Here is an 85,593-nt window from a genome sequence, read left to right as displayed (position 1 = left end):
TCGCGCGCGAGCTGCTGTACGGCATCGACGTGCCGGTGGTCTGGGACCCGCATCCCCGGGGCGAGCAGCCGATGCCCGGCTGCGCGCTGCTGACGCCGAGCGAGGCGGAGGCGCGGGCGCTGTGCCCGACCGGGTGGGCGGGGCCCGAGCAGGCGGCCCGGCAGCTCGTACGCAAGCTGCGGGCGCGGGCCGTGGCCGTGACGACGGGCGCGCACGGGGCCGCGCTCGCCGTGGAGGGCGGCCCGTTCGCGCACGTGCCGCCGCCGGTGCAGGCCGGCGGCCGGGACGCGTGCGGCGCGGGCGACCGCTTCGCCGGCGCCGCGGCGCTGGCGCTGCGCGACGGCCTCGACGTCAGGGACGCGGTGACCATCGGCGTGGGCGAGGCCTCGCGCTTCGTCGAGCGCGGCGGCGCCGCCAACGTCAAGGTCGCCGAGCAGCAGCTCGGCGACCGGCCGCGCACGGCGCTGGAGGTGGCCGAGTTCACCCGCGCCAACGGGGGGCGGCTCATCGCCACCGGCGGCTGCTTCGACCTGCTGCACGCGGGCCACGTGAGCCTGCTGCGGCGGGCCAGGGCGCTCGGCGACGCGCTCGTCGTCTGCGTCAACTCCGACGACTCGGTACGCCGCCTCAAGGGCCCGCAGCGGCCCGTCGTGGACGTGCGCGACCGGGTCGAGGTGCTGCGGGCGCTCAGCTGCGTGGACGCGGTGCTGGTGTTCGAGGAGAACACCCCGGACCGCGCGATCGCGCTGCTGCGCCCCGACGTGTGGGTCAAGGGCGGGGACTACGAGGGGGAGTTCCTGCCCGAGTCCGAGGTCCTCGGCAGGCTCGGCGCGGAGATCGTCGTGCTGAGCACGCTGCCGGGGCGTTCCACGACCAACCTGATCAGGGAGATCCAGTGAAGATTCTGATTACCGGGGGAGCCTCCGGACTCGGCCTGGCCACCGCCGAGGCCGTGGAGAAGGAGGGCTGGCGGGCGCTCGTCGTCGACGTACGCCCGCCGGACCAGCGCTTCGAGCACGTCACGGCCGACCTGGCCGACCGGGGCGAGGCCCGAGCGGGCGGTCCGCGAGCTGGCCGAGCGGGCCGGCGGCCTGGACGGCGTCGTCACCGCGGCCGGCATCGACGTCTGCGGCCGGATGGAGGACGTGCCCGCCGACGACTGGGAGCGGGTCGTCAAGGTCAACCTGCTGGGCACGGCGTCGGTCATCCGGGCGGCGCTGCCGTACCTGAAGCACACCCGCGGCAGGATCGTCACCTGCGCCTCCACGCTGGGGCTGCGGCCGCTGAGCGACGCCTCGGCGTACTCGGCCTCGAAGTTCGGCGTCGTCGGCCTCACCCGCGCGCTGGCCGTCGAGCTGCGCGGCGAGGTGGGGGTCACCCTGCTCGTCCCCGGCGGCATGCGGACGAGCTTCTTCGACGGCCGTCCCGAGCAGTACAAACCGGGCCCGGAGGCCGGGCTCAACGACCCCGCCCACGTCGCGCAGACCGTCGTGTTCGCGCTGCGGCAGCCGGCCGGATGCGAGGTGAGAGAGCTCGTGGTCTGCCCCTCGACGGAGACGTCATGGCCCTAGAGCTCCTGGCTCTGCGCGGGCTCGGCCTGGGCGACCTGCTCACGGCCGTGCCCGCGCTGCGGGCCCTGCGCCAGGCGTTCCCCGGCCACCGCGTCACGCTCGCCGCGCCGCGGGCGCTGGAGCCGCTGCTGCCGCTGATCGGCGCGGTGGACGGCCAGGTGCACGTCGCCGGGCCGGGGCCGGTGCCGGTGGACGAGCTGCCGTACGAGCGGCCCGACATCGCCGTCAACCTGCACGGCAAGGGGCCGCAGAGCATCGAGGCGCTGCGGGCCACGCGGCCGGGCCGGCTGATCAGCTACGGCACAGGACCGGTGTGGCGCGAGGGCGTGCACGAGGTGCGCCGCTGGTGCGAGCTGCTGGAGTGGCACGGCATCCCGGCCGACCCGGCCGACCTGACGCTCGGGATCTCCGACCGCAGCGGCCCGGCGATCGTCCATCCGGGCGCGTCGTTCCCGGCGCGGCGGTGGCCTCCCGAGCGCTTCGCGCAGGTCGCGGCGGCGCTGGAGGACGTGGTGGTCACCGGCGACGAGCAGGAGGTGCCGATCGCCCGCCGGGTCGCCGAGCTGGCCGGGCTGCCGCAGGAGCGGGTGCTGGCCGGGCGCACCGGGCTGGCCGACCTGATCGACCTGATCGGCCGGGCCCGGCTCGTCGTGTGCGGCGACACCGGCGTGGCGCACCTCGCGACCGCGTTCTGCGTGCCGTCGGTGGTGCTGTTCGGGCCGGTCTCGCCGGCGCTGTGGGGGCCGCCGCCCGGCTGGCGGCACGTGGCGCTGTGGGCCGGCGAGAACGGCGACCCGCACGGCGAACGGCCGCATCCCGGCCTGCTCAAGATCGAGGTTTCCGAAGTCGTCGAAGCTGCCCTGGAGGTGACGTCATGAGGGCTCTGGTCACGGGAGGCGCCGGGTTCCTCGGCTCGTACCTGTGCGAGCGGCTGCTGGAGGAGGGCGCGGAGGTCGTCTGCATGGACAGCTTCCTCACCGGTGGGCCGCGCAACGTCGAGCACCTCCTGGAGCGCCCGGGGTTCCGGCTGGTCGAGAGCGACCTGACCGGGTTCGTGCACGTGTCCGACCGGCTGGACCTGGTGCTGCACTTCGCCTCGGCCGCCTCGCCCGCCGACTACCTGCGCTATCCCATCGAGACGCTGCGGGTGGGCAGCGTCGGCACCCTGCACGCGCTCGGCCTGGCCAGGGAGAAGGGCGCCCGGTTCGTCCTCGCCTCCACCAGCGAGGTGTACGGCGATCCGCTGGAGCACCCGCAGAAGGAGACGTACTGGGGCAACGTGAACCCGGTGGGGCCGCGCAGCGTGTACGACGAGGCCAAGCGCTTCGCCGAGTCGCTGACCACGGCCTACCGGCACGCGCGCGGCACCGACACGGGGATCGTACGCATCTTCAACACCTACGGCCCGCGCATGCGGCCGTTCGACGGCCGGGCGATCCCGACGTTCATCCGGCAGTCGCTCATGGGCGAGCCGATCACGGTCACCGGCGACGGCTCGCAGACCCGTTCGATCTGCTACGTCGAGGACACCGTCTCCGGAATCATGGCGATGGCGCGCAGCGACTTCGCCGGCCCGGTCAACATCGGCAACCCGGACGAGGTGACCATGCTGGAGCTGGCCACCCTGGTCCGTGACCTCGCCGGGTCGTCCTCGGAGATCACCTTCATCGACCGGCCCGCCGACGACCCGAAGGTGCGCCGGCCCGACACCACGCTCGCCGCCGAGCGGCTGGGCTGGCGGGCGCGGGTGCCGGCCGAGGAGGGGCTGCGCCGCACGATCGAGTGGTTCCGCGCCGAACTCGGCGCGGAGGACCGGCTGGAGCGGGCCTTCTGACAGTCGCGAACGGGGTCACGGGCGGGGACCGTCCGGCGGGACCGTCGGCGGGACCCGCCAGGCAGAGCCGCCGGGCGGGGATCACCGTCGGACAGAGCAGCCGGACAGAGCAGCCGGACAGAGCAGCCGGACAGGGCCGTCAGGCGGGGGTTCGGAGTGTGACGCCGAGCAGGGCGTCGGTCAGGTCCGCGACCAGGGCCGGGGCGGTGGGGTCCGAGCCGCCGCCGGCCAGCGCGTCGGCCGCCCAGGCGTCGATGGCCGCCAGCGCGCCGGGAGTGTCGAGGTCGTCGGCCAGGCGCTCGCGCACCCGCGTCAGCAGGTCCTCGGCGGGCGGCCCCGACTCCCGCGCGACGGCCGCGCGCCACGTGGCCAGCCTGCGCTCGGCCTCGGCCGTCAGCTCCGGCACGTACTCCCAGTCGGCGCGGTAGTGGTGGGCCAGCAGCACCAGGCGGACCGCCATCGGGTCGTGCTCGGTGCGCAGCCGCCGGACGAAGACCAGGTTGCCCCGGGACTTCGACATCTTCTCGCCGTCGAGCGCGACCATGCCCGCGTGGGTGTAGAACTTGGCGAACGGCCACTCCCCCGTCAGCGCGTGGCCCTCGGAGGCGCCGCACTCGTGGTGCGGGAAGATCAGGTCGGAGCCGCCGCCCGCGACGTCGTAGCCGGCGCCCAGGTTGTCCAGCGCGATCGCGGTGCACTCGATGTGCCACCCAGGACGTCCCCTGCCCAGCCGGGAGTCCCAGGCCGGCTCGCCCGGCCGCTCGGCCCGCCACAGCAGCCAGTCGAGCGGGTGGCGCTTGCCGGGCCGGTCGGGGTCGCCGCCGCGCTCGGCGAACAGCGCCGTCATCTCGTCCTCGTCGTAGCCGGAGACCTGGCCGTACTTGGGGGCGTCGGCGACGCTGAAGTACACGTCGCCGTCGAGGTCGTAGGTGACGCCCTTGTCCGACAGCCGCGCGATCGACTCGGCCACCCGGTCGACGACCTCGGTGACGCCGACGTACTCGCGGGGCGGCAGGATGCGCAGGGCCTCCATGTCGCCGCGGAACAGCTCGATCTCCCGCTCGGCCAGCTCCCGCCAGTCGACACCGGTCTGGGCGGCCCGCTCCAGCAGCGGGTCGTCCACGTCGGTGGCGTTCTGGGTGTAGTGGACCTCGTGGCCGGCGTCCAGCCACATCCGGGCCACCAGGTCGAAGGCGTGGTAGGTGTTGGCGTGGCCGAGGTGGGTGGCGTCGTAGGGGGTGATGCCGCAGACGTACATCCTGGCGGTCGGGCCGGGGTCGGTCTGCCTGACCTGCTTGGCGGACGTGTCGTAGAGACGCAGCGGAATGCTCTCACCGGGGAGCTTGGGGACGTTCTGGGCAGACCACGATCTCATGCCTTTGAGCCTATCCGTCCGTTTCCTGTGTCAGGTCGGTGAAGTCGTACGTGACCTCGTCCGGTGACAGCGCGACCTCCATCACCGACAGCGAGGCGAAGATCCGCCCGTCGGGCAGCTCGTGCCGGACGATGAGCGCGCCGGGGTCGGCCGACGGCTCGGCCGCGGCCAGGTCGCGCCAGGTCTCCGCCGCCTCGAAGCGCGGCAGGTGCGCCAGCACGCGCGGGCTCGCCGGGTCGAGGCCCTCGTTGACCACCATGCTGGTGCCGTCCGGCAGGTCGGCCGTGGTCAGGCGCTCGCCGTCCCAGCTGAACAGCCGGACCCCGTCGAGTGTGGCCAGGACCAGGTGGAAGGGGTCGTAGCGGGACAGGTCGCCGCGCGGCCCCTCCCCTGTGTACGCCGCCCGCAGCGCCAGATCGCCCCGCGAGACCTTGGTCCGCTCGGCGGCGGCCCGGCCACGGCCGTTGAGCAGGGCGGCGGCGCGCCGGGCGGCCGGGTTGACCGCCAGCCAGGTGCCGCCGGCCTTGAGGTCGCGCCCGCCGACGACGCCCGGGTAGTCCGGCCAGTGCTCCCCCGGCCCCTCCCAGGGCCGGTCGGTGAACTCGTCCCGCACGCCCATGAGGGTCAGGGGGCGTCCCGTCCGTACGATCAGCGTGCACATGGGCAAAGGGTAGTAAATGCCGAAATGTGCGTCAGATCGGGGGCCAGGGGACGGCGGGCCAGCCCTCCGACGGGTAGGGATGCACCCCGGTGTCGAGCAGCCGCCGCACCCGCTGCCAGGTGGCCTCCACCTCGGCCAGCGTGAGCAGCTCGCGCAGCCGCCGGCCGAGGGTGCCCGACTCCAGGTCGCGCTCCAGCTTGGCCAGCACGGCGACGGCCTCGCGGGAGAGCGGCTTGCCGCGCCACTGCCACAGCACGGTGCGCAGTTTGTCCTCGACGGAGAAGCACACGCCGTGGTCGACGCCGTAGACGTGGCCCGTGGGCAGCGGCAGCAGGTGGCCGCCCTTGCGGTCGGCGTTGTTGACGATCGCGTCGAAGACCGCCATCCGGCGCACGACCGGGTTGCGGCTCTTGACCAGGCGCATGAGGTCGATCTCGCGCTCGGTGTCGATCCAGAGCTGGCACATGCCGGGACCGAACGGGCCCTCGCGGTAGACGGTGGGCGGCACGATGCGCCAGCCGGTGGCCCGGGAGACCTCGTAGGCGGCCACCTCGCGGGCGGCCAGCGTGCCGTCGGGGAAGTCCCACAGGGGGCGCTCGCCGCGTACGGGCTTGTAGACGCACGCCGCCGTGCGCTCGCCCAGCGTGACCGAGCAGTAGAGCGTCATGTTGGTGGCCTCGACCAGGCGGCCCGCCACCTCCAGCCGGCCGTCGCGCAGCAGGGCGAGGGCCTCTTCCTCGTTCATGCCCGGTGGACTGGACGGCTTGACGGCCGGTTCGCTCTCCGGAGCGGTCATGAAGCCGCCTCACCCCCGCGATATCCGTTGAGGCGTACGCAGATGTGTCCCTTGGCGTCGAGCGGCTGCCCGCACAGGGGGCACGGCGGCCGGCCCGCCGCGACGATCTGCAGGGCCCGTTTGGTGAACGCGCGCGCGGCTCCCGCGCTGATCCGCACGCGGAGCATCGCGGGATCGGAGCCGTCGACGTCGTCCTCGTCGACGACCTCCTGCGCCTCGATCACCACCTGCGACCGCTCGGCGTCCCACGCCAGCGCCATCGTGCCGACCCGGAAGTCCTCGGCCAGGGGCACGTCGAGCGGGGCGTCGTCGGTCAGCTCGGCCGGCGCCACGGCGGGCACGTGGGCGGTGCCCCCGCTGAGCCGCAGCACCTCGTCGAGGAGCTCGTCGAGCCGGCCGGCGAGCGCGGCGACCTGCAGTTTCTCCAGCGCCACCGTGGTCAGTCTGCCCTCGGCCCTGGCCTGCAGATAGAAGACCCGTGCGCCCGGCTGCCCCAGGGCGCCGGCGACGAACCTCTCTGGTGGGTCGTAGTCGAAGACCGGCATAGCCTGACCTTACGTGGTTCCGGGTCCGCCGCCGACGGCGGCATCGCTCCCGGTGTGATTTTCTCCCCCGTCTTTCTCCTCCGAATCCTCAGGAAGCCGCAATTCCCCCATATCGTTGAGCCTGAGAACAAAGGGACGCAGGGGGGCGTAGCGAATGACGGTGAGGGCCGCCGGGTCCGCCGTGATCCGCTGGAACTGGTCGAGATGGAGCCCCAGGGCGTCGGCGACGATCGACTTGATCACGTCGCCGTGGCTGCAGACGAGGTAGACGCCCTTCTCCCCCAGGCGCCGGTTCCACTCCCGCACGGCCGCGACGGCCCGGTGCTGCATGTCCACCATCGACTCCCCGCCGGGGAACGCCGCCGCGCTCGGGTGGGCCTGCACGACCTGCCACAGCGGCTCCTTGGCGAGCTCCTTCAGCGGCCGGCCGGTCCACTCGCCGTAGCCGCACTCGATGAAACGTTCGTCCGTCCGCACCGGCAGGTCGCGGCCCGCCGCCACCGCCGCGGCCGTCTCCTGGCAGCGTTCGAGCGGGCTGGAGACGATCGCGTCGAGCCGGACGCCGGCGATGCGCCCGGCCAGCGCCACGGCCTGCGCCCGCCCCGCCTCGCTCAGCCGCACGCCCGGGGTCCGGCCGGCCAGCACCGGGCCGGTGAGGTCCGTCAGCCCGTGGCGGGCCAGAAGCAGCGTGGTCACCGGGCAAGTGTCGCAGCCCTCGATCACAGTGTCGAAACCGGCATCCGGCCCGGCACCGGGACGGGCGGGCCCGGAGAGCGCGTCCGTGCCCCGTACGGCGTCTATCACGACGTCGCGGCCACCAGGGCGGTAACCTGGCGGGATCATGGAGCAGCGCTATGTCGGCCGCAGCGGCCTGTCGGTGTCCCGGCTGGGGCTCGGCACGATGACCTGGGGTCGTGACACCGACGCGGACGAGGCGGCCGCCCAGCTCCGCACGTTCCTGGACGCCGGGGGCACGCTCGTGGACACCGCCGACGTCTACACCGGCGGCGACGCCGAGCGGCTCCTCGGCAGGCTGCTGCGCGAGTCGGTGCCCCGCTCGGAGCTGGTGATCTCCACCAAGGCCGTGGTGACCCCCGCCGGCCGCCGCACGCGCGACGCCTCCCGCCGCCACCTCATCGCCGCGGTCGACGACTCGCTCAACCGCCTCGGGCTCGACTACGTCGACCTGTGGCAGCTGCACACCTACGACGACGAGGTGCCGCTGGAGGAGACGCTGGCCGCGCTCGACGCGATCGTCTCCTCCGGCCGCGCGGTCTACGCCGGCGTGTGCGACTACACCGGCTGGCAGCTCGCCGCCGCCGCGGTCACCCAGAAGTCGATCCCCGGCCGCATCCCGATCACCTCGGCGCAGGCCGAGTACAGCCTGCTGGCCCGCGAGCCGGAGCGCGAGCTGCTGCCCGCCGCTGCGCACCTCGGGGTCGGCGTGCTGGCCTGGTCGCCGCTCGGCAGGGGCGTGCTGACCGGCAAATACCGCACGGGCATCCCGGGCGACTCGCGCGCGGCGACGCCGCACTTCGCCGACTTCGTCCGCCCCTATCTCGACGAGCGCTCGCGCGCGGTGGTGGAGGCGGTGATGACCGCCGCCGACGGGCTCGGCGTCTCGCCGCTGGCCGTGGCGCTGTCGTGGGTGCGCGACCAGCCCGGCGTGGCCTCGGCCATCGTGGGGGCCCGTACGCACGCGCAGCTCAAGGGCGTGCTCCCGGCCGAGGAGGTCGTGCTGCCGATCGAGATCCGTGAGGCACTGGACGACGTCTCGTCACTCGACTGAGGGGAACAAGAAGCTCTCTCGCGTATCACTAGTGGATACCGAATCGCAACTTCCCCTGCCGAACGGGTGCGCCCGAGGGCGGCGTCCATCAAGATTTTCCCCGTAAGCAACGCAGGAGGGGACGGATGGGGAGCAGGACCGCGATCTCGGCCGGAGTTCTCGCGGTGGCACTGGTGGCCGTCCCCGGGGCGGGGCCCGCCGTGGCGGCGACGGCAGGCGCCCAGGACTGCACGCGGGACGGGGGGCTGCTGTCCGGGGTCACCAACACCCTGTGCGACGTGGTGGGCACCCTCACGGGCACCGTGGACACGCTCACGGGCGGCCTCACCGACCCGGTGACCAAGCCCGTGGAGAAGACCACCGACGAAGTGCTCGGCCGGGTGGGCGAGGCCGTCCCCACCGGGCGGGCGGACACCTCCGGCGAGACCGCCGCGCCCTCGCCGGACGCCACGCGCACCACCAAGTCCCACGGCCAGGAGGAGGACGACGAGTGCGACACGCCGGACGCGTGCGCCGGCGACCCGGTCCCGAGGGCCGGCACGACCTCCTCGGCGCCGCCGCGGCGCGGCCGTTCCGCCTCGCCCTCGGTGAAGAAGCCGGCCACCACGCCGACGGCCTCGGCCACCGCGTCGGCCGTGCCGGGCGTGACCGCGCCGCCTTCGGGGAGCGCCCGCCCCCGGCCCGCCGGTGACGACGGCCGTGAGGAGCGCGAGGAGAGCGCCCGCGCCGCCGATCCGGAGGAGCCACGGGTGGAGCTGCTGTGGCCCAACCCGTTCGCCCGTGAGCTGACCGTGCCGCTGCGGGACCAGCGGGTGGTCCGGCCCACTCCCCCGGCCTCCGACGTGCTCGGCACCGTGCTGACGATCGCGCTGCTCGGCTCGGCGGTGCTCGCCACGCGCATCGTGCAGCAGCGGCGGCAGCGCACCGAGCCGGTCGAGTCGATCCCGTTCGAGCCGGCCCGCGCGGGCGGCGGCCGCCAGCGCCTCGCCTGACGCGAAGCCCCGGCGGCCGTCCGAAAGGGAGAGGCGGCGGGCGCCTGAGAGCCGGCGGCGCCGGGGAGGCGGCGGCCGCCTGAAAGGTGGCGGCCGCCTCGAAAGTGGCGGGTGTCAGCCGCCGATGGCGTGGACGCCGCCGTCGACGTGCACGATCTCGCCCGTGGTCGCCGGGAACCAGTCGGACATCAGCGCCACGCAGGCGCGGGCGGCCGGCAGGGTGTCGGCGAGGTCCCAGCCGAGCGGGGCCCGGTCCGGCCAGCTGTCCTCGAACTCCTTGAAGCCCGGGATCGACTTGGCGGCCATCGTGCGCAGCGGACCGGCCGCCACGAGGTTGACCCGGATGCCGTGCTTGCCGAGGTCGCGGGCGAGGTAGCGGTTGCACGACTCCAGGCCGGCCTTGGCCACGCCCATCCAGTCGTAGACCGGCCACGCCTTGGAGGCGTCGAAGTCGAGGCCGACCACCGCGCCGCCCTCCTTCATGAGCGGCAGGCAGGCCACGGCCAGCGACTTGTACGAGTACGTCGAGATCTGCACCGCCGTGGAGACGTCCTCCCACGGCGTGTTGAGGAAGTTGCCGCCGAGCGCCGTCTGCGGGGCGAAGGCGATGGAGTGCACCACGCCGTCGAGCCCGTCGACGTGCTCGCCGACCCGGTCGGCCAGCGTGTCGAGGTGCTCGGTGTTCTGGACGTCGAGCTCCAGCACCGGCGGCGTGGTCGGCAGCCGCTTGGCGATGCGCTCGACCAGGCTGAGCCGCCCGAACCCGGTCAGCACGACCGTCGCGCCCTCCTCCTGGGCCAGCTTGGCGACCGAGAAGGCGATCGAGGCGTCGGTGAGCACGCCCGTCACGAGAATCCGCTTGCCGTCGAGAATGCCCACGTCAGTGCCCCATTCCAAGTCCGCCGTCGACCGGGATCACGGCTCCGGTGATGTAGGAGGCGTCGTCGCTGGCCAGGAAGCGGACGACGCGCGCGACCTCCTCGGGGGCGGCCTGCCTGCCGAGGGGGATGTTGGCCACAATCTTGTCCTGGTCGAGCCCCGAGGTCATGTCGGTCGCGACGAAGCCGGGCGAGACGACGTTGACCGTGATGTTGCGGGAGCCGTACTCGCGGGCCAGGGAGCGGGCGAAGCCGACGAGGCCGGCCTTGGAGGCGGCGTAGTTGGCCTGGCCCGCCTGGCCGGACAGGCCCACGACCGAGGAGATGAGCACGATGCGGCCGCGCTTGAGCTTCATCATGGGCCGGATGGCGCGCTTGGCGACGCGGTAGGCGCCGGTGAGGTTGGCGTCGATGACGTCGGTGAAGGTGTCCTCCTTCATCATCGCCAGCAGCGTGTCCTTGGTGATGCCCGCGTTGGAGACGAGGACCTCGACCGGGCCCTGCTCGGCCTCGACCTTGTCGAAGGCGGCCTCGACGTCGCCGGTGCTGGTGACGTCGCAGCGCACGCCGAACAGGCCCTCGGGAGGCTCCCCCGATCGATAGGTGACCGCGACGGCGTCGCCTTCCGCGGCGAGTTCACGGGCGATCGCGAGGCCGATGCCTCGGTTGCCCCCGGTGACGAGTACAGAGCGTGCCATGACACCAGACGCTATCCCCTACCGGCGGGTATCCGGTTGTCCGGGTGAGACAAGATCACAGGGTTAGGATCGTGGACATGCGCCAGATCGATGCCGACTTCCTGGAACTGCCGCTCAGGCAGCTCGCGGACGCCGCCCTGCAACGCGCTCGGGACCTCGGCGCCGAGCACGCCGACTTCCGGCTCGAACGCGTCCGCGCCGAGACGCTGAGCCTGTACGACGCCCGTCTGGAGGGCGCCACGGACGCCGACGACCTCGGCTACGCGGTGCGCGTCGTCAAGGGCGGCACGTGGGGGTTCGCCGCCGGGATCCACCTCACCCCCGAGGCCGCCGCGCGGGTCGCGGAGCAGGCGGTGCGGGTGGCCGAGGTGTCGGCGCCGATCAACAGGGAGCCGATCGAGCTGGCGCCCGAGCCGGTGCACGCCGAGGCGGTGTGGGTGTCGGCGTACGACGTGGACCCGTTCGAGGTGCCGTCCGCCGACAAGGTGGCCCTGCTGGCCGACTGGTCGGCGGGCCTGCTCAAGGGCGCCGACCACGTCTCGGCGCGGCTGCTGCAGGTCAAGGAGCAGAAGTTCTACGCCGACACGGCCGGCACGGTGACCACGCAGCAGCGGGTGCGGGTGCACCCCAGGCTCAACGCCATGAAGGCGGGCGAGAGCGGCTTCGACGACATGTCGACGATCGCGCCGCCCGTCGGGCGCGGCTACGAATACCTGACGGGCACCGGCTGGGACTGGCAGGGCGAGCTGGCCCGCCTGCCCGAGCTGCTGGCCGAGAAGCTCGCCGCGCCGTCGGTCGAGGCCGGCGACTACGACCTCGTGATCGACCCGTCCAACCTGTGGCTGACCATCCACGAGTCGATCGGCCACGCCACCGAGCTCGACCGGGCGCTCGGCTACGAGGCCGCCTACGCGGGCACCAGCTTCGCCACCTTCGACCAGCTCGGCGAGCTGGTCTACGGCTCGCCGCTGATGAACGTCACCGGCGACCGCACCGTCACCCACGGCCTGGCCACCGTCGGCTACGACGACGAGGGCGTGCGGGGGCAGAGCTTCGACATCGTCAAGGACGGCATCCTGGTGGGCTACCAGCTCGACCGGCGGATGGCGCTGATGAAGGGGTTCGGGCGCTCCAACGGGTGCGCCTTCGCCGACTCGCCGGGGCACATGCCGATCCAGCGCATGGCCAACGTCTCGCTCCAGGCCGCGCCTGACGGACCGGGCACCGACGAGCTGATCGCCGGGGTCGAACGGGGCATCTACATCGTCGGCGACAAGAGCTGGTCGATCGACATGCAGCGCTACAACTTCCAGTTCACCGGCCAGCGGGCCTACCGCATCTCGCACGGGAAGCTGGCCGGGCAGGTCAGGGACTTCGCCTACCAGGCGACGACGACGGACTTCTGGCAGTCGATGGAGGCGGTCGGCGGGCCGGGCACGTACGTGCTGGGCGGCGCGTTCAACTGCGGCAAGGGCCAGCCGGGGCAGGTGGCCCCGGTCAGCCACGGATGTCCGTCCGCGCTGTTCAGGGGCGTACGGATACTCAACACCGTGCAGGAGGGCGGGAAGTGACTCCCCAGGAGATGGTGGAAAGGGCCCTGGCGCTCTCCACGAACGACGGCTGCGTGGTGCTGGTGGACGAGGAGTCCACGGCCAACCTGCGCTTCGCCGGCAACACGCTGACCACCAACGGCGTGGCGCGCTCGTCCCGGCTGACGGTGATCTCGATCGCGGGCGACCGGGCCGGCGTGGTGTCGCGGGCGGCGGTGCGCGAGGAGCAGCTCGCCGACGTCGTGGCGGCGGCCGACGCGGCGGCCAGGGACGCCCAGCCGGCCGAGGACGCGCGCCCCCTCGTCGAGGCCGGTCCCGCCTCCGCCCACTGGGACGAGGACGTACGGCCCACCGACATCGGCGTGTTCGAGGCGTTCGCGCCCGCACTCGGCGAGGCGTTCGCGACGGCCGAGGCGGGCGGCAGGAGGCTCTACGGCTTCGCCGAGCACCGGCTGACCTCGACGTTCCTCGGCACGTCCACGGGCGTGCGGCTGCGGCACGACCAGCCGACCGGCCGCCTGGAGCTCAACGCCAAGTCGGGCGACCTCAAGCGGTCGGCCTGGACCGGCGTGTCCACGGAGGACTTCACCGACGTCGACGTCGACGCGCTCGGCGCGTCGCTGGCCCAGCGGCTGGAGTGGGCGAAGAACCGGGTGGACCTGCCTGCGGGGCGCTACGAGACGCTGCTGCCGCCGAGCGCCGTGGCCGACCTGATGATCTACCTGTTCTGGTCGGCGGGTGCGCGCGACGCGCTGGACGGGCGGTCGGTGTTCTCGAAGCCCGGCGGCGGGACCCGCGTGGGCGAGCAGCTCGGCGCGCTGCCGGTGACGCTGTCGAGCGATCCGGGTGCGGCGGGCATCGCGTGCGCGCCGTTCGTGATGGCGCACGCCTCCAGCAGGGAGAGCTCGGTCTTCGACAACGGGCTGCCGCTGGGGCCGACCGACTGGATCAGGGACGGGCGGCTGGAGGCGCTGCACCAGACCCGCTACTCGGCGGAGCTGAGCGGGCTGCCGGTGACGCCGGCCGTCGACAACCTGATCATGCGCGGACCGGCCGGCGGGGCGTCGCCGTCGCCGTCGCTGGAGGAGATGATCGCCGGCACCCGGCACGGGCTGCTGCTCACCTGCCTGTGGTACATCCGGGAGGTCGACCCCCAGACGCTGCTCGTCACCGGACTGACCCGCGACGGCGTCTACCTCGTCGAACATGGGGAGGTCGTGGGCGAGGTCAACAACTTCCGCTTCAACGAGAGCCCGGTCGACCTGCTCGGACGCGTCTCCGAGGTGGGGGCGGAGGGACGGACGCTCCCGCGCGAGTGGAACGACTACTTCCAGCGCACGATCATGCCGGCGGTCCGAGTGCCGGACTTCAACATGTCCACCGTGAGCCAGGCAAGCTGACCCCCTGCCCCCGGGCCGAGCCGGCCCTCGGGCCCGGTCCCGAGAGCCGGAAGGCGACCCGGGTGAAGGGTCGCGAAGGCGGGCCCGGGTCGTGCCGAACCACAGACCCGGGTGGCCACCAGCCTGAGGGCCGGGGAGACGGGCCCGGTCGGGCGCCCGCCTGAGGTGTCCAGGTGGGTCCGGTGACGCTGCCCCAGGCCAACGCCGAACGGCCGGGCGGGCCGGTCGGCCGGGTCCGGGCCTCCGGCGCGCCTCCTGCCCGCGCCTGCGCCAGGTCCGACCGGGTCAGCGCCTGCCTGTTGAACTCCCTGACGACCGGGCCTGCGGCGGGCGGCGGCCAGGGGCCTCGCCCAGGTACCGGGGCCGAGCGGCGGTGGGTTGGCGGCGCGGCCTGAGCGTCGGCAAGGGCAGCCGTCGCACTCCCCAGCGTGGGCCGTCGCACTCCCCAGCGTGGGCCGTCGCACTCCCCAGCGTGGGGCGTGGGCGGGGCTCAGAGGGCGCTCAGGCGTCTTCCAGGCGGAAGCCGACCTTCATGCCCACCTGGAAGTGGGCGACCTCCCCCGCGTCGATGTGGCCGCGGATCTCCGTCACCTCGAACCAGTCCAGGTGCCGCAGCGTCTCCGAGGCCCGCCTGATCCCGTTGCGGATGGCCTGGTCGACGCTCTCTCCCGAGGTCCCGACGATCTCGGTGACCCGGTACGTTCGGTCCGACATATCCCTCTCCTCCTTACCCGAAGGCCATGATCGCATGACCCCTTCCGCCGCCCGGGTGCGCCGTCCCGAGCTCGTACTCCGAGGACTACCGTGGAAGGTATGAAGCGGTGGCGCAAGAACGTGGACGTCCACCAGGTCACCGACGCCAAACCGTCGCTGACGTCGGACATCCACCGGCGGGAGATCAGATACCTCGTCCAGATGGGCATCCGCACGGTGTGCCTGATCCTCGCGGTGGTGGTGCCCGTGCCGTGGCCGTTCAGGCTGCTGTTCATCGCCGGCGCCGTGTTTTTGCCATACATAGCGGTAATCGGGGCCAATGAGAGGGGCGAGCCCGCCCCGCCTCCTACCTTTCAGGACCCTGAGGCTAACCAAAGCGAGATACCGCTGCATCGACGCGAGATCGGGTCGTGACTAAGTCTTGACGCATCCCATGGGTTGTAGGTGTACGCTTTAGCCAAGCGCTCCGGTCCCCCGTCGGAGTGCTGGTGCCGGCGTTCCGGGCCCCCGTCGGAACGCCGATGAAGCGACGCCGGGTGGTTTGCCCCCGTAACCACCCGGCGTCGCCCTTTTCCTGGTCAAACCTGCTTCAGCAGATGATCTAGAACGGCGGCGCCGGCCCGGTCGGATAGGGCTGCTTTCCCGAAATCGTTTTCACTCCCGCCCCTCCTGTTATTCACAGGAAATCTTCAGGCGGGAGTCAGCTTGACTTCAAGAGTTCGTTCGAGTGTCAGCCGTCTGTCAGCGTCCCGGAGGCCGCCGACGGCCAGTTCTTCGCCAAAGTGGTCAGTTTGGCGACGGCGTCCTCGGGCGCGGTGCCCGCGCCCTGAGCCAGGCCCAGCAGGTACGCCGTCAGCGGCGCGGCCGGGCGCGCCACGCCGTGGGCGACCTCCTTGGTGAGGTCGAGAATCTGGTCGCGGTCCACGGCGGCCGGGTCGATGCCCAGCTCCTTGCAGGCCAGGGCGGTCCATTCGTTGAGCACGTGCATGTGTGCCTCCTCCAGGTCGTTGATCGTGTCGCAGTCGAACCAGGGGCGTCCGGGCGGCGTCAGGCGCGCGCCGACCAGCGGGGCCAGCAGGCCGCGGAGCGAGCGGCCCGCGTAGGCGGCGAGCGCGCGCCGCAGCTCGGCGGCCGGCCAGACGCCCGCCAGCCATTGTTCTCGCCCGCCGTCGTCCACCATCACCGCGCCCGCGCCCGGCGGTGCGGCCTCCAGCAGCGCCGCGACGTGCGTCCGCGTGAGGAACGGCAGGTCCCCGGCGAGCAGCGCCACCCAGGGGGCTGTGACGTGTGCCAGGCCCGCGGCCAGGGCGGGGACGGGCCCGCCGCCCGGCGGGTCCTCACGCGCGAACCGGACGCCGGGAAGGGGGCGCTCGGGGCCGACCACGATCGTGCGGCGGGCGCCGGACGCGGCGGCGACGACGTTCTCGACGAGGGATCGGCCGCCGACGGTGATGCCCGGCTTGTCGCGCCCACCGAGCCGCCTGGCCTCGCCCCCGGCCAGCACCACGGCGTCGAAGCCCGCGGCCGGCCCCCGAAGTCCGGGACGGCCGCCCGACCACTCACGTCCAGGACCGCCAGCCGACCCCTTACGTTCAGGTCCGGTGGCCGACCCCTCACCTTCAGGTCCGTCCGCCGACCCCTCACGTTCAGGTCCGTCGGCCGACCGCTCCCATCCAGGATCGCCAGCCGGCCCCTTACATTCAGGTCCGCTGGCCAGCCCTTCACCTTCAGGTTCGTCGGCCGACCGCTTACGTTCGGGACCGCCGGGCGGGGCGCCCGTCTCCGCGCCGTCGTACGGGTCGGTGGGCACGGGGGTCAGCCGCCGATGGCGGACATCGGGCGGGAGGGCTGGAGGAAGGACGGGTCGTCGATGCCGTGGCCGGCCCGTTTGCGGGCGACCGCCGCCTGCCAGCGCGCCGCGAGCTCTTCGTCCGTGGCGCCGGCCCGCAGCGCGGTCTTGAGGTCGGACTCCTCGGTCGCGAACAGGCAGTTGCGGATCTGGCCGTCGGCGGTGAGCCGGACGCGGTCGCAGGCGCCGCAGAACGGGCGGGTGACCGAGCCGATGACGCCGACCCGCGCGGGCCCGCCGTCGACCAGGAAACGCTCGGCGGGCGCGCTGCCCCGCTCCTCCTGGTCGTCCGGCGTCAGGTCGAACGCCTCCGACAGCAGGCCGAGGATCTCGTCGGCGGTGACCATGGCCTCGCGGCTCCAGCCGTGCTGCGCGTCGAGCGGCATCTGCTCGATGAAGCGCAGTTCGTAGCCCTGCTCCAGCGACCAGCGCAGCAGCGGGACGGCCTCGTGCTCGTTGACGCCGCGCATGAGCACAGAGTTGATCTTGACTGGGCGCAGCCCCGCGCGGTCGGCGGCGGCGAGGCCGGCGATGACGTCGGCGTGCCGGTCGCGGTGGGCGAGGCGCTTGAACGTGGCCGCGTCCAGGGTGTCGAGTGAGACGTTGACGCGGTCGAGCCCGGCGTCGGCCAGCGTCCCGGCCAGGCGGGCGAGGCCGATGCCGTTGGTGGTCAGCGAGATCTGCGGGCGCGGCTCCAGTGCGGCGGTGCGGGCCACGATGTCGGCCAGCTCGCGCCGCAGCAGCGGCTCGCCGCCGGTGTAGCGGACCTCGGTGATGCCGAGGCGCTCGACGCCGACGCCCACCAGGCGGACGATCTCGTCGGCGGTGAGGAGCTGGGCGCTCGGCAGCCAGTCGAGGCCCTCGGGAGGCATGCAGTAGGTACAGCGCAGGTTGCACTTGTCCGTGAGGGACACCCGCAGATCCGTCGCCACCCGTCCGAACGAGTCTCGCAACACCGGGCGTCACCTCCAGTCCGTTCGCCAGAGAGCCAGCCTACGACGTGGTTCCGGCCGTACTCAAAACCACCTTGTCGCCGCATGTCCGGGAACGCCGGACGCCCGGCCGCCGAAGCGGCCGGGCGTCCGGCGGGCCGAGCCCCAGTGGTGCCCCAGTGGGTGTCTCAGTGGTGGCGGCGGCCGATCACCTTGACGTAGTCGGTGGCCTCCGACGGCTCCAGGTGCCTGGCGCCCTCGAAGACGGCGCGCCAGGTGCCCGACGTACGGGCCGGGACGCGGGTGTGGAAGTAGCCGTCGCGGCCGGTCCTGACCGAGTCGACGTACTCCCACTTGCCGGTGCCGTTCGGGCGGAAGAGGATCACGATCCGCTTCCAGGCCAGCCGGTGCCAGCGCTCCTGCTTCTTGCAGGCGTCGGAGTGGATGACCTGCACGAACCCGCTGATGTAGTCCTCCTCGCACTGCACGGACAGCTTGCCGTCGAGGCGGATCGGCTTCCCGCGCCAGGCGGGCTCGGGGTTGGCGTCGAGCGCCAGGCTCGTGTTGCCGCCGACGAAGTCCGTGTCCGGCTCGTCCGCGAACGCGGGCGTGGCCGCGGTGGCGAGCACCGAGGCGCCCAGGGCGGCGGCCGCCAGACCGGCTGCGATTCGTCGCATCTTCATGATTCCTTCCCCGTCACTTACGCGCCCCAAATAGGGCACGTCAACCATTGACTCGTAAAGGTCAAGGAAAGTTGCGGCAAAGGGTGTCACGATTCGGCTACAAGTCCCTTACCTCATGGTTCGTCGGGATCTGGAGGTGTAAGCGGCGTAGTGAGCGGTTCCGGGGAAGCGGACGCGCCAGTAGCCGTTCGGCCGGCCGTAGATCCTGGTCTCGAAGCCGCCTGCGGCGTCCGTGACGGTCTCGGCGACCTGCTGCCAGTCGGAGTGCCAGTCCTGGCGCCAGAGGATCTCCAGGCGCTGCTTGCCGAACGGGCCGTAGTCGGTCAGGCCGCGCGGGTCGACGCGCGTCAGCGAACCGCGTACGCGGACCGCGCCGCCGGCCCCGGCTCCGGCCTTTTCGACGCGGACGGGCGACAGGCGGGTGGCGCGGCGGAAGCGGAAGGTGGCGTACTCGGTCACGGTCCGGTCGTCCTTGCCGTGGGCGGTGGCGGCCACCGTCCAGGTGCCGGTCGGGTAGTAGCGGCTGAGCCTCTTGTCCGGGAGGAAGCGCCAGGTCTCCCAGCCGTCGGTCGAGCGCTGCGCGGCGGGCCTCGGCGCGACGGCGCGGGTGAGCGGGAGCAGGTGCAGGCCTCCTGCCTTGGGGGTCGCGTCGGCGTGCCCGGTCGCGGCCGCCAGGGGGGCCAGAGGGGCCAGAGGGGCCGGGTGCGGCGGCACCGCGGCAGCGGTCGGCTTGGCCTGCGCCAGCGGGATGGCCTGCGCCAGCGGGTCGACCGGCGCCGCCGCATGCGCCGTCCCCGGATGGCCCTGCACCGCCGGACGGGCCGGTGCCACCGGGCCAGCCGGTGCCGAGCCAGCCGGTGCCGCCGGGGCGGCCAGCGCTGCCCGGTCGGTCTGAGCCACCCGGTCCGTCTGCGCCGCTGGGCGGCCTGGGGCCAGAAGGCCAGCCGGTGCCGAGTCAGCCGGTGCCGCCGGGGCGGCCGGCACTGCCCGGTCGGTCTGAGCCACCCGGTCGGTCTGAGCCGCCCGGTCGGTCTGAGCCGCCCGGTCGGTCTGAGCCGCCCGGCCGGTCTGAGCCGCCCGGTCGGTCTGAGCCGCCCGGCCGGTCTGAGCCGCCCGGTCGGTCTGAGCCGCCTGGTCCGTCTGCGCCGTCCGGTCCCTTCGCGCCGCCCGGCCCGTCTGCGCCGCCGGGGCGTCGAGCTCGGGCAGGTCGTCGGGAGTGTTCAGCCCGGCCAGGTCGTCGGGAGTGTTCGCCCCGGAGGGTCGGGTGGGGTATCCGAGTTCGGGAGACAGCGACGGGGACTGCGCTTCCGTGGGTTCGGCCGGGGGCTCCAGGTCAGGCGATTCGGCCGGTGAGTCGGCGGGGGTGGGGGTTTCCGCCGGCTCGTCGGGGAGTGGCTTGGACGCCAGTACCGGGCCGGGCGGAGCGCCCGGCTCGACCTTGACGGTGACGCCGTTCTTGCCCGACGTCCCCTTGGCGATCACGTCGATCACCAGGCGGACGGAGCCGCGCGGCCCGACGACGGGCTCGGCGGGGCGCACGGTGATGGCGCGGATCATGGGCCCCTCCTCCGAGGAGGGCACGGGCGCGGAGACGGGCACCTTGGCGGGCACCCCGGCGGCGGCGGTGGACGCGGACGCGGGAGCCACGAGCGTCCCCGCCGCGAGCGAGGCGAGTAGCAGTCCTCTGGTCATGATCGAGACGGTAGGAACCGCCCGGTCATGGCCAAACCCTCGACACACGCCTCTGGTGGCAAAGCCCCGGAAAAACGGGATCAGCCGGAGTAGAGACCTTCGATGACGTCGGCGTACTTCGCGTGGATGATCCGCCTCTTGAGCTTGAGGCTCGGGGTGAGCTCCTCGGTCTCGGCGGTCCACTCGGTGCCGAGCAGCGCCCACTTCTTCACCTGCTGCACCCGGGCGAGCCTGGTGTTGGCGGCCTCGACGGCGCTCTCCACCTCCTTCAGCACGTCGGGGTGCGCGGCGAGCTCGGCGAGCGAGCCGTACGTGATGCCGCGCGCCTGCGCCCAGCCGGGCGCCACCTCGGCGTCGATGGTGAGGACGGCGACCGGGTAGGGCCGCAGGTCGCCGTAGGCGAGCGCCTGGCCGATGAGCGGGTGCTGCTTGAGGTGGTTCTCGATCTCGGCCGGGGAGATGTTCTCGCCGCCCGCGGTGATGATGAGCTCCTTCTTGCGGTCCACGACGCGGTAGAAGCCGTCGTCGTCCACGCTGCCGATGTCGCCGGTGTGCAGCCAGCCGTCGGCGTCGATGAGCTCGGCGGTGGCCTCGGGGCGGTTGAGGTAGCCGAGGGTGTTGAGCGGGCTGCGGGTGAGCAGCTCGCCGTCCTCGGCGATGCGCACCTCGACGCCGGGCTCGGCCCTGCCGACCGTGCCGAGGCGGTAGCAGGCGGGGCTGTTGCCGGTGAAGGCGCCGGTGGTCTCCGTCATGCCGTACACGTCGATGACCTTGAGCCCGAGGCCGGCGTAGAAGTTCTGCACCTCGGACGGGAGGGGGGCGGCGCCGGTGGCGGTCCACTGGGCGCGGTCGAAGCCGATCATGCCGCGGATGAGCCCGAGCAGGGCGGCGTCGGCCTTGTCGTACGCGGCCTGGATCTCGGGTGTGATCGTGTGGCCGTACTGGCCGGCCTCGACGTACGCGCGGCCGGCCGCCATGGCCTCGCGGACCGCGGCCTGCTGCTCCTCGGGCTGCCCGGCGAGCACGGCGAGGAGGCGGGCCATCATCTTCTCCCACACGCGCGGCACCCCGAAGAACATCATCGGCCGGACCTGCCCCAGCGTGGCGCCGAGGTTGGCGAGGTCGGTGCAGAAGTAGACGTGGGACGCCTTCACCAGCGGCAGGTAGAGGCTGAGGATGCGCTCGGCGATGTGGGCGTAGGTGAGGTAGGAGATCTGGGTGCCGAGGGTCGGCAGCGCGGTGAGCCGGTCGGTGGCGGCGACCTCGTAGAAGACGTTGGTGTGGGTGAGCGGGACGCCCTTGGGCATCCCGGTGGTGCCGGAGGTGTAGAGGACGGTGACCACGTCGCCGGCGGTGACGGCGCGCAGGCGCTCCTCGACGGCGCCGGGGTCGGCGGCGAGCCGGGCGCGGCCGAGCTCCAGGAAGTCCGCCCAGGCCATGAACCGCTCGTCGCCGGCGGGCGCCCCCTCCAGCATGATGATCCTGCGCAGGCCGCCGAGGCGGTCGAGCACCGGCTGCCAGCGGGCCAGCTCGGCGGGGCCGCCGAGGACGGCGAAGCGTGCGCCGACGTCGCCGGCGACGAACTCGATCTGCTCGGGCGCGAACGTGCTGTAGATCGTGCAGCCCACTCCCCCGGCGTGCACGGCGCCGAGGTCGGCGAGGACGTGCTCGCTGCGGTTGACCATCATGATCGCGACGGACTCGCCGCGCCCGAGGCCCAGGGCGGCGAAGCCGGCCGCGATCTCCAGGACGCGCCGCCTGGCCTCGGCGTAGGTGAGCGTGCGCCAGTCCTCGCCGGAGTCGGGTTCGCCGGGGTCGGAGTAGGCGGGGGCGTCGGGGTGCCGCTCGGCCAGCTCGGCGAGCTGCCTGCAGACGGTACGGCCGGCGATCTGCTGCTCGATCTCGGCCCGGACCTCGAGGACTTCGGCCATGGCGCGCCTCCAGTCAGTATTCACTTGCATGAATGGCTTGCATCGCACCACAGGGGCCGGACAGCGGCAAGACCTTGCCCGGAAAGAGCGGCATCTCTGACGTAGAGTGATGGATCGGATGCGATCTGTCATATTGGGCCGTCACATTGGGGGCAGGGCGATGCGGGGCAGCGGCAGGACGTTCTTCGGCCATCCGTGGGGCCTGGCGACGCTCTTCGGCACCGAGATGTGGGAACGCTTCAGCTGGTACGGCCTGCGCGCGATCCTCTACACCTTCATGGCCGCCTCGCCGGCCCACCAGGGGCTGGGCCTGCCGCCCGCGACGGCGCAGGCGGTCGTCGGCGTCTACGGCGCGCTCATCTACCTGGTGGCGCTGCCGGGCGGCTGGGTGGCCGACCGCATCCTGGGGGCGCGCAGGTCGGTGTTCTGGGGCGGGTTCGTCATCATGCTGGGGCACATCAGCATGGCGATCCCGGTGACGACGCCGTTCTTCGTCTGGCTCGGGCTGCTGCTGATCATCGCCGGCACGGGGCTGCTCAAGCCGAACATCTCGGTCATGGTGGGCCGGCTCTACTCCGAGGACGAGGACGGCCGCCGCGACGCCGGGTTCTCGCTGTTCTACCTCGGCATCAACCTGGGGGCGTTCTTCGCGCCGATCGTGGTCGGCTGGCTGGCCGCCGGCGACCGCTGGCACCTCGGCTTCAGCGCGGCGGCCGTCGGCATGGCGCTCGGCCTGGTCCAGTACGTGTGGGGCAGGCGGGCGCTGCGCGGCGTCGGCGAGCGGCCGGGCCTGCGGCTGACGCCCGCCGAGCGGCGCCGCTTCGGCCGGCTGGCGGGTCTCGGCGCGGCCGTGGTCGTGGCCGCGCTGGTGGCGTGGGCGGCGAGCGGCACGCTCACGATCGACCGGCTGACGATCGCGATCACCGTGGTCATCCTCATCGTGCCGATCGTCTACTTCTCGTACATCATGCTGGGCAGCCACGAGCTGTCCCAGGAGGAGCGGGACCGGATGAAGGCCTACATCTGGCTCTTCGTGGCCGCGGCCATCTTCTGGATGATCTACGACCTGGCGCCGAGCAAGCTGCTGGCCTTCGCCGCCGACCACACCGACCTGTCGCTGTTCGGGGTCCACATCCAGCCGGCCACGACGCAGTCGTTCAACCCGCTGCTCATCATGATCTTCGTGCCGGTGTTCGCGGCGCTCTGGGTCAGGCTGGGCACGCGGGTGAGCACGCCGCAGAAGTTCGGCTTCGCGCTGGTCATGGTGGGGCTGAGCTTCGTGGTCATGGCGGTGGCGGCGGCGCTGGCCGAGGCCGGGCGGGTGTCGGTGTGGTGGCTGGTGCTGGTGTACGCGATCCAGGTGTTCGGCGAGCTGTCGCTCAGCCCGGTCGGGCTGTCGGTGACGACGAAGCTGGCGCCGGAGGCGTTCAAGGCGCAGATGCTCGGCGTGTGGTTCATCGCGGTGTCGGTGGGCGACGCGGTGGGCGGGCAGACGGGGCGGCTCGGCGCGGTGCTGTCGGAGCCGGCGTACTACCTGGTGCTGGCGGTCATGGCGATCGTGGCGGGGGTGGCGCTGTTCATGTTCACGCGGCGGTTGCGGGTGCTGATGGCCGAGCACTACCACGCGGAGGCCCTTCCCTCCTCGATCCGGTAGAAATCCACCGTGTCAGAAATCCTGGATCTTGTCGGAATTTTCGTCTTTGCCCTGTCCGGCGCGCTGATGGGCGTGCGCAAGAAGCTGGACGGGGTGGGCATGCTGGTGCTGGCCTCGATGACCGCGCTCGGCGGCGGGGTGGTCCGCGACCTCATACTCAACGTGCGGCCGATCGCGTTCCAGAGCCTCGGCTACGTCCTGGTGCCGGTGGCCGCCACGGTGATCGTCTTCTTCTGGCACCCGCACGTGGCCCGGGTGATGCCCGCCATCCTGGTGCTGGACGCGGCCGGGCTCGGGCTGTTCTGCGCGGTCGGCACCGAGAAGGCCCTGGAGTACGGGCTCAACCCGCTGCACGCCGCCCTGCTGGGCGTGGTCACGGCGGTCGGCGGCGGCATGCTGCGGGACGTGCTGGCCGGGGAGATCCCGACGTTGCTCTACGACCGCCAGCTCTACGCCGTGCCGGCGATGCTCGGGTCGGGGGTGATGGCGGCGCTGTCGTCGTACGGGCTGCACGGCTGGCCCGCCACCCTCGCCGCGGCGCTGCTGGCCTTCGGGCTGCGCATCACGTCCATGCGGTTCAACTGGCGCTTCCCGATGGCCAGGGGCGTCGCCCAGTGAGCGCGCGGCTCACACCATCGCGCTGAGCGAGTCCGGGACGGGGGCGGGGCCGGCGGGGCCGTGCTCGCGGGCGGCGCGCAGGCGGACGACGGCCTCGGTCAGCACCTGGGGCGGCAGGGTGAACGGCAGCCGCAGGTAGCCCTCCAGCGTGCCCTCCAGGCCGAACCAGGGGCCGGGCGCGAGCCGGACGCCGTGCCCGGCGGCGGCCTCGGCGAGCGGGGTCGCGGCGTCGCCGTTCAGCCGGACCCAGAGCGTGCCGCCGCCGCGCGGCACGGTGAACGTCCACTCGGGCAGGTGCTCACGCAGCCCGTCCACCAGGGCGGCGCGCGAGGCGCGCAGGGCGCGGCGGCGTTCGGCGCGGGTCTCCTCCAGCCGGTCGAACAGCCGCGCGACGGCGAGCTGCTCCAGCACGGGGCCGGCGATGTCGACGACCGCGCGGTGCAGGGCGAGGCGGCGGGCCAGCGCCGCGGTGGCGCGGACCCAGCCGACGCGCAGCCCGCCCCACCACAGCTTGGACGCCGACCCGACGCTGATCACCCGGCTGTCGGTGTCGAAGGCGGCCATCGGCGAGGTGTGCGGCACCTCGTCGACGGCCAGCTCCTGCCAGGTCTCGTCGATGAGCAGCAGCGCGTCGTGGCGCCGGGCCATGGCGGTCACGGCGGCGCGGGTGGCGTCGTCCATGAGGGCGCCGGTCGGGTTCTGGAAGTCGGGCATGAGGTAGGCGAGGCGGGCCCCGGACTGCCGCATCGCGCCCGTGAGCAGGTCGGGCCGCCAGCCCTCGTGGGAGATCCCGACCGGGACGATGCGGGCGCCGCGCTGCCGGGCCGCGTCGATCGCGTGCGGGTAGGTCGGCGACTCCACCAGCACCGCGTCGCCCGGCCCGGCGAGCAGGCCGAGCACGAGGTGCAGGGCGTGCTGGGAGCCGGCGGTGACGAGGATCTGCTCGGGGCGGGTGGCCACGCCGCGGGCGGTGTAGCGGGCCGCGATGCGCTCCCGCAGCAGCGGCAGGCCCATGGGGTCGTAGCCGTTGCCCATGCCGTGGCGCGGCAGGTCCTCGACCGCCTCCAGCATCGCCTCGCGCAGCGCCCCAGGCGCGGGCGGGGCGGCGCTGTGGAGCTGGATGAGGCCGTCGCCGCCGGTGCTGAGCCAGGGGTTCTCGGCGGTGGAGGCCGGGTCGGGCAGCGCCGTCCAGCTTCCCGAGCCCTGGCGGCTCTCCAGGTAGCCGCGCTCGCGCAGCAGGTCGTAGGCGGCGGTGACCGTGGTGCGGCTGACCCGCAGCGCCTCGGCGAGGTGGCGTTCGGCGGGCATGCGGACGCGTACCGGGATCTGGCCGTCCATGATGCGGGCGCGCACGCCGTCGGCGAGCGCGCGGTAGTAGGGGCGGGCGCCGGGGTCGACGCCGGCGAGCCGGGCCACCTGGGCCGCCGAGAGATGCCGCATAAGGGCCACTTTCCGCGATTGGCCCTGTTTTGGCAAGCCGAACCCTGCCACTCTGGGTCCATTATGAGCGAGAGCATCACCCTTCCCCTGCCGCGTTCCCTCCCGGCCAGGCTGGCCCAGCTGCACGGCGGCCTCGCCCTGTACGGCGTCGGCATCGCCCTCCAGGTGGAGTCCGGGCTCGGCAACAGCCCGTGGGACGTCTTCCACCAGGGGGTGGCCATGCGCACCGGCGTGTCCATCGGCGCGGTCATCATCGCCGTCGGCGCGCTGGTGATGCTGCTGTGGATCCCGCTGCGCCAGCGCCCCGGATTCGGGACGATCGCGAACGTGGTGTTCCTCGGCCTGTTCGCCGACGCCGCGATCGCACTGCTGCCGACCCCGCACGCGCTCCCCCTCCAGGCCCTGTACCTGGCCGCCGGCGTCTGCGCGGTCGCCCTCGCCACCGTCCTCTACATCGGCGCCGGCATGGGGCCGGGACCGCGCGACGGCATCATGACCGGGCTGACCCGGCTCGGCCTGTCGGTACGGCTCGCCCGCTTCCTCATCGAGATCACCGCCCTGGGCGCGGGCTGGCTGCTCGGCGGCACGGCCGGCCTCGGCACCCTCGTGTTCGCGCTGGCCATCGGCCCGCTCACGCAGCTGTTCACCCGCTGGTTCCCGCTCTCGCCGACGCGGGACCACCCGCGCGGCGAGTAGCGTCGTAGCATGCGCCTCGAGGATTACGCCCTGATCGGAGACATGCAGTCGGCCGCGCTCGTGGGCAGGGACGGCTCCATCGACTGGCTGTGCCTGCCCAGGTTCGACTCCCCCGCGTGCTTCGCGTCCCTGCTCGGCAACGAGCGCAACGGGCACTGGTGGCTCGGCCCCACCGGCCGCAAGCACGCCGACCGGCGACGCTACCGCCCGGACACGCTCATCCTGGAGAGCGAGTGGGACACCCCCACGGGCACCGTACGGATCATCGACTTCATGCCGCCCCGTGACCGCAACCCCGACGTGGTGCGCATCGTCGAGGGCGTCAGCGGCACCGTGGAGATCTCCACCGTGCTGCGGGTGCGCTTCGACTACGGCCGGATCGTGCCGTGGGTGCGCCGCACGAACGGGCACCTCCAGGCGATCGGCGGGCCCGACTCGGTGTGGCTGCACGCGCCGGTGCCGCTGAAGGGCGGCGACTACGCGCACCGGGCCACGTTCACCGTCAAGGAGGGCGAGCGGCTGCCGTTCGTGTTCACCTGGCACCCCTCGCACGAGGAGATGCCGCCCGCGATCGACTGCGAGGAGCAGCTCGCCGAGACCGAGGCGTACTGGCGGGACTGGATGACGCGGTGCAGCTACCGCGGCCCCTACCGGGAGGCGGTCAACCGCTCGCTCATCACGCTGAAGGCGCTCACGTACGCGCCGACCGGCGGCATCGTCGCGGCCCCCACCACCTCGCTGCCCGAGGACCTCGGCGGCGTGCGCAACTGGGACTACCGCTTCTGCTGGCTGCGCGACGCCACGCTGACCCTCGACGCGCTCATCTCCAACGGCTACCTGGAGGAGGCGGCCGACTGGCGGTCCTGGCTGCTGCGGGCCATCGCCGGCCGGCCCCAGGACCTGCAGATCATGTACGGCGTCGCCGGCGAGCGCCGCCTGCCCGAGCTGCGCCTCGACTGGCTCGACGGCTACGAGGACTCCCGCCCGGTCAGGATCGGCAACGAGGCGGTCCGCCAGCTCCAGCTCGACGTGTACGGCGAGGTGATGAACTGCCTGTTCGTCTCGCGCACCCGCGGCCTGCCCCCCGACGACCGGGCCTGGACGATCCAGCGCCAGCTCCTCGGCTACGTGGAGGAGCACTGGGACGAGCCCGACGAGGGCCTGTGGGAGGTGCGCGGGCCGCGCCGGCACTTCGTCCACTCCAAGGTGATGTGCTGGGCGGCGCTCGACCGGGCCGTCAAGTACGTCGAGCGCTTCGGCCGCACCGGCCCCGTCGAGAAGTGGCGCACCCTGCGGGACGTCATCCACAAGGAGATCTGCGAGAAGGGCTACGACTGCGCGCGCAACACCTTCACCCAGTCGTACGGGTCGTCCGAGCTGGACGCGGCGCTGCTGATGATCCCCATGGTGGGCTTCCTGCCCGCCGACGACCCCCGCGTGGTGGGCACGGTCGCCGCCATCGAGAAGGAGCTCATGTCGGACGGCTTCGTCCTGCGCTACCCGATCGCCGAGGACAACGACGTGGACGGCCTGCCCGGCGGCGAGGGCGCCTTCCTCGCGTGCAGCTTCTGGCTGGTCGAGGTGATGGCGATGCAGGGGCGCAAGGAGGAGGCGACGGAGCTGTTCGAGCGGCTGCTGAAGCTGCGCAACGACGTCGGGCTGCTGGCCGAGGAGTACGACCCCCGCTACGGGCGGCTGGTCGGCAACTTCCCGCAGGCGTTCAGCCACGTGCCGCTGGTGCACGCCGCCCGCGCCCTGTCCTCTCTGGACGGCCCGGCGGGGGTCACGACAGGCTGAGCCGCGCTACTTCGGGCCGGTGAGGCGGCGCTCGCCCTCGGTCGTGAGGACGAAGACCTGCCAGTTGTAGTAGGCGTAGTAGGCGCGCGGGTCGCGCTTCATCTGGCGGGCGTGCAGGAGAATGGCGTTCACGTACGCCCGGGACGGGTTGTAGGCGTGCAGGGCCCGCCGGTAGTCGCGGGGCGCGCCGCTGGCACGGAGGTAGTTGGCCGCGCCCATGATCGCGTCGCCGGGGTCCTGGACGTCGCCGCCCATCCCGTACGCCCGCCAGGTCGCCGGCATGAACTGCATCGGGCCCTGCGCGCCCGCATGGCTGTCGGAGCGGACCCGGCCGAACTTCGTCTCGGCGAGCATCACCGCGGCCAGCACCTCCCACTCCACCCCGAAGCGGCGCTCGCCGCGCTTGAAGTGGGCGAGCAGCTCGGCGGCCGGGCGGGCCGGCTGGACCTTGAACACCGCGGCCGGCTTGATGGGGCGGGCCAGGGCGAGCAGCTCGCGGATGGCGCCGACGTTGTCCCTGGCCTGCGCCGCCAGGGCCGCGGGGAGGCGGGCGAAGGCGCGGTCGGCGAGGGAGCGGTGGCGGGCGGCGTGGCGGTAGAGGCGCTGGTGGTAGAGGGCCAGCAGCTCGACGTCACGCGGCGGGGCGCCCTTGGCGGGCTTCCAGCGGTCGATGGCGGCGTTCAGCGCGGCCGTCGTCTCGCTCAGGGCGGTGGCCAGCTTGGCGGGGGTGGCGGGAAGCGGCTCGCCGGGGGCGGGGAGCGCGCGGGCGGCTCCTGCGCCCTCCGTCGGCCGCGTCTCGGCCGGCCCGCCCGACGGCTCCCCGGACCTCGTCCCGGCCGTCGTTCCGTCCGGGCGGGCGGCCGGCGATTCCGCCGGGCCGGCCGATGAGGACGTGCCGGCCGGATCGGCCGGCGAGGTCGCGCCGCAGCCGCTGAGCCCGGTGACGAGAGCCGTCGCGGCCACCAGCGCGAGGCGGACCGGGCGGCGGCCACGGGCGGGGCCGGCACCCCTGTCGGCGTGCGGGGCGCTGTTCGGGGGTCGGAGGTCCTTCATGGTGGGCCAACCTACCCGGATCATGCCCCGGCAGCGGCGTGCCGGGGCCTCAGTCGGAGGAGGTGGTGGTGGAGCGCCACCGGACCGACGTGGCGGGCTCGCCCGTCAGGTGCTCGTAGGTGCCGCTGACGTCCAGCAGCCGATTCAGCGCGGGCGGCCGGTCGTCGAGGTGCAGCCGCGCCCCGGCCGCCGCCGCCCGCCGGTGGACGGTCAGCAGGGCCGACAGGCCGCTGGAGTCGCAGATGCGCAGCTCGCCGCAGTCGAGGTGCACGTCGGTGAGGCTCCCGCCGTCCAGCGCGGCGACGACGGTGGTCAGCAGCTCCTCGGCGGTGGTGTAGTCGAGGTCGCCGCCGACCGCGACGCGCAGCGCCCCCGGGCGGGGCGTGTCCAGGACGAGGGTCAGCGGGAGGGGTGCGAAGGCGGTCATGCGAGCTTTCCGGGGTGTTCGGGGGACGGGGACGCGGCGCGGACGGCGTCCCGTCCGAACGCGATCACGGCCACGGCCCGGGGGAAGTCCTCCAGCCGCCCGCCGAGCAGGTCGAGCGCGGGTAGCAGCGTACCGGCCGGGACGCCGCGCGCGACCAGCACCCCCGCCGTCCAGCCGAGGAAACGGCCGAACAGCTCGGGGTCGTCCACGTAGAGCGCGGCGGCCAGGAAGTCGACGATGTGCGCGATGTCCTCGGCGGTGTGCCGGCGCTGCTGCGGCGTGTACGCCGCCATCGCGGGGACGCGCTCCTCAAGGCCGCTCATGACGTCCCTGACCAGCCGCCGGGCCGACCGGCTGACCATGGTGTACTCCTGGTCGTCCAGGTGCGGCAGGTCGTCCACGGCCTGGCGGGGCGCGGGCGGGCGGGGCAGCGGGCCCGACGCCAGGCGGTCGGCGGCGGCCCCGCCGTCCGGGGCCCAGGCGTCGGCGCCGAGCAGGCGGGCGTAGCGGCCGTCCGGCCCGAAGGCCGCGCCGCCGGCCATCACGGGGGTGCCGGTCGCCTGGCAGGCGGTGATGGCCGCGTGCGCGGCGGGCAGCCGGACGGGGATGGAGCTGGACAGCGCGACCAGGTCGCAGGCCGTACGGTGCAGATGGGCGATGAGGTGCGGCGTCGGCACCTGGGCGCCGAGGTAGTCGACCCGCCAGCCGCGCAGCCGCAGCACCTCTGCCAGGATCCTGGCGGGCATGGCGTGCCACTCGCCGTCGATGCAGGCGACCGCGATCCGCCCGGCGGGCGGGCCGGAGGCGGCGGCGCGGGCCACGGGGTGGTGGGCGACGGCGGCCAGCACCCGCTCGTTGACGGCGGTCGCGGCGTGCTCCTGCGCCACGGTGAGCCGGTTGGCCTCCCATTCGCTGCCGACCCGGCCCTGTACGGGCGCGACGACCTCCAGCAGCAGGGTCTCCAGCGGGATGCCGGAGTCGAGCGCGGCGAGCGCGGCGTCGGCGGCGGCGTACTCGTCGCCCTCGACGGCGGCGTCCCAGAGTTTCTCCCGCCAGGCCGGCAGGCCGTAGGCGAGCTCGTCTGTGTGCGTCATGCGGTGAACCTTCCCCGGCCGTTGCCTCCCACCGCGCTGAGGTGCGCGCCGCGCGGCGCCGTGATGGCGATGACGGCCATGTCGTCGTGATCGCCACCTCTTACCCACTGGGAGGCCAGCATCTCCACCCGTTCGGCGATCGCCTCGGGCGGCATGCCGCCGCACTGCCGCAGCTCCTCCTTCAGCCGCTCGTCGCCGAACATCTCGTCGCCCAGCGGGCCGCCCATGGCCTCGCTGATGCCGTCGGTGTAGAACAGGCAGGTCTCGCCGGGTTCGAGCAGCACGGTGTCGGTGACGCTGGTGACGCGCTCCAGCATGCCGATGAGGGTGCCTCTGGTACGGGCCTCCTCGACGCGGCCGTCGGCGCGCACGATGAGCGGCGGCGCGTGCCCGGCGCTGGTGAGGCGCAGCCGTACGCGGTTGCCGACCCGCAGCAGCGAGGCCAGGACGAGCGTGACGAAGCGGGTGCGGTCGCCGCCGGTCAGCAGCACGCTGTTGAGCGATTCGAGCACCCGCTGGTGGTCGCCGGCCTGCGGCAGCAGCGCGTGCAGCGTGTGCCGGATCTTGCCGGTGAGCACGGCGGCCTCCAGGCCCTTGCCGGCCACGTCGCCGAGCACCACCAGCGACTCCCCGTCGGGCTCGGCGGGGGCGTGCAGGTCGTAGAAGTCGCCGCCGACGCGGGCGGCCTGCTCGGAGGGACGGTAGCGGGCGGCCACCTCGACGCCGTGCAGGCTGCGGACGCGGGGCGGCAGGAGCTCGCGCATGAGGGTCTCGGTGATGGCGGCCTGCTCGGCGTACAGCCGGGCGGCGGACATGGCGGCCCCCGCGCGGGCCGCGAACAGCCGGGCGAAGACCTCCTCGCCCTCCGAGAAGCCGGCCTGGCCGCCGCGGCGCAGCAGGACGAGCGCGCCCGCGGGGACGCCGTGCCCGGGGAGCGCGCTCACCACCATCGAGCCGACCTCGCCGATCCCGTCGCGGGCCAGCCAGCCGGGCGCGGCGGCGGGGTCGATCCAGCGGGAGGGCAGGGGTGGGTAGCCCTGCAGCGCCTCGGCGAGGCCCGGCACGGCCTCGGGGTCGACGGCCAGTTCCTCGCGGACGACGGTGCCGTCCGGGCCGCAGTAGGCGATCGGGTGCCGGCGACGGTACGGGGGCAGGATGACCATCGCGGCGTCGGCCAGGTGGCGGGCGGCCAGGCGGGCGGTCACCTCCATGCAGCGGTCGAGGTTGAGCGAGGACAGCAGCTCGCCGGAGGCGGTGTCGAGGAAGGCGGTCCGCTCGCGTTCGAGGCGCAGGGCACGGGTGGCGCGGTCGAGGTCGGTGACGTCGGCGAGCCACCAGGCGACGGCGTCGCCCTCGCGCACCGGTCGCGCCTCGAACGTGGCCGGCCCGATGGGGCCGCGTTCCCGCAGGTCGTCGAGGGGAGGGCCGGCGTGGGCACGGATGTGCACGTGGGCGTGGGACAGCCAGGCGGGCGCGGCGTCCGCCAGGAGCGCGCCGGGCACCGCCGCCGGCAGCAGCCGCAGGGCGGCGTCGTTGACCCGGGTGATCAGGCCCGCGGCGTCGGCCACCAGAACCGGGTGCGGGGAGCCACGCCACAGGGCGTCGGCTCCGTCCTGTCCAAGGCCGCTCATGAGACCTGTCACAACAACGAGCCCGCCGGGACGGGCTCTGCCTCCCTAGGTCGTAGACATTTGACCGATTTCATCCACTGTAGCCGAGCCTCGCCGTTGCGGCAGTCGCGCGCCGGGTGGCCAGGTCAGTACGGCAGGGACGGGCGCTCCACGACAGCGGCCAGGCGTTTGGCGAGTACGGCCAGGTCGGCGGCGGTGAAGCGGGCCAGGCGGCCGGTCAGCGCCAGCTCGTGCGTCCCGCCGCGCGGCGTCGCCGTGAGCGCGAGGTCGAAGCCGCCGTCGTCCACCTCGTGCTCCCACACGCGTACGTCGAGACCGGCCCAGCCGGCCGGCGGCGCGGGATCGCCCCGGTGCACGAAGGCCGCCTGGAAGGAGGGGTGCACGCCGGGCAGCCGATGCGCCCCGAGCCCGGCGACGAGCGCGTCGAACGGGATCTCGTTGGCGAGCGCCCCCGCCACGCTCTCGCGGACGCGGGCGAGCAGGGCGGGGAAGCCGGTCAGGCCGTCCAGCCCGACGCGCAGCGGCACCAGGTTGACGAACGAGCCGACGACCGGCTCCAGCTCGCGGCGGCCACGGCCGGAGGTGACGGCGCCTGTCACGAGGTCGTTCCGGCCGCTGATCTCGTGCAGCAGCACCAGGTACGCGGCCAGCAGCGCGGCGAAGGTCGTGACGGGCCCGCCCCCCGCCGGGCCGTCGCCCCCTCCGCCGCGCAGCCGCTCCACGACGGCCCGCCCGACCCGCACCCGCGCCGTGGCCGACATCGGGCCGGCGGTGGGCGGGAGCGCGGGCAGGCGCGGGAACAGGGGCTCGATGCCGGCCAGGCGTTCCCTCCAGTACGGCAGCCGCTTCGGCGCCCGCTCGGCCGCCCGGCGCACCGACCAGGCGGCGTAGTCGGCGTACTGGGGGGCGGGCGGCGGCGGCAGCTCCTCGCCCGCGTAGGCGGCGGCGAGGTCGGCCGCGACCAGCGCCACGCCGGCCCCGTCGCAGGCGATGTGCTGGCAGACCAGGAGGAGGCGGTGTTCGAGCGGCCCGACGCGGTACACGGTGAGCCGCAGCAGCGGCCCGCGCTCCAGGTCGAACCGCTCCCCCGCCGCCGCCAGGGCGAGGGCCAGCGCCTCGGGCTCGCGTTCGGGCTCCGGCAGGCAGGTGAGGTCCACGAGCTCCAGCGGCACCGGCTGGGCCGGGCGGATCACCTGGCGCGGGAGGCCGTCGGCGGCGACGTACCGGGTGCGGAGCGCCTCGTGCCTGGACACCAGCGCGGCGAGCGCGGCGGCGAGGCGCGGCAGGTCCAGCTCGCCGGTCAGGGCGAGGCCCAGGGTGACGTTCGGCGGCGCGGTCTCCGGGGCGGCGCGGGCGGCCAGCCAGCCGCGGCGCTGCTCGTGCGAGCACTCCATCGGCTCGCCGGTGCGCGGCAGGACGGGGACGGCCGCGGCGGCGGCCTTGCGGGCGAGCAGCCGGGCCATCAGCTCCCGCCGGTCGGCGGGCACCTGGCTCGGGCCCGTCACGTGGGGTCCGCGGCCAGGCCGGCCGGCGCTTCGAGCGCGGCGCGGAGCGCGTCGAGGAAGACGATCGCGTCGTGGCCGTTGACGTAGCGGTGGTCGTAGGCGAGACCGAGGTGCACGGTGTGCCGGACGGCGAACCCGGCCGGTCCCTCCGCGGGGACGAGCTCCTGCTGCGGGGCGGCGAGGGACAGGGCGCAGAGCTGGCCGGGGAAGACGATGGGGACGGCCAGCGTGACCGTGCTCTCGTTGTGCAGGGTGAGCGTGATGTTGCCGCCGGACAGGTCCTCCTCGCGCAGGCCGCCGCGCAGCGCCGCCATCCGGTACGCCATCAGCGTCTTCGAGATCTCGCGCAGCGTGCGGCCGGTGGCGTCGTGGACGACGGGCACGGACAGGCCCTTGCCGACGTCCATGGTCACGCCGACGTGCGCGGTGGCGGCGCGGCGTACCCGGCCGGGGCCGACCGGCGTGGCGAACAGCAGCTCGAACCGGCCCGCCAGTCCCGCCACGGCCTTGACCAGCAGCTCCGGCAGGCCGATCAGGGTGCGCAGGGCGGGGGTGAGCTCGCGGGCGAGCCGCAGGGCGTCCTCCACGTCGACCTTGACGACGGTGTAGGCGGCCGGGACCTCCCGGTGGGCGCGGGCCACCACGTCGGCGACCCGGCGCTGCGACACAGGCAAGATGATCTCCTCGGCATCGGGGTCGGAGGGGGCGGATTCGACGGCGGATTCGACGGGGGCGGGCTGGGTTCGGGCGGGCCGGGCGAGGGCGGTCACGTCGTCGCGGCGGATGATCTTCCTGCCGAGGGCGCGTACGGCGTCCTCGCCGATCCCGAGCTCGGCCATCAGCCGGCGGGCCGGCGCGGTGATCACCACCCCGTCCTCCGGCGGGTCCTCGCCCGCCGGCGCGCCCCCGGAAGCGGGCACGGCCGGGTCGGCGGGGTCCGCGAGGTCGGCGATGGTCTGGCCGGGCAGGCATTCGGCGCCCGCCGCCACCCGGTGCCGCAGCACGCCCCCACGCTCGGCGGCCAACTCCTCCACGGTCTTGGAGGTCTCGATGAGGGCCAGGACGTCGCCGGGCCGCACCGTGGCCCCGTCGCCGGCCACCCACTCCACCAGCAGGTAGCGAGCGTCATTGCTGTTGATCTTGGGGACGACGACCGCGTTCATGCCAGCGCCTCCAGGACGGCCAGGCGGATGGTGTCGGCGTGCACGAGCACCTCGTGCTCCAGGTGGGGCGCCGCGGGGATGACGCTGTCGGCCGCGCTGACGAGCGTGATCGGCCGCTCCAGCCGCTCCCAGAGGACGGGGTACAGCCGGGTCGCCACCTCCGCGCCCCACGTGGCCCCGGCCGCGCCGTCCTCGGCGACGCACACGTGCCGGCCACGCGGCAGCACGCCCCCGAGGTCGAACGGGTAGAGCCGGGCGGGCACCAGCAGCTCGCACAGCACGTCGTGCTCCAGCAGCAGCTCCCGCATCGCCTCCAGCGCCCGGTGCGCCATGCCGCCGGGGGCGATGATCGTGCAGTCGTGGCCGTCCACGCCCTCGACGGCCACGCGGGCGAGGCCGTCCACGAGCTCGTACCGGAACAGCTCGTCCACGACGCCGTCGCGGAACATGCGCCGCGTGTAGAGCACCTTGTCCTCGAACAGCAGGGCGGGCCGGCCGGCGGCGAAGGCGTCCTCCAGCAGGGCGCGGGCGTCGTGGAACGGGGTCAGCTCCAGCACCGAGAGCCCGGGGACGCCGAGGAAGTGCTTCTGCGGGCTCTGGCTGTGCGTCGGCCCGTAGCCGCGCCGGCCGCCCGACGGGCAGCGGACGACCAGCGGCATCGGGACCGGGCGGCCGTACATGGCGGTCGACTTGCTGGCGAAGTTCACGAGCTGGTCGAAGGCGAGCCCGGCGAAGTCGGCGAACATGATCTCGACGATGGCCTTGTCGCCGCCCAGCGCCAGCCCGGCGCCCGCGCCGACGATGGCGGCCTCGCTGATCGGGGTGGAGCGCACCCGCTCGCCGAACCGCGACGACAGCCCCTTCGTGATCTTGAACGCGCCCCCGTACGGGTCGGCGATGTCCTCGCCCAGCACGTGGACGGCGGGGTCGGCGGCCAGGACGTCGTGCAGCGCGCGGTTCAGGTGCTCCGACACCCGCTCCGCGCGGACGGGCTCCCTCATCGCACCGTCCACTGCGCCGGGGGCCGCGCCGAGACCTCGGCGACCAGGTCGTCCACGTGCCGCCGCCAGGTCGCGTCGGCCTCGGCGAAGCGGCGCGGGAAGGCGGCGGCGTAGCGTTCGTACCAGTCGCCGGCCCTGGCCCGCCGCAGCTCGTCGGCGGTGCGCGTGTCGTCGCCCTTGCTGTGCGGCCCGAGCCGCCGCGTCACGAACTCGACCACCAGCGGGAACGCGTCCTTCCTGACGGCGGCGACCGGCCCGGCCAGCGCGGCCCGCACGGCGGCCAGGTCGATCGAGTCGATCCGCAGGTACGGGATGCCGAACCCGGCCACCCGGCCCTCGATCGTGCCGGCCATGCCGCGCTCGGTGGGCGTGGACTGGGCGATGCCGTTGTTCTCCACGACGACCAGCAGCGGCGCGCCCCACAGCGCGGCCAGGTTGAGCGCCTCGTAGACCGAGCCCTCGCCCCACGTGCCGTCGCCGAGGTAGGCGCAGGCCAGCGCGCCGTGCCCGGCCCTGCGCAGCCGCAGCGCCATGCCGACCGCGACCGGCAGGCTCTCGCCCTGCACCCCGGTGGACATGAACGTGCGGTGGTAGATGTGCTGGCTGCCGCCCACCCCGTCGCAGAGCGCGCCCCTGCGGCCCATGATCTCGGCGAGCAGCGCGCCGGCCTCCTCGCCGTAGCGGGCCAGGAAGTGGCCGTGGCCGCGGTGGTGGCTGAAGGTGAAGTCGTCCTCGCGCAGGAGGGGGTTGAGCGCGACCGGGACGTGCTCCTGGCCGAGACAGGTGTGCGTGGTGCCGCTGAGCAGGCCCTCGCCGAACAGCCGGAGCAGGGCGTTCTCGAAGTGCCTGATGAGCAGCAGGCGGTCGAGGTCGCCGGGGGCGGGCGGGCTCGGGCGGCCGTGCTCGACGCCTTCGACGATCGTGCCGGTCATCGGGCTGCTCCCTTCGCGGCGGCGCGGGCGGCGGCGAGCCTCGCCAGCGCGGCCCGCCGGTGCGGGTCCTGCCGCTCTTTCCCGGCCGCCGGGCTCAGCGCGGTCAGGTACGTCTCCAGCGCGTCCGGGTCCAGGCCGCGGACGAACGCGCGGGCGGCGTCCGCGGAGCGTTCGGCCAGCGTGGCGTGGTGGGCGGGGTCGTCCATGAGCCGGCGCAGGGCGGCCAGCCACGGGGTCAGGTCCTGGGCGGGCACGACCGGGACGGGGCGGGCGTGGCCGGGGGCGGCCTCGTACCGCTCGATGGGGGCGACCGGCAGCAGGTACGGCACGCCGCGCTTGGCCTCCGCCAGGCCGCCCACGTCGGCGGCGAGGACGGGGACGCCGCGCAGCATTGCCTCGACGCAGGTGTAGCCGAAGGTCTCGTCCCAGAGGGAGGGCATGAGCAGGACGCGGGCGCCGGCCAGGATCGGGCCGAGGTCGTCGGCGGGCGGGGTGAGGCGGATGTTGGGGCGGCTGGCCAGGGCCGCGCGCTCGTCGGCGGTGGCGCCCCAGGTAGGGACGGCCTGGAAGGTGACGGCGGGGCAGGCGTCGGCGAGGCCGAGGAGGATCGGCAGGCCCTTGTAGGCGCAGGGGTTGATCATGGTGACGTACGGGGCGGTGGGGGCCGCCGCTGGCGGGGCGGCGTCACCGTATATATGCGGATAAATCACGGTGGAGTGCAGGCCGGCGTGCCGCAGGCAGTAGTCCCGCGCCGCGCGGCTGACCGAAACGACCCCGGCGGCGCGGCGGACCATCCGGGTGCCGGCCGCGCTCGGGTAGAACGCGCCGGGGCCGAAAGGGAGCTGCTGAAGGGTGTGGACCAGGTAGACGACCCGGCCGGGGGTGGCCCGCAGCGCCGCGCCCAGGACCACCAGGCCGGGGTCGTCGGACGGGACCAGCGTCCAGTCGGGCACGAGCCGCGCCGCCACCTCCGCGATCCGCCGGGGCAGCGCGGCCGGATCGGTCACGGCATGGACGACGACCCCGCGGTGCAGGTAGGTGACCTCGTCAGGGTCGTCGGACGTGACCAGCGTGGCACCCCGGCGGGTCAGCTCGTCGAGGGCGAGTGAAGCACCGGCACCGGACGACGCGTCGATGCCGGAGGACGCGCCGATGCCGGACGACGCGCCGGTGCCGGACGACGGGCCAGTGCCGGACGACGCGCCGGCCCCGGAGACCGGCGACGGGCCGCTGGCGGGAACCGGCGACGGGCCGGTGCCGGGAACCGGCGACGGGCCGGTGCCGGTAACCGGCGATGGGCCGGTGCCGGGAACCGGCGACGGGCCGGTGCCGGGAACCGGCGATGGGGCGGTGGCGAGGGCGCCGGAGAGGGGGGACACCACGTGCACCTCGTGGCCGCGGGCGGCGAGGCGCTCCATGAGGAGGCGGTTCGACTTGTTGGCCCCACCGTGGGACGGCAGGTGGATCAGGTTCTGCGCCAGCAGGATCCTCACGACGCCTCCTGCTCGGCCGCCCGCCGCCGCAGGCGCGCGGCCACCAGCCTGCGCCGCTCGGCGGGCAGCGCGGCCAGCCGTCTCGCCGTGTCCCCGCGCCCGGCCTCACCCCGCGGCTCCTGATCGGGAAGGGGGTCGCCGAGACGGGCCGGGGCGTGGAGGAGGCGTTCGAGGTGGGCGGCGGCCAGGGCGAGGCCGTCGGCGGCGTCGCGGGGTCCCGTTCTGGGCGGGTGGCGGCCGTCGCGGAGGGCCGCGTTCAGCGCCCCGGCCACCTCGCCGGCGTCCCAGCGTTCCTCGGGCAGCCACCGGGCGAGTCCCTGCTGCTCCAGCCGGGCCGCGTTGTCGGGCCGGTCGGCCCCGTGGGCGAGGATCACCTGCGGGGTTCCGGCCGCGAGCGCTCGGGTCAGCGTGCCGATCCCGCCGTGGTGGAGCACCGCCGCGACCTGGGGGACGACCTCGCGGAACGGCAGCCGCGCGAAGCGCCGCGCGTGGGGCGGCAGCGGCCGGGGGACCGTCTCGTCGTGCGGGGCGACGAGCAGCGCGGGCAGCCCGGCCCGCCGGCAGCCGGCCAGCGCGGCGTCGTGGAACCCGGGCCGCAGCATGCGCCCGGTACCCCCGGTGATCAGCACGGGCCGTACCGTCCCGCTCAGCAGCGCGGCCGCCTCGGCGGGCACGGGGTCCGCCGCGCCGTCGTCGGGCAGCGGGAAGCCGGTCAGCCGGGTCGCGGGACCGGTGGCCGGGCCGGCCTCGTCGAACCAGCGCGGCCAGAGCCCGAGCCGCAGGTCGGCGGAGGAGAACCAGGCCCGCCAGTCGCGTACGCGGGGCAGCCCGAGGTCGCCGCGCACCGCGTCGATGCCGGGCGCGAGTACGTGCTGGTGCAGGTGGCGGGCGACCTCGGCGGCCAGGGGCTGGATCGGCGCGACGGCGATCCACGCCGCCGGCGCGCCGGTCAGCTCGCGTACGGCGAGGACCGACAGCGCTGAGGTGTGCCGCCCGGCGAGGACGGTCCGCCCCGGGATCACCCGGGCCGCGAGCGCCCGGCATTCGGCCGCGAACTGCTCGAACAGCCGGTTGCGCCGGTAGAACGACAGCCAGTCGAGGGTGCCGAGGCCGTCGGGGAGGAGGGCGGTGTCGGCGGCGTAGCGGGCGTAGGCGTCGTGGGTGTCGATGGGGACGAAGTCGAGGCCCGCCGCCTCCACCCGGCTCCGGTAGGGGGCGTGGGTCAGCAGGGTCACGTCGTGCCCGCGCTCGCGCAGCACGCCGCCCAGCCGGACGAACGGCAGCACGTCGCCGTCGCTGCCGTGCGCCACCAGCAGGACGCGGGTGAGCGAGCCGCCGGGCGTCACGGCGAGGACTCGCCGAGCGGGGTGCCCTCGTCGAGCAGGGCCCGCACCTCGTCCTCGGACATGCCTTCCAGCTCGTCGAGCAGTTCGGCGAGCTGGTCCTCGGAGATCTCGCCGAGCAGCGTCTCGTCGATGAGCCGGGCGGCCGCCGCGACGGTGAAGTCACCGGCGAACAGCTCGTCCACGGGCAGTTCCACGCCGTACCTGTCCTGCACTTCCGCGAGGAAGCGCACGACCGTGAGCGACTGCGCGCCGAGCGCGAAGAAGTCGTCGGCGAGGGAGCGCGGAGGAGTGCTCAGGAGACCGGTCCAGATCCCCATGACGGCTTCCTCGGTCGGTGTCATTGCCGTACTCCGGAGGTTCAGAGGGCAGGGCTGTCCTGTTGGGAGCGCTCCCAATTCAGACCCCGGGAACGCCCCCACGACGAGCCTGGAATCACGACACATCATTGTCAAGGGAACAGTCTCTGTAATGTTTCCGAAACTGGCTTGTAAGGAACCGCAGCTAGAAGGGTTATCGTCCGGTTTCGTGAGTTATTTCCATCAAATTTTCAACTGTCGTTGACCACAACCGGAAAGCCTCCTTACGCTGACGAGGCCGTGGGAGCGTTCCCATGAATTCCGCCTGTCCCCCGCCTGTCCGACGAAGGATGGCGCATGCGCGAACTCCGCGAACCGAACGACACCATGACGGCGCTGATCGAGGCGCAGGACCCGGGCCGGCCGGCCGTGGTGGACGGCGCGGCCCGCTGGACCTACGGCGAGCTGGACGCCGCCGCCAACCGCCTGGCCCGCCGCCTGGCCGAGGCCGGCGTCGGGCGCGGGGACGTGGTCGCCCTGTACGCCGGCCGCTCGGCCCGCACCCTGGCCGCCATGCTCGCCGTGCTCAAGGCCGGAGCCGCCTACCTGCCTCTCGACCCGGACTATCCCGACGCGCGGGTGCGGTTCGTGCTGGAGGACTCCGGAGCGCGGACCGTCCTGGTGCCGGACGAACTGCGGGAACGCCTGCCCACGGGCAGCACGGCGTCCGCTTTATCCCTTGACGACGATTTATCCGCATATAGCGCGGTAAATGTAAAGGTGGCGGTTGATCCGATGGATCCTGCCTACCTGCTCTACACCTCCGGATCCACCGGCCGCCCCAAAGGCGTCGCCATTCCGCATCGCGCGCTGCTGAACTTCCTCGTCGCCATGCGCGATCTGCTCCGTTCCGGCGAGGACGACACCTGGCTGGCGCTCACGTCGCTGTCGTTCGACATCTCGGGGCTGGAGCTGTACCTGCCGCTCGTCACGGGCGGCCGGACCGTGATCGCCGAGCCCGCCGCCGCCCGCGACGGACACCGGCTGGCCGGGCTGATCCGCGCCGAGGGCGTCACGCACGTGCAGGCCACCCCCTCGGGCTGGCGGGTGCTGCTGGCCGCCGGGTACGCCGACCCGCACGTCACGGCCCTGGTCGGCGGCGAGGCGCTGACCGTGCCGCTGGCCCGCGAGCTGCGGGCGCGTACGGGACGGCTGTTCAACGTGTACGGCCCCACCGAGACGACGATCTGGTCCACCGCGTGGGAGGTCCCCGAGGAGCCCACGGACGTCTCCATCGGCGGCCCGATCGCGAACACCCAGGTCCACGTCCTGGACGAGCACGGCGACCCGGCGGAGACCGGCGAGCTGTACCTCGGCGGCCACGGCCTGGCACTCGGCTACCACCGCCGCCCGGCCCTGACCGCCGAGCGGTTCGTCCCCGACCCGTTCGGGCCTCCGGGGAGCCGGCTCTACCGGACCGGCGACCTCGTGCGCGTGGAGCCCGGCGGGCTGCGTTACCTTGGGCGTACCGACACCCAGGTCAAGCTGCGCGGGCACCGCATCGAGCTGGGCGAGGTGGAGTCGGCGCTGGAGGACCTGCCCGGCGTCAAGCAGGCCGTCGCCGCCGTCCACCGGGACGCCCTCGTCGCCTACCTCGTCGGCGACGCCCCCGCCGACGTACGGGAACGCCTCGCCGGACGGCTCCCCGCCGCCATGATCCCGTCGCTCGTCGTACCGATGGAGGCGCTGCCCCTCACCCCCAACGGGAAGGTGGACCGCAAGGCCCTGCCGGAGCCCGCCGCGCCGGAGGCGGGCGCGGGGGCCGCGCCGGGGACAGCGGCCGAGCGGGCGGTGGCGGAGGTCTTCGCCGAGGTCCTCGGCCTGCCCCCGGAGCTGGGGGTGGAGGACGACTTCTTCCTGCTGGGCGGGCACTCGTTGCTGGCGGCCAGGGCGGCGGCGCGGATCACCCGGCGGCTCGGCGTCGAGGCGCCGGTGGCGGCGCTGTTCGAGCATCCGACGGTGGCGGGGTTCGCGCGGGCGCTGGAGGAGCGGGCGGCCCCGTCGGTGCCGCTCCGGCCGCGCCCCGAGGGCACCGCGCCGCCGCTGTCGCCGAACCAGGAGCGGCAGTGGTTCATGTACCGGCTCGACCCCGACGACGCCTCCTACAACATCTATCTGGCGCGGCGGCTGCGCGGCCCCCTCGACGCCGGCCGCCTGACGGACGCGCTGACCTTCGTCGCGGCCAGGCACGAGCCGCTGCGCACCCGCTTCCCCGAGGTGGACGGCATGCCGGTCGCGGTGGTCGAGCCGCCGGGGCCGGTGCCGGTCGAGCGGCTGGACCTGTCGGCGCTGCCGGAGGACGAGCGGGAGGCCGAGGCCCTGCGGCTGGTGACCGAACGGGTGAACGCGCCCCTGGACCTGGCCGCCGCGCCGCCGATGCGGGCCACGCTGATCCGGCTCTCGGCGGCGGAGCACGTGCTGTGCGTGGTGATCAGCCACATGATCGGCGACGGCTGGTCGCAGAACGTGCTGCTGTCCGACCTGGCCGCCTGCTACGCCGGCCGCGAGCTGCCCGCCCTGGCGGTCGGCTACGGGGACGTCGTGCACTGGCGGCGCGAGCGGGAGGCGGCGGGCGCGGGCGAGGCCGCGCTGGCGTACTGGCGGGAGCGGCTGGCGGGCGCGCCGCCGCTGGAGCTGCCCGCCGACCGGCCCCGCTCCCCCGGCCTGGTCCGGCGGGGCGCCTTCCACCGGGCGCGGCTGCCGCGCGAGACGGTCGCGGCGCTGGAGGAGCTCGGCCGGCGTACGGGGACGACGCTGTTCATGGTGCTGCTCGCGGCGTACCAGGCGCTGCTGGGCCGGCACGCCGGGCAGGACGACCTGACGGTCGGCACGGCGGTCGCCGGGCGGGACCGGGTGGAGCTGGAGCCGCTGGTCGGCTTCCTGGCCGACACGCTGGCGCTGCGCGCCGACCTGTCGGGCGACCCGGCCTTCACCGAGTTGCTGGCGCGGACCAGGGAGTCGGTGCTCGGCGCGCTCACGCACAGGGACGTGCCGATGGAGCGGCTGGGGGTGGGCGACGGCCGGAAGCTGTTCGGGACCTTGATGATCCTGCACACGCAGGACGACGGCGCGCCGGTGCGGCTGGGCGAGGCCACGGCCGAGGTGTTCCACGCCGCGTACGCGCCGGCGCGCTTCGACCTGACGCTCGACGCCTGGCCCGCCGGGGGCGCGCTGGACCTGGTCTTCGGGTACGAGGCCGCGCTGTTCGACGCGGCGACCGTCGAGGGCCTGGCCCGCCGCTTCGCCGCGTTGCTGACCGCCGCCGTGGCCGACCCTGAGGCGCGCCTGTCGCGGCTGACCAGGGTGACGGGCGAGGAGCGGGAGCGGCTGGTACGCGGCCCGAACGACACCGCCATGCCGCTGCCCGCCGTGCCCGGCCTCCTGCCGCTGATCGAAGCGCAGGATTCGGGCCGGGTGGCCGTGGTGGACGGCGCGGCCCGCTGGACCTACGGCGAGCTGGACGCCGCCGCCAACCGCCTGGCCCGCCGCCTGGCCGAGGCCGGCGTCGGACGCGGGGACGTGGTCGCCCTGTACGCCGGCCGCTCGGCCCGCACCCTGGCCGCCATGCTCGCGGTGCTCAAGGCCGGAGCCGCCTATCTCCCTCTCGACCCGGACTATCCGGACGCGCGGGTGCGGTTCGTGCTGGAGGACTCCGGCGCGCGGGCGGTGCTCGTCCCTGACGAGCTGCGGGAACGCCTGCCCGCCGTCGACGCCGCCGTCGCACTGTCCCTCGATGCTGATTTATCCGCATACAGTGCGGCAAAGCCGGATGTGACCATCAAGCCGGACGATCCCGCCTACCTGCTCTACACCTCCGGATCCACCGGCCGCCCGAAGGGCGTCGTGGTGCCGCACCGGGCGCTGCTGAACCTCCTCGTCGCCATGCGCGACCTCCTGGGCTCCGGCGAGGACGACGCCTGGCTGGCGCTCACGTCGCTGTCGTTCGACATCTCGGGGCTGGAGCTGTACCTGCCGCTGGTCACCGGCGGCCGTACGGTGATCGCCGGACCGGAGGCGGCCCTGGACGGGGCGCTGCTGGCCGGGCTGGTCCGCGCCGAGGGCGTCACGCACGTGCAGGCCACGCCCTCCGGATGGCGGGTGCTGCTCGCCGGGGGCTTCACCGCCCCCGAGGTCACCGCGCTGGCGGGCGGGGAGGCGCTCAGCGAGCCCCTGGCCCGCGAGCTGCGGGCGCGTACGGGACGGCTGTTCAACGTGTACGGCCCCACCGAGACGACGATCTGGTCCACCGCGTGGGAGGTGCCGCCGGACGCCGGGCACGTCCTCATCGGCCGCCCGATCGGCAACACCCAGGTCTACGTGCTGGACGAGCACGGCGAGCCGGCGCACACCGGCGAGCTGCACCTCGGCGGGCACGGCCTGGCGCTCGGCTACCACCGCCGGCCCGGCCTCACCGCCGAACGGTTCGTCCCCGACCCGTTCGGTGCGGCGGGCGGGCGGCTCTACCGGACCGGCGACGTCGTACGGCTGCGCACCGACGGCGCCCTCCAGTACGTGGGCCGCACCGACAATCAGGTCAAGCTCCGCGGGCACCGCATCGAGCTGGGCGAGATCGAGTCGGCGCTGGAGGACCTGCCCGGCGTCCGGCAGGCCGTCGCCGCCGTCCACCAGGACACCCTCATCGCCTACGTCGCCGGCGACGCCCCCGCCGACGTGCGGGAACGCCTCGCCGAACGGCTCCCCGCCGCCATGATCCCCTCGCTCGTCGTCCCCATGGAGGCGCTGCCCCTCACCCCCAACGGCAAGATCGACCGCGCGGCGCTGCCCGTGCCGGGGACGCGGGCGGGCGAGGACGTCCCGCCGCGGCCCCGCGAGGCCGGGACGGCGCCGCCGCTGTCGCCCGCGCAGGAACGGCTCTGGTTCCTGCACTCGTATTTCGAGGGGGACACCTCCGGCCACCTGAGCCAGGCGCGCCGGCTGCGCGGCCCTCTGGACGAGGACGCGCTGGCCGCCGCCGTCGCGGCGCTGCCCGCCCGGCACGAGGCGCTGCGCACCCGCTACGAGTCCGACGCCGAGGGGCGACCGCGCGCCGTCGTCCTGGACGGGCACATCCTGCCGCTCACCCGCCACGACCTGACCGCGCGGCCGGGAACCGCCGAGGAGTTGGTGGCGGGGATCGCCGATGAGCCGTTCGACCTGGGGGCGGCGCCGCCGGTGCGGGCGGCGCTGATCCGGCTGGCCGCCGACGACCACGTGCTGTGCCTGGCCGCGCACCCTATCGCGGCCGACGAATGGACACTGCCGATGCTGCTGGCCGACCTGGCCGCGCTGTACGAGGGCCGGGAGCTCCCCCCGCCGCCCGTGCAGGCGGGCGACGTCACGCTGTGGCGGGCGCGCCGCGAGCGGCTGGCCGAGCCGGCGCTGGAGCAGTGGTGCGCCCGGCTGGCCGGGGCCCCGGTCCTCGACCTGCCACTGGACCGGCCCCGGCCCGCCGTCACCTCCCGGACCGCCGCGTGCCACGAGGTGCGGCTGAGCGGCGACCTGACCGGGGAGCTGCGCCGGCTCGGCGCGGACGCCGGGGGCGGGCTCTCCACGGTGCTGCTGGCCGCGTACCAGGTGCTGCTGGCCCGGCAGGCCGGGCAGACCGGGTTCATGATCGGCCGTCCGGTGCCAGGACGGGAGCGGCCCGAGCTCTCCCGGGTCGCCGGGCACCTCACCCGGCACCTGGTGCTGCGCGGCGACCTGTCCGGCGACCCCGGCTTCGCCGAGCTGCTGCGGCGTACGCGGGAGGCCGAGCGGGAGGCGGACGAGCACGCCGACCTCTCCCCCGAACGGCTCGTCACCGCGCTCGGCGTGGAGCGGGACCCCGGCCGCGAGCCGCTGTTCCAGACCACGCTCACGGTGCGCGAGCAGGCCCCGCCGGAGGCCGCCTTCGGCGAACCGTTCGCCCCGAGCCCCGCCGACCTCGCCTACGACCTGGCGCTGGAGGCCCGGCCGGACGGCGACGGCCTGGTCCTGGCCTTCCACCACGACGCGGCGGTGCTGACGGCGGCCACCGCGGCCCGGCTGGCCGCCCGGTTCCTGGCGCTGCTCGAAGCCGTGGCGAAGGACCCCTCCCTGCGCCTGTCCGAACTGCCCGCCCCGGACGGACCGCGCGGGCCGGCGGAAGCGGGCGAGCGGGTGCTGGATCCGTGGGGTCGTCCCGTGCCGGCGGACGCGGTCGGGGAGCTGTGGCGGGGCGGAATCCGTACCGGTGAGCGGGTCAGGCGGCACCCGGACGGGCGGCTGGAGCGCCTGCCCGCCGCGCCGACCGTCGGCACCGCCGGGGCCGGCGCCCGACCCGCCTACGTCGCCCCACGCACCGACGCCGAGGCGCTGGTCGCCGAGGTCTGGGGCGAGCTGCTCGGCGTCGCCAGGGTCGGCGTGGACGACGACTTCTTCCGGCTCGGCGGCCACTCCCTGCTGGCCGTACGGGCCGCCGCCCGGCTGCGTGCCACCGTCGACGTGGACGTGCCGATCAGGACGTTCTTCACGCATCGCACGCTGGCCGGGTTCGCGGCGGCGACGGAGGAGATCCTGCTGGCCGAGCTGGAGGGCCTGTCCGAGGAGGAGGCGCTGCGCCTGCTCGACCCCACGGAGGCACTGTGACCACGCTCTCCCCCGGCGGCCTGTCGCCCGCCAAGCAGGCGCTGCTGGCCCAGCGGCTGCGGCGGCGGGCCGCCGCGACCACAGTGCCGCCGCGCCCGCCCGGCACGCCGCCGCCGCTGTCGCACGCGCAGGAGCGGCTGTGGTTCCTGGAGCAGTACGCGCCCGGCACCGCCGCCTACACCGTCTCCTGCACCGCGCGGGTGACCGGCGAGCTGGACGAAGGGGCGCTGCGCCGCGCGGTGCGCGAGGTGGCGGCCCGGCACGAGAGCCTGCGCAGCCGGTTCACGACCGCCGAGGACGGCACGCCGCAGTTGGTGATCGACCCCGAGCCCGCGCCCGAGTTCCTGGTCGCGGCGGCCGGGACGCCGGAGGAGGCGCGGACGCTGGTGTCGGCGGAGCTGGCCCGGCCGTTCGACCTGGCGACGGGCCCGCTGCTGCGGGTCCTGCTGATCCGGCTCCCTTCGGACGCCGGTGACGACCACGTGCTCATGCTGGCGGCCCATCACGCGGTGGCCGACGGGTGGAGCTGGGACGTGGTGCTCGGCGAGCTGTTCACGCTGCTGGCCGGCCGCGAGCCGGAGCCGCTGCCCGTCCAGTACGGCGACTACGCGCTCTGGCAGCGCGAGCGCACCGGCTCGGCCGCGTACCGGGCGGACGTGGACTACTGGCGGGCGCAGCTCGCCGGGGTGCCGGCGCTGGAGCTGCCGACGGACCTGCCGCGCCCGGCGGAGCAGACGTTCGCGGGGGCGGCCCACGGGTTCCGGCTGGACGCGGAGCTCGCCGGGGCGGTGCGGGCGCTGGCCGAGTCGCTCGGGGCGACCCCGTACATGGTGCTGCTCGCCGCGTTCCAGGCGCTGCTCGGCCGGTGGTCGGGGCAGAGCTCGTTCGCGGTGGGCAGCCCGGTGAGCGGGCGCGGGCTGCCGGAGCTGGACGGCCTGGTCGGCATGTTCGTCAACACCCTCGCGCTGCGGGCCGACCTGTCGGGCGACCCGGCGTTCGACGGGCTGGTGTCGCGGGTGCGGGAGACGGCGCTGGACGCGTTCGCCCACCAGGAGCTGCCGTTCGACCAGCTCGTGGGCGAGCTGAACGTGACGCGGGACGTCAGCCGGCCGGCGGTGTTCCAGGTGATGTTCGCGCTGCAGAACTACACCGCCCGGCCGGTGGACGCGGGGCCGCTGGAGCTGGAGTGGTTCCACGCCGACACCGTGGCCAGCCGGTTCGACCTGAGCCTGTACCTGCACCAGGCGGCCGGGGGCGGGCTGGACGGGACGTTCGTCTACAACACGGCGCTGTTCGAGGCCGGGACGGCCGAGCGGATGGCGGAGTCGCTGGAGGCGCTGCTGCGCTCGGCCGTGGCCGCGCCGGGCACGCCGGTGTCCGGCCTGGAGATCCTGCCGGAGGCCGCGCGGGCCCGGCTGGCCGCGCTGGAGACCGCCGCGCCGCCCGCGCCTCCGGAGGCGGAGCTGCTGCACGAGCTGGTGTTCGCGCAGGCCGGGCGGACCCCGGACGCGACCGCCGTGACCTACGGCGGCGACCGGCTGACCTACCGCGAGCTGGCCGGACGGGCCCGGCGGCTGGCCGCCCACCTGCGCGCCCACGGGGTGCGGCCGGGCGATCGGGTGGCGGTGTGCCTGGAGCAGTCGGCGGGGACGGCGGTGGCGCTGCTCGGCGTGCTGGCGGCCGGGGCGGCGTACGTGCCGCTCGATCCCGAGCAGCCGGCCGCGCGGCTCACGTACCTGGTCGAGGACGCCGGCGTGCGCACGGCGATCACCTCGGAGGGGGCGCGCGGGGCGCTGCCCGCCGGCCTGATCGAGATCGACCCCGGCCGGGTGCCGGACGGGGACCCGCCCGCCGAGGCCGGGATCGGGCCGTCGGACCTCGCGTACGTGATCTACACCTCCGGCACCACCGGGCGGCCCAAGGGGGTCGCGGTGCAGCACCGGGAGGTGGTGACGTACCTGGCGGGCGTGCGTGAGCGGTTCGGCGTCGAGCCCGGGGCGTCGTTCGCGCTGCCGCAGTCGCTGGCCTTCGACTTCGGGGTGACGATCTTCTATCTGGCGCTGATGACCGGCGGCCGGCTCGACCTGCTGCCGTCCCGTACGTCGGCGCGCGAGCTGGCCGAGCACTTCCGGACGAGCCCCGCCGACTACCTGAAGATCACCCCGTCGCACCTGGCCGCGCTGCTCGCCGAGGCCGGGCCCGCCGAGCTGCTGCCGCGCCGGCTGCTGATCCTCGGCGGCGAGGCGTCCTCGTGGGCGTGGGCGCGGGAGCTGGCGGCGTACGAGGCCCCGGGACGCGGCCGCTGCGCCGTCGTCAACCACTACGGGCCGACGGAGGCGACGGTCGGCATCACCACGTTCGCCGTGGACCCGGAGCCGCCGGCGCGGGAGACGACGCTGCCGATCGGCCGGCCGCTGCCCGGCGCGCGGGTACGGGTGCTCGACGAGCGGCTGCGGCCGGTGCCCGTGGGAGTGGTCGGCGAGCTCTGCCTCGGCGGGACCCGGCTGGCCCGCGGCTACCTGGGCCGGCCCGCGCTCACCGCCGAGCGGTTCGTGCCCGACCCTGACGGCCCGCCGGGCGCCCGCCTGTACCGGACCGGCGACCTCGGGCGGTGGCTGCCGGACGGCACGCTCCAGTTCCTGGGCCGCCGCGACCTGCAGGTCAAGATCCGCGGGTACCGGGTCGAGCTGGGCGAGGTCGAGACCGTGCTCGCCGAGTTCCCCGGGGTGGCGCAGGCGGTGGCCGAGCTGCGCGGGGACCGCCTGGTCGGCTACCTGCTGCCGGTGGAGGCCGGCGCGCGGGCGCCGGCCGCCGAGGTGCGTGCCTGGCTGCGCGAGCGGCTGCCCGACTACATGATCCCGGCCCGGTACGTCTGGCTCGACCACCTGCCGCTGAAGTCGCACGGCAAGGTCGACCGCGCCGCGCTGCCCGACCCCGAGGACGACCGCCCGGACGACGGCGCCGCCTTCGTCCCGCCGGACGGGCCGGTCGAGGAGGCCGTCGCGGCGGTGTGGGCCGACGTGCTCGGGCTCGCCCGGGTGGGGGCGCTGGACGACTTCTTCGAGCTGGGCGGGCACTCGCTGCTGGCCATGCGGGTGCTGGCGCGGCTGCGCAGGATCGCGCCGGAGCGTCGGGTCACGCTCATGGACCTGTTCACGCACACCACCGTCAGGGAGACGGCGGCGCTGCTCGCCGGGGACGAGCGGGCCCGCGAAGGGGACGGCGGGCTGCTGCGGCGGCTCACGCCCGCGCGCGCCGCGACGGCGGCCACGCTGGTGTGCGCGCCGTACGGGGGCGGCAGCGCGGTGATCTACAAGCCGCTGGCCGACGCCCTGCCCGGCGACTGGGCGCTGTACTCGATCGCCGTGCCCGGGCACGAGCTCGGCGAGGAGTCGATGCCGCCGGAGGAGGTCGCGCGGCGCTGCGCCGAGGAGATCCTGACCGGGATCGAGGGCCCGGTCGTGCTGTACGGGCACTGCGGGCTCGGCGCGATGATCACCGCCGAGATCGCGCGGCGGCTGCAGGACTCGGGACGCGAGGTTGAGGCGGTCTACCTGGGCGGGATCTTCCCGTTCGCCCGGCCGGGCGGGCGGACGGCCCGGCTCCGGGACCGCCTGGACGACCTGCGCGGCGACCAGGGACGGATCAACGCGCTCACGGCGGCCGGCCTCGACGTGTCGGACCTGAGCCCCGAGGAGCTGCGGCTGATCGTCCGCAACCGGCGGGAGGGCACACGGGCCGCCGAACGCTACTTCACCCGGCTGTTCGAGGAGGACGGCGGCCGGCTCGGCGCGCCCGTCATCGCCGTGGCCGGGGAGCGGGACCCGATCATGGAGTTCTACCAGGAGCGCTTCCGCGAGTGGCACGTGCTGTCGCCGGTGACCGCGTGCGCGGTGCTGGACGAGGCCGCGCACTTCTTCGTCAAGTACCGGGCCGGGGAGCTGGCCGAGATCCTGACCCGGACGCACACCGCGCTCGCCTCCGGGGAGACGGCCGGGCTGGAGCGCGGCGACGGCGGGCGGACGTGGTGGCTGGAGGGGGTCTCCCGCGAGACCCCGGAGGCCTTTCCCGAGACGTCCTCCGGGGCGTTTCCCGGGGAGACCGGCGGAGAGTCGTCCGGGGCGCTTCCCGACGATTCCTCCGGTGCCGGGTCGCGGGCCGCGGGCGTCCCGGCGGTCGAGGCGAGGGCGGCCGCCGGGATCCCGCCCCGGCGCGGAGCGACCGGGACACCGGACCGGCGCGAGGCGGCCGGGCCGCGGCCCAGCATGCGGCGCTTCTTCGCGGTCGCGGCCGGGCAGGCGGTGTCGATCATCGGCTCGGCGCTGACCGAGTTCGCCGTCCCCCTCTGGATCTACCTGACCACGGACTCCCTCGTCGACTTCGCCCTGTTCTCGGTGCTGGCGCTGGTGCCCGGCATGATCGTCGCGCCGCTCGCCGGGACCATCGTGGACCGCAGCGACCGCCGCCGCGTGATGCTGCTCGGCGACGTGGGCGCGTTCGGCACGCAACTGCTGCTCGGCCTGCTGCTGTGGACCGGGAACCTCCAGGTGTGGCACATCTACCCGCTGCTGGTCGGCCTGTCGGTGGCCCTGGCGTTCCAGCGGGTGGCGTACCAGTCGGCCGTGCCGCAGCTCGTGCCGAAACGTTTCCTCGGCCACGCCAACGGCGTGGTCGGCATGATCAACGGCGTGGCGCAGCTCGTCGTGCCGCTCGCCGCGGCCGGGCTGATGTCGCTCATCGGCCTGGAGGGCATCCTGGCCCTCGACGTGATCAGCTACGCGATCGCCATCGGCAGCCTGCTGCTCATCCGCTTCCCCGCCACGATGGCGCTGCGCCGCCGCGAGACGGTGGCCGCCGAGCTGGTCAACGGGCTGCGCTACTCGTGGGGGAACAAGGGCTTCCGGCGGATGGTGACGTTCTTCGCCGTGGTCAACCTGTTCATGGCCGCGCTGTTCCTGATGATCTCGCCGCTGGTGCTGTCGTCGGGGACGATCGCCGACGTGGGGCGGGTGTCGTTCGCCGGCGGGCTCGGGGTGTTCGTCGGCGGGCTCGTCATGGCGGTGTGGGGCGGGCCGCGGGTGCGGCGCTTCCGGGGGCAGCTCATGTTCACCCTGACGCTGGCGATCTCGGCCGTGGTGATCGGCGCGCGGCCGGACCTCGTGGTGGTCACGGCGGGGGTGTTCGGGCTGTTCCTGTCGCTGACGCTGCTCAACGGCGTCTACACGACGATCGTGCAGGTGAAGATCCCGCAGCGCTACCACGGGCGGGTGTTCGCGCTCAACCAGCTCGTGGCGTTCTCGACGCTGCCCATCGGGTACGCCGTCGTCGCGCCGCTCGGCACGTCCCTCCTCGAACCGCTGCTCGCCGACGGCGGCGCGCTCGCGGACACGGTCGGCCGGGTCATCGGCACCGGCGAGGGCCGCGGCATCGGCCTGCTGTACGTGCTGCTCGGCGCCGCCATCGCCGCCTGCGTGCTGGTCGCCAGGCGGCGGCGGGTCCTGTGGGACTTCGACGCGCTGGTGCCCGACGCGCTGCCCGACGACCTCATCGGTTTCCAGGCCCTGCGCGAACGCGGGGCGCCGGTCAAGGAGGACGCATGGATGACTACCAGGTCGTGATCAACCACGAGGAGCAGTACTCGGTGTGGCCCGCGGACCGGGACGTGCCGGCCGGCTGGCGGGCGGCCGGGTTCCGCGGCGGCAAGGACGACTGCCTGGCGTACATCGAGGAGGTCTGGACCGACATGCGCCCCCTCAGCGCCCGCTGACCCATCCGTCCCGATCGGCCCATCCGAGCGGATATTGGCTATCGTGTGGAACGCTCACACAGACGTCCGCGGAAGGAGCGGGATGCCGCAGATCCGCCCGCTCCGGCCGGGCGACCCCGAACGGGTGGCCGGCTGGCGGCTCGTCGGCGTGCTCGGCTCCGGCGGCCAGGGAACGGTCTACAAGGCGGTCGGCGACGACGGGCGCGAGGTCGCCGTCAAGCTGCTGCACAGCCACCTGATCGGCGACGACGCAATCACCCGCGGTTTCCTGCGCGAGGTCGAGGCGGCGCGGCGGGTGGCGGCGTTCTGCACGGCGGCGGTGCTCGACGTGGGGACGGCGGACGAGCGGCCGTACATCGTGAGCGAGTACGTCGCGGGCGACACGCTGCACCAGGTCGTCCGGTCGGAGGGGCCGCGCACGGGCGGGACGCTGGACCGGCTGGCGATCTCCACGCTGACCGCGCTGGCCGCCATCCACCAGGCCGGGATCGTTCACCGCGACTTCAAGCCGGGCAACGTGCTCATCGGGCCCGAGGGGCCCATCGTCATCGACTTCGGCATCGCCAAGGCGCTGGACGCGACGACGATGGCGTCCGGGGTGGTGGGGACGCCTACGTACATGTCGCCCGAGCAGTTCGAGGGGCAGCGGGTCGGGCCGGCGTCGGACATGTTCAGCTGGGCCGGGACCATGGTGTTCGCGGCCACCGGGCGGCCTGCCTACGCCGGGGCGACGGTGCCGGCGATCCTCAACGCCGTGCTCAGCGGCTCGCCGGACCTGGGCGGGGTGCCGGAGCGGCTGGCGGAGGTGCTGCGCCCGTGCTTCGCCAGGGACCCGGCCTCACGGCCGTCCCCCACGGAGCTGATGAAGCGCCTGATGACCCACCGCGCCCCCGCCGTCCCCTCCCCCTTGCCCGGCTCCACCCCCGACCACCCCGCCACCCCCACCGGCCCAAACGCCGCCCCCACGCCGGGCACCACCGGACCGGGCACGCCACCGGCAGGCCACGCCGCGCTGCCAGGCGCGGCTGAGTCGAGCGGGATGCCGTCGGGCAACGTCGGCGGGCCGGCCGCCGCCGGACCAGGCATGCAAGCGCCGGGCTACGCCGCCATGCCGGACGCCGCCCAGCCAAGCGGGGTGCCGTCGGACCATGCGAGCAGGCCGGCCGCCTCCGGGCCGAGCGCGCCTCCGCCGGGCCCCGCCGCTGTGCCGGGCACGGCTAGGCCGAGCGGCGTGCCATCGGGCAACGCCAGCGGCCCGGGCATGCAATCGCCGGGCCACGCCGCCATGCCTGCTGCCGCTGGGCCGGGTGGTGGGAGCGGCGTGCCCGTGCCGAATCCCGTGGGGCCCTGGCCGGGGGCCGGTGGGGCGGGGAGGGGCGGTGGGCGTCCGGTTGCCGAGGGCCACAGGAGTTCCGGAGGGCGTCGGGAGCAGGGGACCGTCGAGGGACGCGGGCCTGGTGGGCGGGGCCGGGGGTCGCAGGGGTCGTACCACGGTGGGATGCCGGGCCCGGAGACGTCGCCGGGGGGCGCGCGGAAGGGGGTCAGCCGACGGGCCGTGCTGAGCGCCGGGGCGGCGGCGCTGGCGACGGCGGCGGTGTCGGCGTTCGTCGCGCTCAGGCCGGACGGCGGCGCGGCAGGCCACGACGGGACGCTGAATCAGCCGCCCGTTCCCGACACCGGCGCCACCGGAATGCCCTCCCCCATCGGTTCCGCCAGCCACTCATCCACTCAGCCGTCCTTTCAGACGCCGACACAAACGCCCGCCACGCCGGTCGCGGCCGAGCCGTTCGGGACGATGATCGGGGAGCCGGCGGCGCTGCCCGCGGGCACGGGCGCCCCGTCGGCGGTGATGGAGGCGCGCGGCCCGTTCGTGGCCCTCGGCGGCGGCAACGGCTCCGTCGTCGCCTGGGACGTCACCGCCGGCCCGGCCCGCAGGCTCGGCGACGGCGGCGCGGCGACGACGGCCCTCGCGTACGGCAACAGCCGGGGCGAGCCGGTGGTCGCCTCCGGGCACGCCGACGGCCGCATGCGCCTGTGGCGCCCGTCCGGCGAGAGCCTGGCCTCGCACAAGGCCCCCGACCCGATCATCGCGATGACCGTCACGGCCGCGGGCCAGGTGGTCGCGGTGTCGCAGAAGTACGACAGCCTGCGCGACCTGCGCGGCGTCGTCCGCCTGTGGGACGTCACGACCGGCAAGCAGATCGGCCCCACGAGCACCGAGCACTTCCAGGGCGTCAACGGCCTGGCCTTCGGCCGCCTGGGCGACGCCGACGTGCTGGTGACGGGCGACGGCGCGAACCGGATCCGGGTGCGTCCCCTGTCCACCGGCGTGGTGTCGGGCACGTTCAAGACCGGCGAGATCGGCGGCATCGAGCTCCTGGCGTGCGACGAGCTGAAGGGCCGGCCGGTGCTGGTCTCCACGCATCAGGACGCCACCTTGCGCGTGTACGACCTCAAGTCGGGCAAACGCCGGAAGAAGTGGGACTTCAGCGACCGCAGCCCCGACGACCGGGGCGCCGCCGCGCTGGTGACCGGCGTCCTGGGCGGCATGCCGGTCGCGGTCGTGGCGCACACGCCGTCGGGCGGGGACGCGTTCGTGCGCGTCTGGAGCCTCGCCGACGGGGAGATCGTCGGCGAGTTCGGCTCCGGCGAGGGCGGCGGCATCCGCGCGCTGGCGCTCACCGAGCAGGCGGTGAACCGCCCGGTCGTCGCCACCCTCGGCGCGGACCGCCGGCTGCGCCTCTGGAGCCTCGGCACCGGCTGAGCCGGCCACCCAGCCACGCTCCTGTAGTCAGCGGTGGGAGAGGCGGCGATCGGAGCGGCGGCGGGAGCGGGCGGGCCGGGGTGCGGGGCCGGGGCGGGACTGGTTCTTGCGGCGGCGGCGGTTCAGTAACCAGCCGAGGGCGAGGAGCGCCGCGCCGATGGGGGTCGCGGCCATGCGGCGCGCCAGGAGGACCTTGAGGAACCGTTTCATGGGCTCTCCTCTGCCCGGATCGGCGCCGGCCGCACCAGGCACCTGCGCCCGCGCCGGTTTGCGCCCGCGCTGCGAGGTGTGATGTCGTACTGTGCCGTGCCGACCATCGTGGACCTGACCAGCGGAACCGTCGAACGCGAGCACCGCGACGACGAGCCCGGCCACTACGACGGGACGATCCTCGGCCTGCGGTTGATGACCGAGCGCACGCCGCCGGGACTGGACCCGTACGACCCGCGCGCGCTGCTGTTCGTGGCCGCCGGCCGGCTCGGCGGGGTCCGCGCGCCCGGCCTGGCCAAGGCGGTGTTCCTGGCCAAGTCGCCGTTGACCGGGGTGGCCGGGGAGTCGCACGCGCTCGGCCCGTTCGCGGCCGGGATGCGGGCCGCCGGGGTGCGGGCGCTGGCGGTGACCGGGCGGGCGGCGCGGCTGTCGTACCTGCTGGTGGAGAACGGCGAGGTCAGCGTGCGCGACGCGGAGGAGCTGCGCGGCCTCGGCACCGCCGCGACCACCGACGCGCTCAGGGCCAGGCACGGCCGCGACGCCTCGGTGGCGGCGATCGGCCCGGCCGGGGAGAGCCTGGTCAGGTACGCGAGCGTCGTCACCGACCTCGCCCACCCGGCCGCCCGGTACGGCATCGGCGCGGTGTTCGGCGCCAAGAACCTCAAGGCCCTGGTGTGCGTGGGCGACGCCGAGGCGGCGGTCGCCGATCCCGGGGCGCTGGCGGACGTCGCCGCCTTCTACCGCGACGCGCTGCCCGGCAACCGGCTCGCGGCCTGGCAGCACGGCGAGCCGGGGTTCGCGGGGTGGACGGGCGAGCCGCCCGCGCCCGGCTACGTCGCCGTGCGCAACTTCTCCGTCACGGCGGCGACCGGTCTGCGCGCCCCGCAGGAGGGCGACTACGCGGGCCGCGCGGTGACGCTGCGCGGCGCCTGCCCGGGCTGCCCCAACGACTGCCTCAAGGTGTACGCCCCGCCGTCCGCGCCGGAGCGCCGCTCGGGCGGGCTCGGGCAGGAGGCGTTCCCTTCGCTCGGCTGGAACCTCGGCATCGACGACCTCGACACCGTGCTGGCCGCCAACGCCCTCTGCAACGACCTCGGCCTCGACCCGGTCAGCCTGGGCGGCACGCTGGCCTTCGCCATGGAGTGCGCCGGGCGCGGCCTGCTGCCCGGCGGGCCCGCCTTCGGCGCCGCGGCGGCCCTGCCCGGCCTGGTCGCGGACGTGGCGCACCGGACGGGCGAGCTGGGCGACCTGCTGGCCGACGGCGCCGCCCGCGCGGCCGCCGCGCTGGGCCCGGAGGGCGCCCGGTACGCGATGACGGTCAAGGGCGCCGAGCTGCCCTGCTTCGACCCGCGTGTCCAGCCGGGGCTCGGCCTCGGCTACGCGCTCGCGCCCGGCGGCCCCCGTTACGACGCCCTGGAGCACGACCTGGACTTCGACCCGGTGGAGGGGCTGGCGTACTGCTTCCCCGAGGCGGCGAGGATCGGGGCGGAGCCGGCGCCGGCCGGCCGTCTGGACGCGGAGCGGGGCGCGCGCACCGCCCGCCTGCTGCGGCTGTGGAGCGCCCTGGACGCGCTCAACGTGTGCCTGTTCGCCTCCTCCCCCACCCGGCCGCTGACGCTGGACCGGCTGACCGGGCTGGCCGCCGCCGTGCTGGGCCGCGAGTTCCCGGTCGCGGAGCTGCTGGCGGCCGGGCAGGAGCGGCTGGACGCGATGCGCGTCTACGCCGCCAGGGAGGGCCTGGCGGGCCGCGAGGAGCTGCCCGCGCGGCTGCACGAGGAGCCGGTCGCCGAGGGGCCGTACACGGGGGCGGTGCTGGAGCGGGAGGCGTTCGCCGAGGCGCGGGCGGCGTTCCACGCCGAACTCGGCTGGTAGGGCGCGGTGAGTTCTCCGCGCGGGCGGTGTCCCATGGAGTATGAGCAAACTCCTCTACTCCGCGACGATGTCCCTGGACGGCTTCATCGCCGGGCCGGGCGGCGACATGTCCTGGCTGACCCCCTACCTCGGGCCCGATCCCTTCGCCGACGACCTCGCCGGGCGGATCGGCTCGCTGCTCGTGGGCCGGCGCACGTTCGGCGGTGACGACCCGCACCGGGGCACGGAAGGCGAGGGCCAGGCGTTCGGCGGCGGCTGGAGCGGCCCGCAGGTCGTGCTGACCCATCACGCCCCCGCCGAGCCGGTGCCCGGCGTGGTGTTCGCCGGCGACCTCGGCACCGCCGTCGCCACCGCCAAGGAGGCGGCGGGCGGCAAGTACGTCAACGTGCTCGGCGCGGACGTGGCCCGGCAGTGCCTGGAGGCGGGGGTCCTGGACGAGATCCTGGTGTTCGTCGCGCCCGTCCTGCTCGGCGACGGCGTCCGCCTCTTCGACCGCCCGGGAGGCGCGCCCGTCCCCCTCGAACGGCTCGGCGTCACGCGGGCCCCGTCGGCCACGCACCTGTGGTGGCGGGTCCCGCCGCCGGGTGATCCCGTACCGCGCGGGTAGGAGCCGTCCATCCGCCCCGGAAGGAGAGGTCGATGCGGAGCGACGGCGAGCGCGCCCTGGGCGGCCTGCTGGAGGCCAGCCACCTGGCCGCCATGGAGGACCTGCCGGCCCTGGTCGCCGAGCACGCCGCGATGATGGGCTTCTCCGGCACCCTGATCTACGTCGCGGACCTGCAGCAGCAGTCGCTGGTGCTGCTGCCGGGGCAGCGCGACGCGGCGGGCAGCCCGCCGGAGCGGCTCGGCATCGACACCACGCTGCCGGGCCGGGCGTTCCGCACGGTGTCGAAGGTGTACGCGACGCCGGGCACGGGCGGCGGCCCGCGCCGGCTGTGGGTGCCGCTGCTGGACGGCACCGAGCGGATCGGGGTGCTCGGGCTGGACGTGCCGGACGAGGACCCGGCGCTCACCGAGTGGCGGGCCGCGCAGCTCGCCGCGCTGGTCGCGGTGCTGGTCGTCAGCAAGCGCCCGCACAGCGACTCCCACGCCCGGCTGGTGCGGTCCCGGCCGATGACGTTGTCGGCGGAGGTCATGTGGAGCCTGCTGCCGCCGGGCACGTTCGCGAGCGAGGAGGTGGTGGTCAGCGCCGCCATGGAGCCCGCGTACGAGGTGGGCGGCGACGCCTACGACTACGCGATCGACGGGGACGTCCTGCACGTGTCGCTGTTCGACGCGATGGGGCACGACACGGCGGCCGGGCTGACCGCCTCGGTCGCGATGGCCGCGTCCCGGCACAACCGGCGCCAGGGCATGGCACTGCCCGAGGTGAGCGAGGCGGTGGACGCCGCGATCAAGAAGCAGTTCAGAGGCCGGTACGCGACCGGCCTCCTCGCCTCGCTGCACCTGCGGACCGGCCTGCTGCACTGGGTCAACCGCGGCCACCACCCGCCGCTGGTGATCCGCGGCGGCCGGCGGGTGGCGACGCTGGAGACCCTGCCCATGCCCGACCCGCCGATGGGCTTCGGGCTGGGCATGGCCAGGGGGCTGCTGCGCTACCAGCTCGAACCCGGCGACCGGCTGCTGCTCTACACCGACGGGATCGTGGAGGCGCGCAGCCCGGACGGCGAGGTGTTCGGGCTGGAGCGCTTCACCGACTTCGTGGTGCGGCACGAGGCCGACGGCGTGTCGGCGCCGGAGACGCTGCGCCGGCTCATCCAGACGATCCTGCGGCACCAGGGCGACCGGCTGCAGGACGACGCCACGGTGATGACCGTCGAGTGGTACGGCGAGCGGCACCGCCTCATGACCCTGTCCTGACCTGCGGCGCGGCATTACCATCTCCAGCCTCTCAGCCGATCAGGACGGGAGGTTGTCGGCAAAGGCGCCGGGTACGCCGGAAACCGGATGTTCCCGACCAACGCAAGGAGCCCGGCGTCATGCCTTTCAACCCATTGCAGGAGCGGGGTATCCCGCTGGACAAGCAGCTGCGCAACTGGCGCGAGCTGAACGTGACCCCCGTCGACCCCGACCACTGCGACCCCTACACGCTCTGCCGCATCATCACGATGAACGGCATCGAGGTCGAGGCGATCTTCTTCAGCCACCACCTGGCCCGGCACTGCCCGGACATCGAGCTGAAGCAGCAGCTGGCCCGCTCCCGCTACATCGAGGCCCAGCAGCAGAAGGCGGTCAACTGGCTGCTGCCGGGCGTGTCCTCGGTGCTGGAGACGACGATCTCCTACGAGCAGGTCGCCGTCGACCTGACCGCGTGGGTGGCCCGCATGGAGCCGGATCCGTACCTGCAGCAGGCCTACCAGTTCGGGGTGCTGGAGGACTTCGACCACCTCTACCGCTACGCCAACCTGTACGAGATGATCGAGCACCGCAAGGCGGAGAAGATCGTCGACAACCTGACCGAGGTCATGCCGGGGCGGCCGACGTACCTGCATCACCGCAACCCCGTGGACAACGTGCGCGAGCCCTATGACCGCTCCAGCGCCGCGCCGATCTCCAAGCTGCACGCGCTGACCATCATGGCTGCCGAGCAGCAGACGATGAACTTCTACATGAACGTCGGCCCGACCTACATGGAGCCGATCGCCCGGCAGCTCTACCAGGAGATCGGGATGGTGGAGGAGGAGCACGTCACCCACTACGAGTCCCTGGTGGACCCGGGCGAGAGCTGGTGGGAGATGCTGCTCAACCACGAGTACAACGAGTGCTACCTCTACCACTCGTTCATGGAGACCGAGTCCGACCCCAAGGTGAAGAACATCTGGGAGCTGCACCTCAACATGGAGCTGGAGCACCTGCGGCTGGCGGCCGAGCTGTTCAAGAAGTACGACGGCCGCGACCCCGAGCAGGTGTGCGCGCCCGAGCTGCCGCAGCCGGTGACGTTCGAGCCCAACAAGGCCTACCTGCGCGACCTGCTGGCCACCCAGATCGACTACACGACGCTCGGCACCGGCTACGTCCAGGAGGCACACGAGCGGTTCGAGAAGATGCAGGAGGCGCTCATGGGCGGCGAGCAGCCGGCCTCCGAGCGGGTGATCGCGGAGAACCGCGCCAAGTCGGGGCGGGAGTACCGGCTGCAGACCGAGGGCGAGCACCCGGTCCACAGCCTGGCGCTGAGCCGCCGCTGACCCTTACCGCGCGAACAGCCCGGCGGGCACCGCCTCGGCCAGCGCCTGGTACCCGGCCGCGTTCAGGTGGAGGCCGTCGCCGCCGTCGAAGGCCGCCCGCAGCCGCCGTGGCTCCGCCGGGTCGCGGACCGCGCGGTCGAAGTCGATCACCGCGTCGAACCGGCCGCCGGTGCGGATCCAGTCGTTGACCTCCTGGCGGGCGGCCTCCCTGCAGCCGCCGGGGTCGTCGTAGTCGTGCCCGCCGAACGGGGTGAGCGTCGCCCCGTACACGGTGAGGCCGGCGGCGTGCGCGCGGGTCACGATCTGCTCGTAGCCGGCGACCAGCTCCCCGGCCGTCCGTTTCTGCGCGGCCGGGGAGGGCTCGGCGACGCCGAGGTCGTTGACGCCCTCGAAGACGATCAGCCAGCGGGCGCCGCTGCGGGCCAGCACGTCGCGGTCCAGGCGGGCCAGCGCGCTCGGGCCGAGGCCGTCGGCGAGCACCCGGTTGCCGCCCGTCGCCTGGTTCGCGATGGCAGGGCCGGCCCCGCCGAGCCGGTCGGCGAGCCGGTCCGGCCAGCGGTCGTTGCCGTTGGTGGTGGAGCCGCGCCCGTCGGTCAGCGAGTCGCCCAGTAGGACCAGCGCGTACGTCCCTGGATCGGCGTGCACCTCGGCGGCGCTCAGCAGGTACCAGTGGTCCACGGGCGTCGCCCCCGCGAGATCAGTGGCCTCGCACTGGTCGCCGGGGGCGAGATGGGACGTCGTCCGCGACCCGGGATGCCCGGTGACCGCCGCGTGCTGGCCGTCCGCGAGGTAGGCGGTGACGGTGACGACCGAGCCGGCCGCGAGCGGCATGTCCAGCGGGTCGGACACCGCCTGCGCGCCGGGCGGCACGACGACGTGGGCATGGCCGGAGAAGGTCAGCGGCCGGGAGGTGCCCGGCTCGATCGCGCTCACGCCCGCCCGTCCGCCGGCGGGACGGGCCACGGCGAGCCTGGTCACGGGCAGGGGCGCGGTCCCGAAGGCGTTCGACAGCCGCAGCCGCAGGCGGGGGCCGCCCGCCGAGACCCTGATGGTCTGCCGGAGCGTGGCGTCCGCCAGGACGGGCCCGCCTGGACTGCCGCCGCCCGCGTACGGCGGGGGCGGCAGGTCGCCGGGCTCGATCCGCTGGGGCGTCGCGGTCCAGGTGTCCACCCAGTGGCCGCTCATGGCACTAAGCCCGTTGACATCCGCACAAATCGGACTTTAGGTTATGCGAAACGTTTCGACAACCTCCCGTCTGGGGTCTGATGTCCTCATTGCGTGATGTGGCCGAGCGGGCCCAGGTCGCGGTCAGCACGGTCTCCGCCGCGCTCAACGGCACCCGGCCGGTGGCCGCGGCCACCAAGCGGCGCATCGAGCAGGCCGCCGCCGAGCTCGGCTACCGCCCGAACCTGCTGGCGCGCGGCCTGCAGAGCAAGCGGACCAGGATCCTCGCGCTGCTGTTCCCCACGCCGTCCGGCGGCTTCGGCCACACGGAGATGCTCTTCGCGACCGGCGCCGCCGAGGCCGCCAAGGAGCTGGGCTACCACCTGCTGCTGTCGCCGGAGAGCGCCGACCCCATCGACGAGCTGCGCCACCTCACCGGTCTCGGGCTGGTGGACGGCGTGCTGCTCATGGAGGTGCGGCTGGACGACGAGCGGACGGAGTTCCTGTCCGCGGCCGGGGTGCCGTTCGCGATGATCGGCCGCACCCGCGAGCCGGACGCGATCGACCACGCCGACATCGACTTCGCCGCCACCGCCCGCGACGCGGTCGCGCACGTGGCCGGGCTCGGCCACCGCGAGCTGGCCTTCTTCAACCTCTCCCCCGGCCGGTACGCCGAGGGCTACGGCCCGGCGGCCCGGATGGCGGCGGAGTTCGCCGCGGCCGCCCGCGAGGCGGGCATCGGCTACGCGGACGGGTTCCGTCCGGGCTCGGCCGAGGAGGGCAGGCGGGCGTTCGAGCGGCTGATGGCCGAGCGCCCCGGCGTGACGGCGCTGGCCGTGGCCGACGACCACGCGGCGGCCGGCGTGCTCGCGGGCGTGGCGGCGCGCGGCTGGCGTGTCCCGGAGGACCTGACGGTGGTGCTGGTGCTGTCGTCGGCGCGGGCGGCGGCGATGTTCCACCCGAGTCTGACGACGCTGGAGCCGCCGAGCGCCGAGCTCGGCCGGCTCGGCGCGCGCATGCTCATCGACCGGCTCCAGGACGACGGTCCCCCGCGGCAGCGGCTGGTGCCGTGCCGGCTGGTGCCCGGCGGCAGCTCGGGTCCCCCGCGAGCCGGCGCATGAGCGGGTTGGAGCGCCTCACGGCGGGCCGTGGCCTGCTGTTCGGCGGCGACTACAACCCCGAGCAGTGGCCGGAGGAGGTGTGGGCCGAGGACGCCGCGCTGATGCGCGAGGCCGGGGTCAACCTGGTGACGGTCGGCGTGTTCAGCTGGGCGCGGCTGGAGCCGCAGCCGGGGGCGCGCGACTTCGGCTGGCTGGACCGGGTCATGGACCTGATGGCCGGCGCCGGGATCGCGGTGGACCTCGCCACCCCGACCGCCTCGCCGCCGCCGTGGCTGGGGCATCTCCGGCCGGAGACGCTGCCGGAGGACGCCTCGGGCCACCGGCTCTGGTACGGCTCGCGCAACCAGTTCTGCCCGTCCTCGCCGGTCTACCGGGAGCGGGCGCTCGGCATCGTAGGCGACCTCGCCGCCCGTTACGCGGGTCATCCCGCGCTCGCCCTCTGGCACGTGGGCAACGAGTACGGCCAGGTCTGCCACTGCGACGTCTCGGCGCAGGCGTTCCGCGCCTGGCTGGAGCGGCGCTACGGCGGCCTGGACGCGCTCAACGCGGCGTGGGGCACCACGTTCTGGAGCCAGCGTTACTCCGGCTGGGCGGAGATCCTGCCGCCACGGCGGGCCCCGTACCTGGTGAACCCGACGCAGAGCCTCGACTGGCAGCGGTTCTGCTCCGACGCGCTGCTCGACCACTTCCGCGCCGAGCGTGACGTGCTGCGCGAGCACACGCCGGACATCCCGGTCACCACCAACTTCATGGGGCTGTTCAAGCCGGTGGACGCCTGGAAGTGGGCCGCCGAGGAGGACGTCGTCTCCAACGACTGCTACCCCGACCCGGGCGACCCGCTCGCCCCGGCGCGCACCGCGCTGGTCCACGACCTCATGCGCGGCCTGGCGGGCGGGCGGCCGTGGCTGCTGATGGAGCAGGCGGCCGGCGCGGTAAACTGGCGGCCGCACAACCTGCCCAAACCACCGGGGCAGCTCCGGCTGGAGTCGCTGCAGGCGCTGGCCAGGGGCGCGGACGGCCTGTGCTACTTCCAGTGGCGCGCCTCCCGCTTCGGCGCTGAGCGCTTCCACTCGGCGATGGTGCCGCACGCCGGCCCGGACACCCGGCTGCACCGCGAGGTGCGCGCGCACGGGCGGGAGCTGCGCGGGCTCGGCGAGGTGGCGGGGCAGCCGGTGCCGGCGCGGGTGGCGCTGGTGTTCGGCTGGGAGAGCTGGTGGGCGCTGGAGGAGCCGGCCCGGCCGAGCGACCGGCTGCGGGCCGACGAGCAGCTGCTCGCCTACTACCTGCCGCTGTGGGAGCGGGGCGTCGCCGTGGACGTGGTGCCGCCGGACGCCGAGCTCGGCGGGTACGCGCTGGTCGTGGTGCCGAACCTGTTCCTCGTCACCGACGAGGACGCGGACGCGCTGACCGCGTACGTGCGGGGCGGCGGCACGCTGGTCGTCGGCCCGTTCTCCGGCGTGGTGGACCCGGACGGGCACGTACGGACCGGACGCTTCCCCGCGCCGCTGCGCGCGGTGCTCGGCGCCTCCGGCGAGGAGTGGCTGCCCGCGGCGGGCGAGGTCGGCTGCCGCTGGCGCGAAGGGGAGGCGTTCACCGCGCACACCTGGACCGAGCTGATGGCCGCCGAAGGAGCCGAGGCCGTGGCCGAGTTCACCGGCGGCGACCTGGCCGGGCGGCCCGCGGTGCTGCGGCACCGCGCCGGCGACGGCGCCGCCTGGTACGTCGCCACCCTGCCGGAGCCCGCCGCCCTCGCCGAGGTCATGGCGCGGGCGCTGGCGGACGCGGGCGTGCGCGGCGAGGTCGCCGAGCTGCCGCCGGGCGTCGAGGCGGTACGCCGCGGCGAGGTGCTGTTCCTGCTGAACCACGGCGCCGCGACCGCCCGCGTGGACCCCGGCGGACGCTGCGAGGACCTGCTGACCGGAGCCGTCGCCGACGGCCCCGTGACCCTGCCGCCGCGCGCGGTCGCCGCGCTGCGCCGGCGCACCTGACTCTCACCTCTGGGGCGGACGGGATGAAGTTCAAGGACGGTTACTGGCGGGTGCGGCCGGGGGTGCGGGCCTCGTACGCGAGCGCGGCCCACGACGTCACAGCGGATCAAGCGGGCGGGTCGTTGAGGATCCTCGCGCCCACCCGCCCGATCACCCACCGGGGCGCCACCATCGACGGCCCGGTCCTGCGCGTGGACGTCTCCTCGCCGATGCCGGACGTGATCAGCGTCCGCGTGGTGCACCTCGCCGGGTCGGTGCCGGACTCCCCCGCCTTCGAGCTGCGCGGGGAGCCGGTCACGACAGGGATCGACGTGGACGCCGAACACGCGAGCCTGACCAGCGGCGCGCTGACCGCGCGGCTGCGCAGGGACGCGCCGTGGGAGCTGGTGTTCAGCGCGGGCGGCAGGGAGCTGACCCGCGGCGACGGCAGGAGCCTCGGCGTCATGGAGGACGCCGGCGGGCGGCACTTCCTGGTCGAGCAGCTGCGGCTGGGCGCCGGGGAGCTGGTGTACGGGCTCGGCGAGCGCTTCGGCCCGCTGGTGCGCAATGGGCAGAGCGTCGACATCTGGAACGACGACGGCGGCACGGCCAGCGAGCTGGCCTACAAGAACATCCCGTTCTACCTGACCAACCGCGGCTATGGCGTGTTCGTCAACCATCCGGGGCGGGTGTCGTTCGAGGTGGGGTCGGAGACGGTGTCGCGGGTGCAGTTCAGCGTCGAGGGGCACGAGCTGGAGTACCTCGTGATCCACGGGCCGACGCCGGCCGACATCCTGCGCCGCTACACCGCGCTGACCGGCCGTCCCGCGCTGCCGCCCGCCTGGTCGTTCGGGCTGTGGCTGTCCACGTCGTTCACCACGGACTACGACGAGGCCACGGTCACGTCGTTCGTGTCCGGGATGGCCGAGCGGGACATCCCGCTCAGCGTGCTGCACTTCGACTGCTTCTGGATGCGGCAATACCGCTGGTGCGACTTCGAGTGGGACCCGGAGACGTTCCCCGACCCCGAGGGCATGCTGCGCCGGCTGAGGGAGCGCGGGCTGCGGGTGTGCGTGTGGATCAACCCGTACATCGGGCAGGCGTCGGCGCTGTTCGACGAGGGCCGGCGGCTCGGCCACCTGCTGCGCCGCCCGGACGGCACGGTGTGGCAGGACGACCACTGGCAGGCGGGGCGGGCGCTGGTCGACTTCACCTCGCCGGCCGCGCGGGAGTGGTACGCGGGCAAGCTGCGCGCGCTGCTCGACATGGGCGTGGACGCGTTCAAGACCGACTTCGGCGAGCGCGTCCCCACCGACGTGGCCTACGCCGACGGTTCCGACCCCGAGCGCATGCACAACTACTACACGCTGCTCTACAACCAGACCGTCCACGACGTGCTGGCCGAGCGCGGCCCCGCCGTGCTGTTCGCCCGGTCGGCGACCGTCGGCGGGCAGCGGCTGCCGGTGCACTGGGGCGGCGACTGCGAGTCCACGTTCGAGGCGATGGCCGAGTCGCTGCGCGGCGGGCTCTCGCTCGGCCTGGCCGGGTTCGGGTTCTGGAGCCACGACATCGGCGGGTTCGAGGGCCGGCCGGACCCGGCGGTGTTCAAGCGGTGGGTGGCCTTCGGGCTGCTGTCGTCGCACAGCCGGCTGCACGGCAGCTCGTCGTACCGGGTGCCGTGGCTGTTCGACGAGGAGTCGGTGACCGTGCTGCGCGCGTTCACCAGGCTCAAGGCGCGGCTCATGCCCTACCTGTACGGCGCCGCGGTGCGCGCCACCACGGACGGGCTGCCGGTGATGCGGGCGATGCAGCTGGAGTTCCCCGGCGACCGGGCCTGCGACCACCTCGACGCCCAGTACATGCTGGGCCCCGACCTGCTGGTCGCGCCGGTGCTGTCGGCCGGGGGCGAGGTCTCCTACTACGTGCCCGCCGGCGAGTGGACCCGCCTGCTGGACGGCGGGACGGTGACGGGCCCCGCCTGGCACACCGAGGTGCACGGCTTCGACAGCCTGCCGCTGCTGGTGCGGCCGGGCGCGGTGCTGCCGGTCGGCGCGCGCGAGGACCGGCCCGACTACGACTACGCCGACGGCGTGACCCTGCGGGCGTACCGGCTCGCGGACGGCGATCACCGCACTGTTACCGTTCCCACCGTGGACGGGGGCACAGGGGCGGTCTTCGAGGTGTCGCGGGACGGCGAGCGGGTGCGGGCCCGGCGCGTCGAGGGCGCGGCCACGTCCTGGAATCTGCTGGCCGGCGGCGCGCGGGCGACCGCCGGGCCGGACATCGACGAGATCGAGATCATCCTTGAAGGAGCAGCATGACGACCTTCCCCGAGAGCTTCCTGTGGGGCACCGCCACCGCCGCCTACCAGGTCGAGGGCGCCTGGAACGAGGACGGCCGCGGCCCGTCCATCTGGGACACCTTCTCGCACACCCCCGGCCTGGTCGCGAACGGCGACACCGGTGACCTCGCCTGCGACCACTACCACCGGCTGGAGTCCGACCTCGACCTGCTGGCCGGGCTCGGCGTCGGCGCCTACCGCTTCTCGATCTCCTGGCCGCGCGTCCAGCCGGGCGGCTCGGGCGGGCTCAACGAGCCGGGCGCGGCCTTCTACGACCGGCTGATCGACGGCCTGCTGTCCCGCGGCATCGCCCCCGTGGCCACCCTCTACCACTGGGACCTGCCGCAGGAGCTGGAGGACGCGGGCGGCTGGCCGGCCCGCGACACCGCGCTGCGCTTCGCCGAGTACGCCCGCCTGATGGGCGAGCGGTACGGCGACCGCGTGCACACCTGGATCACGCTGAACGAGCCGTGGTGCTCGGCCTACCTGGGCTACGCCTCCGGCGTGCACGCCCCGGCCCGCACCGACCCGGCCGCGGCCCTCGCCGCCGTCCACCACCTCAACCTCGGGCACGGCCTGGCGGTGCAGGCGCTGCGCTCGACCGCGGCCAGGGACGCGCGGATGTCGGTCACGCTCAACCTGCACCACGTGCGCGGCGTGTCCGAGGCGGACGCGGTGGCGGTGCGCAAGGCGGACGCCCTGTCCAACCTGGCCTTCCTCGGGCCGATGCTGGAGGGCGCCTACCCGCGCGACCTCATCGAGGCCACCTCCTCGGTGACCGACTGGTCGTTCGTGCGCGACGGCGACGAGGCCGCCGCCCGCCAGCCGCTGGACGTGCTCGGCGTCAACTACTACAACCCGACGCTGGTGCGGCACTGGGACGGCTCCGGGCCGAAGGAGACGGCCGACGGCCACCAGGACGGGGCGGCCTCCCCGTGGATCGCCTGCGAGGACGTCGAGTTCGTCCGCCAGCCCGGCCCGTACACCGAGATGGGCTGGAACATCGACGAGACCGGCCTGACCGAGCTGCTGCTGCGCCTGCACCGCGACTACCCGGGCCTGCCCCTCATGATCACCGAGAACGGCGCCGCGTTCCCCGACCCGGTCGGGCAGGACGGGCTGGTCCACGACGCCGACCGGGTCGACTACCTGCGCCGGCACCTGTCCGCCGTGGCCGAGGCTATCGCGGGCGGCGCGGACGTGCGCGGCTACTTCGTGTGGTCGCTGATGGACAACTTCGAGTGGGCGCACGGCTACGCCAAGCGGTTCGGCATCGTCAGGGTGGACCGGGAGACGATGGAGCGCACCTGGAAGGACAGCGCCCACTGGTACCGCGACGTGGTGGCCACGGGCAAGCTGCCGGAGTGAGCCGCTACGGCTTGCGCCCCACCCCGCCGACGAAGGTGTGGTAGGTGATCCCGAGACCGGCGTCGTCCCCCTCGTCCGGCCGCCACTCCGGCAGCGGCACGAGGCCGGGCTCCAGCAGCTCCAGGCCGTCGAAGTAGGCCAGCAGCTCCTCGCGGGTGCGCCAGCGGCCGGTGCCGAGATGCTCGTTGAACAGCCTCTCGGCCTCGGCAGCCTGCGCGGCGACCTCGGGGTGGGCCGCGCCCGGGTTGTGGAAGTGCGAGATGACCACGTGGCTGCCGGAGGCGAGCGGCGCCGTCAGGCGGGCCACGATCCCGGCCGGGTCCTCCTCGTCGGCCAGGTGGTGCAGCAGCCCGAACATCAGCAGCCCCACCGGCCGGTCGAAGTCGATGAGGTCGCGCGTGCGCGGGTCGGCGAGGATGCTCTCCGGCTCGCGCGCGTCGGCGTGCACCACGGCCGTGGTGTCGTCGCCGGCGAGCAGCGCCCCGCCGTGGACCTGCACCATCGGGTCGTGGTCGACGTAGACGACGTGCGCGCCCGGCGCGACCGCCTGCGCGATCTCGTGCACGTTGCCCTGCGTGGGCAGGCCGGAGCCGACGTCGATGAACTGCCGGACGCCGGCCTCGCCCGCGAGGTGGCGGACCGTGCGCCGCAGGAACGCCCGGTTGGCCCTGGCGGCCTGCGGCGCGTCCGGCGCGATCTTCAGCGCCAGCTCGCCGACCTGCCGGTCGGCGGCGTAGTTGTGCGTGCCGCCCAGCAGGAAGTCGTAGACGCGTGACACGCTCGGCCTGCTGGTGTCTATCCCCTGTGGTGCGCTTTCCTGCTCGTTGTCGGGCATCACCGGCTCCTTGGGGTACGGGGGGATTACGCCGGTGATCTTAACCCGTCACCAGCCGTCCAGGTGAAGAACGTCGTCAAGCGGCTGCCTGCGGGCCGGCTTGAACGTCTCGCCCGTGTAGTAGGCCGTGGGGATGAGCGCGCCCTGCCGGACGTCGGCCGGGATGCCGAGCAGCTCGGCGATCTCGGTCTCGTACACCAGGTGCAGGCTCGTCCAGGCGGTGCCGAGGCCGCGGGCGCGGGCGGCCAGCATGTAACTCCACGCGGCCGGCAACAGCGACCCCCACAGGCCGGCCTGGTTGCCCTCGGGCAGCCTGGCCGCCTCGATGCAGGGGATCACCAGGACCGGCGCCTCCCCCATGTGCTCGCCCAGGTAGGCGGCGCTGTCGGAGACCCGCCGCTGCACCTCCGCCCGCTCCGGGTCGTCCTGGAACAGCGCGCCGGCCGAGGACTTCGAGGCGAGGTAGGCGCGGGTGGCCCGGCCGTAGTAGTCGCCGATCGCCTTGCGCCGCTCCTGGTCGGTGACCACGACCCAGTGCCAGCCCTGGGCGTTGCCGCCGCTGGGGGCCTGCAGCGCGATCTCCAGGCACTCGCGGACGAGTTCCATCGGCACGGGCCTGGTCAGGTCGAGGCGCTTGCGGACGCTGCGGGTGGTGGTGAGCAGCTCGTCGGGTGTCATGGGCCCATCATGCCAACCCGCCGCGCCCGGGAGGCTCAGGCGGCGCCGAGCCAGAGGTCGGGGCCGAAGACCTCGTAGTGGATGTCCTTCGGCGCCACGCCCGCCCTGATGAGCCCGCCGCGGACCGCCCGCATGAACGGCACCGGCCCGCACATGTACACCTCCGCGCCCTCGGGGATCGCCACGCCGTCCAGGTCCATCAGGCCGGTGCGGGCCCCTTCGGGGGCGTCGCGCTCGTACCAGAGGACCTGCTCGGCGCCGACCTCGGCGGCGAGGCGGGCCATGTCGGCGCGCAGCGGGTGGCTCGTCACGTCCCGGTCGGCGTGCAGGAGCAGCACCCGGCGGGGGTCGCCGGTGCGGGCCAGGTGGCCGAGCATGGCGGTGATCGGGGTGCAGCCGATGCCGGCCGAGACGAGCACGAGCGGGGCCGCGCCGTCGCGCAGCGCGACGTCGCCGAACGGCGCGGACAGCGTCAGCTCGTCGCCCTCCCTGGCGGTGGCGTGCAGCAGGGCGGAGACCTCGCCGTCGTCGACCCGCTTGACCGTGACGCGGCGCAGGCCGTCGTCGCCGTCGCCGGAGAGGGTGTACTGGCGGAGCTGGTGGACGCCGTCGGGCATGCGGACGCGGACGCTCACGTACTGGCCGGGCAGGGCGGGCGGCACGGGCTCGTCGCCGAGCGGGCGCAGCAGCAGGGACATCGCGTCCGGGGTCTCCTCGCGCCGCTCCACGACCTGCCAGGTCCGCCAGGTGCGGCCGCCCTCGGCGCCGGCGGCGGCGTACACGCGGGCCTCGATCGCGATGAGCGCGCCGGCCATCAGCCAGTAGACCTCGTCCCAGGCGGCGGCCACGTCAGGGGTGACGGCGTCGCCGAGGACCTCCGCGATGGCGCCGAACAGGTACTTGTGGACGATGACGTACTGGTCCTCGGTGACGCCGACGGCGGCGTGCTTGTGCGCGATGCGCGACAGCAGCTCGTCGGGACGCTCGTCCGGGTGGTCGAGCAGCATGGTCGCGAAGGCGGCGATGGAGCCGGCCAGGGCGCGCCGCTGCTCGCCGTTGCGCTGGTTGCCGCGGTTGAACAGGCCGTCGAGCAGCTCGGGGCGGTCGGCGAACATCGTGTCGTAGAACCGCGCGGTGATGGTGTCGAGCTGGGCCGCGACGACGGGCAGCGTCGCGCGGACGACGGCCGCGCTCTCCTCGGACAGCATGGATGAACCCCCAGATCCTCAAATTGGTATCTGGGCTGCATATTATTTGGCCAGAGGGGCGGTCCGTTCCCCGGGGGGCGTGAGCGACAGCAGCACCGGCCCGGTCGGCGCCTCGACCAGCGAGGCGACCGTGACGTCGTCGAGCGCGGCGTAGAACGCCTCCTGGGCCTGGCGCAGCGCGCCGCGCAGCCGGCAGGCGGCCCGGAGGGGGCAGGGCACGGCGTCCTCGCACCCCACCACGTCGTCGCCGCCCTCCAGGGCGCGCACGATGCTCCCGACCGTCGCGGCGCGGCCGCGCGCGGCGAGCTGCATCCCGCCGCCCCGCCCCCGCCTGGCCTCGACCAGCCCCAGCTCGCTGAGCCTGGCGACGGCCTTGGCCGCGTGGGTGTACGGGACGGCGAGCGCGTCGGCCACGGCCCGCGTGGTCAGCAGCTCGTCGGCGTCCGCCACGGCCAGCCGCATCACGATGCGCAGGGAGATGTCGGTGAAGGCGGTCAGGCGCATGCGTCCACGGTATGCCGCCCGGCCGCCTTCTCAGGTCACCGTCTCTAGACCCCGCCGAGCACCGCCATCGCGGGCAGCGGACGGTCGGCGAAGTCGAACAGCGCCTGGTTCTCCCAGGCGTTGCCGGAGGACGGGTCGGCCGGGTCCCAGCCGTTGCCCGGCACCCCGGTCCAGGTCGCCTCCCAGGTGAACAGGCCGAGGCCGAGACCGTTCGGGACCTGCCTGACGATGTCGGCGACCTTCGCCAGCATGGCCGCCTGCCCCTGCGGCGTGGACCGGTAGCCGGGGTACGGCTCGGCCGAGCCGATGAGGTTCTCCCAGCCGTCGTCGTCGGCGGTGGTGAAGGGATAGCCGGTCTCCACCACGACGATCGGCTTGCCGTAGCGGGTGGCGACGTCGTCGAGGTTGGCCTGGAAGCCCTCCAGCGTCCCGTGCCAGTACGGGTAGTACGACACCCCGATCACGTCGTGCCTGATCCCGTACGCGGCGGCGCTGTCGAACCACCACCGGTACAACCCGTTGTCGCCGCCGTTGGCCAGGTGCAGCACGACCTTGGTCGCGGGCGAGACCCGCTTGACGGCGTCGTAACCGGCGTTCAGCAGCGCGGCGGTGTTCGCCCAGTTCGCGTTGGAGCCGTCGGGCCAGAGCAGGCCGCCGTTGATCTCGTTGCCGACCTGGACCATGTCGGCGGGGGTGCCCTGGCGGCGCAGCGCGTCGAGCACGTCGTAGGTGTGGTCGGCGACGGCCTGCCGGAGCCGGTCGAAGCTCAGCGGCTCCCACGCCGCCGGCTTGTACTGCTTGCCGGGGTCGGCCCAGGTGTCGGAGTAGTGGAAGTCGACGAGCAGCTTCAGCCCCTGGGCCTTGGCCCGCTTGGCGACGGCGAGCACCCTCGCCTTGGTGTTGTAGCCGTCGGCCGGGTTCACCCAGACCTTGAGCCGGATGTAGTTGAGCCCCGCCTGGGACAGGACGCGCAGGGCGTCGGCACGGCGGCCGAGCGCGTCGCGGTAGACGCCGCCGAGCGCCTCGGACTTGGCCAGGCTGGAGACGTCGGCGCCGCGGATCGCCAGCCGCGCCCCGGGGCCGTGCGCCTGTTCCGCCTGGGCGGGCTGTGCCGCCAGGGAGGCGGCGGTGAGTAACAGCAGGGACAGGACGGTCAGGATGCGCCTCATGCGCGTTCTCCTTCGGGTCGGGGGGTTTCCTCGACGACCGTGACGGCGCCGGCCGCGACGGTGACCCGGCCGTCGCAGCGCTCGCCGTCGAACACGCTGACGCCGGTCACCCCCTCGACCGTCACCGGCTCGTCGCCGTGGTTGATGAGGAACACGTGGCGGCCCCGGCGGACGAGCTCCAGGTGCTCGGGCAGGCCGCGCGGGCGCGACACGCCCGCCCGGTCGAGCACCTGGCCGAGCAGGTCGCGCAGCGCCCGGCCGCCGGTGGGGGCGGTGCTGAGATACCAGGCGGTGCCCGCGCCGAGGTCGTGCCGGGTGAAGGCGGGATGGCCGGCGTCGGGGCCGGCGGCGAAGGCGCGCACGGTGACCGCCCCCGCCGGGCGCACCCGCTCCGACCAGATCCGCCCCCGCAGGTCCTCCGTCCCGGGCTCGGCGGTCAGGGGGACGGTCTCGTCCTGCCGCAGCGGGTGGAACTCCTCGACCGAGAGGCCGAGCAGCTCGCGCAGCGCGCCCGGGTGGGGGCCGGGGTGGATGGCGTCGTGCTCGTCCACGATGCCGGAGAAGTACGACACCAGCAGGTGCCCGCCCGCCTCGACGTAGCGGTGCAGGTTCTTGGCGCCGGCCTCGGTCAGCAGGTACGCGCTGGGCGCCACCACCACCCGATACCCCGAAATATCAGCGGAAGGGTGGACGAAGTCCACCGTGACGTGCTCCCGCCACAACGCCTCGTAGAAGGCGTCCATCCGCTCACGGAAGGACAGGTCCACCGACGGCCGCCAGTCCAGCTCCAGCGCCCAGTACGACTCCCAGTCCCAGACCAGCGCCACCTCGGCCCGCACCCGGCTCCCCCGCACCCCGGCCAGCCGCCGCAGGTCGGCGCCCAGCCGGACCACCTCGCGCCACTGCCCGGAGTCGGTCCCGGCGTGCGGAACCAGCCCGGAGTGGAACTTCTCGGCCCCGAACCTGGAGGCCCGCCACTGGAAGAACAGCACGCTGTCGGAGCCCCGCGCCACGTGGGCGAGGCTGTTGCGGCGCATCTCCCCGGGCCGCTTGGCGAGGTTGCGCGGCTGCCAGTTGACCGCCCCCGCCGAGTGCTCCATGAGCATCCAGGGCGCGCCGCCCGCCACCGAGCGGGCGAGGTCGGCGGACATCGCCAGGTCGATGTGGTTGTCGGGCTGCTCGGCGCGCAGGTAGTGGTCGTTGGCGACGACGTCGAGCTCGCGGGCCCACTGCCAGAGGTCGGTGGACTTGCAGTTGACGGTGCCGGCGAAGTTCGTGGTGACGGGCAGGTGCGGGGTGAGCTCGCGCAGGATGTCGCGCTGGAGGGCGTAGTGCTCGCGGTGCTGGCCGTCGCTGAAACGGGCGTAGTCCAGGCGCTGGGCGGGGTTGACCACCGTGTGGTTGAAGCGGGGGGCGTCGATCTGCGACCAGTCGGTGTAGGTCTGGCCCCAGAAGGTGGTCCCCCAGGCGTCGTTCAGCGCGGAAATCTCCTGGTACGTCGCCCGCAGCCACCCCCGCCAGGCGGCCACGCTGTGCTCGCAGTAGCACTCGCCGAGCGGTGCCCCGTACTCGTTGTGCACGTGCCACATGGCCACGGCCGGATGGTCGCGGTAGTGCTCGCCCAGCGCCCGCACCAGCCGCGCGGTGGCCTCGCGGAAGGCCGGCGCGCTGGAGCAGGCGCTCTGCCGCCCGCCGAACCCGATCCGCACGCCCTCCCTGGTCACCGGCAGCACGTCGGGGTGCGTGGCGACGAACCAGGCGGGCGGCGCGGCCGTCGGGGTGGCGAGGTCCACGGCGACGCCGGCCGCGTGCAGCCGGTCGAGGATCTCGTCCAGCCAGCCGAAGTCGTAACGTCCCTCGGCCGGCTCCATCAGCGCCCACGAGAACATGCCCAGGCTGACCAGGTTGACCCCGGCCTCCCGCATGAGGGCCGCGTCCTCCTCCAGGACCTCGCGCGGCCACTGCTCTGGGTTGTAGTCCCCGCCGAAGGCGAGGCCGGCAGGACGCTCCGGATACATCCATCCCCCTTGGAAAGCTTCTGTGAACGTGCACAGTAATCCCTCTCCGCACCGTTGGGAACAGGCCGGGGACGGATCAGGTGTTTTCCACGGGTTAACGAGAACGTAACGCCTCTTGACGGGCATTTCGGCGCTGCTCCACTCTGTGCACGTTCACAGAACCTTACGGAGGTACGCATGCGCGCCAACCGTCTCGGAGCAGCGCTGGCCGTCGCCCTCACGGCCACCCTCGCCGCCTGCGGGTCCGGCGAGCCCGCCCCCCAGAGCTCCGCGGCGCCGCAAAGCTCCGCCCCGGCGGCCCAGGGACCGGTCAAGCTCACCTACTGGACCTGGGCCCCCAACATGGACAAGATCGTGGAGGTCTGGAACAAGGCGCACCCTGACATCCAGGTCACGGTCAGCAAGCAGGCCGGCGGCGACGACGCGGCCGCCAAGTACCTCACCGCCGCCAAGGCCGGCAACCCGCCCGACCTGGTCCAGGCCGAGTACCAGCACCTTCCCTCGTTCATCGCCGCCGACGCGGTGGCCGACATCAAGGCCGAGACCGCCGCCGTCCAGGGCGAGTTCACGGAAGGGCTGTGGCGCCTGGTCACGCTCGGCACCGAAGGCGTCTACGGCATCCCGCAGGACAGCGGCCCGATGATGCTCTTCTACCGCCAGGACCTGTTCGACAAGTACGGCATCGAGGTGCCGAAGACCTGGCAGGAGTACGCCGACGCGGCCCGCGCCGTGCGCAAGAAGGACCCGAAGGTTCACCTCGGCACGTTCTCCAGCAAGGACCCGGGAGCGTTCACAGGCTACGCCCAGCAGGCCGGCGCCCAGTGGTGGGCGATCGAGGGCGAGTCCTGGAAGGTGAACATCGCCGACGAGGCCACCAGGAAGGTCGCCGACTACTGGGGCGGCCTGGTGAAGGAGGGCGCCATCGACGACATGCCGTACTTCACCCCCGAGTGGAACAAGGCGCTCAACGACGGCAAGCTGCTCACCTGGCCGTCCGCCGTGTGGGCGCCGGGCGTGCTGTCGAGCAACGCCCCCAAGGCCAAGGGCAAGTGGGCCGCCGCCCCGCTCCCCCAGTGGAACGCCGGCGAGAACGTCAGCGGCTTCTGGGGCGGCTCGTCCACCGCCGTGTCGGCCAAGACCCCGAACAAGGCCGCCGCCGCGCGGTTCGCCACCTGGCTCAACACCGACCCGGAGGCGATCAGGCTGCTGGTCGAGGAGGCCGCGATCTACCCGGCCGCCACCAAGGCCCAGTCGTCGCTCGGCGAGGCCCCTGAATACTTCGCCAACCAGCCCGACTTCTGGCAGCAGGCCGCCGCCGTCTCCGCGGGCGCCCGCGGCTTCACCTTCGGCCCCAACGTCGGCGTGACGTACAACGCCTTCAAGGACGCCTTCGACAAGGCCGTGCAGAACAAGTCGCCCTTCGCCGAGGCCGTGCAGTCCATGCAGGACGCCACGGTCGCCGACATGCGCAAGGCCGGCTTCCAGATCGCGCAATGAACCAGGGACGAAGGAGCGCCTGGCCGTACCTCTTCCTGACCCCGGCGATCGTGCTGTTCACGCTCTTCCTCGCCGTGCCCATCGGCTACACGGTCCACCTCGCGATGCGCCGGACCAAGGTGTCGGGGCTCGGGCTCGGGAAGGGGGCGCGGCGGGAGGTGTTCGTCGGCTTCGACAACTTCTCCGCCGCGCTCGCCGACGCCGAGCTGTGGCAGGGCTGGCTGCGGGTGCTCGGGTACGGCGCGCTGGTGCTGGTCGTCATGCTCGGCCTCGCGCTGCTGTTCGCGCTGCTGCTGGACTCGGCGCGGGTGCGGCTGGCGCGCTTCTCCCGGATCGCGATCTTCCTGCCGTACGCGGTGCCGGGGGTGGCCGCCACCCTGCTGTGGGGCTTCCTCTACCTGCCCTCGCTCAGCCCGATCCGCTCCGTGCTCGACGCCGACCTGCTCGGGGCCACCACGGTCACGTACTCGATGGCGAACGTGGCGGTGTGGGGCGGCACCGGCTTCAACATGCTCGTGCTCTACACCACGCTCCGGGCCATCCCGCGCGACCTGTACGAGGCCGCCCGGCTCGACGGCGCCTCGGAGCTCCAGATCGCCGTCCGGGTCAAGATCCCGATCCTGACCCCGGCGATCATCCTCACCACGGTGTTCTCGATCATCGCCACCATCCAGGTGTTCACCGAGCCCACCACGCTGCGCCCGCTGACCAACACGATCAGCTCCACCTGGAGCCCGCTCATGAAGGTCTACCGGGACGCCTTCGTCACCGGCGACCTGTACTCGGCCGCCGCCACCTCGATCGTCATCGCGGCGGTCTCGCTCGTCCTGTCGTTCGGGTTCCTGCGCGTGGTCCGCAACCACGCCTTCGGGGAGGGCTGATGGCCGGGGTCACCGCCACCTCGCACCGCCGCCGCAGCGCGGCCGTTCAAGGACCGTGGGGCATCGCGCCGACCGCGCTGCTGCTCCTCGGGGCGATCTACTGCCTGTTCCCGGTGTTCTGGGTGTTCATCGCGGCCACCAAGTCGCCGGGCGAGCTGTTCAGCACCTCGACGCTGGCGTTCGGCACGGGCTTCCTCGACAACGTCGAGCAGCTCTTCGCCTACCGCGACGGCGTGTTCTGGCTGTGGGCGGGCAACACGCTGCTCTACGCGGGCGGCGGGGCGCTGCTGTCCACCGCCGTCTCGGCGATCTCCGGGTACGCGCTGGCGAAATACCGCTTCCCCGGCCGCAACGCCATCTTCAACATCCTCATCGGCGGCATCCTGGTGCCCGCCGTGGTGCTGGCCATCCCGCAGTACCTGCTGTTCAGCAAGTTCGGGCTGGCGGACACGTACTGGGCGGTGCTGCTGCCGCAGATCCTGCACCCGTACAGCATCTACCTGGCCCGCATCTACGCCTCGGCGGCCATCCCCGACTCGCTGCTGGAGGCGGGCCGGATCGACGGGGCGGGCGAGGGCCGGCTGATGGCGCGGGTGGCGATGCCGCTCATGGTGCCCGGCATGGTGACGATCTTCCTGTTCCAGTTCGTGGCGATCTGGAACAACTTCCTGCTGCCGTTCATCATGCTGGGCGACGACGGCAAGTTCCCGCTCACCGTCGGCCTCTACACGCTGCTCATGGCGGGGGCCAACCAGCCCGCGCTCTACAACCTGATCCTCACCGGGGCGTTCCTGTCGATCGTGCCGTTGATCGCGTTGTTCCTCACGATGCAGCGATACTGGAGGACCGATCTGTCCTCCGGAGCCGTGAAATGAAACGCCCTACGATCCACGATGTGGCCGCGGCCGCGGGCGTGTCCCGCGGCACGGTCTCCCGCCTGCTCAACGGGGACAAGTACGTCAGCCCCGCGGCGCGCGTGGCCATCGAGCGGGCGATCTCCGAGACCGGCTACGTCGTCAACCGCGCCGCCAGGAGCCTGGTCACCCAGCGCACCGGCTCGGTGGTGATGGTGCTGTCGGAGCCGCACGAGAAACTGTTCGAGGACCCCAACTACAGCACGATGATCCGGGTCGCGATCAGGATGCTGGCCGAGCGGGACCTGTCGCTGGTGATGATGATGGCCGGCGACGAGGGCGACCGCGAGCGGGTGGTCCGCTACGTGCGCGGCGGCCACGCCGACGGGGTGTTGCTGGTCTCCACGCACGCGGGCGACCCGCTGGTGCAGGCCCTGGGCTCCGGCGGGCCGCCCGCGGTGTCGGTCGGCGCGGTCATCGGCCACGAGAACGTCATCCCGTACGCCGCCGCCGACGAGCGCCTCGGCGCCCGGCAGATGACCGAATACTTCGTCCGCCAGGGCCGCCGCAGGATCGCGATGATCACCGGGCCGATGGACACGCCGGGCGGCATCCAGCGCCTGGAGGGCTTCGCCGAGGTGCTGGGCCGCAAGGCCACCCAGCGGCTCATCGCGCACGGCGACTGGACGCAGGCGAGCGGCGAGCGGGCGATGCGCGAGCTGCTGGAGCGCTCCCCCGACCTCGACGCGGTCTTCGTGGCCTCCGACCTGATGGCGGCCGGGGCCCTCGCGGCGCTGCGCGCGGCCGGGCGGCGGGTGCCTGACGACGTGGCGGTGGGCGGGTTCGACGACTCGGCGGTGGCGGTCTCGACCCATCCGCCGCTGACCACGATCCGCCAGCCGCTCGCGAAGATGGCGCAGGAGACGATGCGGCTGCTGTTCGCCCTGCTGGACGGGGCCGGTCCCGTGGAGCCGGTGGTGCTGCCGACCGAGCTGGTGGTACGGGAGTCCGCCTGATCGGGATAAATGGCAGAAAGTCGGGATCTTCCGGGGTCCGGCGTCGTACGATCATCGGCAACGTCCCCTGTGACGTCGCAGGCAGGAGGAGCCGAGGGTGGCCGAGAGCGAGCAGGAGCGCGCGCCGCGCGGGATCGACACGACGAGACCCAGCGTCTCGCGGGTCTACGACTTCATGCTCGGCGGCAAGGACAACTACGAAGCCGACCGGATGGCCGCGCGGCGGGCGCTGGAGGTCGCGCCGGACGCGCCCCAGGCGGCGCGGGCCAACCGCGAGTTCCTGGGCCGGGTGGTGCGCTTCCTCGCCGGCGAGGCCGGCATCCGGCAGTTCCTCGACATCGGCTCCGGCCTGCCCACCCAGGGCAACGTGCACGAGATCGCCCAGGCGGTCGCGCCCGGCACGCACGTCGTCTACGTCGACCACGACCCGATCGTGCTCGTCCACGGCCGGGCCCTGCTGGCCGTGGACGACACCACCACCGTGGTCGAGGCCGACCTGCTCGACCCCGAGGCGATCCTGCACAACCCCGAGGTCCGGCGGCTGATCGACTTCGACCGGCCGGTGGCGCTGCTGCTGCTCGGCATCCTGCACCACCTGGCCGACCACGAGGACCCCGGCGGCATCACCCGCCGGCTGATGGACCGCCTGGTGCCGGGCAGCTACCTCGCCGTCTCCCACTTCCACAACCCCGGGCCTGAGCTGCCCGAGGTGTCGCGGCAGGCGTACTCGGCGGAGAAGGTCTTCAACGAGACGATGGGCACCGGGCGGTGGCGCACCCGCGCGGAGATCCTCGCCTACTTCGACGGGCTGGACCTGCTGGAGCCCGGCCTGGTGCCGCTGCCGGAGTGGCGGCCGGGCGAGGACGACCACGCCACGCCCGGCATCACTTACCACACGTTCGTCGGCGGGGTGGCCCGCAAGCCCGAGCTCTGACGGCTCAGAGCGCCCCGGCGTAGACCCAGCGCCCGTCCAGCCGGACGAACCGGCTGTGCTCCTCCGTGTCGCCCGGCCGGCCGCGCTCCACGTAGTGGGCGCGGAAGCGGACCGTGCCCTCGGTGTGCACGACGCTGCCGCCCGTGGTGGCCAGGACCTCCAGGCTGGTCCAGCGCAGCCGCCGGTCGAGGTCGAGCCGGACCGGGCGGCCCGCCGGATGCCAGGTGCGCAGCAGGTAGGCCGCGTCGCCCACGGCGAACGCGCTGAAGCGCGAGCGCATGAGCTGCTCGGCGGTGGCCGCCGCCGCCTCGCCGCGGTGCAGCTTGCCGCAGCAGTCGTCGTAGGGGGCGGGCAGGCCGCAGGGGCACGGTCGGGCGGGCATGCGCCCTATTGTGCACCCAGCCGGCGGGCCAGGGCGGTCAGGGTCGCGCCGAGCGGGGCGTCCACGAGCAGCGCCGCGTCGGCGTCGCCGCCGGTCGGGCCCTGGTTGACGATCGCGATCGGGACGCCGCGCGCCGCCGCCCGCTGCACGAACCGCAGCCCCGACCTGATCGCCAGCGAGGAACCGAGCACGAGCAGCGCCCGGGCGCTCTCCACGACGGCGAAGCACTCGTCGACGCGCGGGCGGGGGACGTTCTCGCCGAAGAACACCACGTCCGGCTTGAGCAGGCCGCCGCACCCCGTGCAGTCGACCACGCGGAACCCGGCGACCTGCTCGTCGGTGAGCACCGCGTCGCCGTCGGGGTTGATCACGTCGCTGGTGGCCGCCCAGCCGGGATTGGCCTCGCGCAGCCGGCGGTCCAGCTCGGCGCGCGAGGTGCGCTCGCGGCAGCTCAGGCACATCACCCGGTCCAGGCCGCCGTGCAGCTCGATCACCCGGTCCGCGCCGGCCGCCTGGTGCAGGCCGTCGACGTTCTGGGTGACGATGCCGCTGACCAGGCCGTGCCGCTCCAGCGCGGCCACGGCCCGATGCCCGGCATTGGGCCTGGCCAGGTCCATCTGCCGCCAGCCGACGTGGCTGCGCGCCCAGTAACGCCGTCTCGCCTCCTGGCTGGCCACGAACCGCTGGTAGGTCATCGGCTCAGCCTGCCGCGCCCGCCCGGTCGGCCCCCGGTAGTCGGGAATGCCCGACTCGGTGGACAGCCCGGCGCCGCTCAGCACCGCCACCCCGCCCCGGCCGACCAGCTCGTCGAGCTCGTCGAGCCCACCGGGTGACGCCTCCATGGTGCTGCCTAGTGTCACGCCTTCCATGGTGCCCGACGCACCCCCATGCCCGGTCACCCCCTCCCCACTACGGCGGCGCCCGACGCACTGCCGCCCCCCGGTCACCCCCACCCGCTACCGCAGCGCCCCACACGGCGCCGCACCCGATCACCCCTTCCTCACTACCGGAGTGCCCGACGCAGCGCCATGCCCGGTCACGCCCTCCCCGCGACCGCAGGGCCCGACGCGGTGCCGCGCCCGGTCACCCCCTCCCCACTACCTCAGGACGCCGGCCGCCGCGAGTTCGGCCGTCAGGCGGCGGCGGGCGGGCTCGGCCAGGTGGTCGAGGGCGTGCGGGTCGGCGGCCAGGCGGCTGACCGGGGCGACCAGGAGGTGGTGCAGCCGGATCGAGCGGCCGGAACGCAGATTGACGGCGAACGTCCCCGGCCCCCGCCCATCCGGGCCGGCGCCCGCGACGACCTCCGTGCAGGGATCCCAGGCGCCCCCCGGCGGACCGGGGGCGGCGGGCCCGGCGACGGAGCAGGCCGCCAGCCGCCCGGCCGGCACCCCCGGCAGCCGCTCCACCCACCGCCGCAGGAGGATCGCGACCTCGTCCGGCGACATGCCGCCCGGCGCGTCGAACTCCGCCCACCGGGCCAGGTCGTGGCCCGCGCGGGGCGGCCGCATCAGCACCTCGCCCGCCGTCCAGGGCGCGCGTACCCCTATCCGGTACGGCCGGACCCCCGCCGGCCGTACGCCCGCGAGCCCGCCCGCCAGCAGCTCCATCGACTCCTCCGCCGCCTCGGCGCTGACGCCGGGCGCGCCCACGGCCAGCTCGCCCGTCACCGGCACGCCCGGCGGGAGCGCGGCCCGCAGGCGGCGCAGGTCGGCGACCCCGCCGGTGAGGCCGGTGGCCACGCCCAGGAAGTCGACCCGGGTGAGCATCAGCGTCAGCCCCCGGCACCGGGCCAGCGCCTCCCCCGGGAGCGCCGCCGCCCGCGCCACGTCCAGCCGCCCCGCCCACGGCCCCCCACCACCGGGCAACGGCCGCTCCCCCACGACCCACCGCACCGGCTCGACGCCCCCGCGTCCCGAGCCGATGGCTTCCCCTCCGCCAGCCCGCAGGACCCATTCGTCAGGAGAAGCGGCCCCCACATCCCCGCGCCCCCAGCTGACGGTTTCCCCTCCGTCGGCCTGCAGGGCCCATTCGTCCGGAGAGGTGGCCCGCGTGCCGGCGCGGGCGGTTTCGCACCAGGGCGGTCTGATCAGTTGCTCGGGGGACCAGGCGTCCCATCTCACCCCGGCGAGCTCGGGGATCCGCCGCAGCGCCGCCCGGTGCTCGGCGACGTGGCGGCCGCACAGGGTCACGCCCTCCCCCAGGGCGGCGACCAGTGCGAACGCGGCCGGGAGCTGGTCGGCGCGGTCGATCACGATGTGCGCCCGCCGCCCGCGCGTCACCTCCCTGGCCAGCTCGATCTCGAGCGCGAACAGCTCGCACCGGCGGGCGGCGCCGAGCAGGTCGCGGCTGCTCTCCTCGCTGCCCTCGGTGAGCTCCAGCCCGTCCACGGCGAGCCGGACGGCAGGATCGGCGGCCAGGCCCAGCGCGGCGCCGACGGCCCGTACGTGGGCGTCGTCGTACGCCCCCCTCGCCAGGATGGCGGCCGCCGCCCGCCCGATCAGCGCGGTGAGCGGCCCTCCCGGACGCCGGTCGGCGGCGGCCCGGAGCCGGGCGGGGTCGGCGAGCCGCCGGACGAGGTGCTCGTTGAGGTCGAGGAGCGCCATCCCCGGGGGCGGCGCCACCACGGTGGTGAAGTCCGCCAGCGGAGGCACGACGAGCACGTCCATCAGGCGTGTTCCTCCGTCCCGGGACAGGGGCGGGGACGGGGACGCGGGCACGGCCCGGCGCCGGGACGCCGGGCGGGCCGCAGGTAGACGCAGCGGAGCACGGCGGCGAAGCGCAGCCCGCCCTCGCGCAGCCAGCAGTCGTCGGGTCCCGGCAGGGCCTCGGTGAGCGTGAGCCGGTCGCCGGCGGCCTCGGCGAGGGCGGCCAGCTCGGCGATGAGCGAGGGAGCGCGGGTGTCGACGTAGAGGGGGTGCCGGCCGGCGGCGGCGAAGAAGGTGCGGGGCAGGTCGTGCGCCTCGCGCAGCCGGGCCATGGCGAGCAGCAGGTCGCGCTCGCCCGAGCCCGAGGCGTGCCGCAGCGGCTCGGACGCGGCCCGCCCGAGCTGCCAGCGCCGCCGCGCGAGCACCACGTTCCCCCAGGTGATGCGGGGCAGGGCGGGCAGGCAGGGCAGGGCGGGAGGGCGGAGCCCCGGCAGCGCGAGCGCGATGCGCAGGGCGCTGCCCGGGCCCGGCCCGCTGTTGTGGAACATCAGCGTCTCGCCGGTGCCCTTGGCGCGCAGCACGGCCCGGTGGCCGTCGCTGTGGACGTAGAGCTCGCCGAGTCCGAGGCGCCGCCGCCGGGGACCGGCCGTCGCGCCGCCGTGCTCCAGGACGGGGCCGGGCAGCTCCAGCGGGGGCAGGCCGTCGGCGCGCGGCGCGACGACGTTGAGCGCGGTGAAGCCGTCGAGCACGCGGGCCACGGCGGCGTCCCGTTCGGCGACGAGCGCGGCGCCGTCGCGGACGGGCGGCGGCTCCCACGGGCCGAGCCTGGGCGCGTCGTGGAGCGCGTCGATGACCAGCGGGGTGACGCCCCCTTCGTACGCCTCCAGCGACGCCGCCGCCACCATGACGTCGGCCGCGCAGAGCACGGGCGCGCCCGGCGGCACGGGCTCGCCGGCCACCTCGGCCAGGTCGAGGACGGCGGCGCCGGCCGGGGCAGCGCGGACGAGCCCGGCGATCCGGTCGCCGTGGCACACCTCGAGGTCGCCGGCCGCGCCCAGCGCCTCGGCCAGCGGGAAGGTCCCGGCGCCGAGCCGGGCCGCGAGCAGCCGGTTGGTGCGCAGCCGGGTCAGCTCGGCCTCCTCGGCGAGCAGCGCGAGCGCGGCGGGCACGCGTTCGCGCAGGTCGGCGGCGAGCGGGCCGCCGGCGGTGAGGCGGAGGGTGCCGGCGGCGGCCTCGTGCACGATGAGGCGTTCGTCGCGCCCGGCCCGCTGCCCGCCGCCGGCGAGGGCCTCGATGCGGCTCTGCACGGCCAGCTTCACCTCGGGCGCCGCGGCCGGGTAGTGCTCCAGCAGGCCGGCGATCTCGCGGACGCGCCGCGCGACGGGCAGGTCGGTGCTGCCGGCGGCGCGGGGGCCGGCGAGCGGCCACCGCCGCTCCTGGGCGGGCACGCCGCGGGCGGCCACGAGGCCGTGTTCCTGGACGGCGGGCTCGTCGTCGCCGGGCAGCCGCGCCAGCAGCCAGCCGACCGGGTCGGGGACGGTGGCGGGCGGGCACAGGTCGTGGGTGAGCAGCCCGCGGCGCACCGCGACGGCGAGCGCGGCCGAGGCCCGTTCCATGCTGATGCCGCAGTCGGCGGCGATCTCGGCGACGGTGCGGCGGCCGTCGCAGCGGGCGGCGAAGGCGGCGGCGTCGCGCGGGGGCGTCGCGCCGGCGCGCAGGCTGGGCACGAGCCCGGCGACGACGGCGGGGTCGGCGAGGAGGCGCTGCTGGAGCGCCTCGCCGACGCGGGCGGCGGGGTAGGCGTGGCGGCCGGCGAGCTCGCGGTATCCGGCCCAGGTGTAGCCGCTGGGGAGGGCGGGCTCGACGCGGGCGGCGCCGGTGGGGGCGTGGAAGCCGGTCGGGGCGGCCCGGGTGGCCAGCCGCTGCACGTGGGAGGCGAGCTTCGCGGGATCGGCGGGGCCGCGCCGCAGCTCGCGGTAGGCGGCGGGGGCGGAGCAGACGAGGGCGTCGAGGAAGCGCTCGTCGGAGGCGACGCCGGCGACGGCCGCCCTGGTCAGCGCCGTGTCGGCGGCGACCACCTCGGCGAGGGCGAGCCTCGCCTCCTCCAGCAGGCCGGTGACGTGGTTCCAGTCGGCGAGCCAGTCCTCGGGGCCCGGGGTGCCGGGCGGCAGGGGCCGCAGGCGGCGCAGGCGGCCGCGGAGCCCGCGCGGCAGCCGGGGGGCGTCCGTCCGGCCGGCGTGCGGACCGGCCGGACGGGCCTCGCGGCGGGCGGGCGCGCCGGCGAGCAGGCCGAGGGCCCGCGTCTCCAGCAGCGCGACGGCGGCCGCGGTCTCCGCGGCCCTGGGGCAGGCCAGGGATTGGACGAGCTCCCAGGGGAACCCGGCGGTCCTGACGACCGCGGCCGGCAACAGGGTCCACTCGCGGTCTTGCAACGTGCCGGGTTCGCCCATGTACACGTTCCCCTTTCTCACGGTTATTTTTCGGAATGCGGTAACACAGATATTTACAAGA

Annotated in this window: 68 protein-coding genes; 31 read left to right on the top strand and 37 right to left on the bottom strand. The window is 74.3% G+C overall.

The annotated features are described in order from the left end of the window. The 4 genes from AC27IY_RS10695 to AC27IY_RS10680 all read left to right on the top strand — a co-directional run. On the top strand, positions 1–899 hold an 899-nt coding region (locus tag AC27IY_RS10695; RefSeq protein WP_487177820.1), incomplete at its 5' end, for a PfkB family carbohydrate kinase. A 171-nt stretch (positions 900–1,070) separates the two neighbouring features. Next, the gene (locus AC27IY_RS10690) at positions 1,071–1,571 is read left to right on the top strand and encodes an SDR family oxidoreductase (protein WP_487177822.1); all 501 of its coding nucleotides are present in this window, start codon (positions 1,071–1,073) and stop codon (positions 1,569–1,571) included. Then, positions 1,562–2,449 carry a glycosyltransferase family 9 protein gene (locus AC27IY_RS10685; protein ID WP_423448807.1) on the top strand — a complete coding sequence of 296 codons (888 nt, stop codon included), beginning with the start codon at positions 1,562–1,564 and terminating at the stop codon, positions 2,447–2,449. The genes AC27IY_RS10690 and AC27IY_RS10685 overlap by 10 nt, the downstream gene beginning before the upstream one ends. Next, positions 2,446–3,405 (top strand): UDP-glucuronic acid decarboxylase family protein, encoded by a 960-nt coding sequence (locus tag AC27IY_RS10680; RefSeq protein ID WP_487177818.1) that lies wholly within the window; start codon positions 2,446–2,448, stop codon positions 3,403–3,405. Before AC27IY_RS10685 ends, AC27IY_RS10680 begins: the two co-directional genes overlap by 4 nt. Before the next feature lie 139 nt (positions 3,406–3,544). Here the strand turns inward: AC27IY_RS10680 and mshC are convergent, their stop codons facing one another. The 5 genes from mshC to AC27IY_RS10655 are packed head-to-tail and all read right to left on the bottom strand — an operon-like array spanning position 3,545 to position 7,478. Next, positions 3,545–4,780 carry a cysteine--1-D-myo-inosityl 2-amino-2-deoxy-alpha-D-glucopyranoside ligase gene (mshC, locus tag AC27IY_RS10675; RefSeq protein WP_344215569.1) on the bottom strand — a complete coding sequence of 412 codons (1,236 nt, stop codon included), beginning with the start codon at positions 4,778–4,780 and terminating at the stop codon, positions 3,545–3,547. A gap of 10 nt (positions 4,781–4,790) precedes the next feature. Continuing rightward, positions 4,791–5,441 (bottom strand): NRDE family protein, encoded by a 651-nt coding sequence (locus tag AC27IY_RS10670; protein ID WP_344215571.1) that lies wholly within the window; start codon positions 5,439–5,441, stop codon positions 4,791–4,793. A gap of 31 nt (positions 5,442–5,472) precedes the next feature. Beyond that, positions 5,473–6,237: an SCO1664 family protein gene (locus AC27IY_RS10665; protein WP_091087519.1), complete on the bottom strand. Its 765-nt coding sequence runs from the start codon at positions 6,235–6,237 to the stop codon at positions 5,473–5,475. Next, complete coding sequence (locus AC27IY_RS10660) at positions 6,234–6,782, bottom strand: DUF3090 domain-containing protein (RefSeq protein ID WP_344215574.1); 549 nt, start codon at positions 6,780–6,782, stop codon at positions 6,234–6,236. Before AC27IY_RS10660 ends, AC27IY_RS10665 begins: the two co-directional genes overlap by 4 nt. A 9-nt stretch (positions 6,783–6,791) precedes the next feature. Continuing rightward, the gene (locus tag AC27IY_RS10655; protein ID WP_423448813.1) at positions 6,792–7,478 is read right to left on the bottom strand and encodes a histidine phosphatase family protein; all 687 of its coding nucleotides are present in this window, start codon (positions 7,476–7,478) and stop codon (positions 6,792–6,794) included. A gap of 145 nt (positions 7,479–7,623) precedes the next feature. On the opposite strand from AC27IY_RS10655, the gene AC27IY_RS10650 reads away from it, so the two are divergent. Together AC27IY_RS10650 and AC27IY_RS10645 are read left to right on the top strand one after the other, a co-directional pair. After that, on the top strand, positions 7,624–8,571 hold the full coding sequence (locus tag AC27IY_RS10650) for an aldo/keto reductase (RefSeq protein WP_329575378.1): 948 nt from the start codon (positions 7,624–7,626) through the stop codon (positions 8,569–8,571). 125 nt (positions 8,572–8,696) lie between these two features. Further along, positions 8,697–9,563: a hypothetical protein gene (locus AC27IY_RS10645; RefSeq protein WP_449951677.1), complete on the top strand. Its 867-nt coding sequence runs from the start codon at positions 8,697–8,699 to the stop codon at positions 9,561–9,563. 114 nt (positions 9,564–9,677) lie between these two features. Here the strand turns inward: AC27IY_RS10645 and fabI are convergent, their stop codons facing one another. Then, entirely contained in the window at positions 9,678–10,442 is a 765-nt protein-coding gene (gene fabI / locus AC27IY_RS10640; protein ID WP_329575373.1) for an enoyl-ACP reductase FabI, read from the bottom strand. A gap of 1 nt (position 10,443) precedes the next feature. After that, positions 10,444–11,139, bottom strand: coding sequence for a beta-ketoacyl-ACP reductase (locus tag AC27IY_RS10635; RefSeq protein WP_344215582.1), 696 nt, complete (start codon positions 11,137–11,139; stop codon positions 10,444–10,446). 77 nt (positions 11,140–11,216) lie between these two features. Between AC27IY_RS10635 and AC27IY_RS10630 the strand changes: the two genes are divergently transcribed. The 3 genes from AC27IY_RS10630 (at position 11,217) to AC27IY_RS10620 (ending at position 14,484) form a co-directional block, all read left to right on the top strand. After that, positions 11,217–12,710: a TldD/PmbA family protein gene (locus AC27IY_RS10630; protein WP_423448816.1), complete on the top strand. Its 1,494-nt coding sequence runs from the start codon at positions 11,217–11,219 to the stop codon at positions 12,708–12,710. After that, positions 12,707–14,089, top strand: coding sequence for a metallopeptidase TldD-related protein (locus AC27IY_RS10625; RefSeq protein WP_487177817.1), 1,383 nt, complete (start codon positions 12,707–12,709; stop codon positions 14,087–14,089). The genes AC27IY_RS10630 and AC27IY_RS10625 overlap by 4 nt, the downstream gene beginning before the upstream one ends. A 182-nt stretch (positions 14,090–14,271) precedes the next feature. Then, on the top strand, positions 14,272–14,484 hold the full coding sequence (locus tag AC27IY_RS10620; protein WP_487177816.1) for a hypothetical protein: 213 nt from the start codon (positions 14,272–14,274) through the stop codon (positions 14,482–14,484). 106 nt (positions 14,485–14,590) lie between these two features. On the opposite strand, the gene AC27IY_RS10615 is transcribed toward AC27IY_RS10620, so the two are convergent. Then, positions 14,591–14,803 (bottom strand): dodecin, encoded by a 213-nt coding sequence (locus AC27IY_RS10615; RefSeq protein ID WP_020547544.1) that lies wholly within the window; start codon positions 14,801–14,803, stop codon positions 14,591–14,593. A 99-nt stretch (positions 14,804–14,902) separates the two neighbouring features. On the opposite strand from AC27IY_RS10615, the gene AC27IY_RS10610 reads away from it, so the two are divergent. Continuing rightward, on the top strand, positions 14,903–15,217 hold the full coding sequence (locus AC27IY_RS10610) for a DUF3099 domain-containing protein (protein ID WP_364452833.1): 315 nt from the start codon (positions 14,903–14,905) through the stop codon (positions 15,215–15,217). A gap of 316 nt (positions 15,218–15,533) precedes the next feature. On the opposite strand, the gene AC27IY_RS10605 is transcribed toward AC27IY_RS10610, so the two are convergent. The 5 genes from AC27IY_RS10605 to AC27IY_RS10585 all read right to left on the bottom strand — a co-directional run bounded on the left by AC27IY_RS10605 (position 15,534) and on the right by AC27IY_RS10585 (position 21,890). Next, on the bottom strand, positions 15,534–16,310 hold the full coding sequence (locus AC27IY_RS10605) for an NTP transferase domain-containing protein (protein ID WP_487177815.1): 777 nt from the start codon (positions 16,308–16,310) through the stop codon (positions 15,534–15,536). A 308-nt stretch (positions 16,311–16,618) separates the two neighbouring features. After that, a complete protein-coding gene (moaA, locus tag AC27IY_RS10600) occupies positions 16,619–17,608 on the bottom strand; it encodes a GTP 3',8-cyclase MoaA (protein ID WP_423448822.1) in 990 nt (329 codons plus the stop codon). 164 nt (positions 17,609–17,772) lie between these two features. Continuing rightward, positions 17,773–18,261, bottom strand: a complete 489-nt coding sequence (locus tag AC27IY_RS10595) for a hypothetical protein (protein WP_344215595.1) — start codon at positions 18,259–18,261, stop codon at positions 17,773–17,775. A gap of 114 nt (positions 18,262–18,375) precedes the next feature. Further along, positions 18,376–19,959, bottom strand: coding sequence for a hypothetical protein (locus AC27IY_RS10590; RefSeq protein WP_487177814.1), 1,584 nt, complete (start codon positions 19,957–19,959; stop codon positions 18,376–18,378). Positions 19,960–20,039: 80 nt separating this feature from the next. Beyond that, positions 20,040–21,890 (bottom strand): AMP-dependent synthetase/ligase, encoded by a 1,851-nt coding sequence (locus AC27IY_RS10585; protein WP_487177813.1) that lies wholly within the window; start codon positions 21,888–21,890, stop codon positions 20,040–20,042. Between the two features lie 160 nt (positions 21,891–22,050). Here AC27IY_RS10585 and AC27IY_RS10580 point away from each other — a divergent pair, with 160 nt between their 5' ends. Together AC27IY_RS10580 and AC27IY_RS10575 are read left to right on the top strand one after the other, a co-directional pair. Next, a complete protein-coding gene (locus AC27IY_RS10580) occupies positions 22,051–23,544 on the top strand; it encodes a peptide MFS transporter (RefSeq protein WP_487177812.1) in 1,494 nt (497 codons plus the stop codon). Positions 23,545–23,553: 9 nt separating this feature from the next. After that, positions 23,554–24,162, top strand: coding sequence for a trimeric intracellular cation channel family protein (locus tag AC27IY_RS10575; protein ID WP_423448829.1), 609 nt, complete (start codon positions 23,554–23,556; stop codon positions 24,160–24,162). Positions 24,163–24,171: 9 nt separating this feature from the next. Here AC27IY_RS10575 and yczR read toward each other — a convergent pair whose 3' ends face one another. Next, entirely contained in the window at positions 24,172–25,602 is a 1,431-nt protein-coding gene (gene yczR / locus AC27IY_RS10570; protein WP_487177811.1) for a MocR-like transcription factor YczR, read from the bottom strand. A gap of 63 nt (positions 25,603–25,665) precedes the next feature. Between yczR and yczE the strand changes: the two genes are divergently transcribed. Together yczE and AC27IY_RS10560 are read left to right on the top strand one after the other, a co-directional pair. Continuing rightward, on the top strand, positions 25,666–26,298 hold the full coding sequence (gene yczE / locus AC27IY_RS10565; RefSeq protein WP_487177810.1) for a membrane protein YczE: 633 nt from the start codon (positions 25,666–25,668) through the stop codon (positions 26,296–26,298). Between the two features lie 9 nt (positions 26,299–26,307). Continuing rightward, a complete protein-coding gene (locus tag AC27IY_RS10560) occupies positions 26,308–28,095 on the top strand; it encodes a glycoside hydrolase family 15 protein (protein WP_344215609.1) in 1,788 nt (595 codons plus the stop codon). A gap of 6 nt (positions 28,096–28,101) precedes the next feature. Here the strand turns inward: AC27IY_RS10560 and AC27IY_RS10555 are convergent, their stop codons facing one another. The 11 genes from AC27IY_RS10555 to AC27IY_RS10505 all read right to left on the bottom strand — a co-directional run bounded on the left by AC27IY_RS10555 (position 28,102) and on the right by AC27IY_RS10505 (position 40,057). Beyond that, the gene (locus AC27IY_RS10555; protein WP_487177809.1) at positions 28,102–29,148 is read right to left on the bottom strand and encodes a lytic transglycosylase domain-containing protein; all 1,047 of its coding nucleotides are present in this window, start codon (positions 29,146–29,148) and stop codon (positions 28,102–28,104) included. A gap of 49 nt (positions 29,149–29,197) precedes the next feature. Further along, complete coding sequence (locus tag AC27IY_RS10550) at positions 29,198–29,575, bottom strand: STAS domain-containing protein (RefSeq protein WP_423448836.1); 378 nt, start codon at positions 29,573–29,575, stop codon at positions 29,198–29,200. Further along, positions 29,572–30,669 (bottom strand): cobalamin B12-binding domain-containing protein, encoded by a 1,098-nt coding sequence (locus AC27IY_RS10545; protein WP_487177808.1) that lies wholly within the window; start codon positions 30,667–30,669, stop codon positions 29,572–29,574. The genes AC27IY_RS10550 and AC27IY_RS10545 overlap by 4 nt, the downstream gene beginning before the upstream one ends. Next, entirely contained in the window at positions 30,666–32,300 is a 1,635-nt protein-coding gene (locus AC27IY_RS10540; protein ID WP_487177807.1) for a PP2C family protein-serine/threonine phosphatase, read from the bottom strand. Before AC27IY_RS10540 ends, AC27IY_RS10545 begins: the two co-directional genes overlap by 4 nt. Before the next feature lie 125 nt (positions 32,301–32,425). After that, positions 32,426–33,805 carry a condensation domain-containing protein gene (locus AC27IY_RS10535; protein WP_487177806.1) on the bottom strand — a complete coding sequence of 460 codons (1,380 nt, stop codon included), beginning with the start codon at positions 33,803–33,805 and terminating at the stop codon, positions 32,426–32,428. After that, entirely contained in the window at positions 33,802–34,968 is a 1,167-nt protein-coding gene (locus tag AC27IY_RS10530) for a 2-oxo acid dehydrogenase subunit E2 (protein ID WP_487177805.1), read from the bottom strand. The genes AC27IY_RS10535 and AC27IY_RS10530 overlap by 4 nt, the downstream gene beginning before the upstream one ends. Continuing rightward, entirely contained in the window at positions 34,965–35,969 is a 1,005-nt protein-coding gene (locus AC27IY_RS10525) for an alpha-ketoacid dehydrogenase subunit beta (protein ID WP_364452877.1), read from the bottom strand. Before AC27IY_RS10525 ends, AC27IY_RS10530 begins: the two co-directional genes overlap by 4 nt. Next, positions 35,966–36,901, bottom strand: a complete 936-nt coding sequence (locus tag AC27IY_RS10520; RefSeq protein ID WP_344215625.1) for a thiamine pyrophosphate-dependent dehydrogenase E1 component subunit alpha — start codon at positions 36,899–36,901, stop codon at positions 35,966–35,968. The genes AC27IY_RS10525 and AC27IY_RS10520 overlap by 4 nt, the downstream gene beginning before the upstream one ends. Beyond that, positions 36,898–38,394 (bottom strand): glycosyltransferase, encoded by a 1,497-nt coding sequence (locus AC27IY_RS10515; protein WP_487177804.1) that lies wholly within the window; start codon positions 38,392–38,394, stop codon positions 36,898–36,900. Before AC27IY_RS10515 ends, AC27IY_RS10520 begins: the two co-directional genes overlap by 4 nt. Next, positions 38,391–39,740 (bottom strand): glycosyltransferase, encoded by a 1,350-nt coding sequence (locus AC27IY_RS10510; protein ID WP_487177803.1) that lies wholly within the window; start codon positions 39,738–39,740, stop codon positions 38,391–38,393. The genes AC27IY_RS10515 and AC27IY_RS10510 overlap by 4 nt, the downstream gene beginning before the upstream one ends. Further along, the gene (locus AC27IY_RS10505; protein WP_177240931.1) at positions 39,737–40,057 is read right to left on the bottom strand and encodes a phosphopantetheine-binding protein; all 321 of its coding nucleotides are present in this window, start codon (positions 40,055–40,057) and stop codon (positions 39,737–39,739) included. Before AC27IY_RS10505 ends, AC27IY_RS10510 begins: the two co-directional genes overlap by 4 nt. A 336-nt stretch (positions 40,058–40,393) precedes the next feature. Here AC27IY_RS10505 and AC27IY_RS10500 point away from each other — a divergent pair, with 336 nt between their 5' ends. The 4 genes from AC27IY_RS10500 to AC27IY_RS10485 all read left to right on the top strand — a co-directional run bounded on the left by AC27IY_RS10500 (position 40,394) and on the right by AC27IY_RS10485 (position 55,233). After that, entirely contained in the window at positions 40,394–46,702 is a 6,309-nt protein-coding gene (locus tag AC27IY_RS10500; protein ID WP_487177802.1) for an amino acid adenylation domain-containing protein, read from the top strand. Further along, positions 46,699–52,320, top strand: a complete 5,622-nt coding sequence (locus AC27IY_RS10495) for an amino acid adenylation domain-containing protein (RefSeq protein WP_487177801.1) — start codon at positions 46,699–46,701, stop codon at positions 52,318–52,320. Before AC27IY_RS10500 ends, AC27IY_RS10495 begins: the two co-directional genes overlap by 4 nt. Further along, positions 52,299–52,469 carry an MbtH family protein gene (locus AC27IY_RS10490; protein ID WP_329575292.1) on the top strand — a complete coding sequence of 57 codons (171 nt, stop codon included), beginning with the start codon at positions 52,299–52,301 and terminating at the stop codon, positions 52,467–52,469. The genes AC27IY_RS10495 and AC27IY_RS10490 overlap by 22 nt, the downstream gene beginning before the upstream one ends. 82 nt (positions 52,470–52,551) lie before the next feature. Next, positions 52,552–55,233 carry a WD40 repeat domain-containing serine/threonine protein kinase gene (locus tag AC27IY_RS10485; protein ID WP_487177800.1) on the top strand — a complete coding sequence of 894 codons (2,682 nt, stop codon included), beginning with the start codon at positions 52,552–52,554 and terminating at the stop codon, positions 55,231–55,233. A gap of 27 nt (positions 55,234–55,260) precedes the next feature. On the opposite strand, the gene AC27IY_RS10480 is transcribed toward AC27IY_RS10485, so the two are convergent. Then, the gene (locus AC27IY_RS10480; protein ID WP_487177799.1) at positions 55,261–55,443 is read right to left on the bottom strand and encodes a DUF6203 family protein; all 183 of its coding nucleotides are present in this window, start codon (positions 55,441–55,443) and stop codon (positions 55,261–55,263) included. Positions 55,444–55,539: 96 nt separating this feature from the next. Here AC27IY_RS10480 and AC27IY_RS10475 point away from each other — a divergent pair, with 96 nt between their 5' ends. The 4 genes from AC27IY_RS10475 to AC27IY_RS10460 all read left to right on the top strand — a co-directional run bounded on the left by AC27IY_RS10475 (position 55,540) and on the right by AC27IY_RS10460 (position 60,500). Continuing rightward, positions 55,540–57,315, top strand: a complete 1,776-nt coding sequence (locus tag AC27IY_RS10475) for an aldehyde ferredoxin oxidoreductase C-terminal domain-containing protein (RefSeq protein WP_487177798.1) — start codon at positions 55,540–55,542, stop codon at positions 57,313–57,315. A gap of 40 nt (positions 57,316–57,355) precedes the next feature. After that, positions 57,356–57,922 carry a dihydrofolate reductase family protein gene (locus AC27IY_RS10470; RefSeq protein WP_423448860.1) on the top strand — a complete coding sequence of 189 codons (567 nt, stop codon included), beginning with the start codon at positions 57,356–57,358 and terminating at the stop codon, positions 57,920–57,922. 32 nt (positions 57,923–57,954) lie between these two features. Next, positions 57,955–59,175 carry a PP2C family protein-serine/threonine phosphatase gene (locus AC27IY_RS10465; protein ID WP_487177797.1) on the top strand — a complete coding sequence of 407 codons (1,221 nt, stop codon included), beginning with the start codon at positions 57,955–57,957 and terminating at the stop codon, positions 59,173–59,175. 119 nt (positions 59,176–59,294) lie between these two features. Beyond that, entirely contained in the window at positions 59,295–60,500 is a 1,206-nt protein-coding gene (locus tag AC27IY_RS10460; protein WP_423448864.1) for a hypothetical protein, read from the top strand. A gap of 3 nt (positions 60,501–60,503) precedes the next feature. Here AC27IY_RS10460 and AC27IY_RS10455 read toward each other — a convergent pair whose 3' ends face one another. Then, positions 60,504–61,685, bottom strand: a complete 1,182-nt coding sequence (locus tag AC27IY_RS10455) for an SGNH/GDSL hydrolase family protein (RefSeq protein ID WP_487177796.1) — start codon at positions 61,683–61,685, stop codon at positions 60,504–60,506. A gap of 98 nt (positions 61,686–61,783) precedes the next feature. On the opposite strand from AC27IY_RS10455, the gene AC27IY_RS10450 reads away from it, so the two are divergent. From AC27IY_RS10450 to AC27IY_RS10435, 4 genes are read left to right on the top strand one after another with little or no spacing between them, the layout of a single operon-like run. After that, on the top strand, positions 61,784–62,785 hold the full coding sequence (locus AC27IY_RS10450) for a LacI family DNA-binding transcriptional regulator (RefSeq protein ID WP_487177821.1): 1,002 nt from the start codon (positions 61,784–61,786) through the stop codon (positions 62,783–62,785). Further along, a complete protein-coding gene (locus tag AC27IY_RS10445; RefSeq protein WP_487177795.1) occupies positions 62,782–64,773 on the top strand; it encodes a beta-galactosidase in 1,992 nt (663 codons plus the stop codon). Before AC27IY_RS10450 ends, AC27IY_RS10445 begins: the two co-directional genes overlap by 4 nt. Positions 64,774–64,796: 23 nt before the next feature. Then, positions 64,797–67,073, top strand: a complete 2,277-nt coding sequence (gene yicI / locus AC27IY_RS10440) for an alpha-xylosidase (protein WP_487177794.1) — start codon at positions 64,797–64,799, stop codon at positions 67,071–67,073. Further along, complete coding sequence (locus AC27IY_RS10435; protein ID WP_487177793.1) at positions 67,070–68,461, top strand: GH1 family beta-glucosidase; 1,392 nt, start codon at positions 67,070–67,072, stop codon at positions 68,459–68,461. Before yicI ends, AC27IY_RS10435 begins: the two co-directional genes overlap by 4 nt. Before the next feature lie 4 nt (positions 68,462–68,465). Here AC27IY_RS10435 and AC27IY_RS10430 read toward each other — a convergent pair whose 3' ends face one another. The 6 genes from AC27IY_RS10430 to AC27IY_RS10405 are packed head-to-tail and all read right to left on the bottom strand — an operon-like array spanning position 68,466 to position 74,873. Beyond that, on the bottom strand, positions 68,466–69,296 hold the full coding sequence (locus AC27IY_RS10430; protein ID WP_423448873.1) for an SAM-dependent methyltransferase: 831 nt from the start codon (positions 69,294–69,296) through the stop codon (positions 68,466–68,468). A gap of 48 nt (positions 69,297–69,344) precedes the next feature. Then, the gene (locus AC27IY_RS10425) at positions 69,345–69,974 is read right to left on the bottom strand and encodes a nitroreductase family protein (RefSeq protein ID WP_364452923.1); all 630 of its coding nucleotides are present in this window, start codon (positions 69,972–69,974) and stop codon (positions 69,345–69,347) included. Between the two features lie 35 nt (positions 69,975–70,009). Beyond that, positions 70,010–71,182: a globin domain-containing protein gene (locus tag AC27IY_RS10420; RefSeq protein ID WP_487177792.1), complete on the bottom strand. Its 1,173-nt coding sequence runs from the start codon at positions 71,180–71,182 to the stop codon at positions 70,010–70,012. 42 nt (positions 71,183–71,224) lie between these two features. Beyond that, positions 71,225–71,686 (bottom strand): RrF2 family transcriptional regulator, encoded by a 462-nt coding sequence (locus tag AC27IY_RS10415; protein WP_344215664.1) that lies wholly within the window; start codon positions 71,684–71,686, stop codon positions 71,225–71,227. 44 nt (positions 71,687–71,730) lie between these two features. Then, positions 71,731–72,855 carry a glycoside hydrolase family 53 protein gene (locus AC27IY_RS10410; RefSeq protein WP_487177791.1) on the bottom strand — a complete coding sequence of 375 codons (1,125 nt, stop codon included), beginning with the start codon at positions 72,853–72,855 and terminating at the stop codon, positions 71,731–71,733. Beyond that, positions 72,852–74,873: a beta-galactosidase gene (locus AC27IY_RS10405; RefSeq protein ID WP_487177790.1), complete on the bottom strand. Its 2,022-nt coding sequence runs from the start codon at positions 74,871–74,873 to the stop codon at positions 72,852–72,854. Before AC27IY_RS10405 ends, AC27IY_RS10410 begins: the two co-directional genes overlap by 4 nt. 177 nt (positions 74,874–75,050) lie before the next feature. On the opposite strand from AC27IY_RS10405, the gene AC27IY_RS10400 reads away from it, so the two are divergent. From AC27IY_RS10400 to AC27IY_RS10380, 5 genes are all read left to right on the top strand, one after another. Continuing rightward, positions 75,051–76,370 (top strand): ABC transporter substrate-binding protein, encoded by a 1,320-nt coding sequence (locus AC27IY_RS10400; RefSeq protein ID WP_487177789.1) that lies wholly within the window; start codon positions 75,051–75,053, stop codon positions 76,368–76,370. After that, positions 76,367–77,251 (top strand): carbohydrate ABC transporter permease, encoded by an 885-nt coding sequence (locus AC27IY_RS10395; protein WP_487177788.1) that lies wholly within the window; start codon positions 76,367–76,369, stop codon positions 77,249–77,251. The genes AC27IY_RS10400 and AC27IY_RS10395 overlap by 4 nt, the downstream gene beginning before the upstream one ends. Beyond that, a complete protein-coding gene (locus tag AC27IY_RS10390; protein ID WP_487177787.1) occupies positions 77,251–78,126 on the top strand; it encodes a carbohydrate ABC transporter permease in 876 nt (291 codons plus the stop codon). The genes AC27IY_RS10395 and AC27IY_RS10390 overlap by 1 nt, the downstream gene beginning before the upstream one ends. A gap of 20 nt (positions 78,127–78,146) precedes the next feature. After that, on the top strand, positions 78,147–79,121 hold the full coding sequence (locus tag AC27IY_RS10385) for a LacI family DNA-binding transcriptional regulator (protein ID WP_423470441.1): 975 nt from the start codon (positions 78,147–78,149) through the stop codon (positions 79,119–79,121). Positions 79,122–79,218: 97 nt separating this feature from the next. After that, positions 79,219–80,055, top strand: a complete 837-nt coding sequence (locus tag AC27IY_RS10380; RefSeq protein ID WP_423448890.1) for an SAM-dependent methyltransferase — start codon at positions 79,219–79,221, stop codon at positions 80,053–80,055. Positions 80,056–80,059: 4 nt separating this feature from the next. Here AC27IY_RS10380 and AC27IY_RS10375 read toward each other — a convergent pair whose 3' ends face one another. The 4 genes from AC27IY_RS10375 to AC27IY_RS10360 form a co-directional block, all read right to left on the bottom strand. After that, a complete protein-coding gene (locus AC27IY_RS10375) occupies positions 80,060–80,437 on the bottom strand; it encodes a YchJ family protein (protein WP_487177786.1) in 378 nt (125 codons plus the stop codon). 5 nt (positions 80,438–80,442) lie between these two features. Beyond that, positions 80,443–81,306, bottom strand: a complete 864-nt coding sequence (locus AC27IY_RS10370; protein WP_423470439.1) for an NAD-dependent protein deacetylase — start codon at positions 81,304–81,306, stop codon at positions 80,443–80,445. A 228-nt stretch (positions 81,307–81,534) separates the two neighbouring features. Then, positions 81,535–83,103, bottom strand: coding sequence for a hypothetical protein (locus tag AC27IY_RS10365; protein ID WP_487177785.1), 1,569 nt, complete (start codon positions 83,101–83,103; stop codon positions 81,535–81,537). After that, on the bottom strand, positions 83,103–85,532 hold the full coding sequence (locus tag AC27IY_RS10360; RefSeq protein WP_487177784.1) for a lantibiotic dehydratase: 2,430 nt from the start codon (positions 85,530–85,532) through the stop codon (positions 83,103–83,105). Before AC27IY_RS10360 ends, AC27IY_RS10365 begins: the two co-directional genes overlap by 1 nt. Between the last annotated feature and the right edge of the window lie 61 nt (positions 85,533–85,593).

The organism is Nonomuraea sp. B208 (genome assembly GCF_057536035.1).
This window is presented reverse-complemented; position numbering and strand designations above follow the sequence as displayed.

Coding starts and splice junctions, on each gene's coding strand:
- mshC (WP_344215569.1), bottom strand. CDS start 4,780: ATGAGATCGTGGTCTGCCCAGAACGTCCCCAAGCTCCCCGGTGAGAGC.
- AC27IY_RS10520 (WP_344215625.1), bottom strand. CDS start 36,901: ATGACCGGCACGATCGTCGAAGGCGTCGAGCACGGCCGCCCGAGCCCG.
- AC27IY_RS10420 (WP_487177792.1), bottom strand. CDS start 71,182: ATGCTGTCCGAGGAGAGCGCGGCCGTCGTCCGCGCGACGCTGCCCGTC.
- AC27IY_RS10490 (WP_329575292.1), top strand. CDS start 52,299: ATGGATGACTACCAGGTCGTGATCAACCACGAGGAGCAGTACTCGGTG.
- AC27IY_RS10500 (WP_487177802.1), top strand. CDS start 40,394: ATGCGCGAACTCCGCGAACCGAACGACACCATGACGGCGCTGATCGAG.
- AC27IY_RS10660 (WP_344215574.1), bottom strand. CDS start 6,782: ATGCCGGTCTTCGACTACGACCCACCAGAGAGGTTCGTCGCCGGCGCC.
- AC27IY_RS10395 (WP_487177788.1), top strand. CDS start 76,367: ATGAACCAGGGACGAAGGAGCGCCTGGCCGTACCTCTTCCTGACCCCG.
- yczE (WP_487177810.1), top strand. CDS start 25,666: ATGAGCGAGAGCATCACCCTTCCCCTGCCGCGTTCCCTCCCGGCCAGG.
- AC27IY_RS10685 (WP_423448807.1), top strand. CDS start 1,562: ATGGCCCTAGAGCTCCTGGCTCTGCGCGGGCTCGGCCTGGGCGACCTG.
- AC27IY_RS10505 (WP_177240931.1), bottom strand. CDS start 40,057: ATGGGGATCTGGACCGGTCTCCTGAGCACTCCTCCGCGCTCCCTCGCC.
- AC27IY_RS10560 (WP_344215609.1), top strand. CDS start 26,308: ATGCGCCTCGAGGATTACGCCCTGATCGGAGACATGCAGTCGGCCGCG.
- AC27IY_RS10630 (WP_423448816.1), top strand. CDS start 11,217: ATGCGCCAGATCGATGCCGACTTCCTGGAACTGCCGCTCAGGCAGCTC.
- AC27IY_RS10550 (WP_423448836.1), bottom strand. CDS start 29,575: ATGACCGCCTTCGCACCCCTCCCGCTGACCCTCGTCCTGGACACGCCC.
- AC27IY_RS10545 (WP_487177808.1), bottom strand. CDS start 30,669: ATGACGCACACAGACGAGCTCGCCTACGGCCTGCCGGCCTGGCGGGAG.
- AC27IY_RS10525 (WP_364452877.1), bottom strand. CDS start 35,969: ATGAGGGAGCCCGTCCGCGCGGAGCGGGTGTCGGAGCACCTGAACCGC.
- AC27IY_RS10680 (WP_487177818.1), top strand. CDS start 2,446: ATGAGGGCTCTGGTCACGGGAGGCGCCGGGTTCCTCGGCTCGTACCTG.
- AC27IY_RS10610 (WP_364452833.1), top strand. CDS start 14,903: ATGAAGCGGTGGCGCAAGAACGTGGACGTCCACCAGGTCACCGACGCC.
- AC27IY_RS10470 (WP_423448860.1), top strand. CDS start 57,356: ATGAGCAAACTCCTCTACTCCGCGACGATGTCCCTGGACGGCTTCATC.
- AC27IY_RS10615 (WP_020547544.1), bottom strand. CDS start 14,803: ATGTCGGACCGAACGTACCGGGTCACCGAGATCGTCGGGACCTCGGGA.
- AC27IY_RS10485 (WP_487177800.1), top strand. CDS start 52,552: ATGCCGCAGATCCGCCCGCTCCGGCCGGGCGACCCCGAACGGGTGGCC.
- AC27IY_RS10445 (WP_487177795.1), top strand. CDS start 62,782: ATGAGCGGGTTGGAGCGCCTCACGGCGGGCCGTGGCCTGCTGTTCGGC.
- AC27IY_RS10455 (WP_487177796.1), bottom strand. CDS start 61,685: ATGAGCGGCCACTGGGTGGACACCTGGACCGCGACGCCCCAGCGGATC.
- AC27IY_RS10590 (WP_487177814.1), bottom strand. CDS start 19,959: ATGACCAGAGGACTGCTACTCGCCTCGCTCGCGGCGGGGACGCTCGTG.
- AC27IY_RS10650 (WP_329575378.1), top strand. CDS start 7,624: ATGGAGCAGCGCTATGTCGGCCGCAGCGGCCTGTCGGTGTCCCGGCTG.
- AC27IY_RS10580 (WP_487177812.1), top strand. CDS start 22,051: ATGCGGGGCAGCGGCAGGACGTTCTTCGGCCATCCGTGGGGCCTGGCG.
- AC27IY_RS10670 (WP_344215571.1), bottom strand. CDS start 5,441: ATGTGCACGCTGATCGTACGGACGGGACGCCCCCTGACCCTCATGGGC.
- AC27IY_RS10430 (WP_423448873.1), bottom strand. CDS start 69,296: ATGCCCGACAACGAGCAGGAAAGCGCACCACAGGGGATAGACACCAGC.
- AC27IY_RS10425 (WP_364452923.1), bottom strand. CDS start 69,974: ATGACACCCGACGAGCTGCTCACCACCACCCGCAGCGTCCGCAAGCGC.
- AC27IY_RS10465 (WP_487177797.1), top strand. CDS start 57,955: ATGCGGAGCGACGGCGAGCGCGCCCTGGGCGGCCTGCTGGAGGCCAGC.
- AC27IY_RS10530 (WP_487177805.1), bottom strand. CDS start 34,968: ATGAACGCGGTCGTCGTCCCCAAGATCAACAGCAATGACGCTCGCTAC.
- AC27IY_RS10415 (WP_344215664.1), bottom strand. CDS start 71,686: ATGCGCCTGACCGCCTTCACCGACATCTCCCTGCGCATCGTGATGCGG.
- AC27IY_RS10585 (WP_487177813.1), bottom strand. CDS start 21,890: ATGGCCGAAGTCCTCGAGGTCCGGGCCGAGATCGAGCAGCAGATCGCC.
- AC27IY_RS10540 (WP_487177807.1), bottom strand. CDS start 32,300: ATGAGCGGCCTTGGACAGGACGGAGCCGACGCCCTGTGGCGTGGCTCC.
- AC27IY_RS10365 (WP_487177785.1), bottom strand. CDS start 83,103: ATGGACGTGCTCGTCGTGCCTCCGCTGGCGGACTTCACCACCGTGGTG.
- AC27IY_RS10645 (WP_449951677.1), top strand. CDS start 8,697: ATGGGGAGCAGGACCGCGATCTCGGCCGGAGTTCTCGCGGTGGCACTG.
- AC27IY_RS10405 (WP_487177790.1), bottom strand. CDS start 74,873: ATGTATCCGGAGCGTCCTGCCGGCCTCGCCTTCGGCGGGGACTACAAC.
- AC27IY_RS10635 (WP_344215582.1), bottom strand. CDS start 11,139: ATGGCACGCTCTGTACTCGTCACCGGGGGCAACCGAGGCATCGGCCTC.
- AC27IY_RS10375 (WP_487177786.1), bottom strand. CDS start 80,437: ATGCCCGCCCGACCGTGCCCCTGCGGCCTGCCCGCCCCCTACGACGAC.
- AC27IY_RS10410 (WP_487177791.1), bottom strand. CDS start 72,855: ATGAGGCGCATCCTGACCGTCCTGTCCCTGCTGTTACTCACCGCCGCC.
- AC27IY_RS10480 (WP_487177799.1), bottom strand. CDS start 55,443: ATGAAACGGTTCCTCAAGGTCCTCCTGGCGCGCCGCATGGCCGCGACC.
- AC27IY_RS10665 (WP_091087519.1), bottom strand. CDS start 6,237: ATGACCGCTCCGGAGAGCGAACCGGCCGTCAAGCCGTCCAGTCCACCG.
- AC27IY_RS10435 (WP_487177793.1), top strand. CDS start 67,070: ATGACGACCTTCCCCGAGAGCTTCCTGTGGGGCACCGCCACCGCCGCC.
- AC27IY_RS10555 (WP_487177809.1), bottom strand. CDS start 29,148: ATGAAGGACCTCCGACCCCCGAACAGCGCCCCGCACGCCGACAGGGGT.
- AC27IY_RS10360 (WP_487177784.1), bottom strand. CDS start 85,532: ATGGGCGAACCCGGCACGTTGCAAGACCGCGAGTGGACCCTGTTGCCG.
- AC27IY_RS10595 (WP_344215595.1), bottom strand. CDS start 18,261: ATGCGACGAATCGCAGCCGGTCTGGCGGCCGCCGCCCTGGGCGCCTCG.
- AC27IY_RS10370 (WP_423470439.1), bottom strand. CDS start 81,306: ATGGAAGGCGTGACACTAGGCAGCACCATGGAGGCGTCACCCGGTGGG.
- yczR (WP_487177811.1), bottom strand. CDS start 25,602: ATGCGGCATCTCTCGGCGGCCCAGGTGGCCCGGCTCGCCGGCGTCGAC.
- yicI (WP_487177794.1), top strand. CDS start 64,797: ATGAAGTTCAAGGACGGTTACTGGCGGGTGCGGCCGGGGGTGCGGGCC.
- AC27IY_RS10460 (WP_423448864.1), top strand. CDS start 59,295: ATGCCTTTCAACCCATTGCAGGAGCGGGGTATCCCGCTGGACAAGCAG.
- AC27IY_RS10390 (WP_487177787.1), top strand. CDS start 77,251: ATGGCCGGGGTCACCGCCACCTCGCACCGCCGCCGCAGCGCGGCCGTT.
- AC27IY_RS10400 (WP_487177789.1), top strand. CDS start 75,051: ATGCGCGCCAACCGTCTCGGAGCAGCGCTGGCCGTCGCCCTCACGGCC.